Origin of the sequence: Pedobacter sp. BAL39 (assembly GCF_000170795.1) — a bacterium.
Classification (GTDB): domain Bacteria; phylum Bacteroidota; class Bacteroidia; order Sphingobacteriales; family Sphingobacteriaceae; genus Pedobacter.
Map to the genome: position 1 here is coordinate 173,014 of NZ_ABCM01000002.1, position 115,343 is coordinate 288,356.

The following is a 115,343-nucleotide window of genomic DNA, read 5'->3' on the forward strand; positions in this document are numbered from 1 at the left end:
GATCTTCAAAGGTACGGATGAGGTTCGTTCTGTCGTTGATGACCTCCATGGAGTTCCCGTTGACATCTGGGACCTGCTCGGCAACGATGTCTCTATATCCGGTGATGTAAGGCGTGTGTGAAATTGCTGCACCCCAGTTGATGCGGCTTTGCTGGTTGATGTAACCCACCATTCCACCGAAGTCATAGATCTCCCCATTTACAGAGAGGTTGGCGACGATCTGATTGCGGCCGAGGATATCGCTGAACATGCCTACGATACCGCCCTGCATTCCCGTTCCGAAGCGGCTGGTAGAGACACCTACGCCGCTATTGGCCAGGTAATCCAGTCGGAATTTAGGTTTGTAGGGTACGAGTCTCATGGAATCTGCAGGTGTTTTTTCGAAGCGGCCGAAATTGCCCAGATTGGCATTTACCACATCCACACCAAGGCTTTCCATCGGTGGAAGCACTGCGGCGTCAAAGTTGACCTCCGTAGCACTGACCGGCTTAGACCTGAAGTTGCTGAGTGGTGAGTTATAGAGTGTATACCGTTGTGATCTGTAGTAGCTGTACACGATGTCATCATTTCTGGATACAGAGATGGCAGGGGAAAATTCTGTAATTCCGCTGATTCCGGTGAAGTAGTCAGTCAGCTGTTTCAGGTCCTGATTTTCAAGGTTATATTCATAAAGGTTCCTGAATCCATCCCTATTGGAGAGAAAGAAAATGCGCTTGCTGTCGCCGGAGAACATGGCGTTCAGGTTATTTGCTCCTTTAAATACCGGCACGTCTGACAGTGTTTTGCTGCTGATGTCGTAAATGGTCATGTTAAGCGGGTGCACAGCATCTTTGGTACCGCTGTTTATCGATGCCCTGTCTGACGAGAAGATGAGCTTACTGCCATCAGGCGAGTAACTAGGTGCGTAGTCCGAGTAGATGTCGTCGGTGATCTGGGTGACCTGTTTTGTTTTCAGGTTGTAGGAGAAGATGTCACTCTGACCCTCTACCATTCCGGAAAAGGCAATGTCATCACCATTTGTCGACCAGGAGAGGTTGCCAAACTGGGCCACATCACCCATTGCTGCGCGCAGGACAACCTTGCCGGAGGCCACATCAATGACCATGAGTTGATTGCGTCCTTTGCTGAAGATGCTGAAAGCAAACTGCTTGCTGTCTGGGGACCAGGCACCGGCAGATTCGAGAAAGTTGAAGTCGTCGATATGGGAGTTGGAAATCTGGCTGCTCAGTTTACGCAGTATCTTTCCAGTCTTTGCATCAGCCAGGAATAGGTCGATCCCAAAAAGGTCTTTTTCGGAGAGAAAAGCCAGGAATTTACCGTCGGGACTGATGGCAGGCGCCACATTCATGTTTCCTGCATTTTTATTGTCAATAATTTTTGTACCGCTGATCTTCACCTGTGAACTATCAGATTTGAGCATCGGCCTGTAATGTGCTTCAATCGCGTTCTTCCACAATCCGGAAAGGGTACGATCGTCGTATCCAAAGGTATACCTGAGGCCATTTTCATAACCATATTTGGCAGTAGCCTTAAAAAGCGGAACGATGGTCGTGTCACCATAAACAGAGCCTACAAAGGTCCAAAAGGCCTGGCCGTAACGGTAAGGAAAATATTTATTGGAATTGGTAAGGTCTTTTAAAGAGGGGATGTCCCTGTTGAGCAATGCATCTCTCATCCACATACTTGTAAAGGCATCAACCTTACCTATAGAAAGGTATTCCGCCATGCCCTCAATCATCCATAGTGGCGTTTGTCCGACATTCTCCAGTGGAATGGAATCTTTTTCGAGAAGAAGGTGGTATTGAAAGGCATGTACCAGCTCGTGACCAAGTACGTGTCTTGTCTGGTTGCCAAGTTCCATCACTGGCATGATGACCCTGTTTTTGAAGGCTTCGGTGACCCCACCGGTTCCGATGCCAACACCACCCTGAAGGGCTGTGGTGGTCTGGAAGTCTGGGTGGTTATTGTAAAGTATGATGGGGTTTTTTTTCAAGAACGTATCCCTGAAGATTTCCTGGTGCATTTTATACCAGGTTTCCGCATCCTCGGCCACTTTCTTGACCATTTTTTCATTTTTCAGGTAGTAGTAAAGCTCGAAATGTGGCGTCTGGAGTACATTGAACTTTTCATTTTTGTAACGCACTATATTTTGTCCGAAGTACTGTGCCTGTAACGCAAAGGCGGCGGACATCAAGATCATCAGAACAGGGAGTGATCTTTTTAAAAGGGTAGCGCTCAATCTCATATCGTGACTGTATTTATGTTTGCTGGTGGTTAAATTTACGATTAGCTAGGCGTTATTGTTGCCTTCTTTCTGTTTTTCCTCCTCACGTTGTTTCTTTCTCAATTCTCTTTTTTCTTTTCTACTGAGCGGAGCTTCTTCCGCTGGTTGTTTAACAGGTTGTTTTGTAGGGTCTGCCGGTTTCTTGTCTTCTGTCTTTTTTACTTCCGTTTCATTGCCGGTCTCATTGGGGATGATTTCGATTTCAGGCACTTCGAAGGCGGTAGAATCTACATCAAGACTGTCTGTAGATGTGGTGTCGACCTGTATCCGCGGGCTTGGGCAGTTGTATTCCCTGGTGATTTTCACTTTTGGTTTTGGGAACGGGCCGTAAGTATATCCAGTACTCGGGTCATGGTAAACTTTTTCCATAAACTTGGCAAAGATCGGCAGGGCTGTTCTGGAGCCTTCACCGGTTTCACCGTTGTTGAAATGTGCTGTACGTTCATCACAGCCCACCCAGACACCAGTTACGAGGTCTTTTGTGATGCCCATATACCATGCATCCACATAGTCCGATGATGTCCCTGTCTTTCCGCCGATCTGGTTATTTTTCTTCCAGAGGTCCCATTCCCACAATGCCTGGGAGGTTCCACCCGGTTCTTCCATACCGCCACGGAACATGTAGAGCATCAGCCAGGCAATTTCCTCCGAAAGTACTCTTTTTGTTTTTGCGGTAAATTCCTCAATCACATTGTTCTCGAGGTCGGTGATTTTCTCTACCAGAATAGGGTCTGTACGGACACCCTCGTTGAGGAATGTTCCGTAGGCGCGCACCATTTCAAATACCGACACGTCGTTCGGGCCGAGGCTGACGGAAGGCACCGACTTAAGGTCGCTTTCAATGCCGCATTCATGTGCCCATTTGACTACATTTTCAGCCCCCACAGCTTCTGTTACCTGTGCGGTGATGGTATTGACGGATTTACCCATTGCCCAGCGCAGGGACATCTCGCGGTAGCTGAAGTTCCAGTCTGCATTTTTAGGTTCCCATACTTCCTGTTTACCATCTTCTACATATTTGATGCTGACCGGTTTGTCGGTGAACTTATCACAAGGGCTCATGCCATCTTCCAATGCTGCCAGGTAGGCGAAAGGTTTAAAGGTTGATCCAGCCTGCCTTTTACTTTGGTTGACATGGTCGTATTTAAAAAATTTATGGTCTACACCACCCACCCATACTTTAATCTTTCCGCTAAAAGGATCCATGGTCATCATTCCTGTGTTCATGATCTTTCCATAATAACGGATAGAGTCCATGGTGGAGAAGAGCGTATCCCTGTCGCCCTTCCAGGTAAAGATTTTCATCTTCTTTTTCTTATCGAAGTAGGCATCAATAGAATCTGTATTGTTGCCGAATTTTTTCTTCAGCATAGCATAAACCGGAAGTTTCTTTTTGGCACGATCGGGATAATCCACCTTTTTCTTTTCAGAGTCCTGCCAAGGATCTTCTTTACCCCATACACTGTAGAACCTTCGCTGAATGATTTTCATCTGTTCTGCTACTGCTTCTTCAGCATAGCCCTGCAGTTTGGAGTCAATAGTGGTGTAGATCTTAAGGCCGTCCTCGTAAAGGTCGTAGTTGTTGTCTTCACACCATTTTTCCAGGTATTTGTCGACCGCTGCACGCAGGTAGGAGTCGCCATCGCTGCCCTGATCTACACTTCCTTCTTTCAGCTTGATGGGCTGGGCTTTGAATTTGGAGAGTTCTTCAGTAGAAATGTATTTATATTTATTCATTTGAGAGAGGGCGACGTTTCTCCGTTCAAGCGCTTTCTCCGGGTTGCGGATGGGGTTGTAGGTCGTTGTTCCTTTCAACATACCGACCAGGAGTGCCGATTCAGGTACGTCCAGTTCATTCGTCTCTTTATCAAAATAAACCCTGGCTGCCGTTTTGATGCCGTAGGCATTGTTACCAAAAGAAACGGTATTAAGGTACATCGTGATGATGTCGTTTTTGGAGTAGTTGGATTCCAGTTTAACGGCAGTCATCCATTCTTTCAGTTTGGGGATAATTGCCCTTACCAGGGGAATGTGTTTAACCAATCCCTGCGCTTTATTGTATCTCGTTCTGTATAAGTTTTTTGCCAGCTGCTGTGTGATGGTACTTGCCCCGCGGCGGTCGCCGGTAGCAGTAGAAATCCCACTTGAAAGCAGGGAGCGAAAGTCGATGCCCATATGGCTGTAAAAGCGGACGTCCTCGGTCGCTACCAGCGCATTAATGACACTTGGAGAGATGTCCTTAAAATTGACAGGCGTACGGTTTTCCTTAAAGTATCTTCCGATCAGCTTACCATCAGCGGTATAGAGTTCAGAACCAACCCGCAGTGTGGGTGCCTTGATGTCTTTAACAGAAGGGGAGTATCCGAACAACCACAGGAAATTAAGCTGAAGTGCACAAAAGAAGAGGATAATGAAGTAGAGTAATATGGTTGAATAACGGATATACTTATTGCGAATTTCTTTAAACATAGGATAAAGATGGAAAAAATCGTAAAACAGTTAGTGTTAAATTGTGTTAAAATGTGCGGATACAAATTAACGTAATTAATTTACTTAAATTTTATTCTATATTTAATTTAGGCAGTGCTGTTATTTAATCAATGCGGGAAGGAACAGCAATCGTCTGATTCCTTTTTGCTTAGGTAGCATAACAAATCTGAGTCATCAATCATCCTTCTATGAAGAAAGTATTAAAAAGCTACAGGGCAGAGCCTGGCAAAAAGGTTTCGCTGACGAATTACGACACCAGCTATGGTGGTGAACTGGAAAAGGAGGCAGGTAAGCTGGAAATGGAAGCGGTCAAAGAGCAGTTGAGCCGCTCGCAGGAAATTCTTTATGCTTCCAATACATATTCTATACTGATTCTTTTTCAGGCGATGGATGCAGCAGGCAAGGACAGCGCCATTGCTCATGTGATGTCCGGTTTAAACCCCCAGGGCTGCCAGGTATATAGTTTTAAGACACCAACTTCCGAAGAATATGAGCACGATTTTCTGTGGCGTCATTATAAGGCGCTGCCGGAACGTGGCAGGATAGGGATCCATAACAGGTCTCATTATGAAAATGTGCTGGTTTGTAAGGTACATCCGGAGTACATTCTAAAAGAAAATATTCCGGGATATCAGGATACAAAAAACATCGACGATCAGTTCTGGGCGAAGCGTTATGAGAGCATCCGCAATTTCGAGCAGCACCTTGCCGACAATGGAACGGTGCTGGTGAAGATCTTCCTCCATGTATCCAAAGAAGAACAGAAGCAGCGCTTTCTGGACCGCATCGACGATCCTGCAAAAAACTGGAAGTTTTCTGCAGCCGATATTGCGGAGCGGGGGCGATGGAAGGATTATATGAAAGCCTATGAGAAGGCCATTGAGGAAACCTCCACTGCGGCCTGTCCATGGTACATCATTCCTGCTGATAAGAAATGGTATGCGCGACTGGCCATCAGTAAGCTGCTGGCGCAGAAGTTTGAGGAGATGAACCTGAAATTTCCTGAGGCCGGAGTGGAGGAGTTGTCGATGCTGGATGAGATCAGAAAAGCCCTGCTTGAGGGAGATGATCGTTAAAAGTTTGCGGTTCTCTTCATTTTGAATACCTTTGTGGCGCTTTTGGTTCCGGATGTTGTTCATCCGGATTAAAAGGGAATACGGTGTAATTCCGTAACTGTCCCGCAGCTGTAAACTCTGTAACGGTATCCAATGAACGCCACTGATCTGATCTGTAGATTTTTACAGATGATGGTTGGGAAGGCAGGATGTCCGGGAGTAAGTCAGAAGACCTGCCTGAAGTGGTAATAATTCATAGCTTTCGGGGATTGAAGCTGGGTTGAGTACTTGTTTTACTGTGTTTCATTTTTATGCTCCGGCGCCCCGCTGTGTTGAATGTTGAAAATAAACCTGTCCGACTGATGGTGTAATGCATTACATCTTCTCTTCCTATTCTTTGATCACCTAAGCGTGAATGGAATCTACAAAAACCATCTAAAATGAATAGAACATCTACAAAAATTGAAAAGTTATCGGCGCTGATCCTGGTTGGCGGAGTTTTGTTGTTCAGCGCCTGTAAGAAGGACCGTGGAGCAATTATTGATCCTGTGCCGAATGAGACTCAGGGGATCTACGTGCTGAATGAGGGAGCGTATGGTGCACCAAACAACAGTGAGCTGACTTATTATAATGTAGCGACCGGTGTCGCCACGCAAAACTATTTCCAAAAGCAGAATCCGGGTGTTCTCCTGGGCTCGAATGCAAATGACCTTCAGCAATACGGCAGTAAGATGTACTGTGTGGTGACGGGGATTGACGGTGATGCCAGCACCGCTTATGTGGAGGTAATTAGCATCGCTACCGGGAAATCAATCAAACGGATCCCTTTTTCCGATGGGACCAGCTCTTTCAGGCCACGTTTTATTGCCTTTCATAAAAACAAGGCTTATGTATCCAGCTACGACGGTTACATCAGTCGCATCGATACTGCTGGTCTGACGATTGAGGCTAGGGTGGCAACAGGCGGTGCCCTTGAGGGCCTTGCTGTTGTGAATGAAAAACTATATGTCACCAATTCTCATCGTGATGACGTTCCAGACGCTGTGGATAACGCCGTTTCTGTACTTAACCTGAGTACCTTCAGTAAAATTAAGGACATTGAAGTTGGCGTAAACCCTACAAGAATTTCTGCAACGGCGAATGGAGAATTGCTGGTACTGGTATCTGGTGATTATTTCAATATTCCAGCTTCAGTTCAGAAGGTCAACAGTGTGTCAGATACGAAAACCGGTGATGGTAACGAAGCTGATTTATCTTTTATTAACGTAATAGGCAGCCGTGGCTTTGCAATTGGAGGATATCCGGATTACAAGCTAAACACACTGAACATGGCAACAGGGCAGGTTGCCAGCGCATTTGTTACTGATGCCACAGTGCTCGAAAATCCATATTATGTGGGCATAAACACCCTGAACAACGACGTGTTGGTTTCTGATGCGGTCAATTTTGCTGGAAATGGTCGGGTGTATGTATTTTCTGCTGAAGGAAAAGTAAAATATTCCTTTTCTGCAGGCTTGGGGCCAAAAAATATCGTCTACAATTACCTCTTTAAATAATAACACAGATGAACTTTAAAAATTGTGTCCTGCTTGGGGCACTTGTAATGAGCCTGTTGCAGGCCTGTAAAAAAGACAAACAGCTGCCGCAGGTGACGATGGGCCTTACCGACCAGCAGCTAAACGTGAAAATGGGTGAATTGCTGACGTTAACGGCCAAAAGTGCCGACGGCCAGGTCTATACCCAGGAATGGAAAATCAATGATGATGTAAGTGATGCCACGGACACGCTCAAATTTGTGCCTGTCAGTTCGGGCATTTACAAGATCGCCTATACTGCAACAAACAGGGACGGCAAATTTGAATATGTTTACACGGTCAATGTAGGTGCGGTGATGGTAGAAGAGAACTCGCAGAATGACAGGTATGTAAACAAACTTTTTGAATATCACCCCGGCCCAGGACAGTTTATCAATAAGGCGCCAGGAAATTTTGCAAGTGCTGGGAGCATCCTGGGTAAAACAGGTATGGTTACGCTGGGCGCCTGGGGAGGTTATATTGTGCTGGGCTTTAACCATGCTGTCCTCAACCGTGCGGAGACCGCTGACCTTATCATCTATAATAACGCCTTCGCCACCTTTGCTGAACCCGGAATTGTATGGGTAATGAAAGATGAAAATGGAAATGGAAAACCCGATGATACCTGGTATGAAATTGCCGGCAGTGAGTTTAATAAAACCGGTTATCAGCGCAACTATTCGGTGACTTACACCAGGCCAACGCCGGACACCGATCCGATCCCCTGGAAAGACAGTAATGGCAATACAGGAGTGGTGGCGACAAATACCTTTCACAAGCAAAGTTATTTCCCTGCCTGGGTGACCGGAAATACGTATACCCTTACAGGATCTCTCTTACCTTCAGGGAATATCAACAGGACCAATCCGAACAATATCACCAGTACACCTTTTGCGTATGGTTACGCGGACAATACCAATGGCGGCGACCGCATTGACATTGCTGACGCTGTTGATCAGAATGGAAATAAGGTGGTGTTGAGCAGCATCGATTTTGTGAAAATCCAGACCGGTATCCAGGCAAATATGGGTTGGTTGGGAGAGTTGTCGACAGAAGTAAACGGTGTTGCAGATTTAAGTATGGTGCCCTAACCGGCATTGGTGAACCGAACAAAACCGTTTAAACTGTTAACAAGTGGAGGGCGAAGTTCATGACTTTTGTTTGTGATTGCCTTCCACTTTTTAATGCGATGGAAAAAATATAACTTTGCACCATAATTATAATAACATGTCTGAACGTAAATTCAATCCAAGTACACTGGTACTGCTGATCATGATCCTTTTTGTCAGCATCATCCGTGTTGCAGCGCCGTTTTCTGATCAGTTTAAAGAGATCGCTAATTTCTCTGCAGTGGGCGCGATGGCTTTGTTCGGTGGGGCTTATTTCAACAGCAATCTGAAAGCGTTTGGTTTTCCATTGCTGATGCTCGTGTTGAGTGACCTGTTTTTGGGGCTGACAGTTTACAAGGAATTCGGATTGTTTTATCCTGGATGGTACTGGACCTATGTTGCTTTTGTCCTGATGGTATTGGTGTCAAGGGTGATGTTGAAAAGTGTAAACGTCACGCGTTTGCTTGGAGCAACGCTGGCGATTGTACTGATCCATTGGATTGTCACTGATTTTGCGGTATGGTATAGTGGAACCATGTATCCGCATACCTTAGCCGGATTCTGGTTGTGCCTGGTCAATGCAATTCCATTTGAGCTGAAGTTTCTGTATGGAACGTTAATCTATGGAGCGGTGATGTTCGGTGCTTTCGAGTTCCTGAAAGCGAGGTATCCATATCTGAAAATGGTTCGTAGTGTTGCATAGTATCACTTAAGATATTTGTCAGGCTGCCTCATCAAGGCGGCCTTTTTTATGTCAGGGTATTTTTTATTTTAAGAACGTCAAATGAAAGAAACAGTAAAGAAAAAGATGGTGGTGCTTACCGGAGCGGGAATCAGTGCTGAAAGTGGGTTGAAAACATTCAGAGATGCTGACGGTCTGTGGGAGGGTTACAATGTTTACGATGTGGCGACACCAGAAGCATGGGGGCGCAATCCTGCCCTGGTACAAACCTTTTATAATGAACGGCGTAAGCAGGTCCTGGAAGCGGAGCCAAATGACGCACATCGTGGAATCGCTAAGCTGGAGTCCCAATATGAGGTGACGGTGATCACACAGAATATAGATGACCTGCATGAGCGAGGAGGCTCTTCATCGGTCATTCATCTTCATGGGATCATCACAAGATCCCAGTCGGACCTCAATCCGGCGCTGACCTATCCGATTGAAGGCTGGGAGCTTAGGATGGGGGAGTATTGTGAACTGGGTTCGCAGCTGCGAGCGCATGTGGTCTGGTTTGGTGAAGCCGTCCCGATGATTGAGGAGGCTGCGCGCATTTGTGCTGAAGCGGAGGTATTTGTGCTCATTGGAAGCTCGCTCGCGGTATATCCTGCTGCCGGACTCATCGACTTTGTGCCCAGACATTGTCCCAAATATATCATTGACCCGCGCATACCTGAAGTTCGTAACAGGTCGGGCATCATCCCCATTGCTGAAAATGCTGTTGCAGGTGTGCGTACCTTGCTGAAGCGGCTGCTTCCCGAGGGTTCTACATCAGCGTAATTCCTGCCGACCAGCCCAGCCAGCCCTTGTTGTTGCCGCTGAAGCTCTGGTGTTTCCCCGGACCCACCTGTTGTTTGTAGTTTTTTCCATTGGAACCTTCAGCGGCATTGCTATTATAATAGGCATAAGCAGGGCCACCAAAGAGTGTCAGCCCTTTGCCAACCTTCACCTGAATGTTCGCATGAAAGCGCTGCAGGATGTTGGTATCGTTCCAGTTGCCAAGGTAGAGGTACTGTGCAGTAGTTTCTGCACCTATGGTAAAGCTGTTGTTGAAGATGAAGTCGTGGCCAAAACCCAGTCCGAAAGTTTCTGCCCTGGCGTCTGAAGACCAGTGTTTGCCAACAAACAATATGCTGTAGAGTTTTGCATTTCCTGTTTTTATCGAAATATTGGTATTGATGACCTCGTTGCTGTACAGACTGATTTTATGATATCCATGGCGAACAAGGTTGAGCAGCCCCAGGTTTACGCCAGAGGAAGAATCTGCCACATTGACGAGGGCCATCTGGAATCCTTTGACCTGCCTGGCATAATTGAAAATCCCGGCAATTTGAACACCATTCATACAGTCGGTACTGATGTTGCCGATACCGGCCACCTGGGCGCCGTGGGTCGTTTTATCCATATTGATGATGCCTGCGATCTGAAAGCCATCCAGCCGCTGAAGTGTGGCATTGGAAATCCCGGCGACTTGTATACCGCGACTGTTGCGTCCTGCGATATTCAGGATTCCTGCTGCCTGCAAGCCGTTGACATCAGTATTGACTTCATTGATCAGTCCTGCCAGCTGCAGGCCCCTGACCCGACCGCCAACCGTATTGAATAAACCGGCCACCTGCACCTTATCGACGTCCCCCTTGGTAAGGTTGAATAATCCTGCCATCTCCAGTCCGTTAATACCGGCGGTATAACCGCCAAGGACATTTAGAGAGAACTTATTGATGACGCTGGAGCTCATCATCCCATGTGAGCTGAGCCCAGGAGTGAAGGAAGTCTGAAATGGCGTATTGGCCAGGAAGTTAGGGATATTCAGATTTTGTATGCGTTGTTTTGAAGAAATGAAAAAACGGCCCACACCTAGTTTCTCGATGGCATTGGAGAACATACTTCCTTTTTCCTTATCCGGATCATCATAACTTTGTGGCTTGATGTCAATGTTGGAGAGAAAGATCAATGCAGTGTCCCTATACCGTTCTTTGCTGGCAGTAAGGATGATTTCCTCATGTTTGCCTTTAAAGCGCATCATGAAATATCCATTTTCGTCGGTAAGTGTGGACTGTAGCAGCCGTTTTTCGTAAATGGTAGCCTGGCTGATTCCTTTACCCGTCTGTATGTCCCTGATCTGGCCACCAATCAGGTACACTTTTTCCGTTGTCCTGATGTAGTCAGGAACGATGGTCAGGTGAAGGGCTGCATACCGAAGGATGATGTAATCTGCATGTTCCCTATAATCCACCATGCCCTGAAACAACCTGTCAAGGACATCCCTGACGGGCAGGTTTCTGATATTGATGGTCACCAGGCTATCCTGGCGGAAGAGTTCTCCATTGTAGGCAAAGAAAAAGTCGCCTGCCTGACTGATCTGGTCAAGTACGGCGCTCAATGGTACCCCCCTGGCATCCAGGCTTACCCTTTTGGAGAGGTTTTCGCGATAAAGGTCAGCAGATTGTGCCGAGCAGTAGTGTTGAATCAGCAGGAAGAGCAGCAGTGTTCTGAATTTCATGGCTTTTTATTGGACAAATAAATCTGCTGCCCGTTACCGGAGCGCTGGAGATTTAATGCATCGCAGATGATACTAAGGTTTTCTTCCAGGTTATCCGCCTTGAGGGTACTGCTAAAGGTAAGGTGTTCCAGTCCAGCTTCCAGTACAATGCTACTGCGGTAAGCATCATTCAGCGTAGCGATGAGTTTCGGCAGGGGAGTGTTTCTGGCAATGAAAAGGCGACTGTGGTAATAATTGTACAACTGGTCGGTGTTTTTCTTTTTCTGCAGTTTAGCTTCAGGACTGGCCAGGGAGAGGTGTTCGCTTTTTTGCAACCTCAGGATTTCATCACCCCGTTGCACCTCCACAATGCCAGATTCAACATTGATTTCTGTTTCCTGCCGATGGTGTCTGATGTTAAAGGAAGTTCCGACAACGGTAACACTGAGATCGGTAAGCCGGATCACAAATGGATGCGTACGATCCTTGGCAACATTAAAAAATACATCTCCTGAATCGAGATGCACCGTTCTTTCATTTCTGAAGTCGCTGGCATATTTCAGGCTTGTGCCTTTGTTTAGGGTAAGTACCGAGCCATCGGGAAGTGTGTTCGAAGCAATATTGCCATCGGCATGCATGTCAATATAGGTGTTGTTGCTGACCACCTGATACACAGACCATGCACCAATGGCCAATAGGGAAACTGCGGCGATCTTGAAAATCAGGTAATGGTTTTTCCTGGGACTCAGCGATGATTTACTGTGTTGACGTTGGTCTGCTTTCGCTTTGAATGCCATCCAGGCGGCTGTTTCATCAACGGTACTTTCTGCTGCCAGCTGTTTACTGGCTTCCCATATCTTTTTGAATTTTAGAAAATGCGCAGTGTTGGCGGGATCTGAAGATAACCAGGCGCTGACCCTTTGCCGTTCTGCTTCGTTAGTTTCCTGGAGCAGGTATTTGATCAATAGTTCGTCAGTCATGGTTTATTTAATCAGGTTGTTGAAATAAAGTGTGGCAATGATGAGGAGCACGATAAAGTCGGCCAGCCTGACACGCAGGATTCTTAGTGCCTTTCCCATCTGGTTTTCCACGGTCTTTACCGAGAGGCCCAGCTGATCGGCGATTTCCCTGTATTTCAGTTCTTCGAACCTGCTCATTTGAAAAATTGTCCTGCATTGTTCCGGAAGCGTTCTGAGGGCTTCACTGAGTTTGAGCTGAAGTTCGCTGAGCTCTACTTTTGATGAGGCGGGTTCATGACTGCTGTTCATGGTCTGATGGGTAAATTGCTGGTGTTTCAATTTTATTCTTTCATGTTTGAGGTGGTTCAGGGCATCGTTATAGATACATCTGTAGAGGTAGGCTTTGACGGAAGTTTTCACATTCAAAAGGGCTCTCTTCTCCCAGAATTTCAAAAACATGCCCTGCACGATCTCCTCTGCCAGGTCACTGTCCCTGAGTATGACCAGAGCATAGGCATGGAGGGATTTATAGTGCGCTTTGAAGAGCTGCTCAAATGACTGATCGTCATATTCAACAAGGGGCTGGGTACTGACTTTCAATAACATTAGTTTAGGTCAAATATATTGGTTTCAGCAGTTTCTTTCGTTTAATTTTTTTGTCCTTTGTCCTGTCTTTTGCAGAAATCCTGTCGGCTGATGTTGCTGCAGGAGCTGTGGGGAAGTAACAATTGTCTGAATCCGGTTGGGTATTTCTGATCTGAAATACGGCGACCACGTGCTGCCAGAATGAGGGGTGTAATGACATGTTTTTTGAATTGAGGGTTAGAGATAACATTAGCTATTCCTGCTGGTTTTTTTATTAAAACAGCAGCTGTATTCCTGCACCATATCCAAGGTACAGCGCTTTGAAGTCGCCGCCATGGTTATTTTGCCAGGTCTTGATGAAATGGGAATACAGTTCTCGGCCTTCCTGTGTATTGGTGCTGATGAAGTTCAGTGAGGGGCCTCCAAAAAGTTCGATCCTGCCGATCCGCAGTGCAGGGAGGATTTTCAGGGACGACTTGAAGTAGTCGCCGGACTTGAAGCTGTCTATGCTTCCGGCAATTGCTTCGGTATTTAATCTGAAGGTGTTACTTTGAAAAAAGTGTGCACCGAGGCCCGCTTCCATAGCGTATACCTCTTTGTCATTTCTGAAGTTATAGCCCAGGCCAAGGATGCCATATAACTTCTTGCCACCAGAACGGAAGGACAGCATGGTGGTCAGGTTTTCATCGAGGCTGATGCCGATGGATTTCTCGCCATTTTTGATGATATTGATGATTCCGATGGGGTAGTCACTGCTGTCGGCGATGTTGATGAAACCTGCTATCTGAGCACCTTTGACCTTTCCGGCAATGTTGATGAAACCGGCGACCTGTGCACCATCCACATCTGCAGCTTTGTTCATAAAGCCGGCAATTTGTGATACCCCTACCTTTCGGCTCGCATAGTTCATGAAGCCGGCAACCTGTGATCCATTCAGTGCAGCGGCAGCATTCATGAAGCCCGCGAACTGTGCACCTGTGACAGTTTTTGCAGTGTTTATGAACCCCGAGAACTGCACACCATCAAGGTTGCCGCAGTTGACATTGGCCAGCCCGGCAAACTGAGGGCCGCGACTGTCATGTCTGACTATATTTGCCAGTCCGGCGAAGGCGGCTCCCTGTTCGGAGGCCGAGACACCAGCAAGCAGATGCAGGGAGAGGTTGTTGGTGTCTAAGGGAGCATGGGCGCCGTTGGTGCTGATGGGATAGACCAGTCCGAAATGTATCTTTCCTGGAAATTTATTCTGGGCCTGACTGTCTATCGGGATGAAAAGTGGTGATAAGCTGAAGGCCATCATGCCGATCATTTTTCCTATTTGTTGTACGGGGTTTCTGGTGTTCATTCTGTTGATTTTAGAATGAGACAACAAAGACAGCTGTTACCCCTACGTCTTTAGAAAAAAATAATCAGGAAGCGCTTAATGGATCACGGCAGCAGCTTCACCGGCGACAACCTCTACTTTGTCTTTTATTTTACGCCTGCCGACGCTGAGGATAAGGAGCGCGGCAATAGTGGTTCCCGTCATGATGGACACCATGGGTACCGGCGATTTCAGCTCAAACATGCTTACGCCAAAGGAGGCCAGTGCACCAAGACCCATCTGTACCGCTCCCATGAGGGCGGAGGCACTGCCGGCATTTTTGCTGAAAGGCGCAAGAGACAGGGCAGAGGTATTGGGGTTAGTAAAGCCGAGGCAGCAAAGGAAGAGGAAAAGTAAAACTACAGTTGCATTTAGTCCAAACCAGCCATAGATACTGCCTGTAAGAAAGATTAAGGTGATGATGGTCTGCATGATCATTGCTGCGAATACGAGCTGCTCACTTTTATACCTCCGGAGCATAAAGCTGTTGACCTGGCTGGAGCCGATCAGGCCGACGGAAAGGAGCGCAAAGATCCATCCGTAGGTTTCTTCTTTCACCTGATAGAGATCGATGAACACGAGCGGGGAGCCGGAGATGTAGGCGAAAAGGCCTGAGAACGACATGGCACCCGCAAAGGCGTAGGTATAAAACTGGGGCACCCTGAGTACGGAAAAGAAGTTCTGCAGGATGGGGAGTGGTTTCAGTGAGATGGAAGTATCCGGCTGATGACTGTCGGGCAGCCACAACCAGCTGGCAATGAGGTTAAACAAGCCGAGTCCCATCAGGATGATAAATACAGCATTCCAGCCCATGATGACGGTAACATAACCGCCGATGGTGGGTGCGACCATAGGAGAAACACCAACTACCAGCATCAGCAGTGCGAATACTTTGGCACTGTCTTTAACCGGAAAAAGGTCCCGTACCATGGCAATAGATGCTACTGCCGCAGCACAGCTGCCAATGGCCTGCAGGAAACGCAAGGCGACCAGAGCGTCCAGAGATTTCGCGAATACACAGCCTGCGGAGGCAAGGATATACACGATGAGTCCGATATATAGTGGTTTTTTTCTTCCAAAGCGGTCCAGAAGGGGGCCATACAGCAGCTGTCCTGCAGAGATACCGATGAAGTAAGTCGTCAGCGACAGTGATACTTTAAGTACAGTAGTATGGAGATCTTTGGCGATGGCCGGAAAACCTGGCAGGTACATGTCTATAGAGAAAGGACCAAGGGCAGTAAGCGATCCTAAAAGAAGGATAAGCAGGAAGTATTTTTGTTTTGTCATGATTGAAGGTTGCAAATATAAGCATCTGCTTCGGCGATGCGGGTTGAATAATATGTTCATAATGTAAAATGATTCATGATCAGTTTCCTTTGCGGAATTTTGTAAGTATTATGCGTTTTTTTTAAGAGGAATCAATGTCGATGCCTTAATTTTGCTGATGGATATGGTGTTATATGTAAAGAATATGGTTTGTGACCGCTGCATTATGGTGGTGCGTCAGCAGTTGGAACAACTGGGGTTCCAGGTTCAGGATATTGCCTTGGGCAGTGTAGCGCTAAAACCGGAACCGGACATGGTAGCATTGCAGCAGATTGCTTCAACTTTCAGTTCCCTTGGATTTGAGCTGATAGACAAAGATAAGGACCAGCTGATTGAGCAAATCAAGAATAAGGTCATTGAGTTGGTGCACCACACGGATCTGAATGAACTGAAGCAGAGTTTACTGTTGCTGGTAGCCTCGAGATTGCAGAAGGATCATGCCTACCTCAGCAGGTTGTTTTCGGAAAGCGAAGGCATGACCATTGAGAAATACATCATCCATCAGAAGGTAGAAAAGGTGAAGGAGCTACTAGAATACGGAGAGCTGAACCTGAACGAGATCGCTTTTAAAATGGGCTACAGCAGCAGTGCACATTTATCCACTCAGTTTAAAGCTATAACGGGATTTTCACCAAGTAAGTATAAAAGTCAGGCACAACAAAAAAGAATTCCGCTGGACAAGTTGCGATAGTGGCTTGTAACATTCTCATGTGAATGAGCTTTGGGTCATTAATTTTATTTCGGTATATATCATTTAATTTGTATCATTAGGGTATTTTATCCAAATGTTGATTAGAAATTTATTATACTGAAGATGCCCTTTTACCGACACTACTCCTTTGACCTATGGTTAACCCTGATCAGGTCCAATCCAACATTTAAGATGGAAAGGACCCTGTATTTTCATCGACACTACAACAGCCTCAGTAAGTCGGTCGACGAAGTTGCACTGATCTTCAGGCAGGTAGACCTGATGGTGAACGCCATCAATGAGAAGACGGGGAAGAATGTGGATGCTGATGAAATGTACCTGATGGTGATCAGCATGATCAATGATTTTTCCAATACTTTCAATGATGTCGATCTTGAGGAGCTGTACCTGAAGATGGAGCAATTGTTACTATCTAATATGCCACTCCTTTACGCTCCGGAAAGTTTGATTGTGTTGAAATCGCTTCGGGAAAGGTATGATTGTACGGTAAATATCCTGAGCAACACTGGATTTATCCGGGGTGGCACCCTAAGAAAAGTACTGGGGCATTTGGAACTGGATCGCTGGATAGATTTCCAGTTATATTCAGATGAGTTCCGCTTGTCTAAACCCAGTGCTGATTTTTTCCGTCTGATGTTGAAGGGCATTGACCAGGTAAGACATCCGAAACTTCAATTGAATGAAATTATACATATAGGGGACAATCCAGTAGCTGATGTTGCCGGCGCGAAGGCGGTCGGCATACAGAGTCTGCTGATCAACTCTAATCATTTAACCATCTCACATCTACTATCATGATTCCTTACACCTATTCTTTACACAAAATTCACGATACTGTGAATTTCGGCTTCAAGGCTGACGATTACAGCCGTTTTAAGTTTGGCGATGCCAATGTTGCGCGCCATTTCGGGCAGGCCCTTGCCGATGGCTTTATTGAAAACTTCCTGACGGAGAACATGATTGCCGATCAGATTGTGGTCATTTCCAGTCCTTACTGTTTCATTCCTACCGCAACATTCGCCATGAAAGACCATTTTGTATACCGCCTGAACCGGTGGTTGGTAGACAATGGCGGGCACGCCGTACAGGAGGCCAAGGTGCACCGCACCATTACTTATAAGGAAGACTACGGGGAGCTGTCTGCGGAAGCGCGGATGATGCTGATCGGTAATGACTCTTTTCACATCGACAAAGATTTTATCGCTGGAAAAACACTCTTGTTTCTGGACGACATCAAGATTACCGGGAGCCATGAGCGCATGATCTTAAAAATGGTAAAGGAATATGGACTGAAAAATCAGATTCATATGCTTTATTTTGCCGAACTTGTCAACGGCGACATCCATCCGAATATCGAAAACCATTTGAACTACTATAGTGTTAAATCGATTTTTGATTTGGAGGAAGTCATTAAAAGCAATCACTTCTGCATCAACACCAGGATTGTAAAATATATCCTGAATTGCGATTTTGAGAGTTTTTCTATTTTCATTGAGCGTCAGGATGATGCCTTTATCAACCAACTTTATGACCTGTCGTTGGGTAACAGTTACCATACGATTGAGTCTTATAGGGAAAATTTGAATTTTATCAAGAATAACATTAATACAAAAAAATATAAATTAATATAATATGGCCATTAACTTGCAAAAAGGGCAGAGAGAAAACATTGATGCTCCGAAATTTACAATTGGTTTAGGTTGGGATACCAACAGTTCCACTACTGGTACATCGTTCGATCTGGATGCTTCTGTGTTTATGCTTAACGATCAGAAAAAACTGGTTTCTGATGAGAATTTGATTTTTTACAACAACCTCGTATCTCCGGACGGGGCGGTAGAACATACAGGTGACAACCTTACTGGTGATGGTGATGGCGATGATGAGCAAATCAAGGTCGACCTGACTAAGGTGGACGGCAGGGTAAATGAAATCTGTATTGTTGTGACCATCCACGATGCGGAGAGCAGAAGACAAAATTTCGGTCAGGTGAGAAACTCATTTGTACGTATATTTGATAGTGTAACCAACGAAGTGGTGCTGAAATATGAATTAGAGGAAGATTTTTCCATTGAAACTGCTGTGGAATTCGGAAGAATCTACAAACGTGAAGGGAAATGGAAGTTTGAGGCCGTAGGCATGGGAATGAAGGGTGGTTTACAGGATTATTTAAATAAATACCAATAAGATATGGCAATTAATCTTCAAAAAGGACAGCGCATCAGTCTGGAAAAGACAAATGGCAGCAAATTGCAGAGCATCTGTGTAGGCATCAACTGGGGTGCAATAGAGAAAAAGGGACTTTTCGGACTTGGTAAATCCAAGGAGGCGGTAGACCTTGATGGCAGCTGTGCCCTCTATAATGAGTCAAAACAATTGACGGAGGTAGTTTATTTCGGTAATCTTGGTTCCAAAGACGGCGCCGTAAAACACAGTGGTGATGACCTTACCGGCGATATGGGTGGAGACGACGGTCTGGACAATGAGGTGATTACACTTGATTTTTCCAGGTTAAACCCTGCGGTTAGCTATGTGGCTTTTGTGCTGAACAGTTTCCGCGGACATGATTTCGGTACCATTCCTTTTGCTTCGATCAGAATTTACGAAGGTACGCCAAAGCGTGTGAACGAGGTGTTTGCGAAATATGATATTGCCAATGATGCGAATTTCGGCGGACATGTATCAATGGTCATGGGCGTTTTCTACAAGCGTAACGGGGAGTGGAAATTTAACGCCATAGGTGAGCCTACGAAAGATAAAAAACTGGAAGAGACAGTGAAAACAGTTACTCAGAATTACTTATAAGCAAGTATCGCGGACAATCAATTAACGACTATGGAAACGAACCCTAATAATACTTCTGCTTTGACACCGGTGAAACTGGATAAGGACGGCAATGTTGACCTGACAACGATTACACCGGAAGAACAGGCAAAATATCAGGACATTAACAAGTCGCTGCAGCCATCCGATGTGAACTCTATCCTAAACTACGGAGTAGAGGCACAGAATTCCATGGAGAAATACAGCAACGACTTTTTGTCTTCTGTACGCACTTACAATAGCGGTGAGGTTGGCGGGCTGATCAATGAATTGCTGACAGAGCTGAATTATATTGATGTTGGGGAGTTGGAGCAGAGTGGATTTAAGTCTTTCATCTCCAGGATCCCATTTCTTAAAAACCTGGTGGTGGATGTTAAGAAGCTGTTTCAGAAGTATGATGTAGTGGTCAACAACATTGACAAGATCACCAATAAGATTAAAGCGGGCCGTTTGAATTCCATTAAGGACAACAGTTCCCTGCAGACCATGTTTGACAGTAACGTGGGATACATACAGCAGATGGAAGACCTGATCATTTCCGGTCAGCTGAAGTACAATGAGCTGAGTATACAGCTGGCGGAGATGGAAGGACGTCCTGCAGACTATCAGGATTATGAGATTGCCGACCTTCGCGATTTCGTGAGCAGGCTGGACAAACGGCTGGCAGACATGAAAATTGTCCGCTTCATTATGCTGCAGTCGCTTGCGCAGATCAGGGTTGTGCAGAACAACAATACTTCGATCGCGGAGAAAGCACAGTCTATCGTGTCGACGACGATTCCGGTATGGAAGAACCAGCTGACCATCGCTGTTGCCCTGCAGCGTCAGAAAGCAAATGTGGAGATGCAGAAGAAAATCTCTGATACCACCAACACGATCCTGCAGAAGAATGCGGAGATGCTGAAACAGAACAGCATTGACGTGGCGAAGGAGAATGAGAAAACTGTAGTTTCACTGGATACACTAAAACGCACTACACAATCGCTGATTGAAACGCTGAATGAGGTGAAGAAGATCCATGAGGACGGTGCACAGAGCCGCAGGGTTCTTGACGGGGAATTGAAAACTTTAGAGACAGAGCTAAAGAAGAATGTTACCCGCGTAAATTAAATTTAATCAATGGATGAACGACGTGTAAATATTTTAAGGGATTCCCGTGCAGAGATCAGCAAGTTACAGCTGCTCTCTGCTTTTTTTGAGCAGGAGTCTGTGTATAAAATTTATTTACGAAGCCAGGTGATCCATCAGTTGTTTGAGCAGAATGAGGAGCTTGATATTGACAAGCTTGAGCTGTTTCATGTTCAGTTCAGTGCCAGTGTGATTGAGCTGCTGAGAAAGATCAAGAAGAATAATGAGAAGAATGTAACCTTGCTCTATGACGAGATACAGCTCAATAAGGAGCTGATGGAACGGATGAGCGACACGGTATATACGACAAAAAACTACCAGCTTGACCAACAAAAGCAGTCACTTAAGATCAACCAGAGCCTGAGGAAGATTTTTCAGGTGTTGTCTGACCATAGTGAGGAGTTTCCTTTTTCAAAAAATATCAATTCTTTCAGTTCGAGGTTCTCCAAGGACTTCTTTTTCCCCATTAGTACGCAGCAGCTCAGTGCGCTTACGGATTACGATGTGAAGGAAATGTATATAGACGTTCATGCCAGTATTCATAAAAAGCTGATGGGGATGTTATGCAAGTACGACTTCAGGACTGCTTTTTTTGTCGGCCTGAAATCGGGGCAGCTCATTGTTGAAGTTTACAAGTTTCTGGATATCGACCGTCATTTTCTGTTTTTTCCGAGCAGGAACCTTTTTCTTTTCTGCGACATGGAAGTCATCAAAGATATAGACATTTCAAATCAGGGTTCTGAAAAGGAGCGGATGATCCAGGAGCTGGCCTATAAGAATGACCGGCTGGAGAGCAGTGCTGCAGCAATGAAGACCTTTATTCCCATTGAAATCATTGACTTACTGGATGACAACTATATCAAAATCTCTGACATTAATTTCCTGGACCATCTCAACAATTTCGATGTACAGGCGAATATTTTAAAAGCCATGCTGAAAACAGATCTTTTTTAGCATTTTTATCATGACATCAACACCCCTCAATTAAAAAAATATGGACAACAATAGTATGATTAATCATCCCGGTGTGATCATCGGTTTTGCAGTGCTGGTAGTAGTGATGCTGCTTCTGGATCTTGGTGTTTTCAATAAAAAGGTGCATGCCGTGTCGAGCAAGGAGGCCGCAATATGGTCCATTGTATGGATTACGCTGTCAATGGCTTTCAGTGGGGTCGTTTACCTGACTTCAGGTTTTGAGAAATTTACACAGTTTCAGTCGGCCTACTGGATTGAGAAAGCACTTTCAGTAGATAACTTATTTGTATTTATCCTTGTTTTTGGATTTTTCAAGGTACCCAAGGAACTGCATCACAAAGTACTTTTCTGGGGAATCATTGGGGCATTGCTTTTCCGCGCCATTTTTATCTTTGCTGGCGTCGGTTTAATCAACCTGACTTATCTTCCGGAAATGGAGCTTTTCGGGCACATGGTCCGCATCAATGTAGTGTTGTTGATTTTCGGTTTATTCCTGATTTACGCAGGAATCAAGTCTGGTACAGGAGATGACGATGATGAGGAGGAGAAGGATTTCAGCAAGAGTGCCGGTGCACGTTTGGTTTATAAATTCTTCAAGGTGAGTAAAGAATTTGACGGCGGTAAGTTTTTTACGATAGAAAATGGTGTCAAGATCGCAACTCCATTGCTGGTGGTGGTTGCAGTAATTGAATTTACCGATCTACTGTTTGCTGTGGATTCCATTCCGGCCATTTTTGCCATTGCGCCAGATGATCCGCTTATTCTTTATACTTCCAATATCTTTGCTATTCTCGGTCTGCGGGCATTGTACTTCCTGTTAGCCAATTTCATTCACATGTTTAGCCTGTTGAAATACGGATTGGCAATTATCCTGACCTTTATTGGTGTAAAGATGGTGATCGCACCGATTTATCACATTTCATCACCTTTGTCATTGTCGATTGTGGGAGGGGTGCTGATCCTATCGGTTATTGCTTCGTTGATCTTCGTGCCTAAGGAAAAGGTTGGATAACTGGATTTTGGAAATAAAAAAAGCTTCCTGAAATATTTCAGGAAGCTTTTTTTATGGATTTTACAATGACTAGTACAATGTAAATTCTACCCTACGGTTTTGTTGACGACCAGCTGCAGTTTTGTTGGTTGCAATTGGTTGGTTTGGTCCGTAACCTGTAGCTTCCACTCTTGATGCATTCACACCCTGAGATACCAGGTAAGCTTTTACAGATTCAGCTCTTTCTTTCGACAAGCGAAGGTTAAGTGCCATAGAACCAGTGTTGTCAGTATGACCTGCCAGTTTAAGGCTGAAGTTTTTCTCTACTAATAAAGCTGCCACTCTGTTCAATGTATTGAATGAAGTAGAACGGATAGTTGCTTTACCTAAGTCAAACTCTAAGTTTTTGATCGCTTCATCAACTACACGACGGTCGGCTTCGGTAACGATTACTTTTTCAGTAACGATAGGTCTTGGAGTTTTCAATGGACATCCGGCACCATCAACCTGAGTATTTGCAGGTGTTCCTGGGCATTTGTCAAATTTGTTTGCTACACCATCGCCATCATCATCACCCATATCTTTGGCGTATTGTTCCTGATCTCTCAATCTGTTTTGCTCTTCAGTAGACAATGCTCTTCTCAGCTCAGCACTTTCAGCGGCACTTTGCTCACGAAGAGCAGCGATAGGGCTGAAGTTTTGTAATTGAGGGGCACCTTTTTTACCAAGGGCAATCTCTACACCAGCATGAGCATAAGAGAACCTGTCGTTGGCTGCACCACTCACGCCATCGAAGTTTTTACCTTTAACAAAGTTTACGTTATAACCAAGGTCGATGTTTACACCATTGGAAATGCCCAGTTTAAAACCTGCACCAACCGGTACGAACCAGTTTTCATGGAATCCCTGATTTGTTGCATTGGCAATTGCAGGAGCACCCGCTTCAGTTCTCAGTGTTGCACCTGAAGACATGTAACCAGCACCTATTGTTGCATACGGAGAAAGGATGTTCTTTTTCTGGTTTAAGCTCAGGTTAGCAATGGTAAAGTTTGCACTTAAAGCTGCTGACCAGTCTATGGATGTAGTAAAGCCAGTCTGATCAAGCTGTGCTTGAGTACCAGGGTAATTATTAGCTCTCATTCCTCTTACCTTACCAGCAAGGAAATCTGCCTGGATACCAAATCCCGGAACGATTTGCTTTTTAACATATGCACCGTAACCCCAGCTTTCAGTAGGCGTATAGAAGTCGCCGTTTGATCTGTTGTTGAATGGAGTGTAATGAGTAAGCATACCCCCATTTAAACCGATTGACCAGGTACGGAAGCTTTTCTTATCAAAACGTTTAGTGGTATCAGAAGACATGTCCTGAGCAAATAAATGCGATGATAATCCCACCAGAGATACAATCATTGCTGTTTTTGTAATGTTAGATTTCATTTTGTTTTCTTGTTAGATGTAAACTTCAGCATCACACTGAATTATTCCTCAGGTTGTAATAATCCTGCCAAAGGCTGATCTGTTGAGAAAATGAGTTTTGAATCTATTAGTAATCAGAATGTTACCGTGACGTTAAGAAATTTGAATAAAATTGATACGCTCAGTTAAAGAATCGAATTTTTGTATAGTATTTGCTACATTTTAGTTAAACGACCTTAATTTTAAAGCTCGAAAACTTCTCCTTTTTCGGGTACATCAACCCGGTATCGGGCTTCTGTCAGCGCATCAGAGAGGCTTTGCATACTTTTGGGCTCGCCATGAACCAGGAAAATGCGCGTATTTTCAACTTTCTGTTGTTGTACGGTGTTCATGAGGTCCTCATGATCACCGTGGCCGCTGAGCAGATCCGTCTGCTGAATAGTGGCATATACCATAAGGTCCCTGTTACGGAGCCTGATGATCGGATCGCCGCGTAACAGACGATGCCCTAGCGTACCTTTAGCACAGTAGCCAATGAAAAGAATGGTGCAGTAGTAGTTTTGTATGTTGTAATACAGGTGGTCCTGAATCCTGCCGCCTTCAAGCATTCCCGCCGAAGAGATGATGATGCAAGGCTCATGGTAATTGGATACAGACATACTTTCTTTTTTATCCTGGACGTAGGAGAGCTCGTCAAAATCAAACTCATCACCTTTGCTGCGATAGAATGCTTTTGCATCCTCATTGAGCAGATCGTGGTGCCTGCGGTAAACATCTGTGGCAAATTCTGCAAGGGGGCTGTCGACGAATATTTTTACCGGTGGGAGCAAGCCTTTACTGAAAATTTGGTTCAGTGCATATACCAGCGCCTGTGTTCTTCCGATGCTAAAGGCGGGGATGATCAGTCTGCCGGGGAATTTGACGCAGGCTTCATTGATGGTCTGTACAAGTTTTTGCTCGAGGGTTTCGAGTTTGGAGTGAAATTTACCACCATACGTCGATTCACAGACCAGGAAGTCCACTTCGGGGATGACTTCAGGATCTACGAGCACAGGGTAATTCTTCCTTCCGATGTCACCGGTAAATGCAATTTTTTTCTCCCGGCCCTCATCATTGATGGTCAGCACGATGGCTGCGGCTCCGAGGAGGTGACCCACAGGAATGAAACATAACGTTACCTGATCATTTATTCTAAATTGCTTATGAAAGCCGACGGTTACAAAACGTTCCACTGTATCCATCACGTGTTTTTGGAGGTACAGAGGCTTCGGGCCTGAACTGCGGTTTTTTCCTTTGGATCGTTTTTGCTGTTTGCTGAGAAAGATGTTTACGGAGTCCAGTAGGAGTAATTCACTAAGGTCTGCCGTTGGTGGAGTACAAAGAATCTGGCCTTGAAAACCCATGCGCACAAGCGTCGGCAGGTTGCCGGAGTGGTCAATGTGTGCATGTGTAAGTATGACAACGTCTAAATCGGCCGGGTCGAAAGGAAAATATTGATTCTCTTCCTGATAAGTTTCCTTTTCATAATCAAGACCGCAATCAATCAGAATATTGTAGTCTTTTAATTGCAGCAGATGCATACTCCCGGTTACCTGTCTTGCTGCTCCCCAAATGGTCAGTTTCATAGTTGTTTGTCGTCCTTAATTTGGCAATATATGTCATTTTAAAAAAATGAACTGCTTTTTTTTATGATTTCTTATACCTCGTATGGCATATTCCAACTTGAAGTCTTGTAACTATAGTCCAAAAATAACGGAACATTGGTGCTTTCCACGATTTTCCATTTCAGCAATTCGTCTGTGAAAGCAGGGGCAGGGAGTTGGCTTCGTATGGCCGCTTTGGTATAAAACTCTTGTCGCTGCGGATGGTGTGGACAGCAGACATTATAGATGTTGCCGAAAGCTTTTCTTTCGATGATGCGTTTGACAACTCCTATACAGTCGTCGAGGTGGACGAGATTAACGGGGGCCTGGCCATTGGCGATGCCGGATTTTCCACTAAAGAACCTTCCCGGGTTTCTGCCTGGGCCTACCAGGCCGGCAAACCTGATGATGGTAGTTGTAAATGCAGGATGGTGAATCAGGTATTGCTCAGTATCCGCCATGGCCTTGCCGGAAGCCGTATCAGGTCGCAGTGGCGAAGCCTCTGTTATCTTTTCATTATGATCACCGTACACTGCGGTGGAGCTGATAAAGATGATTTGTTTTACGCCATGCTTTACCGCTGCACCAGCAATTTGTGTGATTTTTGGAAGAAAGCTGTCCTGCTCTCCGCTGCTGCGTTTGGGGGGGATGTTGATCAGTAGCACCTCCTGACCAAAAAAGAGCGGATCGTAGCTGGACTCTTCCTGTTGAAAGTTGACGAAAAAAGCATTGATATGTGCCGCTTCCATTAATTTTAATTTGTCGGGACTAGTTGTAGAGCCGGATACCCGATAACCTGTCTTGACCAAGGCTGAGGCTAGTGAAAGGCCAAACCATCCGCAGCCGAGAATGCTGATGCCGCTACTGTGATCAAATGACCTTGTTTTTTTATTTGTTTCTTCTGGCAATTTAGGAGTAGTTATGGAGATTGCGATTAGGAGATTAGTTTTTTCATAAAAAAAGGGAAATGTCTTAACATACCCCTTTTTAACTAAACGATTTAGTGTTTAAAGAACAGTTACATTTGCTGCTTCAGGTCCTTTTTTTCCATCATTCAATTCGAATTCCACGCTATCACCTTCATTTAATTCTCTGAAGGAATCTCCTGCAATAGCTGAAAAGTGTACGAAAATATCTTTGCCCCCGTTTTCCGGAGTTATAAATCCAAATCCTTTCGCAGAATTAAACCATTTAACTTTTCCTGTTGTACGCATATTATTATGATATATATTTCGATGTGAAAATAATGAATTGGATTTTGATATCAAAATTTTAAAATTTAACTCATAATATTATTCAATGTGTTACATTTTAACGTTCCGGTCGGGCCAGACAAACCTATTCGCTGTAACATTGTTGTGAAGTAATTAACAGACATCATTACTGCTTATGGAAAACAGAGATAACGAATTTGAAAAAAAACAGGTATTGGTCGAAGGACAGGAAAAACAGGAAAAAGTTAACTATCCTGAGCCTGAAGAAGAGAACCTGGGTTTGGATGCAGATGGCTCCTCAAAGTGGTCTGAAGGGGAAAAACCGTTAAATAATGACAACGACAGGGTGACTGGAAATCCCGATGGTGAGGATGACAGCCATGACTCAACGGTGGCTCCCGGACACTCTCCGTTGATGGATAAATAATGATTCTGGCATTATTTTTACTTGATAGGGTATATACACAAAAAAGATAGGTTATGAAAAAGATATTTTCAATGATTGCATTAACTGTAGTATTGGCTGCATGTGGTAATAATGCAAAGGAAGAAGCCAGAATTAAACAAGAAGCTGCTGCTGCAGTAAGAGATAGTTTAAAATTGGATAGTTTTAACAGAGCTGAGCAACAAAAGATTGCAGTTGCAAAAGAAGAGAAAATAAGAGAAGAAAAACGCATGTTACTTTTGTCTGAGCGTAACGAAGCAGCGGCTGCATCCGCGGCAAATAGTGGCGGTGCAACAGAAGCGACCACTACCAAAAAGAAAGGTTGGAGTCAGGCTGCTAAAGGCGCTGCAATCGGTGCCGGTGCAGGCGCTATCGGCGGGCTATTGATCGATAAGAAAAAAGGAAGAGGTGCGATTATCGGAGGTGTTGTCGGTGCAGGTACCGGTTATGTGATCGGTAGAGGACAAGACCGTAAATCGGGTAGGGTTCAGCCTAAAAATTAAGAAGCTATACGCCGTAAAAAGCAGAAGCGGATGCCATTGGTGTCCGCTTTTTTTATGGGGAATGCATTGGGGAATTCCACATGTTGATTGTGGAGCTCATGCAAATTGGGGAAAATGTGCTACGATGCCTGATCATAAATTGGTTTCTGGCACGACAATGATTTTGTTTTTTTGTAAGATGTGTGCTTAAAAAAGTGTCTTATTTGGTCTTGAACGGAGTTTTTATGTCCATGCACTATGAATGGCCATGCGCTGATCAGATTCTGGTCTGGTTTTTTCAATAGGTAAATCGAAATCATACCCAAAATGAAAACAATTGTCACTTTACTTTTATTATCTGTTGTTTGTTTTTCGAGCTGTAAAAAAGATAGCTCTTACGATAACCTCTCAAATGCCATTTTGAAGAAAGAAGGCGTGCTAAGGGTAGAGTGCAACAATTGTGAAATAAAGTACAATGTTCAAAGCAAAGATTTTGCGACGAATGTGAAAGAAGGAAGCAATGACATTGCATTCTACTATTCAAGTGACTTCGATCTGAAAACTCAATTGATTTCAAAAGAGAATCAAAATATCCGTCTGATGGTGATTGACTCTTACGGAAGGATTATCTCAAATGAGTTGAGCAACTGCTCCGCAGGAGAGGTTCGTGTGAAGTCGTTTAACATCAACATCAAGTAATCTTCAACCAAGAAAATTGATAATTCTTTATAAATGACCAGCAGGTTCTGCTGGTTTTTTTTGCAATCTGTTTCTGTGGAGGTTCATTTCATTCATAATGAATAAGTTGATAGTTATTTTTAACTACATAATGGGGAAATCTCACCACGGGAATACCTTAGTGAAACGGGAGCTGTGTAAAGAGTCATGGTCGGGTAACACGCGTTTGTAAATTGATTTTAAGTGGTATAACGTCGTTTGGACTATTTAGAAAACGATTATTAAAACTGCAAGTATTATGGTATGTTTGCGGCTGTGATGTTGGCCTGATTTTTTCATCAGGGCAATTGAAATCACAAAGGGGAATGAAAGCCAATTATTTTTTCTTTTTATTGATCCTCGGCTCAATTTATTCAGTGTCGGGAGTTTTGCATTCTATGATTTGTTGTAGAATGTCCGGCCATAGAAGAAATGTTGTAGCATCTTTATATAATTCGCTTGATGATGATTTGAAAACAGTTTTGATTTCTATGGGAATGCAACGCCAGATGTTGATGGTATTCCCGGCGGAGCTCAGGTCATTTAATTTTAATATAAAATAACGCTTTCTTAAACTCAATCAAACAACTCATGTATCAGCGTACACTCACATTCATAGACAGATTAAGAAAAAACGGATTGGCAAAGTGGTTCATTTTTGTTTTGATATCCAGTGTGTGCATCTCTTTGCTGCTGAGCTCAATGGGAATGAACCCAAATGTGCTGTTTTACCTGGGTAAGTTTTTAAATGGTAATGAGAAATCCGGACAGGGTGACTCCTGGACAGCCATGACAGAAGCACTGACCTATTTAAGGAAACATCCCATGGACTCTGTTTATGAAGCAATGTTTGCCATCAAGTTAAAGTTTCAATATCCTCTAAGTAGTTTGCTGTTGTTCGACATTCCAAATCGGTTATTTGGATGGTCGTACTACGGTATAGCAAATCTACTTGATTTGGTTTCGCGCATATCCGTAATCGGTACCGGACTTGTGTCTGCAAAGATACTGACACTGGTACTTCATGAACAAAGGTTTGAGAAATTGCAGATTGCCTCACGTTTTACTACAGTTGCACTTTATGTACTGGTTTTTGCCCTGATGCTTTTGTTCTACCCACTGCTCCGTTCCTATTATCTTGGACAGATCCAGACCATACTTACATTTCTTACTGTACTTTCTATTTTGTGCTGGCAGTACAACAGACGCATGATGGCCGGGATATTGATTGGTTTAATCTGCGTAGTAAAACCCCAGCTTGGTGTCCTTTTTCTATGGGGATTGATCAGGAAACAATGGAAAATGTTTTTTGCAGGAATGTTTGTACTGGGCATTTTTTCTGCGATCTCTATTGGGTTCTATGGTTTCAAAAATAACCTGCAGTATCTGGAGGTGCTTTCTTACCTTTCACATCACGGGGAGACCTATTATCCAAATCAGTCCATAAACGGATTGGTAAACCGTTTCACTTTCAATGGTCTGATTCTGGATTGGGATGGTAAATTTCCGCCATACTCGGATGTGGTTTATTTTATTACTGTGATTTCTTCCGCCACAATTATGTTGGTCAGCTTATTCTGGAATTACACCACGAAATATCCGCATATCATTGATTTTTGTTTAGTCATTCTATGCACTACTATTGCTTCTCCAATTGCATGGGAGCATCATTATGGCATCCTGTTTCCGATATTCATTATTCTTTCGCCTTACGCGTGTTATTACAATGAGGATAAGAAGTTTGCACTATTGCTGTTTGGGTTTGGGTTTTTGCTTGCTTCGCAATATTTCGAGGCAGTGAAATCCTTGGCTGACTCGCGCTGGAATGTGTTGCAGTCGTATTTATTTTTTGGTGCGGTGATCATTGTGGCATTTCTTTTTCAGGTGTCTTACCGGATCAACCGAAAAATAAAAGATGAGCCATCTCCATTGAAATAACTCATCTTGATAATTTAGATTCCCTGCACAAATTGTGGCGTTTCCGTAGCTGTTATGATTACTTTGCCCTTATCAGTAGGAATTGTTTTCATTTCAAAGTCGTCCGAATTCGGTCTTAAGGTGTAGACCAGGGCGACTTTTGCTCTCTTCAGGTCCAGTTCTACTTCTTCCTTTCTATCAACCTCATCAGGCACCGTCAGCACAAACATTTCTTTTTTTCCAAGCTTGTAAATGTCTACGATAGGATCCGAATTCATGCTACCGTAATAGGTGTAGTTGCCCATAAATTTGCTGATTTGAGTAAGGTAATGGGCAACCGGTCTTTTTCCATCATGTGTTACGAATCCTGAGGTACCAAACGGACCTCCGGAACTGGTTCCTGGTGCATCTGTGTCAAACAGCTGGTAGAAGAAGTTCCTGCTCACCCCATGTCTGGCATATAACAAAGCAGAGCGTAGGATCCAATCGGCCTGAACGACTTCCACAGGTTTGTCTCCGATCGGAATGGCGCGTTGTACACTTGTTGGCTGTAAGTCATATCCAGATTCAGTGGTCCAGACCTCAATTTTTCTGGAGGCAGGTGCCAGCGTAGCAGCATAGTCTACAAACTCATCGGCAACATCGCCCATCACATTAAGTTCAGGAGCAACACCTCTTTTCTTATTGACAAATTTTTTGAACCAGCCGGTGTTATCATTAGAATAAAGATGATAATTGATCACGTCAAAACATAGGTTTACACTTCCATCCTTGTTCAACCCACGATTGTCCTTACACCATTGTACCATTGCTTTGATATAGTTAAGGTCTGCTTTGGCTAGACCACCCAACACTACCTTTATACTAGTGTCTGCGGTTTTTATACCTACATTTTTGCCCAGCGTTCCTTTATGACCATCATAGAAAGCCGACAAGTTTGCAGCATATTCCATAGGTGTCATTTCTGCTGCTTTTCCCCTCCACCATTTGTCTGGTTCGTTACTGCACTCGACATATTTGACAAGGTCCATTCCGATTTTCACGGTATTGACCCGGTCACCATTCCATCTCGGTACAGAATTGACTTTAACCAGTGATGAATCGATGGTTTTATTACTTCCATATCTTGCGGCAAACTGAAATGCTGCTTTGCCAAGGGCAAGGTAAGATGCCGGTTTCTGCCGATCTGCTTTGTAGGCGATCGGAGCAATTTCATTGTTGCGTTCCTGTGTAGGGTAGGTATTGTACAGCCAGTCCGGCACATTCTTTATGCATACAAGCATCAGTATATTTTCCTTTTTCGCCCTGGTGTAAACCAGGTCCAGGTTCCAGCCACCACGGTGAGTTGGGTTAAAGGTGTAGTCATTTTGTTTGTCCTCAATTTTTTCCCAGTCCAGGTAATGCCTGACCTGTGTAAATGATTTGATCAGTGCCAGATTAGGCTCATAGATATTGTCGACATCCTTCAGGTCATTTGGATTTTGCAGGAAATCCCACTCAAAAGCATTGATGCCGAACATGTCGTTCATCTTGATGTTCTGGACCTTTGCGCGTTCTATATGGTTTGGGCTGAGATCCTTATTACAACCCATTGAGACGCAGAGCGGGAGCGCCAACAGGATGTGTAGTGCTTTGATGTGTAATTTTATCATTATTGATTCAAAATTTGATTGTTACTAATATATAACAATATCTTTAAATCTCTATCTTAGTAGACGATTATCACATATACGGGCCGTAAAATGGCATGATTTTGCATTAAAGACGATTGATAATTATTCATTAAATTACACCTCAATCAAAATCAATTCAATGAAGGCAGCGGTTCTTATACTCGCACATAAAAATGTCTGGCAACTCCAGCAGCTGGTCAATCGCTTAAGTGAGGACTTCGACGTTTACATCCATGCTGATGCGAAGTGGGAGCTTGATGAGTCACTATTCAAAAACGATCCGAATGTCTTTATGGTCAAACGCCATATTGTGAACTGGGGCAGCTACCATCAGATTCTGGCCACGCTGGAATTGTTTAACACTTCATTTAAAAAGGACTACGACTATTATATGCTGATCAGCGGACTGGATCTGCCCGTCAAGAGCAACATTTTTATTAAAAATTTCATGGAAAACAACCTGACCCGGAGCTTCGTGAATAGTGAAAGCCTCCCCAAAAAAGCATGGGCAGGTCAGAATGGTGGATTTGACCGGATTGATTATTATTTTGGCCTTGATTTTAATACTGGGGTTGATATACTGAAAAGAAAGGCGTTCTCTTTTATACAGCGGTTGCAACGAAAATATGGCTTTCGCAGGAAACGTTTCGACATTGAGTTCTATGGGGGCTGGAATTGGGTGAACCTGAATAGGGAAGCCATGCAGTACCTGATGAATTTCCTGAAGGAAAAGCCAGCTTTTTTAAAGTCCTTTAAAAATACTTATTGCGCAGATGAAATTTGGCTGCAGACCGTTTTGTTAAATGGCCCCCTTGAGATCGTAAATAACAATTATCGTTATACCAGCTGGGAAGATCATGCTTCACACCCGAAGTTGCTGACGATGCAAGATCTGGAAGCGTTGAAACAGTCTGAAGATCTTTTTGCGCGAAAATTTGACGAGCAGGAAGACCGGAAAGTGATAGAAGCCGTATATCAAATGACGAAATGAAATATATTCAGGCATTATTTTTGAAAATCGGGTGGCATATATAGTTAAAATGGATTCAAAAAAAATTAGCAATCTCTCGGGGATTTTTTTTCAGACGGGTTTTCTACTGATTTCTATCATCACGCTTACGCTTTTTATCTCTTCATTAACTTTCTTTCTGCATGGCGGGATGGGGGGCTGGCAGCTACCTCTGGCTACCGTTCTGGCTGTTGGTCTGCATTATCTTGTTTTTCGTAGCGAGGATGGAGGACAAGCTCATTTTTTGACCGTTTGTGGTTTGTCTTTTCTTATCATTATTCTTTCAATACTTGTGGGAGGATATTTCTACGATACTTCTTTTGATGGACAGGCGTATCATATGGAGGCGATGATCCAGATGAAGCGTGGCTGGAATCCCTACTGGGAATATTTGCCGGACAGTGTTAATCAGGCGATATGGGTAAATCATTATGCCAAAGGAATGGAGACGGTACAGGCGGCATTCTATTGTACATTTGGTAATATAGAAACAGGGAAAGCCATTAACATCTGGATTTGGGTCAGTAGTTTCCTGTTTACGTCTTCGCTATTGTTAAACTTTCGAGCCCTGTCTTTCAGGAAGTCACTATTTATTAGTGGATTGTTGGCCTGTAATCCTATTGTGATCAATCAATTGCTGAGTTATTATGTCGATGGACCTTTGGGGGCATTGATTCTTTGCCTTGTCATTTGCTGTATATATATCATTAGAAAAGCAGAATTCAAATACCTGCTGTTACTGGGAATCCTTATTGTAGTACTTGTCAACCTTAAGTTTACAGCGATACTCTATCTTGCAGTTTTCATTGGAGGTTTTCTGATTTGGTTACTGTTCCGTAAGGATTATCTCATTACCAGGAAACTTTTTTTCTGGTCTCTGGGAGCTGGCATACTCGCTATTGTCATCGGCTTTAATCCCTACATTACCAACACGGTAAATTTTAAACATCCATTGTATCCTTTGATGGGTAAGGATAAGGTGGATATCATTTACGAGCTGAACCTGCCAACAGGTTTTGAGCACAAATCCGGATTAGAACGTTTCATTACTGCAACATTTTCCAGGACGGACAACATTTATCCAAACAGTATTTACAGGCCGCAGTATAAGATTCCGTTTACATTTAACAAGACTGACATCTGTTATGCACCGATGGTGGATGCAAGGCTTGGCGGATTTGGTCCCTGGTTCAGTGGAATTGTGATATTTTCTTTCGCATTGTTACTGTTGCTCTGTTTTAAGGGAATAAAAGATGCCTTTTTCAGGAACATGATGCTGTTATTTCTACTGATTGTGGTTGCTGTTGTGGTGATGCCGGAGTCCTGGTGGGCGAGGTATGTTCCGCAATTATGGGCATTGCCTATTATTCTTCTAATTTGTGCGGAGCTGGCGTTGAAGAATAGGTTCATTTATTTCAGACGTTTTATTTACCTGTTAATTATTGGAAATCTGATGTTTAATGCACCAATGGTAATCTTCAATATGATTTTAACCAGTACCATCAACTATCAGATAAAATCTCTTAAGACCTCATCAGGACCGGTTGATGTAGATTTCGGTGCTTCAGCCAGTAACCGCATCCGTTTTGAAGAGAATCACATTCCTTACCGTTTGAAGAGTCTTGTAAAATTAGAAGGGGAGGCAAAAGAATATATTGCGGGATCACAGACACAGTTTATCATTCCCGAGGATGTGGATCGTAAAATCCCAGTTCCTTTTTTGGTAAGAATGACTGAAGGGGTACTTCCATTTATGTGGGAATATTATGGTCGTTAAAACTGGCGTTTTAAATTGAATGAGGTGTAGCTGGGACAGTTAGTGGATTCAATTCCCCAAAATACATGACTACAGTCGCATTTTAGCAGGCACAGAATGAGGGGATTTTAATTATTTCTGCTTTTTTATAGAAATAATTATGCTTCTGACGTTTTTTGCCAGAATATCTTGATAATATGGTGATTATATTCCTATCTTAAAGTATTCTTTTTTGAAAAATGATTTAAAGAACATGACAATTTTAAGGAATTACTTTCTTTAGAATACTGTTTTAAGTGGCTCGTATATAATAGAGTTTTATTATAAAATGATCTATAAATTGTGTTTTTATTGACATATATTTGAAAGATAATAAATTTAGTACAGTAAACTTCAGCGCATACGCAAAACACATATACCCTAAAAAATATCAACCTATAAAAAATGGAAAGTGCATCATTCGATAGAAAACAGGTACTAATAGTTGATGATGAGCCCAGCATTTTAAAGCTGCTGAACTTTATCCTGTCCAAGCAGTACGATATCCATGCTTCTGAAAGCGGTTATAAGGCTCATCTTTGGCTGGAGGACGGAAATTTTCCGGATATCATCATTTTAGATCTGCACATGCCGCATTTTGACGGGAGTTCTTTTTTGAAGAGCATTAAGATCAGCGGTTATTATCGGGATATTCCGGTGATTATTTTATCGGCAGCAGACAATCTGGATAGTATCGTTGCCAATTTTCCCTTCCGTGTGGAGGCATTTTTCCCTAAGCCATTCAATCCTGAAAGTTTAAAATCAAAAATGGCTGAGATTTTGGAGTCTACATCAAACCCTATTAATAAATAAATGGATTACAATTACAAAGGAATAAGACTGGTGTATTCTGGTGCGGAACTGTCAGCGGAATCAGCTGAGAGTTTATCCAGGGAATATAACCTCGTCAATATAGGGGACGCCTCTAACCTGGAAGACTATCTGAGTTCTCTTTCGTTATTCACGACTCCGGATGTGATCATGATTGAGGTGCACGATGAGGAACTGGTATTTTCCATTATTGCGAAAATCAAAAATAATCCACTGACAAGCGGGCTGATTATTGTACTGCTTGGGCACATGCCTGATAAACGTTTGAGAAATCGCGCCATTAAAGCAAAAATTCATGATCTTTATTTTTACCCCTATAATGTAGAGGATTTAAAGGACAGACTCAATTTTCTGATCAAATTTAAGCTGATCAAGCCAAATATTGAACAGTTATCGGTCATTAAGAAACAACGGGAGTATCAGATCCCTACCTTAAAAAGGGTATTTGATGTTGTGTCTTCTGGATTTATTCTCTTATTGTTATCACCGATACTGTTAATTGTTGCTATTCTGATTAAGCTGGATTCCAAAGGACCGGTCATTTACAAGAGTAAACGGGTGGGTACCGGATACAAAATTTTCGACTTTTATAAATTCAGGTCCATGAAGAGTGGTGCCGACAAAGAGCTTAAAAGCCTATCTGCACTCAATCAGTACGCGGATGATGGCAGCGGCACCAATGCCTTTGTGAAAATTAAAAACGATCCCAGAATTACCAAATTGGGTAATTTCCTTCGTAATTCCAGTCTGGACGAGTTGCCTCAGCTGATTAATGTGTTGAAAGGTGACATGTCACTCGTTGGGAACAGGCCTTTGCCTTTATATGAGGCGGAGATGCTGACCTCAAATGAATGGTCACTTCGCTTTTTGGGGCCTTCAGGGCTGACGGGGTTATGGCAGATCAGTAAACGTGGAAAGGGCGATATGTCAGATACTGAACGCAAAAAGCTGGATAATTTTTACGCTAAAAATTACTCTATCTGGTTTGATCTGAGCATCATTTTGAAAACCTTCCCGGCCCTTATCCAAAAAGAAAAAGTATAATTTACCTTATCAAAGAAAATAATAACCAAAAAAATGAAAAAAATAACAACGCTTACCTGTCTATTGATCACCTTTCTTTCTTTCGCTGCATCTGCGCAGGAGACGATACTTACTGATTTAAATCCTACTTTGCTTGATAAATACATTAGCATGGCCAAAGAGTACTACCCTAAACGTAAGGTTTCGGTAGCACAGGAAGAATCAGCAAAGATTGCGATTCCGATGGCTAAGCTTTCTTACTTAGATATTTTTACAGCATCGTATTTCTACAGACCTGATCAGAACGATGCGATCAATATTGAAAACCCGTACTCGGTAAATGGTTTTCAGTTTGGTGTAAACGTCAACCTGGGAACGTTGCTGACCAGACCTTATGTGGTGAAGAAAGCCAAGGCAGATTATAAAGTAGCGCAGTTACAGACTCAGGATTTTGATATGTTTTTGGCGACAGAGGTCAAACGCAGGTATTATGCCTATGTGCAAACTCAAAGCCAGTTGAAAATCAGCACACAGACTGCACAGGAAAACAAAAATATTTCTGAAACTGCAAAGTACCGGTTTGAAAAAGGAGAGGCTACACTTGATGCCTACAATGCAACAAGAATCCTGCTGGCCAATTCCAATACCAGTAAAATTCAGGCAGAAGTAAATTTCCTGATTGCTAAAGATTCTTTGGAAGAGATTATAGGTGCAAAACTTTCAGACGTTAAATAGCGTTAAATATTAGCAAAGAGAAATTCAAGAATGGACATCAAAGCCTTTTTAAAATTATTAAACCGTTATAAGTGGATACTGATTATAGTTCCACTTATTGCGGTTACAGTTACATACTTCCTTGTCAGGAAGCTCCCTAAAACTTATAGTTCTGAAGCGAAGATTGCCACGGGGATCATCGATCCATCGAAGCAGGTTGCGGGTACTCAGGATAATTCGGACTGGTTTAAGACCACGAACCAGTTTAATAACATCATCGAAAAGATGAAAATGAGAAAGATCATGTCGATTCTTTCATATAATCTGATTCTTCATGATCTGGAAAACCCTAAAGCGGCTTTCAAGCCAAATAGTGAAAAAATAGATTCACTTTCGGCAGCTGATAAACAAAATGTCATTGCGGAGTTCCGCCAGCAGTTATTGTTAAAAGCACCTGTATCGCCGTTTTCGGAGGGTAAAACTAAATACCAGCTGGCCAATATCATCGCGTCTATGGGCTATGATGATGTGTCGGTGAATAAGGACCTGGAGATCGCTCATCAGGACAATAGTGATTTTGTCAATGTAAAATATACATCTGACAATCCATTTTTATCTGCCTTCGTGGTGAATACCTTAACCACTGAATTTATCAATAACTTCGGTCTGGATGTAGATTATAACCAGAACCAGAGCAATCAGGTACTGGACTCTTTGTTGAAAGTAAAACAAAGGGACATGGATCAGAAGAATGCTTCATTGAAAGATTTCAAAACCAAAAATGGCGTGCTCAATCTGGACAAGCAATCTGAAATGGTCTATCAGCAGATTACGCAGGCCGAGGATAAAAAGGCCCAGGTGATCAGGGACCTCCAGTCGAATCAAGGTGCGCTTCGGGCGATTGATGCCCGATTGAGAAGTGCTGATCCTAATATGGGTAAAAATGTGGTTGCGGACAATGCTGAGGTCCTCAATGTGAGAAATCAGATTGAGCTGGCAAACAGACGGTATATTGATGGTGGATTCAAACTTGCCGACAAGAAAAAAGTAGATTCGCTGACCGCAATTCAGGTGGCTTTAACATCCAGAAATTCTGATAAATATGTGGTAGATCCGCAGGTTTCCAGACAAAATCTGTTACAGCGAAAATATGAGCTGGAGACCACTGTAGCCCAATTGAGTGCCAGTGTGTCGGCAATAGACAGAGAGCTTGCCACTGCACGTTCTAAATACAATGCAATGGTTCCTTTTGATGCAGGGATTCAGAATTATGTGCGTGATGCGGATGTTGCGACCAAAGACTATCTGGAGGCACTGGGCAGGTTTAATGAAACACAGACTGCACAGAACATCAGCATGAAACTGCAGATCGCACAGATTGGTCTACCAGGAAAGGCGGAGTCTTCGAAGGCCATCATTTATGTTGCAGGCTCGGGGGTCGCTTCATTTGTGATTTGTCTTTCTGTGCTGATTGTATTGTTCCTGATGGATAACTCTATTTACACTGCATTGCAACTTGCATCCGCTACGAAGTCTAAGGTTTTGGGCAGCATCAATTTTCTTCCTGAACTGGATAAAAATATCAAGTCCATCTGGAATGAGTCGGAAGACAATACAAACTTCGGGGTACATAAGGATTTGCTACGGTCGCTCCGTTTTGAAGTCGCCAGTGAGATGGCTCAGGATGATAGTCGCATTTTAGGGATCACTAGTCTGGAGCCTGGGGAGGGAAAAACATTCGTGGCTTCGAACCTTGCCTATGCATTTGCAATGACTGGTAAGAAAGTACTACTGATTGCCGGCGATGAAAAGACACAGCAGGTGGCGTCGGGTTCGAAACAGCTGACAACAAGCCAGAACTTTGAGACTTTCCTGGCAAAAAGAGAAATTCAGGTGGATGACCTGATTACCAGGCTGAATAAAATTGAAGAGCATAAATCTTTACTTGAGATTCAGAATGAGAAGAACCTTGCTTCGGGATTTGACATTCTTAAGAAACAATTTGATATCATTATTATTGATGTCAATAGCCTGAGCACGATTAACCTTGCGAAGGAGTGGCTTTCATTCACCGAACGGAACTTCATCGTTTTTGAGTCGGGAAGGGCATTGACAGATGAAGACAAGAGTGTAATTTTCAGCCATAAAAACAATGATGGGTTTATGGGATTTGTATTAAATAAAATAAAACTGGCAGAGCTCAACAACAATTAGTTGCAGAGCTACAAGATCATATGCAGGAAATTTCCCATTATCTCTTCTTTCGGAAGTCCAAGCTTAAGTTTGTTATTTTTGGGCTGCTGGTAGCGCTGTTTGTCAGTTTTGCTACGTTTAAGGTGGCGATTTTGGGGCCCTTACTGCTCATCTTTGGGTGTATAGCCATCGTTTACCTGATTTTCTTATTTAGGAATCCAAGGGTAGGCTTTGTGACGCTGATTGTCTATTGTTTTACAATGGGCTTTCTAGGGCTTGAACTGGGAAGTTACCCTTTTGGGATTGGGATCGAGGTTTTTCTGCTGCTGACCTGGATTTCATCGTTATTGTACTATAAGAAAGCAACCTGGGCCTACATCAGAACAGACCTGAACCTATTGTTTCTGCTTTGGTTGATCTATAGCATTATACTTGTGATTAACCCCGGAGCGAGTCCTCGCGGTTGGCTTCAGGAAATTAGAAGTGAAGCGCTTTACCCGGTGCTGATGATCCCATTGTCGATGGTGATCTTTAATAAAAAGGAAGATCTTGATTTCTTTATCAAGCTGATTTTGGGTCTTGCTTTATTGGCGGCATTAAATGGAGTTCGTCAGCTGCATGTGGGGCTTACACCTGGAGAAGTTGCGTTTTTAAACAGTCCTCAGGGAGCGACACACATGATCTGGGGGAAACTCAGAGTGTTTTCTTTTTATGATGCCGGACAGTTCGGTGCCTCTCAGGCCGTGTTTGTGGTAATTGCAGTAGTGCTTGCATTTGGGACGAAAACTTTCTGGAAGAAAATGCTATTGCTGGGGATTGGACTGATCTTTACTTATGCGATGCTGATCTCCGGTACGCGGGGTGCATTGTTCGCTCTGGTAGTCGGTGCCTTTTTTGCATTGCTGCTGACTAAAAATTACAGGATCCTTTTCGCGGGTGGTGTGTTTATGCTCATGTTTCTTTTCGTATTGAAATTTACGACAATAGGAAGTGGAAATTACAATATACATCGTTTCCGTACAGCATTGGATCCTACCGACCCGTCGTTAAACGTTCGTTTCAACACGCAGCGTATACTTAAGGAATACATGAGTACCAGGCCTTTCGGAGGCGGTCTCGGCGTACTTGGCGCCTTTTCAAAATACAATAAAGACAAATTTTTGTCGGTCATTCAGCCTGACAGTTATTGGGTGAAGATCTGGGCGATGTGTGGAATCGTAGGGCTTACACTTTGGTTCACCATGCTGATGTATATTCTTGGAAAGTGTTGCCGTATCGTATGGCTTACTCAAAACGAAAAACTGAAGTTTAAGTTGATTGCCCTGCTATCAGCTACTGTGGGGATTTTCTTCTGTAGCTATGGAAACGAGGTCATCAATGTGATGCCATCTTCATTGGTGTGTTATCTGTCCTGGGCTTTCATTTACCTTTCACCGAGGTTTGACCGCGAGTTGAAAGAGGAGGAACTTATAAAGGCACAAAGCGAGCTGGAAGAGGCAGAGGAGAATGAGCGTTTGCTCCAGCGTCTGTCTGCTCCAAGGAAAAATTTAAGAATCAGTTAATTCAGGCTATAGTCTGATAAAATAAACGAATATGCCTTTTGAGATTTTTATTATTCCGGGTCTGATTACATTTGCTTATGGTTTTATCAGAGGCCTGAAGTATTATACTAAAGTGTATAATAAAGAAGAAGATTTGAGTTAGTATCTTTAATTTATTTATCAATCCCTATGTTGCTATTTTTATGGAATCTTATTCAGGTTTTAATCGGTTACAATCTCGTATTGGCATTCCTGCTGTATATTGCCTATTTGTTTGTCAAAAAGCGCAAGCCTGCAGGTAGCAATGCCGGGGCGCATGATTACGCCATCATTGTGACTGCTTTTGAGCAGACAACTTTGTTGCCGGCGGTGGTAGCCTCGCTGCTAAAACTGAACTATGACAACTATCTGGTATATGTAGTTGCTGACAAATGTGATATTACTGATTTGCATTTTAGTAGCGACCGTGTCGTGCTGCTGAGACCAGAACAGATACTCGCAAGTAATACCAGGTCACACCTTTACGCGATTGCTCATTTCAGGCGAGAGCATGAGTTATTGACGATCATTGATAGTGACAACCTGGTGGAGCCAGAATACCTGAATGAGCTGAATATTTACTTCGACCAAGGGTATGAGGCCGTTCAGGGACTCAGAGCTGCTAAAAACCTGAATACCACATTTGCATGTCTGGATGCCGCAAGGGATATTTATTATCATTTTTATGACGGAGAGGTACTGTTTGCTCTCGGATCGTCAGCGACGTTGTCGGGATCGGGAATGGCATTCACCACAAAGTTGTACAGGGAGAGCTTTGAACAGCTTGACCTTACCGGTGCTGGTTTTGATAAAGTTTTACAAGCCCAAATTCTGAAGAGAAATAAAAGAATTGCTTTTGCCAAAGATGCAGTTGTTTATGATGAAAAGACGACACATGCTGATCAGTTGGTCAACCAGCGCTCACGATGGATCAATACCTGGTTCAGGTATTTCGGTTTCGGTTTTGATATCTTGTGGAGAGGACTGAAGTCGGGAAGCATCAATCAGTTGTTATTTGGCTTCATTTTATTGCGTCCGCCATTATTTATCTTTTTGTTGCTCTCGCTGCTATTCGGAGTGATCAACCTGTTTATTCTTCCGTATTATTCATTGTTGTGGCTTGCTGCATTTGGTCTGTTTATCGCAGGATTTCTGATCGCATTGAGCCGTTATCCTACAGACCAGCGGATCTATAAATCCCTGATCAATATTCCGAAATTTATCTTTTTTCAGGTAATTTCTCTCATACATGCGAAGACCGCGAACAAACGGTCCATTGCAACAAAACATCATATCAATTCATAAAATTCAGACGACGGTGGTGGCGGATCAAAAAATCATAGGAAAGGATATTGTTATTGTCGGGCAGCAGCCTTGGGACGTGAGCATCGGGAGTAATTGTAAAGATATTGCACTTGAATTGTCTAAATACAATAGGGTACTGTATGTCAACTCAGCATTGGACCGGATCAGCTCCATAAAAGGTCGTGACGATGAAAAAGTGAAGATGCGCAAGCGGATCATCAGCGGAAAAGAAGAAGGACTGATTTTTTTGAAAGATAATCTATGGACGCTCTATCCAGATGTCCTGATTGAATCTGTAAACTGGATCAATAATGCTGCTATTTTTGATTTTTTTAATAAGCGAAACAATAGGTTTTTTGCAGAATCCATAAAAAAGGCAATGGCAGTGCTTGGCTTCGGGGATGTGCTGTTATTCAATGACAACGATATGTTCAAGAGTTTCTATCTGCAGGAGTTTCTCACACCCGAGCTGAGTATTTACTATTCACGGGATTACATGCTGGCAGTAGACTACTGGAAAAAACATGGAGAACGGATAGAGCCGGAGCTGATTAGGAAGAGCAGCTTGTGTGTTGCCAATTCCACATACCTGGCAGATTATTGCCGTCAGTATAATCCTGCGTCATTTTATATCGGACAGGGTTGTGATCTGGGGATTTTTACGGCAGCTGACATCACCACTGTGCCGGAAATTATGGCACTTAAAGGACCAAAGATTGGTTACGTAGGCGCACTTCAAAGTATCCGTCTGGACATTGAACTGATCGCCCAGCTCGCTGAACGCAGGCCTGACTGGCAGGTCGTACTGGTTGGTCCCGAAGATGATGTCTTCAGGAGCAGCAGGCTACATCAGATCCCTAACATTCATTTCCTGGGGAGTAAGCCACCTAAGGAGCTGCCGAATTACATTCAGTCTTTTGACGTTTGTATCAATCCGCAATTGGTAAATCAAGTCACAATTGGGAACTATCCAAGAAAGATTGATGAATACCTGGCGATGGGAAAACCAGTTGTCGCTACCCTCACACAGGCTGTCGGCATTTTCGAAGACTGCACCTATCTGGCGGCTTCAGCTGATGATTTTGTAACGATGATTGAGCAGGGGATGAAAGAAGACACTCAAGAGAGAATAAGTTACAGGAAAAAGGTCGCTTTTTCCCACTCCTGGGAGAATAGCGTGAACGAATTATATAAGGCCATTTATCACGTAAAAAATATATCAGCCTAATGTCACTAGCGAACAGCATCAAAGCCAACCCATTTCTGAAAAAAGTAGCTCATTGGCTGCTGATTCCAACCAACGATTTCAGACCACGTTTATGGATCCGCCTGCTGGTAAACCCTTTTAAACATAAAAAGGGAAAAGGGACTATTGTTCGTTACAGTAGCAGGATGGACGTATTTCCGTTTAACCCTTTTAGTTTGGGCGATTACAGCGTGGTGGAAGACTTTGCGACCATTAACAATGGTGTGGGAGCCGTACATATTGGTAAAAAGTCCATCGTTGGTCTGGGCTGTACGGTAATTGGACCAGTTATCATTGGCGACCATGTTATGCTGGCGCAAAATATTGTCGTTTCCGGATTAAATCATGGATACGAGCTGATCGATGTTCCGCCAAGTGAGCAGAAGACGGTCACGAACCAGATTTTAATCAATGACAAGGTCTGGATTGGCGCGAATTGCGTCATCACGGCAGGAGTGACAATCGGCGAGCATGCGATCGTAGGAGCCGGGAGTGTGGTAACTAAAGATATCCCGCCTTACACTGTATCAGTAGGGAATCCTGCCAGGGTTGTTAAAAAATATAATTTCGATAGCGCAGTCTGGGAAAAAATTTAACTCCTTTTAGGTGTGTAAATTTGTAAATGATAAGGCAATTCTTATCTTAAATTGTTTTTAAATAGAATAGTACCGAATTCCAGTTATTAAATCATCAAAAAATGAACTTGCTTAAAAACCCGGAGTGGATAGATCAGTTTTTATTTCCATATGAGCGGTATGAAGATATTGACGATGATGTGTTTGTGTCTGTTAACCACGATCTGGATCGCGTACAGCATGCTGAACCATCGGTAACTGTGGTGATCATTGCATGGAACGAGGAAATTAACGTGTTGCGTTGTGTAGCCAGTTTATCAAAAATGGTGACGACGATTCCCTTTGAGATCGTGGTTGTCAACAATAACTCTTCTGACCATACCCAGGACACCATCGACAGGCTTCATGTGCGTGGGTTTAATGAAAGCACACAAGGGGCGGGGCCGGCAAGGCAGAAGGGACAGGAGAATGCGCGTGGTAAATACATACTGACTGCCGATGCCGACTGTCTGTATCCGAACTGCTGGGTGGATGAGATGATTAAGGTGCTAAAACAGGACCAGGTCGTCTGTGTTTATGGTCGGTATTCTTTTATCGGCTCTGATGAGATTCCTAGGTGGAAGCTTTATATGTTGGAGAAACTGAAAGACATGATGGCCGAAGTGCGGCACTTTAAACAGCCCTATTTTAACACTTTCGGGATCAGCATGGGCTATGTGAAGGAACTTGGACTGAAGATTGGATTTATCAGGGAGAACAGGAGAGGGGAAGACGGTCAATTGTGCCTTGATCTTATGAAATACGGTAGAATCAGACAGGTAAGGTCAAACAAAGCACGTGCATGGACCGGGGCAAGGACGCTTTCAAAAGACGGGTCTTTTTACAACATCATCATGTCCAGAATTAAGGTAGAGTTCAAACGTTTCAAATATAATTTTATCAAAAGAACCTGACCTGTTTTGCGTTATTGGTAGTTTTTGTTTAATACTAATTATACAATTGTAATTAAATAAGATAATTTCCTCAGTCGTTAAATACAAGCAAAAGAAAATTGTTAATTTCCGTTTTAATATGAAAAATGACTCCCGTTAATGATAGATAAACTAAAAAAAATGCTCTCAGTGTTTAGAAATATTCACTTCCAATCCCTCATAGGGAATGGCATGATGGCTGTTTTCGGCATGGTAACGCTTTCTATCCTGTACAGGAATCTGTCGGTCAAAGATATAGGTACCTATATTTTCTTTCTCGCCATCATCGGGTTGATCGATACCCTAAGATCGGGATTTCTTTCCATTACTTTCGTTAAGTTTTATTCCGGGACGGAAGAAGAGCGGGCACTTAAAGTCGCTGGTTCAGCCTGGCTGCTTGGTATTTTAATTACCGGTGGCTGTGCGGTCATCAATATTCCGACCTATTTCATTGCGGGTTATGTCGAAGATCTGGGACTGGCTTTATTTTTAAAGTATTTTGCGATTGTATCTATCATTACACTGCCTTCGTTTATGGCCAATTGTGTCGTCCTTGCAGAAAAACGTTTCGACCGGTTTTTATGGCTTCGGATTTTCACGCAGGGCTCATTTACACTTTCAGTCTTTGCGCTGGCCTTTATGGGTGCAATCACCCTAAATTCCGTGCTCATGGCCTATGTCATTTCCAATATATTTGCCAGTGTGGCGGTGCTGGTACTTAGGTGGACCCGTCTTCCTGCATTGAAGTATGCTGAGCGGGCAACGGTTTACGAATTGTTTCATTTTGGAAAGTATAGCATGGGAACAAACATTGGATCGAACCTTTTTGGGGTAACAAATACATTTGTGATCAACTTCCTGCTGGGACCGGGCTATCTCGCTATTTATAATCTGGGAGGGAAACTGACGCAAGTGATCGAAATCCCGTTGCTGAGTTTTGCCTCCAGTGGAATGTCTATCCTTTCTGCCGATTACAATAAAGGGAACCATGGCGAAGTCATGGCAACACTGAAGAAGCTGGTAGGGATGATGACAATTGCCATTATCCCGCTAACCATATTGTCATTTATCTTTGCGGAGCCAGTGATCCATCTCCTTGGGGGGAAAAATTATGTCGATAACGAGGCGCCCAATATCTTCAGGCTGTTTATGGCCATGGCTGTGCTTTACCCGGCAGATCGTTTTTTTGCCCTGGCACTCGATGTCATTGATCAGCCAAAAGTCAACTTTTATAAGATCATTGTGATGCTGGTTGTAAATCTTATTGCCGTAGTGATTGGTATTGCCATTTATCATTCTCTTTATTCTATCGTTATTGCTTCGTTTTTTCCCACCGTTGTTGCTATTTTTATCACTTACCGGCCATTAAACCGGTATTATAATTTTAATTTTTGGAGCATGTATGTTTCCGGCTACCATGAAGTTGTGTTGTTGGTAAAGAAAACACTCAAAATGGCAGTGTAGTAGCTATACTGGACGGTTATATTGTCAGGAATTTGCTTTGTGTGTTAAAATGTTTTAATTTGTTGTAGTAACCGTAGTGTATATATGAAAAACTGGTTAAAATATACCCTTGTATTGGGTGTTGGTTCGATTATCGGTATTATAGCGAATAGAAACCGTGAATATTTGATCAACGCACAGTACATCAGAGACCATTGGTCATTTAGAGATAAGCTTGATAAAGGCATCGCTACACATCCTGCTGATGGAACTATGGTATTTCTGGCATTTGGGCAATCTAATTCTGCAAACTACGGCGAAGGTGATTATAAATCCAGGCATCAGGTTTATAACTATTATAAAGGTAATGTTTACCTGGCTCAGGAGCCTTTATTGGGACCGGATGGTGCCGGAAACAGTGTGTGGACACGTGTTGCCGATCTGGTAATCGATAGTGGTCTGTATAAAAATGTCATCATTGTGCCTTGCGGTATCGGCAGTACCTCTGTTCAGTGCTGGGCGGAGGGTAAGTGCAGGAAAAAACTCGAAGAAACACTTGCTTATCTGAAGAAGGACCATATTAAACTCACGCATATTTTCTGGGATCAGGGAGAGACAGATAACGTAGATGGCACGACGAAGGCAGAGTATAAGGCCAGGCTGCAGCAAGTGATCAAAGTGATTCGTGATCAGGGATTTGATGCACCGTTCTACAGTTCTGTAACGAGTTATTTTCCTTACGACAATGAACATCCGATGGGGATCGATACCGGCATCACTACTGCTCAGATGGAACTGATCAATGAGCGTGATGATGTGATAGAAGGCCCCAATACCGATTCCTTAAACCTTGCATATTATCGTTTTAATGCCGTGCATTTTACCGAAGCCGGCCTTGATAAGCTCGCTCATGAATGGTTTAAAAAAATAAAAAACGGAAAATAAAACGAAATAAGGTTTAACATTCTCTAACAATTGTACTACTTGGGTGTTATTTCTATAGGCCATTAGTTCATTTGTAAATTCTAACCAAAGCAAGATGACTTCTATTCCTCTCATTGATCAGCGTCCCAAGCGTATTCTTTGGATTGATTACGCAAAATTTATCGCCATTTTTTTCGTCATCTTCGCGCACCAAACCCTTAGTAAAAGCTGGTTCAACTTTATATCGGGCTTTGATTTGCCTTTGTTTTTCTTTCTTTCCGGTTATTTGTTTTCGTTTAAGAAGTATGAAAATTACAAGGCATTTTTAAAGGCACGCGTGAGGCAATTGCTCATCCCTTACCTGATTTTAAACTTGGTTACTTATGTGTTGTGGCTGATCTTTTTCAAAGATTTTGATCCCTATTATTATACCAAAGAGCCTCTTTACAAGCAGTTTATAGGGATTTTTTACGGGAATGGTATCCAGGGTTACCTCATCCATTCTATAGCCTCCTGGTTTATCATCTGTCTTTTTGTGTTAGAAAACATGTATTTTCTGGCATTCAGAAAAGCTGTGGGTTGGAAAAAGGTGGTCATTTTGTTCGGCTTTTTTATATTGGCGATACTCGATCATAAATTTATCCATTTCAGATTGCCATGGAGCATCAATGTGGCCATTGTTGCCATACTTTTTTATGCTGCTGGTAATATGCTTAAAGTCCACATCGATCGCTTTGTACAGTTGTCTATTCCCCTGCTGCTTGCGGTTTTCATCTCTTCATTTGCAGTTTTGTATTACGCAACGCATGGTAATTATGTGGATATGGACCAACACGTATATTACAGCCTTAAACTGTTTTATATCGGCGCATTTTCTGGCATCATCTGTGCCATAAGTTTCTGCAGGATCATTGAGCTCCTTATTGGTCCGGTTTCATTGGTATTGTACATCGCAAAAAACACGCTGGTGATCATTGCTTTTCACATTATGCTTATGAGCCTGATCACTCATGTATTTGCTTTTTGGATGGGATTTTCAATAGAAGTGGTTCATGGCAATAACCTCTGGAGCTTTCTCACAGCCGTGGTTACGTTATTCCTGTGTATTCCGCTGATTTACGTGACGGACAGATATTTTCCTGTTATGGTTGGGAAACCAGGGAAAGCTAAAGGTCTGAAGCAGCAGCAGGTCTAAAAACCTGCTGCTCCCGCTGCTGATACTTTGGAAGTGAAACTGGATGTGCTGTTGATCGCTTTGTCCTGAGTGGTGTATACGTTATTGTATTGAGTGATTTTGACATCGCTCATGTTGTTGATCATATTGCCAATGGCTCCCTTGTCAGTTTTAAGATCGAAGCCAAGGTTATTGTAATATTCCAATGTACCACCTGTATTGTACAGATCCAGTATCTGACCTTCCCAATCTTCAGAGGTGTTCATTTTTCCAACAGTGTTGTTGTATACTTTGGCGTTAGCATAGGTGCTTTTTCCCGGATAAATTTGTTTATCAAACATTTGAAGTTCAAAACCACCATATTTAGAGGTGTTGTAACATAAATTATGATAGATTTCAACAGTTACAGGAGTGCTTCCTCTGGAGTAAAGATTTAGTCTGATAGAGTTTCCCTGATAGTTAGTCAGCTTGTTATGGTGGAATTTTCCATTTCCTTCCATATAGAAGACACCATTGTGATTGGTTCTGTTCTGATTGATGTTATTCACAACGTTGTGGTGAATGTCAAAATCCTGAACATTATAGAAATTGCAGACCTGACCAACATTTGGGGAGTTTTGGAAAATGTTATTGGCAATCTCCACGTCTTTAAACAGACCTGTATCTTCACCTGTGTTTCTATCTAGACGACCACCAAATACGATAGTTCCGGCGTTTTCAAATAAACAGTTGAGGATTTTGAAACCTTCTGTTCTGCTGGCAGATGTTCCGGTATAAGGAAAGGATGTTCCGTTGCTTTTATCGCCATAAATCGTATAGTCAATCACGTTCACAAAACTCATGCTTTTCAAGGTGACACCGTTCATCTTACCTGCCATGACAATTGCACGGTATGAAATGTTGTTAAAGTTAAAGCCGTAAGGAATTTCCGGATTATTGTCGCCAGCGATGACGACGTTAGTGATGTTTTGTGTATTTAGAACATTAGTAATAAATACTTTTCCATCGTTTTTAATGTTGATTGGTTTTGTTGCGGTACCTGTTAAGTTTTTAATGGTCAGCGTTGTATAAGTACCGCCTTTGATTTTGATAAGTGAATTTGTAGCAAGCTTCAATGTCGATCCATCAATAGTAAGAGATCCTGATCCTGTGCCTAAATCATATACTACCTGATCACTTGGTTTTTCAGGTTCCGGTGTAGTCGGAGTTGCAGGTCTACCCGGAGTCTCTGTAGAGTCAGTTGCAGGTTCCTCTGGAGTTACAGGAACATCAATAATGTTTTCCGGTTGTAAAACTTCTCTCTTCTTACAAGAAGTCAGAATGATAAAACCTAACAATAAGCAAATAATGTTAATCTTCTGGATGTTTCTGATTGATTTTGATGTCATATCCCTGTGTCTCCCTTGTTTCCTTATGCAATTGTAATAATTATTATACACAAAATATCAGATAGAAAATCAAGCAGACTGGTGATGGTAAATATTCCCTGTTTAAATACTTTAATTCCACGCATTGGGGAATGTTTTTCCCAAAATTTCTTACTCAGCCATTAATCGATGAATTTTTATATATGACTTTATTATGACAAACTAAGCTTTTAAACAGGTCGTTCTGTGTTGAAACATCATTTTTTTTGATCTTTAAGTTTACTGATACCCAAACCATTGAAATATTCTCTTTTGAGTTATGGAGCTGTGCAAAATTAAGGAGGCAAAAAAGAATTTCGCCATTACAAATGCGATATAATATTCAGAATATTATCGTTATTTTGTATTCACTAATTCACAGGAGAATGATTTTAATCAAATATTTTGAATAGAAGAACCTACATTAAAAGCATTCTTGCTGTAGGCGTTTTAGGGACAGCTTCCTATAGCCTTTTCAAGTGGTTAGACATCAATCAACCTATAGATGTAAAGTCACTACAGGGGTATGAGCCTTTAATCGCAGAGCTTGCGGAGGTCATCATTCCCCGAACGGACACACCAGGAGCAAAAGATGCTTTTGTGCATCAGTTTATTATTAAAGTGATACTCAACTGCAATCACGCCAGACAACAGCAGATTTTCATGCGGGGGCTGGAAGATCTTGAGCAGTATACCAACGATCAATATCAGCAGTCGTTCCTGAAATGCAGCCAGGCACAAAAAGAAAGCGTTGTACAATACTTTTCAGATCATGCAGCATATTCCACAGAGCTTCTGAACAAGGTTCAGAAGAGGCTCTGGGGTCAGAGCTTTTTTACCAAATTCAGAAACCTCACCGTCGAGGGCTATTGTTTGTCTGAGCCCGGCGCTACTCAAGGGCTTGCCTACGATTACATTCCGGGGAATTTTATGGCCTGTGTACCGCTGCAGGCCAATCAAAAATCCTGGGCTACCAAATAACATATGTATATAGCAGAAGAAAATAAAAACATGGATACCTACGATGCTATCGTAATCGGCTCTGGAATCAGCGGAGGTTGGGCGGCGATGGAGCTGTGTAAGAAGGGGCTGAAAACACTGTTGCTGGAGCGGGGAAGAGATGTTAAACACTTGGTGGATTATCCTACAGCGAACCTTAACCCATGGGATTTTGAACTTGGCTATAACAATACCGTTGCGGAGCTGGCCAAAGATCCTGTACATGGGCAGATTTATAATCCCGGAAATAAACACTTTTATGTGAGTGACACAGAACATCCATATATACAGGAAAAACCTTTCAATTGGTACCGGGGCTATCAGGTTGGTGGTCGTTCACTAATTTGGGGAAGGCAGTGTTACCGCCTGAGTGATCTTGATTTTGAAGCGAACCTTAAAGATGGAGTGGCTGTAGATTGGCCGATACGTTATCGTGATATTGCGCCCTGGTACAGCTATGTGGAACAACACATTGGCGTAAGTGGTAACAGGGAGCAGCTGAGCCAGCTGCCCGATGGTTCATTCTTGCCTCCAATGGAGCTCAACTGTATCGAACGGCACCTCAGGGATGAGATGAAGAAAAATGAGGCCTATGCGATGCTGACCATAGCCAGGGTGGCCAACCTCAGCAGAGGATGGGACAGTCGCGGGCCTTGTCAGAATAGAAATCTATGTGACAGAGGTTGTCCTTTTGGTGGTTATTTTAGCAGTAACAGTTCGACCATTCCAGCTGCAATGGCTACTGGAAACCTCACGCTCCGTCCTTTTTCCATTGTTACAGAGCTATTGTACGACGAGCAATCACAAAAAGCGAAGGGAGTGAGGGTGGTCGATAAATTGACGCACGAAGTGTTCGATTTCCATGCAAAGATTGTTTTTGTGAATGCTTCTACTATTGCTACTGCAGGCATTCTGCTCAACTCGAAGTCGTCCAGGTTTCCGAATGGTTTTGGGAATGACAGCGAGCAGGTCGGACATAATCTGATGGATCACCACTCTTCGGCAGGTGCAGCGGGATACCATGAGGACTTTCGGGATCAGTATTACAAAGGAAGAAGACCCTGTGGTTTTCTAATCCCCCGGTTCAGGAATCTCGGTGCGGATGAAAAATTAGGATTCAAGCGGGGATACAACATACAGGGCCATGGTGAGCGGCAGGAGTGGAGTGACCGGATGAACAACATCAGTGGATTTGGAAAAGATTTCAAAGCACAGCTGACTACTCCTGGACCATGGACGGTCTGGATGGCTGGTTGGGGGGAGTGTCTCCCTTATTATGATAACAAGATCACACTCGATGAACAACTGAAAGACAGCTGGGGGCAGCCCTTAATCAAGGTCGATTTTTCTTTTGAGGAGAATGAGCACAAGATGATGGATGACATCAAAAGCCAGTCAGCGGAAATTCTGGAGCGGGCAGGATTTAAAGGTGTCAACTCGTTCAACTATAAAAAACCAGGTGGTTCTACAGTACATGAGATGGGAACTGTCCGTATGGGACGAGACCCTAAGACTTCTGTATTGAACGGGCACAACCAGATACATGCCGTCAAAAACGTCTTTATTACAGATGGGAGTTGCATGACTTCTTCAGCAAGTCAGAATCCATCACTAACCTATATGGCATTAACGGCAAGGGCTTGCGATTATGCCGTAGCAGAACTCAAAAAAGGCAACCTGTAACAACATACAAATAAAAGTTAGCCAAACGGGCTGCTAAAATGATTTCAGCAGCCCGTTTGTATTTTAGCGTATTGACAGGTTGGTGCGCCATAATTTACGTAAGGCGCTCACAGCTAGTAGGAGCGGTAAAAGGCATGATCAGCGAGTGCCAGCAGTTCGGTGTCGCCGTTGCTGTCTCCATAGGCATAAAGCTCATAATCATTGCGGTCAGGATATTGAGCGAGCAGGCGGTTCACTTTTTCCGCACCATGACAGTTTTTAGTCAAAAATTTTCCCGTTATCGTGTCCTGAACAACCTCCAGCTGCGTTGCCAACACGGTATCGATGGATTGTTTACTGGCCCATGGTTTGATCCAATTTTCCGCAGATGCACTAATGATGACCACTTCGTGTCCCATTTCCTGGTGCCATTTGATCTTTTTTAAGGCTTCTGGATTGATTAGCCGTTCAATGGTGGGGATGAAATTTTGTGAGAGTTCATCAAATTTAACCAGCTTGAAACCTGCAAAGAATGTCTTGAACAACTTTTCCTTCGCATGGTAATTTGGAATCACCTTCAGTTTGAACATCAGCAAGGAGGGGATCATGGAAAGGGTACCGAGGAACAATTTCCCCATTTTTTGTGCATGCCATATAAAAACCGGTAAGGTATCTCTGGTGGTGATGGTGCCATCGAAGTCAAATGCGGCGATGACTTTTTTTTCTGTTCGGGTGTTTTGCATCAGGTTAAAACGGTTAATATAAATGTCAGGGCATCAGGAATTCGGCATCAGAACAAATGATGGTTTCCCGCTTTGGATCATTGCCAATCTCTTTCACTACATAAGGAATTCCAAGTTCCATGAATCTGACGCGGTTCGCGGTTGAAGCTCCCCAGTTTACTGTAATCGGCTGTTTCGCTGCTTTCAAAGTATGCATCTGCTCATCAATCATCCGGGTCATCATCCAGTTGAACCTCAGGCCGAGCAGCGTAAAACTCATGTTGACGAGGAATATTACATATATTGCAGTTTTCAAAAAGCGAAATCTGTTTTTGTCGGCCAGACGTTCCGTCATCAAGAGGAAGGTTAAGGGCACACACCAGAGTTGAGGGGTATACCTTGCCCACCAGGATTCAGGTATGATGATGATGGAAACCGTAATTACGCCGAGGAAATAAATCCAGTTTTTCAGACTGTGCCATCCAGGACGTTGTCCGATCAGCAGCATCAATAACAACAGGTGACTGAGTATGAAAATAGCGCTGAATAAAGGTCCGAAACCAGCAATGCGGGTATCAATCTGATAAGCACCCACAACATCTGTTTTATTAATGCTGAACGGCAGTTTCATGGTTACCTCTTTTCCGTTTCCAACCATTACATTGTCTGTACGCGCAAAAAGAGAAGTGAAAAACTTATCAAACATATTTCTTCCCTCAAAACCATTGGGAAGATTATGTGTCATAATATCTACTGTTTTTTTTCCCATCAATGGGTAAAAAGGGTGTCCGAATTCCGTGGTGTTGACCAGGTAAGGATTGTAACCCACAACAGCAACCGAAATAAGCCCGGAGGCCAGCGCCGTGTACAACGTGCTTTTTAGCACGTCTATCCGCTTGTTGATGAGCAGCCATAGTAGGAATGCAGCACTGAAAAGCACGATGTAGACCAGACTGGTAAACTTGATGTTGCCTGCAATGATGATGACTACGGAAAGCAGCATCAGGTTGGTAGGGTTCGCATTTCTTGTAATGAGCAATATGGTGACGAGAAAACAAATCAGTATCAGTGACAATTGACCATCTACATACGTGCTGATCAGCTGATTCACGGTTACCGGATTAAAGCAGGCAATAAAACCGATCAGTATCGATTTCCTTGTCGGCAATTTATCAAATGACAACAGACAGGAAAGTGTTAAACAAAATGTGGCCGCCAGTATGATGAGGTTTGTGGCTTTCCCAGCTTCAATTTTATTAATCATGCTATAGATTGCGCTTTGGGGAAGCTCCACACCTTTAGCATAGTGGTTGATATAGATGGCCATATTGACCGAGTCGGGCAATAATGCCTTTACCGGATTCCAGCCATTCTTAAGCTGATAAATGCCTTCCATGTGGTAAGACTGGCCATCATAAGACACATCGTAGAAATATAAAGAACAAAGAATGGAAGCAATGATAATGGAGATACTGATCAGTACCGCTTTTATGGCAATGTTGCGACTCGCCTTTCCAAAGTAGAAAAAAGTCGCACTACTCAGCAGAAAGGCAAATGGAAATTGCCAGGGACCTACTGGCACATTGACAAAAAATCCTACCGATATGACCAGCAGGACTGCCGCGATGGTCCCCAATAGGATTGCCCCTGTGAAAAAAAGCGTCTTTATAGGATCAGTCTGTCCGGACATATCAGATCTTCAGATAGATGATCAGGAAAAATGAAACAATCCAGCCTAATAGGATCACCTGAAGAAATCTGTTTTTTAAGAGTACCGTAGTTGGACTACCGGTAATCAGCCATACAAAGGTCAGCTGCAGGTAACGTAAAACACCAAGGATTACAAAAAATGAGGTCAGGTATACGTTATTTCCAAAATGCTGTTTGATTTCCGGTGAAGTACAGTACATGACGTAACAAACAACAACAACCGTCGCCATTACGGTAATGGCGACATTCAGAAATTCAAGATTGTATCCTTCCAGATTCTTTCTGGCTTTCTGGCCTGTTTGTACATAATTAAATACATCGTCACGACGCTTGGCGAGTGCGAGAAACAAGGCTAGCACAAGCGTCATCAGAATGATCCATTGGGATAATTGCGTGTCAGTCGCTTCTCCACCAATCAGGATCCTAAGTACGAACCCTGTGGCAATGAGCATGATGTCCAGCAGGGAGATGTGTTTTAGTTTAACAGTATAAGCAATATTCTGCAGCAGGTAAACGCCCGCAATGAACATGACCGTAGTATCCCCAAGAATGCCAAAAAGGGCAGCGGCGATGAGCAATAAAATGACAATTAAAAAGATTCCTTCTTTTTTTGTTACCGCACCACTGGCCAGAGGCCTGTTTCTTTTGGTGGGGTGGATTCTGTCAGCTTCAATATCCAGCATGTCATTAAAGACATATACAGCACTAGCAAGGAGGGAGAACCCGGTAAAAGTAATCAGCAGGTTATAAATGACGCCAGGATCCCAAAGCTTTAAAGCAAAAAACGCGGGAAGGAAGATAAACAGGTTTTTACTCCATTGAGGTATCCTGATTAAACGAAGGTAAGAGGCAATCTTTGACATTTATAGATGGTATGATATGTAAGCAAATATAACTATATTTTTTGGACGTCATCAATGACTCCGGATGTATAACAAATTTTAAGCCTTAAAAACAATATACTTTTTTGTCAGGAAGTTAAAGGCAGCAACAAGTATAATCGCCAAAGCCTTACAGAGGCGAATATCCAGATGGACGATTTCAAAGAAAAACCATAGAATGCTCTGGTTGAGCACAATGGCCAATATAGAGAAAATCACGAAAGAGATGAACTCGTCTCTTTTTGAATACCTGCTTTTTTCAAAAACGTAAGCTCTGGACAACCAATAATTAATGGTGATGGCCAGGACGATGGAGACCACATTCGCGATGATATATCTGATGGTGAATGTGCTGATCAGGAAGTTAAAACTCAGGTACTCAAAAGTTGCGCAGAAAAGGCCAACCAGAAGGAACCGGAATAACTGAAGCTTGAATATGGATTTAATGAATTCCAAAATGGATAGGCTAGTGGTTAATGTCTGTTGGTTGTGTAACGGATAAAATGGCGCCGTCGATTTTATTGAGAATGGCAGCATCAATGTCCTGATCAAACTTCCTCGCATACAGCATGCCCGATTTCTGTATGGTATTGAAGTCGCCGATACCCAGCACCTTCGGACTTGCATTTCCCTCAGACCAGTCTATGTAACGGAGACTGTTGTTGATCACATTTTTTTTAAAAGGAGAGTTCATGATCAGTGTAGGGATCACAAATTCATCCGTTCCCCAGCAGAGTTTAAGGAAATTCTGCAGCTTGGTGTCTTCCTGGAACACCTTGTTGATGTGTACTGCGCATTCCCAGTCTATGGTCCACCAGGTAGATTTATTTCCTCCGTACAAAGTGGTGTAACCCGGAAATTTTCTCGCAGGCGTGATTTTATTCAATACCCGTTCGATCAGGTATTTTCCTTTCATTTTGAAATCTGTGAGGTGATACTTTTCATACCTGTGAAAAGCCTTTTTCCACCAGTGAGAATCTGAAGACGTCTCATAAGAGATGAACGTTTTTCCCTGATGGCTCAGCATGAAGTCATAAATGTGCTGTGTGGACTGAATGGGATAATCCTGTCCGCTCATCAGGTTGATAAATCCATATTCTTTTCCCGAATTTACCACAGCATCAATCACATTGAAAATGGCTTTGAGGATGCTGAAGCCCCCCCAGTTACATTGAATGCGGTGGTCCAGGAAGGTGACCTGGGGCAGCTTCAACAGGTGCTGAAATTCTGATGCGGGAACTTTGGCGTCAACATGTACATAGAAATCGGATTCGGGATGCCTCAGCGACTCAATCAACCTATCCAACTGAGCCATATTTTTGTGTATGATAATGATATGTGCAATGCGCATTTTGATCACCAGTAAATAAGTTTTGAAGTATAAAAACAAAGAATTTGCCTGTCGAAGATACGCTTTCTTTGTTTTTTTTCCTAATTACTTCCTACTCCTTTTTAGAATCGCAATGAGTAGCATCACAATTCAGCACCCCTGGATTTTGATGTTGTGGTTCAAAACGATTATAGCTATCTTTCCTCCGATTAACCTAACCCAGTCACATCCCCAGATTAATGAATCTAGTTTCCATTATTACCGTCAATTTCAACCAGTTCCAGGTTACCATCGACTTTTTGAAGTCTGTAAAAGCCCATGCAGCCACACAAAACATTGAAGTGATCCTTGTTGATAATGGTAGCAGGGAGGACCATGGGCCTGATTATCTAACGGAATATCCAGACTTGATTTATATTCGTTCCGAGCTAAACCTTGGCTTTGCAGGTGGCAATAACCTGGGAGTAGCGCAGGCAAAAGGGGAGTACTTATTGTTCCTGAATAATGATACCGAGATCACGGCAGGCTTGATACCCGGACTGCTGTCGGCATTAGAAACCAACCCCGAAATTGGGCTGATTTCTCCGCTGATCCTCTATTTCCAAGAGCCGGAAGTGGTACAATATGCAGGGTTTACCGGAATGAACTACCTAACCGGCAGAAACAAGGCAATTGGGTACATGGAGAAAGACCAGGGGCAGTACGACCAACAGAGTTATGAAACAGGGTATTGCCATGGTGCAGCGATGATGTGCAGGGCTGGAGACCTAGAAGTTGTTGGCTTGATGGCCAGTCAGTTTTTCCTTTATTATGAGGAGCTCGACTGGTGCGAGCGCTTCAGACAAGCGGGGTTAAAAATATGGTTTTACGGCGCTGTGAAAATCTACCATAAGGAATCCATGAGTGTGGGAAAGGAAAGTAACATCAAAACCTACTTCATGACCAGGAACAGGATGTTGTTCATCAGAAGAAATACCGGATTTTTCAATACGCTTATATTCTGTATTTTCTTTATCCTTGTGGCATGTCCCAAGCAGATTTTAATATACCTGAAGAAAGGACGTAAAGATCTGGTCAAATGGGTGTTCAAGGGCGTATTGTGGAACCTGACCCACCACAGGAACAGCAGGGACCTGGGCTTTAAAATTTAACTATCGCGTGAGCTAAAAATAGATATTGATGATTATTATATTCTGGATCAGCATCTTTCTGATCATTTACACCTTTGTCGGTTATGGATTTGTACTTTATGCACTGGTGCGCATCAAGAGGTTGTTTACAAAGCCTTTTGAGTTTGGAGCCGATGCTGCATTGCCCGATGTGACCATTCTTATCGCCGCTTACAATGAAGAAGACATCATTGAAGAGAAGATACGGAACACCCTTTCACTTGACTATCCTTCAGCGCAGCTGCAAGTGATATTTATTACCGACGGATCATCGGACGGGACAGCAGATAAGGTGCGTAATTTTCCGGAGGTCACCTTACTGCATCAGGACCTTCGCGCCGGGAAGATGGCAGCAATCAAACGTGCTATCCCGTTCATCAATGGAGAGATTACGGTGTTTACTGATGCCAATACCTTTTTAAACAGGGAAGCCATTCAGAAGCTGGTCAGGCATTATCAGAATGAGAAAGTAGGAGCTGTTGCAGGAGAGAAACGTATCCTGGTAGAGGAACATGCGGATGCGAGTTCTGCCGGAGAAGGTTTTTATTGGAAGTATGAATCGAAACTAAAACAGTGGGACTACGAGCTGTATTCCAACGTTGGTGCAGCGGGGGAGTTGTTCAGCATCCGTACTGCCCTGTACCAGCCTGTAGAAAGTGACACCATCATTGACGACCACATGATTGCCATGCGCATTGCTGAAAATGGATACATCATCGCTTACGAATCTGAAGCTTATGCTATGGAAACGGCTTCTGCGGATGTAAAAGAAGAATTGAAGCGTAAGATCAGAATTGCGGCAGGAGGGATCCAGTCTATTTTGCGACTGAAGAAATCTGCCAATCCTTTTCATCAACCTGTGTTTACCTTCCAATACATCAGTCACAGGGTACTGAGGTGGACCATCACGCCATTTTTGCTGATCCTGGTGCTGATGCTCAATGCGGTACTCGCCTTTTCCATTCCTGTATTCTTCTACAAAGCCCTGTTGGTCTGCCAGGTGTTGTTTTACGTCCTTGCTGCTATAGGTCTGTATTTTGAGCGAAGGAACATCAGGATCAAGGCCTTATTTATTCCTTATTATTTCTGTGTGATGAACTACGCAGTGCTTGCGGGCATTGTCAGGTATTACAAGAAAAACCAGAGTGCGGCCTGGGAAAAATCAAAGAGAAAAGCCTAATGTGCTCATTGCAGCAGTTGTCCGCTGGCGTTATAGTTTCCTGAAATAGGCATGAAAGAACTGGTTGCCATACAAACATACCATTTCTTCAGGTTTATCTTTCAGAAACTCGTCGCAGGCAATTTTGACACCTGGATTTGCATCATGCCCGACTCCATTGATTTCCGGATCATTGTAATCCATGAGCACACAGATTGCACCAAGGCTCATCTTTGGATAGATCTCATTCAGGCAATATTGCACCACCTTACTATGCGCAATTTTATCACCACCAAAACCACAGTCTATATGCGCAAAAGAGATCTTTTCAGGGAGCATTGTAGGCAGTGTTTCCTCAAAAAAGCCCTTTTTCAATAAAGGAACCTTTAGACCAGCGTTAACAAAATTATTTTTCAAGACCTCCTCAATGCTGCCCGTTTCCCTGAACTTAATGTCAAAAGAATCATAAAGGTAAAGTTGTTTAGGGGAGCGACGTTGCTCAATTACCTTTTGCAGGATCAGTGCACATTGCCCGGTGAAACAGCCAAGCTCAATGACATCACCATCAATATCGTTCGCAATCACCTGATCCAGTAAATGAAAATAGTTGATGCGTTGCTCAATGGTGTTCATGTCTACAGCAGTGTCTATTGGATTGATGGCAAGGCCCAGTTTCAAATATCGGAATCCCTTATTGATAAACCTGATCAGGCTAGCCTTTCCCTTATTCATTCTGATCTTGCTGTAAGGAGGGCGGGTGATAAAATAGTTGTCCATGTTGCTTTAGGGTATAATGGGTGAATTCATACTACTGATCATCAGTAGTTCCAGTAGTTAATTTGCATTTCAGCGGCATTTGTAGCGAGACTCATGGTATACTGCTCGTCTACATTTTTAGTTGTGAGTATATAATGCTGTCCTTTGAATGTTACCTCCATATTCAGGCAATTCAGTTCATTTAGGTGGGTAATCAGGCCCGTTCCGTTTGCTTTAAGTATCGCTTCTTTTCGCGTCCACAGGCTGAAGAAATTGTTGCGTCGTTCGCCTTGATTAATAAAAGCCTGTTCTTCGGGGGTAAAACAGGTGTCGATCAGCACATCGAAGTCAAAGTCCTGACGGATGTGTTCGACATCGATTCCTACGTCAGCAGGTGCAATGGCAATCAGGATACAGTTCCCGCTATGACTGGAATTGAAAGCAATACCTTCCACTGCAGGCTTTTTATGCTCACCATAACGATAGGTTATTGCTGAAGCATTTACTCCGGTAAAAACCGAAAGTAGCTGGCGCAGTACATACTTCCTGAGGCGGTAACTTCTGCAGTCGTCCTCTCTTTTGAAGCGAAGGGCTTTCTTTTCCTCATCAGTGCTCAGTACATCCGCATATAAATGGCTGTAATTCACATCATCTGATACAAGGACCTTAAATACATGGACGCCTTTGTAGTCCGTTAAGTCACGACCGTCTAGAGCATTCCATTTGATATACGGGGCTGACACCAGGGGATTCATTGATTTTTCCTTGATCAATTTAATTTTTTTCGTTCAGAGCCTGTTGCAATACACCGGCAAATTCCCTGTCGTTTGGCGGATATAGGAAAGTTTTATGATCTCCTGGGATGTCATGTACGGAAATTCCTTTTAATCCATAAGGTTTCCAGCCGAGGTGAACCCTGTCATCCAGGTAGTAAATGCGTTCTTTCACCCTGAACAGATCAATTTTAATGTCCATAGGAGCAAGCTCATACTTGAAATAAGCAGTTTCATAACTTCTGGCGATTTCAGGGTCGTAGCTGAACACTTCGCTTTCCGGATGTACTTTCTTTTTATTAGTCAGTTTGTTCATTTTTCTCTTGGCAATCAGCAGCTGATAAGAAATGGTTCTCTTCGGGTTATCTATGAGTTGTCCAAGAATGAAAGGGACCTTGCGCAATTGCCTTAACCCTTTCTGTACTATCCTGTTCATGCCTTTATGTGAGGAGCCGGTATAGGTGTCAAAAATACCCAGCATTTTAATTTCCTTACCCATGGCCATCAGCTGCCGTGCCATTTCATAGGCAATCTTTCCACCCAGGGAGTAGCCCGCAAGAAGGTATGGCCCTTCGGCATCCACCTCCATAATTTCAGAAACGTATTTTTTTGCAATCTCTTCAATCGTATATAACAGCTCTGTATCGCCGTTAAGTCCTAGTGCCTGGAGCGCATATACCGGTTGGTCCGGATCCATAAATTTTGACATTGATTGAAACACCAGTATGTTCAGTCCGCCGCCATGAATGAGGTAAACCGGGAGTTTGCTGCCCTGGGTATGGATTGGTACGAGCGCATTCCATTTCATGCCAGCATCAACATTGAGCAGTTTTGCCAGTTTCTCTACAGTCGGACTGTCGAAAAGACTCGCCAATGGCAAACGTTTGCCGGTTTGTTTCTCGATTTCTACCATGACTTTGATGGCAATCAGGGAATGTCCGCCAAGCTCAAAGAAATTGTCTTTGGTACTTACTTTGTCGAGCCCCAGGCATTTGGCCCAGATATCGGCAATCAACTCCTCATCCCCGCCGGAAGGGGCAACAAAGACCAACGCCTCTTCCTGTTCAATTTTAGGAAGTAACTTCCTGTTGATTTTGCCATTTGCCGTCAGAGGGATCTGATCCAGTTGAAGGAACATCCGCGGAATCATGTATTCCGGAAGACTTTTTTGCAGGTGCTGTATCATCAACTCCTTATCGAGCACCCCATTTTGCACGATATAAGCGGCAAGCTGTTTCTCATTACCCTGATTTTCTTCCACTACAACAGCACATTGCAGCACATCAGCATGGCTGAGCAGCACATTCTGAATTTCTCCAAGTTCAATCCGGTTTCCCCTGATTTTGATCTGATCATCGATGCGGCCCATATACTGGATATTGCCATCAGGCAACCAGCGTACTAGATCCCCGGTTTTATAAATCTTCGCTTCAGGAGTGGTAGCAAAAGGATCTTTGATGAACGACTGGTCGGTCAATGCCGGATTGCCAAGATACCCTTTAGCCAAACCTCGGCCACCAATATAGAGTTCTCCCGGTACGCCGACAGGGCAGTGGTTGAAATGTTTGTCTACCACATATATCACCGTATTGGAGAAAGGTTTGCCGATTGGTACTGTCATCTGGTAAACATTGTCCATGTTCACAATGTGAAGCAGCTTACCAATCGTTGTTTCTGTAGGACCATAGTGGTTTACGATGCTGCATTTGTGATTTGAGTCCCTGATGCCCTGGATGAAATCCCCAGGCAGGGATTCTCCGCCAAACATCAGCACCCTTTCCGGGAACAGGCCCTGATCGTCCAGCATCAGGTATTTCCAGTGTGAAGGCACGACCTTCAGGAAGTCGATCGCATTACTTTTGAAATACTGGTGAATAAAGATCGGGTTGTTAAAGTCTTCCTTTGCAAATACATGGAGTGTAGCACCCGTTGCAAGGGCGCCAAACAAAACGGTGTTGCCGAGATCCGTTGCTACTGAAGAGCCGAGCGCAAAGCTTTTACACAATTTAAGTTGCGGAAGCGCATCCTGAAGTCCGTAGATGTAATCAGTAATGGCCCCGTGTTCAATCATTACCCCTTTTGGATTTCCGGTTGATCCGGAGGTATAGATGATATAAATGAGGTTTTGCTGGTTTATTGTTACCGATGGCTTTGTTGTTGCGGCGCTCCATACCGGACAGGAGGCATTGTTCAGCGCCAGTCCTGTTTCTTCTGTGATTTCCGGTGAGCTGCCAGCTAAGTATTGATCTGTCAAAAAAGCTTCGCCGGTAGTTGCCGAGAGGATAAAATGCTTGCGTTGTTCCGGCAGCTCGGGGTCAATAGGTACATAAGCAGCTCCGGTCTTCATGACGCCTAATATCCCGATCACCATTTCCAGCGATGGTCGTATGCAGAGCGGCACCATGCTGGTTCCGGAAACGCCCTTACTGATCAGGTAGTTTGCCACCTGGTTTGACTTTTTGTCCAGCTGCTCGTAACTAAGTGTCTGTGTTCCAAAAACCAATGCCAAGTGATCTGGCCGGGATTCTACCTGTTTTGAGAACAGATCTACCAGTGTCAGCGCTGCAGGAGTATTTGTTTTATTTCGTGCAATCTCAGGGAATGGTGCCGGATGTGGCATGGCTGCGCTTACCAGAACTGATGGGTTTTCCGTGACGGTTTTCAGCAGGAGCTCCAGTTCTCCCATCATCCTGTCGATGGTAGCACTGCTAAACAACTGTGTGTTGTACGCCCATTCGAGCATCATTGATTCCTTTGAGCCATTCACGTTCAGCGAGATCTCAAAAGTCTGGCATACGCGGGGGTTAGAAAATAGGGTGTGCTTAAGTCCCTGGAACTTCACCTTTTCATCCATGCCCATATCGACGTTAAAGACAACAGGCACCAGTGGAATGCTGGATTTGTCGCGTTTAATGTTCAGCTTCTTCAGCAGCTCGCTAAAGGTCAGGCGCTGATGGTCATAAGCATCATAAATCTGTCCCTTCCTGATCTTCAGGTAGTCTGAAAAGGGAAGGTCCGGGTTGATCTTACTTTTTAACGGAAGCAGGTTGACACAGTGGCCTACCAGTCCGAAGTACCCAGTAGCAGATTGTCCTGCAGAGGGTAAACCCAGAACAATGTCCTGCTGTCCTGTACGGTGATAAAGGTAAACTTCGAAGGCCGTGATCATTGTTGCAACAAGGCTGCTGCCCGATTTTACCGCCAATTTTTTCAATGCCGCCAATAACTCAGGATTCAGGGGATAGTCATTTCTTTTTCCCCTATAAGTCCTTGTAGAGGGCTTACTGAAATCCAATGGCAGGTTCAGCACGGGGACATCATCTTTGTATTGGTCCAGCCAGAACTGTTGGGTCTCCTGATACTCTTCAGTAAGACCGAAGCTGGCCTGTTCTTCTGCGTAATCACTAATCTGTTCCGCTGGAGGCAACTGAGGCACTTCGCCATTCAGGTAGGCATTGTATAACTTGCTGAGGTCCTCCAGGATAATGCCGATGGACCACCCGTCACCAATGATGTGGTGAATGATCAGGGTGAAATGGATCCTGTTGTCGCCCAGGATATGCACAAACATTTTAAATAGAGGAGCTTCATAAATGTCAAAAGGTTCCCCGATCCATTCCTGGATATCAGATTTTACCTTTGACGTCTGTGCTCGTTCTGAAAGGTCACTGATGTCATGACTGTCCAGGTCGGTATGCACATCCGTATGGATGATCAGGTGTTCTCCATTTTTGCTCATGCAGGCACGGAGTGCCTCATGACGAAGTATCAATGCTTTTATCGACTGCTGAAAGGCGTCATTGTCGACCCTTCCTTCCAATGTAAGGGAGATCGACTCATTATAGGCAAGGCTGGCATCTTCGCCACCAAGGACACAGGAGAGCCATAGCTCTCGTTGAGATTCGTTGGTCAGCACTACCTTTTCAATCTCAAAACCCTCGAAAGGATTGAAATCTATATTTATGAAATTTAAGCGTTCCATTTGAGGCATTAATTATGGTTGATCTGTAAGAACTTCCCTGCAGCCTTATCATCTTCAATAAACCATGCAGGATTGCCGTCTTTATCTTTGCCCAGACGCGCACCTACCATTGGAGGGCGGTTGATATCCAATACCGGTGATGTTGTATTTGCCCCCAGCTGAACACCAGATTCATAAAATCCTGCGGCGATCATTTCGTCCATACTTTCCTTAAAACATTCAATCACCTTTTGTAAGTCTTCATTTGAAGTCGCCTCAGTTATGAAACAAGGGAAGCCGTCAAGGATATGGATCCCTTTTTCTCTCATGAGTGTGAACATCAGCTCACCGTAGGGAACCTCCTCGTTGAACTTTACCTTCCATAGTGATCCGTAATTGGCAACGAAGAAAGGAAGGTTACGTTTGGTGATCTCCTCATTCAGGACTTTGCTGATATAGTTCCCTTTTTCATTCAGCTGTTCCTGCAGGGCTGGTCCTTTTTCACGCATATATTCCAATGAGGCCTTCGCTGAAGCCAGGGCAAGCGGGTGACGCACAAAGGTACCGGCGAAGTAAGTTACACCCACCTCAGGGAAGGAAGCATCCCCATAATTCCAGGTACCACCATCCAGGGCATCCATAAATTGTTTTTTACCTGCGATGACGCCGATAGGAATCCCGGCGCCGACTACCTTGCCATAAGAAGCAAGATCGGCACGGATACCAAATAGCGCCTGTGCACCTCCAGGATGCATCCTGAAACCAGTGATGACCTCGTCAAATATCAGGGCGGCACCAGCATTTTCAGTAATCTCTCTTACTTTCCTGAGGAATTCAACAGGTACAAATTCTGGTCTGCGACTTTGGATCGGCTCTGCAATCACTGCGGCAATCTCATCTGCGCGTTCTCTGATGATGGCCAATGATTCTTCAGTACCGTAATCCAGTACAAGTATGTTCTGTACTGCTTCCGGCATAATACCGGCTGCGGCAGGGAAAGATTTCAGCTTTTTGGTACCACGCACCAGCACCTCATCAATGATCCCATGATAAGATCCTGTGAAGGCTACGATTAAGGAACGTCCGGTCACTGTTCTGGCAATACGGATACATCCCAGTACAGCTTCCGACCCTGTGCTGCATAGGGCGGAACGGTCGAAACCTGTGAATTCGCAAACCATCTTACTCACCTCGGCAGCCAGCTCATGCTGAGGGCCTACTTCATAACCCTTATCCACCTGGTCATGCATCGCTTTTTTGATGACCTCAGGCTGATAGCCGAGCATATTGGAGCCGAAGCCGTTCAATACATCGATGTATTCATTGTCATCCAGGTCCCACATTTTGCTTCCGCTTGATTTTTTGATGACGATAGGATAGATCAGCTCTTTGGTTTGCGGCTTGAATCCCGATACTACACGGGGGTCAGCCATATAATCTCGGCTCTCCGCAGCATAGGCTTTACTTTTAGCTGTTCGTTTAGTATATCTGGCAGTCAGCTCTTTGAGGAATGACTGTTGTTTGGGATTCAGGTCTGAAGACTGACGTTCGATTTTGGGGGTGGCACCGAAAGGTTTTTTGATTTCCTCCTGTTCCTGGGCACTTAAGCTCAGATCAGACACCTGTTTTTTTACCGCTGGTTTTGGTGACGGCGTAGCTGCTGCTGCAACGACACTTGCTGGTGGTGGAGGAGGACTTAGCTGTACAGTAACCGATTGCATCCCCTGCATCATCATCACCTGTTTTGAAAGAATCTCCAGTTGTTGAGCAATAAGGCTCATAGCGGTATCATTTGCCTGCTGATGAAATACCGGAGCACTGTTGTACACCGGTGCACTGTATACCGGTGGAGCATAAGCCTGTGCTGGCTGGGCCGTAGGCGTTACTGCAATCGCCTGAGGTGTTGCTTGCACTGCCGGCTGCGTCACAGCTAAAGGAGCATCGGCAACAGGATCAGGTGCTGTATTGGCGTCGATATAATCGACCAATAGGTCAACAGATGAATATTCTTCATTGAGTTTTCTGAAAGTGATCGGCAAGCCGAACTCCCTTTTCAAGGAAATAGCAACCTGTGTCAGCAACAGTGAATCTAATCCGATCTCCAGAAAATTGCTGTCTGATGCCACATCCTCCATTTCAATGCCCGATGCATCTTCCAGTACCTGTTTGATTTTTGCTGATAAATTATTCTTTCTCATGATAAGCACATGTTTTAATTGTAGTTCGTTGGATTCTGTTTGTTGTTCAGCCCTTGCCTGGATCGCAGGCTGGGCAGGAGATGTATTTGTGATAATGTCTACCCAATACCTACTCCGGTCAAACTGATAGGCCGGGAGATGGAGCAATTTTCTTTGTTGCATTTCGTAATAGTTGTCCCAGTTTGGCTGCAAACCCTGGTTCCATAAGTAACCAAGTGCCGTGAGTATGCTATAATGGTCGTTCGTACCATTGTTAAGGCTGTTAATGGCTTTCACCTTTCTGGATTCTCCGGCAGCAATCTGTTTCACCAGTGTGGAGGTAACGACACCCGGACCGACTTCCAGGAACAATGGCTGATCGTAAGTCAGTATGGTGCTCACGGCATCAGCAAACAATACTGTGTTCCTCAGGTGACCTGTCCAATAGTCCGCTGACATCGCTTCATCATCCAGCATCAGTTTTCCTGTAACGGTAGAGATGATCGGAATCTGTGGTGCCGATAAGGTTATTTCCGCCACTACTTTCCTGAAATCTTCCAGAATGGGATCCATCATTGATGAGTGAAAAGCATGGCTGGTGAACAGCAGTTTATTGACGACTTCCTTGCTGTCAAGTAGCTTTGAGAATTCCTGCAATGCCTCAGTGGGGCCGGCTACTACACATAGTTTAGGGCTGTTTACGGCGGCCATAGACAGTGTGCCGCCGCTAAGCAATGCCAGAACCTCTTCCCGGTCATGGCGTACCGATAACATGCCGCCACCTGGCAGTGCGCTGACCATTGCAGCCCTCGCTGCAATCAGCCTCAAACCATCTTCCAGAGAAAAAATACCCGAAAGATGGGCGGCAACATATTCACCAATGCTATGTCCGCAGAATAAAGTAGGCTCGATGCCCCAATGCATCCACAGCTTAGCCAGCGCATATTCCGTGACAAACAAAGCGGGCTGTGTATATTTTGTATCCTTCAGCTTATTGGCTGCTGCTGCTGTTTCTTCCTCAGGAAAGAGTACCGTTCTGATGTCTGCATCGAGGTAGCTGCTGAGCAGGGTTGCGCATTCATCAATTGCTGCAGTGTACACAGGCTCAGCCTGGTATAGCTCCCTGGCCATGTTCAGGTATTGTGCACCCTGACCAGGAAAGGTAAATACAACTTCTCCCGGGGTCTCCTCCAGCAGGTTGTTTTCTATTTTAGAAGTATTTGATCCACCAAGCTGGGCATGCAGGTGACCAACGCTGTCTGTCACAATGAAACGTCTGTTGCGGTAATTGTCTCTGGTGGTATGCAGGGTGTAGGCAATATCGGCCAATGAATAGTGGTCCAGTTTTTTTGCCAGCGCGTCACCATAAAGACTCAGGCTCTTCGGTGTTTGTGCAGAAAAGCTGATCAGCTCAAACGGTCTTCCCTCTGATGAAGGTTTCTCTTTGTTGATGTATTCTTCGACTACGACATGTACGTTTGTGCCTCCTACGCCAAAAGAACTCACCCCGGCAATCCTTGTTTTCCCGGTCGGCCATGCCCTGAGTTCATCATTTACATAAAAGGGGCTGTCGGCAAAGTTGATGTTTGGATTTGGTTTTTTATAACCAAGTGATGCCGGAATCTGCCGATGGTGCAGCGCCATGCAGGTTTTGATCAGTCCAGTGACCCCTGCAGCCTGTGTAAGGTGGCCGAAATTACTTTTTACAGAACCGATGGCACAGTATTGATTTTTTTGCTGGAGGCCAAAAGCGGCGTTCAGTCCGTCAAATTCAATCGGATCTCCCAAAGGTGTTCCTGTGCCATGCGTTTCTATGTAACTGATATCCGCAGGATCTACTTGTGCATCGGCTATAGCCATGGCAATGGCATCCGCCTGACTATCCGCATTTGGAGCAGTGAAGCTTCCTTTGCCTGCGCCATCATTGTTTGCACCAACACCTTTGACCACGCCGTATATGAGATCTCCATCACGTTCAGCATCGTCCAGCCTCTTCAGCAGCACGACCCCTGCGCCATCACTAAAGACGGTTCCGGTCGCTTCACTATCGAATGGGCGACAATGTCCGTCCTCACTAAGCATGGAGCCTTCCTGGTAAAGGTGACCGCTATTAACCGGAGAGGTGATGCTTGCACCACCGGCGATGGCCACATCACACTGGCCCGCCCTTAGGCTGTTTACCGCCTCAACGACGGCAAGGAGTGAGGTGGAGCAGGCGGAGTTGACACTCACCGCTGGCCCTTTCAGGTTAAGGTGATAGGCCGTTCTGGAAGCGATATAGTCTTTCTCATTGACCGTTAGCACCTGTAGTTTGCCCTGTCTTTCAATGAGGTTTTTATGGGAAAGTACATTGTTTTCATAATAAGTGTTGCTGCCGCTGCCGGCGAATACGCCAACTTTATGTGTATAGACATTCGGAAGGTGCCCTGTCTGCTCCAACACTTCCTGTGCGATCTCCAGAAAGATACGCTGCTGCGGATCCATAAGCACCGCCAGTTTAGGGTTGATGCCAAAGAAGGCAGGATCAAACTGGTCTGCATTTCTGATAATGCCCCTTGCTTTTACATAAGCAGGGTCTTTCCTGATGTCTTCAGGTATGGCGGGGTCAAGCTCGTCTGTGCTGAAGAAGGTGGTCGCTTCCTTACCTTTAATCAGTAGCTCCCACAGCTCTGATACGGTGTCGGCACCTGGAAAACGGCCTGCCATGCCGATTACGGCAATGTCTGTGTGACGGATTCCTTTTTTATGCACTCTGGCAACCGACTGAAGCCCTTTCTGTTGCTGTCCTAGGTATTTTACGATACCCGAAATTGTCGGATATTGATAGAGTTTGGTGATGGGGAGCAGAAGGTTCAGCTGATACCTCAACTCAGAGACCAGTTTCTGCGCAAGCAGGGAATTGCCGCCAAGCTCAAAAAAGTTATCTTCAATGCCTACCTTATCATAAAGTAAAATTCCTTCGAGTACCGATGTGATCTTTTTCTCAGTGGCGCTGACGGGCCTTTTGTAAAGAACATTTAGATCCGGCCTCCTGAGGTCCGGTTTCGGCAAAGCCTTTTTGTCCACTTTTCCGCTGGTTGTCTTAGGAAGTTCGGGGAGCAGACTGAAGCTGGCCGGGACCATATAATCAGGCAAAGCACTCGCAACCGAAGCGCGGAGCGCTGCGGCATCAAATGTACCCTCTTCACAAACGAGGTAAGCTGCCAGTGTTTTTCTGCCGGGTTGGTCTTCCCTGAGGATCACAACCGCCTGTCTGATATTTGTCGATTGCATGAGTGCCACTTCAATCTCGCCAAGCTCTACACGATTGCCTCGTATTTTCACCTGTCCGTCGCGTCGGCCAATAAAGTCGATCTCTCCATTTTCCTTGTAGCTGCCAAGGTCGCCTGTCCTGTAAATCTTCATAGGCCCATGAAGCGGATGAACCCATTCCACAAACTTCTCTGCGGTAAGCTCGGGTTTGTTCAGGTAACCATTTGCAAGGCATACCCCGGTAATGCATAGCTCACCGGCTGTGCCATTTTCAACAAGCTGCAACTGCTCGTCCAGGAAGTAAATCTCTGATCCCGCCATCACAGATCCAATAGTCGGAATCCCCGGCCATGCCGCTGTGTCGCCGTCCAGACGTAATGTGGTGACGCAAACGGTGGTTTCCGTCGGACCATAGATATTCCACAGGCAACTTTCCGGAAGCTCGCCGAAGAACTTTCGGATGGTAGGCGTGATTTTTAGCAACTCGCCGCCTGTGATGACCTCCTTTAGGTCGGCAGGAAAACGATTTTCAGCTGTCGCTGCTTCCGTAAGGTATTGCAGGGTTACATAAGGTAAAAATACCTTATTGATTTTTTTTGATATGATGAAATTCAGGAGTCTTCCGCCGTCCAGCCTGTCGTCCTCCCGGATCAGATGTACTGTGCCGCCGGTAATCAGCGGGACAAAAAGTTCCATAAATGAGGCGTCAAAGCTCAGGTGGCAGAATTGCAGCGCTTGTATATTGGGTCCGCTCAGGGCGTGCGTCTGCTGCCAGAGGATGAAATTTGTCATGCTGGCATGGCCCAGACAAACCCCCTTTGGAAGGCCTGTTGATCCTGAAGTGTACAAAATACAGACGTTGAGCCCCTGTTTAGGGTGGCTTGCGCTGCTGATTGCGTGTTCCTGATCAGCCGCAATGGTTTGCAGGCTGAACTGGCAAAAAAAGTTACTTTCAGTGGTGCTGGCAATACAGGTACGTACCCCCGAATCGCCAACGATTTGTTGTAGCCGTTGCTCAGGATAGGTAGGGTCCAGCGGAAGGTAAGCCCGTCCTGACTTAAGAATGGCAAGGATGCCGATGACCATCTCAATGGAGCGGGTGGCACTTATGCCAATGATTTCCTCGCCATCAGCATTCGCGGAAATAAGAACAGCAAGGCGACTTGCCTTAGTGTTCAGGTCTTCATAGGTGATGGATACTGTGCCGATAGTGACGGCAATCCTTTCTGTATGTTGCAGCACTGCGGCTTCGAAAAGCTCATGTATGAGTATGCTGTTTGTTGTGGTTTCGTTTCTAGACATAAGTTGAGCGTTAAAGTCTGGTAGATTTCGATTCCTTCTGACAGACTACTATCAGACGGGTTAGGATTGAGAGTAAGTCTTTCATTTGGTTATACTATTTTTAAATTATCAAATCAAATATATATAAAAATGAACAAAATGAATGTGTTCACTGTTGTACGTGATTTTACACAGTTTATGCGAAGGTCATGCCAAAGGGGATATGTGACAAAAAAGGCCCGATCCAGTACGGATCGGGCCTTTTTTTTAATTATAGCTTTTGAAGTATAGCTTATTTTTTTTCCGGAGGTGTAGAAACAATTTCCCCAAATTCATTAACATAAGCCATCATGCTTTCCAGGTCGCCGCCTGTAGAATTCTGCTGGCGCTCCAATTTACGCTGTTCTTTATCTTCTTTTTTCTTTTGTCTATTTTTTTCCAATTGCTTCTTCATGAAGGTAGCTTGAGACTTAGCCATATATATCCTGTTTTTTTAGTTATTAAAATAACTGTTCTCTGCGATTACCTGTAACATCAGCCGGTAGTTTGATGGAGTCAAAAGAGGCTTAAAAATAATTTCATTTGCCAGGAACAACGGTTAAAGCCTGGTAAGATTTTTATCTAATCAAATGTGTTGATTAGTCAGTAAGTAATTAGAGAATAGTTTTATTGATTACCCCGTTTTACGCAAATGTACGCATTTTTTTGTTAACCGTCAACTCCAGTTTGATTATTGAGCTTAACCTGACTGAATCTAAATTGCAATGATTTTCGATCTGCAGGCTTCACAGTTCTATTTTTGTGAAAAAATTAAAATATGTCAAAAACTAAGTTAACGATAAACAACAATGGATCTGTAAAGATTGATGGTGAATTTGAGATTGTAGATATGCAGGGTAATGAATATGGATTGGAGGGCAGAACGGTAGTTTCTATTTGTCGCTGCGGTTTATCAGCTAATAAACCATTCTGCGATGGTGCACACCGTGGACACTTTGAGCATGATGCTGTGGCGTTCAACCTGCCACCGAAAAAAGCGTAGCTCTTAGGTGATATTTCATTAATTCTGAAAGACCATTCCGCTAGTTGGGGTGGTCTTTTTTTTATAAACGACAGCTTTGTTTCGAACCTTACCTACAGCTGTATAATGCTGTGGTCGCGTTATATCGACTATTTCTCTAGTGTGATGGTGTAGGTTGCGTAAGCGCGGGATTTCATAGGGATAGTCGTTGTCTTCCGTGCTTTATACCTGAACGTATAAGTCACATCCGGGTTAATCAGGTATTTTTTTGCAGTGTCTTCAGGTATGCTGACAGGAAGGTTGTACGAACGTACCAAGGAAGTAGAGGTGTTCGTTACGTTGGCGAAGTTCTGTCCTCTGCCGCCAGCCACGAGTTCTGCTTTGATAAACTGAATGTTTGAAAAATTGGTAGTTTTAAGTACCGATGTGTCGCTTTCCAACAATACCATTCTGAAGCTGCTGATCCTAATCTTGCTGATGTTCTCCCGACTAAAATTATTTGTATTGTCAGGATTCAGTTTGTCAAGATTCAGAGGGATATCAATTCCGGTAGTGGTCTTGGTCGTATCAGTGATGCTGCCCAACACGGGGATTTCAAAGTCGACACTGTCTGTAACAATCAGGTCTCTTTTGATATCTTCAGAAATTTTGCTGCAAGAGGAGCAGGTGATCATGAATAACAGAAGGATGGTTAAAGAAGGATTTGTTCTCATGATGTATTGTTGAAAATTCTGAAAATGATAAAGTCCAAATATAAAAAATGTTATCCGCTTGGGCAATTCGTAATCGAAACAATGCCCGTCGAAATATCAATGCGGATGCAGATACTTGACGGGCAAAAAAGTAAAACCTCTATATAATTTGGCATTTAATACCTTCGGAATCTTATTTTGTTTGTTTTCTTAAAATTATGAAAATCAACTATTTGTATTGTTTTATTTAAATTTTGAATTTAAATAAATTCAATTCAGCTACCATTTTTTACTTGAATTTGCAGAATATAATTCTGTTTACGGTTTTCTGGTTCTGTTTATCAGGTGTTTATGATTTTTTGCCTTAGTATTGCTGTCTGTTGTAGGCGGCTGAAAAATCTCCCCTCATCTGTTGAAATCGGTCGACTACCGTAGTGATGAAAGTCTCGTCCAGCATCTGGAAAATTTCATTCGCACCTCCTCCGCTGAGGTCTAATTCTGATAATTTGTAGCTTTGCTCGAGTGTGCCTTGTTCGAATTTAATGATGTATTTCTGGTTCATGTTGAACAATGTGATTTTGCAATCAGGATGTGGTAATTCTGCTATTACTCTCATGTTGTTTTGATTTCTATTTGGAATTTATAGTTTGACACCCATTTCCTTTACAAGGAAGTAAGCCTTATCGATTTTTGATGCCACCCAAAGCACATATCGGATGTCTACGCCGATGGATCTACTGTAACTTTCATTCCAGGCATAGTCGTTGATGGTGGCGCCGTAGGCTCTGTCGAAGTTGACGCCCACCAACTCTCCTTTAGCATTCATGATCGGTGATCCTGAGTTTCCACCTGTGGTGTCCATGTTATAAAGAAAGGATACAGGTACATCATTTAGCGATTTCTTTTTAAAAGGACCGAAGTCTTTGGCTTCCCATAGTGATTTTATGGCTGCGGGGTAAGCGAACTCAGAATTTCCTGTATTGGCTTTCTCCAGGATGCCCTTGATTGAGGTGTAGGGGCTCATGTAGTTGGCATCGGCTGGCCAATAACCTCTTACATACCCATAGGTAAGTCTGAGTGTGCTGTTTGCATCGGGGATAAAGTCCTTTTTCAGGAACTGCTCCTTAACGTTAACATAATCACCCATCAGTTTGTTGAGTGATCCTTCCCTGCGGTCTTTTTCTGGTTTCAGCTCGGTCAGCTGTTTGTTGATGTCTTTTTCAAATAAAAGTAGTCCGTCGTTATAGGTCGACAGGCTGGATACAGACTTCAATAAGGTGCCGAACACATAGTCCTGGTCTTTCAGTTTGCTGATTTCAAATGTTTGGTTAATGTATTGTTCTATAGTGATTTTGTTATTGTTACCCTTACTTGTTACTTTAGTTACAGCATCTACTTTTTGATTAGGACTAAAGGCTGCTGCATCGTTCAGCATCCGGTTGAAGATCTTGCGGTCTACGTCTTGTTCGTAAGCTTCGTAGTTGCCTTCCAGCGCCTGTTTTAACCTGCTTACGTTCTGGTTGAAGAAGCTTTGCTTTTGTGCTGAAGGTTGCTCATTTAATGCTGTCTTGAAGTGGTTGATGTTTCTGGATACATTCAGCAGTGTAGTGGAATTGTAGATCTGACTAAACCAAAGATCCCTTTGTGCGTCACTATTGATGACCTGGTACAGCCTGTCGATGTCCCCCATCAGGTTTCCATATTTCTCCTTTACTGAAACGTTGCTGTTGATAAATTGCGCCAGCGAGGCGTCTTCCTGCTGTTTCTGGCCCAGAAGGTCAATCCCTTTCAGTCCTTGCAGCTTGCCACGATAGTTTTTCATTACGTTGGCATTTCTTTTTATCCTCGTTGCAAGCTTAATTTCTGTTGTTTTGCTTCGTTTACCTGCGTTTTCCATCGTCGTGTTCTGGAAGTCGTAGAGTTCTGATACGTATGGCAATACGAACTGTTGCTGGTAGGCTATGAATGCCGCCGGGCGATGGCGAAAGGTTTTGCCTGGGTATCCCAGTATAAACACAAAATCTTCCTCGTCGGTGCCGTTTGCATTTACCTGCAGGAATTTTTTCGGTGTGTAGGGAATGTTGTCTTTTGAATATTTGGCAGGGCTGCCGTCTTTTCCTACGTAAGCACGCATGAAGGAGAAGTCGCCGGTGTGACGTGGCCACACCCAATTGTCTGTTTCTCCTCCAAATTCACCAATTTGTCTATTTGGCACATAGACCAGTCGTACATCCTGTATAGTTTTGTACCTGAAAAGTACGTAGGTTTTGCCGATGAACATTTCCGATACCTCTGCTTTGATGTCCGGGTCTTTTTGTTCTGCCTCAAGTGCAATATTTTTCATCGCGTTATTGATCATCTGCAGGCGCGATGCCGGGTCGTCTACCTGAGCTACTGCCCCGAGTACTTGGTCTGATACATCTTCATAACTATCTGTAATTCTACATGTTAATCCTTTTGCTTCAATTTCTGCTTCCTGTGATTTTGCCACAAAACCATTGCTAAGGTAATCGTGTTCAGGCGTGCTCGCCAGCTGTACCGCGCTGAATGCACAGTGGTGGTTGGTGATGATCAGTCCTGAGTTGGATACGAAGGATCCTGTGCATCCGCCCACGTTAACCAGGGCATCTACCAGGCTGATGCCATTAGGATTGTAAATTTCATTCTGGTCGATTTTAAGTCCCGCTTTCTTTAAATCCAGTTTATGGATCTCGCTAAGTGGGAACATGCCTTCGTCCCACGGTTTATAGCCCGACTGTAGGATTCCCAGGCTGAGCAGTGAAGTAATTAATAAGGTTTTCTTATTCATTCCTATGGTTTATATGATTATAAAATGCCAAACTTAGATAAAATTTTAGTTTTGTACCTTTGTAAATCAAAAAAGCAAATATGGCAGAGGATCTAAATATCGTCACAGATGTGAGTAAAGAAGTTCAGTATCAGACCATCATTCCACAGATCGAAGCCCTGATTGCTGGTGAACCGGATTTGATTGCCAATCTGGCAAATGTCGCTGCCGCATTAAAACAACAGTTTGGCTGGTTTTGGGTTGGCTTTTATCTGGTCAAAGGGGATGAGTTGGTGTTGGGACCTTTTCAAGGTCCTGTTGCCTGCACAAGGATAAAAAAGGGCAGAGGGGTTTGCGGTTCATCATGGGAACAGGCTGCTACGCTTGTGGTGCCTGATGTGGATCAGTTTCCTGGGCATATTGCCTGCGCTTCGGCCTCAAGATCAGAAATTGTAGTTCCGGTAGTTAAGGATGGGATAGTCATTGGGGTTTTGGATGTTGATAGTGAATATCTATCTCATTTTGATGCTGTTGATGATATTTATCTAAATGAAATTGTAGCCTTGGTTCATGGATAGGGACGCGTTGTTTGCCAATAAATTACCTTATTCCTTCTATCAGGATGCAGATGTGAATGCCTTGGCGCAACGCCTGTTGGGCAAGGTGTTGTATACGCAGATTGATGGTGTGGTTACCTCCGGGGTGATTGTAGAAACCGAAGCTTATAAGGGTGCCGAAGATAAAGCTTCGCATGCTTACGGCGGGCGACTGACCAATAGGACGCAGGTGATGTTTGAGGCTGGCGGTCTGTCTTATGTTTACCTCTGTTACGGAATTCATCACCTATTTAATGTCGTAACCGCACCAGAGGGCGTGCCGCATGCGGTACTGATTCGCGGAGTTGAGCCTTTGCTGGGTCTGGATGTGATGTTGGAAAGACGCCGGATGGCGGTTTCAAAACCAAATGTCACCGCAGGACCGGGTGCACTGGCGAAGGCTATGGGAATTGACAAGGCGTTAAATCAGAAGGATCTTCAGGGCGAGGAAATATGGATTGCCGACGAAGGCATTGCCGTTGGCAGCTCATCGGTTGTTGCGTGTCCGCGTGTAGGGGTTGCCTATGCGCAGGATCATGCGCTGTTGCCATGGCGGTATTACATCCGTGGTAACCGTTTTGTGAGCAAACCGAACAGCTAGGTTAATGATTGATGAAGGTTGTGGATAACAAAAAGACGGGTCTGTTTAATTATATCCCTTTTTTATGGATATTTGGGACAATGAATTTTGAAAACACTTTAGCTTTTGCGCAAGGCCTTGACCAAGCAGATCCGCTGCGCGATTTAAGAAATGAATTTTTATTTCCACAACAGAATGGGAAACCGTTTATATATCTATGCGGCAACTCATTAGGACTTCAGCCTAAAGTTGCACGTGAGGTTCTGGATCGGCAACTCAACAACTGGCAGAATCTTGCTGTGGAGGGTTGGTTTGAAGGAGAAACTCCCTGGATGTACTATCATAAAGCTTTAAAGGAATTGATGGCGCCCATAGTCGGTGCAAGGCCCGCAGAGGTTTGTCCGATGAATACACTGACAGTTAACCTTCATTTGCTGATGGTGAGTTTCTACAAGCCAAAAGCGAAGCGTTTTAAGATTATGATGGAGGCAGGTGCTTTTCCTTCCGACCAATATGCCATCGAAAGTCAGGTACGTTTTCATGGCTACGATCCTAAAGACGCGATCATAGAAGTTAGCCCACGGCCCGGAGAATATACCCTTCGTACCGAGGATATCCTGGAGCAGATTTCTTTACAGGGCGACCAGATCGCCTTGGTGCTTTTCGGTGGCATCAACTACTTTACTGGACAATGGTTTGATATGGAGGCGATCACCAGGGCGGGACATCAGGCCGGTGCGGTAGTGGGGTTTGATCTTGCACACGCTGCAGGTAATGTTCCTGTACAGCTGCACGACTGGGATGTTGATTTTGCCTGTTGGTGTTCTTACAAATACCAGAATTCAGGTCCCGGCGGGATCAGTGGAATTTTTGTGCACGAGCGTCATTTTGGAGACCAGACATTGAGCAGGTTTGCAGGCTGGTGGGGTTATCAGGAGTCGCAGCGTTTTAAAATGGAGAAAGGTTTTGTACCTGAGGCTGGTGCTGACGGCTGGCAGGTGAGCTGCACGCAGGTGATGCCAATGGCACTTTACCATGCCGCTCTGCAGATTTTTGAAAAGGCAGGCTTTATAGGGCCACTTAGGAAAAAAAGTAAAGCTTTAACTGCATATTTGTTTTATCTTATAAATGAGGTGAATAATGAGCTATGTGAAATGCAGTATCAGGTAATTACGCCAAGTTCTGCTGAAGACCGGGGTGCTCAGGTTTCCATTATTGCAAAAGCTAATGGAAAGTATATTTTTGAGCAGCTCGTAGCAAACAATGTACTTGGCGACTGGCGTGAACCTAACGTGATCCGGTTGAGCCCTGTTCCATCGTACAATTCATTTGAGGATGTTTTCCGTACCGCAGAGTTGTTGCTTCAAATCGGCAGAAAATAATAAACAGACAATTGAACAAGATATCATAGCATCAATATAGGCAAATGATCAACTACAACCCTAAAGACTGGATTACTTTTATTTTTCACTTTGAGAAGGCAGATACCTTTCGTAAACTCTGGCCGCTGATGATCAGTGTGGCAGTGTTCTCTGGTATTGTTGCTTTTCTGGAACTTCATTATCTGAAGATCGCTGAATCCACGACACTGAGGAATGTGAGTATGATGCATAACCTGCTGGGATTTGTCATTTCCATGCTCCTGGTATTCCGTACAAATACCTCTTATGACAGGTGGTGGGAAGGTAGAAGACTCCTCGGGGCATTGACAAACATCAGTCGTAACTTTGCTATGAAAATCAGGGCTTTAAAATTGGGCGCCGAAGAAATGGAATTTTTCGATTATGCAATTCCAAAATACGCCTTTGCCTTAAAGGAGCATCTTCGTGAAAAACAATACTTCGGAAAGAATGCCATGTTGATTGAGGTTGATGGAGGAAAGCATATTCCCAACCAGGTAGCGACAAGTATGTTCGGACGGATTTTCGACCTGCAGGCTGCCGGAAAAATCACGCAGGAGCAACTGATCATACTTAATGCAGATGTTCATCAGTTTACTGATATATGTGGTGGTTGTGAGCGGATTAAAAAAACTCCAATCCCTTATAGTTACAGTGCTTTTATCAAAAAATTCCTCTTCATTTACGTCATCACACTTCCCTTTGGATGGGTGTTTAGTCTCGGTTATTTTGTTGTTCCTATTGTACCCTTCATCCTTTATGTGCTCGCCAGTCTTGAGCTGATTGCCGAAGAGATCGAGGATCCGTTTGGTTTTGATGCCAACGACCTTCCGGTGGACGAGATCTGCAATAACATTGAAAAACATGTAGGGGAGATTCTGAAGTAGATGGTAAAGATCGCCTGGCATGAGCAGTATGTGCATCCCTTACCTGAAGGTCACCGATTTCCAATGCTCAAATATGAATTGATCCCTCAACAACTGCTGCACCAGGGCTGGATCAGCAGTGAACAGCTTTTTGCACCTGACTTATTGAATGAGGAGCTTGTTTTGCGTTCTCATGATCCAAAGTATTGGGAACACCTGAAAATGCTTAGCCTTCCGCCGAAGGATCAGCGCAGGATTGGGCTACCGCTGAGCAGGCAACTTGTAGAGAGAGAACTCCGGATTGCACAGGGTACTGTCGAAGGGGCGTTACATGCGCTGGAAGACGGAATTGCTTTTAATGTTGCCGGAGGGACACATCATGCCGGTAGCGATTGGGGGGAAGGTTTTTGTTTACTCAATGATCAGGCAATTGCTGCTAACTATTTGTTGGATAAAGGGTTGGTTGGTCGTGTATTAATTATCGATTTAGATGTGCACCAGGGGAATGGAACTGCGGAAATTTTTGCTGATGACCGTCGGGTGTTCACCTTTTCCATGCATGGTGATAAGAACTTTCCCTTCAGAAAGGAGCGCTCGGACCTGGACATTCCATTGGCGGATGGTGTTGGTGATGCTGAATTTCTGAAGAAACTAGCGGAGGTGCTGCCTGGATTGATGCATCACAAACCGGATTTTGTATTTTACCTTTCAGGAGTAGATATCCTCGATAGTGATCGGCTGGGCAAGCTGTGTTTGTCTAAGGCCGGCTGCAGGGAGCGGGACAGGCTGGTTTTTCAGTTTTGCAGAGACCATGGGCTTCCGGTGCAGGTAAGTATGGGTGGAGGGTACTCTCCGCAAATAAAAGATATTGTCGATGCGCACTGCATGACATTTAAAACAGGTATAGATATTTTTGATTAATTTATGAAGATTGTAATTGCAGAGAAACCCTCAGTGGGACGTGAGTTGGCTAAGGTCTTCGGGGCAACAACAAGGAAGGATGGTTACATTGAGGGAAAAGGGTATTCCTTTACCTGGGCCTTTGGGCACTTGCTTCAACTTGCGCCTCCTCAGGAATACGGATTTATAGGATGGAGGAGGCAACACCTGCCGATGCTGCCACAGAAATTTAAGCTGGCCATCCGCAAGATTAAAACGAAGGATGGCATGGTAGAAGATCCGGGTGTCAGGAAACAGCTGGATATCATCAAGATGCTGTTCGATGAGGCAACGGAGATCATTGTTGCCACCGATGCCGGGCGCGAGGGTGAGCTGATCTTTCGTTATATCTATTACTTTCTGAAATGTAAAAAGCCTTTTAAGCGCTTATGGATTTCTTCGCAAACAGATGAGGCCATAAAAGAAGGGTTCAGGAACCTGAAGCCAGGTGCTGAGTATGATACTTTGTTTAACTCCGCTCATTGCCGCTCAGAGTCTGACTGGCTTGTGGGTATGAATGCAACCCAGGCGCTCAGCATTTCTGCTGGTAACCGTTCGGTGCTTTCACTTGGCAGGGTGCAGACGCCGACACTTGCCATGATCTGTTCACGTTTTCTGGAAATCAAAAACTTTGTTCCACAAACCTATTACCAGCTGGCGATACAGCTGGATAAGGATGGGCAGCTATTCAAAGCCATTTCCGTCAGTAATTTTAACCAGAAGGAAGAAGCGCAGGGCTTATTCGATAAAATTGAAGATGTGGCATCGGGTTTTCCGAATGGCGGGAAGGTGCTTACTGTGGAGGCGAAGCCACGAAAGGAGCCACCTCCGCTATTGCATGATCTGAGCAGTTTACAGCAGGAGGCCAATAAGAAAAAAGGCTTTACAGCGGACCAGACGCTGAGTCTATTGCAAGGACTGTACGAAAGCAAGCTGGTTACCTATCCGCGTACAGGAAGTCGTTATATTGGCGACGACATTTTCGCGGGAGTGCCTGCGCTGATCGAAAAACTGAAAAGCCATAAAGATTTTGCAAAACAGGCTGAATTTTTATCAACCTCAAAGCTCAACAAACGAAGCGTGAATGCAAAGAAGGTGACAGATCACCATGCCATTTTACCTACCGGTGAACCACCTTATCAATTGAGCAGTGATAAACAGGCGATCTATGATATGGTTGTCGGACGTATGCTTGAAGCTTTTCATCAGGAGTGTATTAAAGAAATCACCAAGATCACCATTGAGTCGGGGTCAATATTCATTGCCAACGGTACGGTGATCAGGTCTGCAGGATGGCGGTCTGTATTTAACGAAAGCGATGAAGATAAAAAGGATGAAGAGAATCCGTCCCTGCCAAAGCTGAAGGCGGGAGAGGCCTTGCCAATTGTAAATAAGGCTTTTCTGGAGAAACAAACTAAACCAAAGGCCATGTATAATGAAGCTTCATTGCTAAAAGCGCTGGAGACCTCCGGTAAGGATATTGAAGATGAAGAGCTCCGGTATGCAATGAAGGATAGCGGCTTGGGTACGCCGGCGACAAGGGCTTCAATTATTGAGACGCTGATCAACAGGGAGTACATCAGCAGAGAAAAAAGGAACTTGGTGCCAACCGCAAAGGGGCTGGCGGTATATGATGTGGTTAAAGATCAGAAGATTGCTCAGGCAGAATTGACCGGACAATGGGAAAAGCGGCTGGAGGAGATCCGCTCCGGTGCTTCTGTAACAGACTTTAAGGCGGAGATTACTGCTTATACGAGGGTCATTACCCAGGAGATGTTGCTTGCCGGAAATTCCCTTGCCGCAAAATTGAACCCTCCGGCGGAGGTAAAGGCTTCTCAGGATCACAAATTGCCATCAGGAGAGGCTGCCCCGGCGCCCTGATCAGCGTCGGCCGATGGCAGTGGTATTATTATTGTGCCGCATAAATGAACATACATTTTAAAACCTGATGAGTAAACTTAAAAAAGTAATGATCGCTGATGATGATCCCGGAATTCTGGACGCCGTGCAGGCGATGCTGGAATTTGGAGGATATGAAGTAAGCACAACAAATAACGGGGCGACCATCCTGGAGATGAAAGATCAATTTCCAGATGTGTTGTTGCTCGACGTATGGATGTCCGGAACAGATGGGAGGGATGTTTGTAGGCGCCTGAAAGAATCTGAGCGCACAAGGTCAATGCCGATCATCATGATTTCTGCAAGTACTGAGCTGGAGAAATCTGCAAAGGATGCTGGTGCAGATGATTTCCTGGAGAAACCCTTTGATATGGATGAACTGTTCCTTAAAATCAATAGATTTATTGAAAATTAATTCAGTACCTGTTTTGTGGCATGAAAACTTCTTTGATGAATTGGAGAAAAGATCGATTCCTTTCAAGAAGATAGGTAGCAGAGGCTTTGACCTGATTCAGCTTGATACCTATCCGCTGGTTGTCCATTTGGTTGATCTGAAATCATCCTTATTCTATGTAGCTGAAGATTTCATCCGGTTACAGGAAGCACATCAGGAAGAGGGGATTTACCTGGTTCATCTTTGGGAAGACGTCTGGTATACGCGCGCAGCACAAGTAATGGCAAGAATCAGTTCTATCCTGGGTTTAAACAAAAAGATCCATGGCCGCCAGTGTACGATCGTTACCATCAGTCAGCAGGAGGCCAATGTTTTTCTTGATCAGCATCACCTTCAATTTAGCGTAAAGGCAAAATACCGGTTCGGACTGATGAAATCGGGACAGCTGGTGGCTGTTGCTCTCTTCAGCGGTGGTCGGCCGATGCCCCGTATCAGTGCTTCGTACCTTTCTTACGAACTGGTACGTTTTGCGAGTATTTCCGGGTATACGGTGAGCGGTGGTTTTACCAAGCTGCTGAGACATTTCAGTTTAAGCTATCATCCTGATGACATTATGAGTTACGCGGACCGCGACTGGTCATTGGGAAATGCTTATGCGAGGTCGGGCTTTAACCTGGTTGAAGCGACTGCAGCCATACCGATGTGGGTAGACCCGGTTAGCTTTACCCGTTATTTTGTCCACCGTTTACCGAATACGGATGCGTCAGAATTCAAACCTGTATTCAACACGGGAAATTTAAAATATAAATTATATCTGAATGGATGTTAATCCGCTTCTTGTCGTACTTGGGCCGACTGCTTCTGGTAAAACCAGGCTGGCGGTACGTCTTGCTGACGCTTTTCATGGAGAAATCATCAGTGCAGACAGCAGGCAGTTGTTTCGTGGTATGGACATTGGCACAGGAAAGGACCTTAGCGAGTATTGGGTTAACGACCGGAAAATTCCATATCACCTGATCGATGTGCTCGATGCGGGTGAAAAATATAACGTAGACCGGTTCAAAAATGACTTCTATGAGATTTTCTCCAGCCTAAGTACAAAGCCATCACTTCCGATACTTTGTGGTGGCACGGGGCTTTATATCCATAGTGTATTACATCCACATCCTTTTACCAGTATCCCAGTTGATGAAACGTTACGCCATGACCTTTCCGGACTTCAAATTGAAGTGCTTCGCAGGCGGCTTACTGAGCTGCCTTCAGTTTATGTGCAACACGCTGATTTATCTTCTTCCAAACGACTGATCCGCGCCATAGAAGTGGGGACTTATCTTTCTAAAAATGATTTTCATGCGCCCGAAGTGCCTAAGATGAATGCATTTGTGATAGGATTGAGCGGGAATATAGAAACCAGGCGGCGGCGTATTCTCGATAGGATGAGGTCCCGGTTTGAGGAGGGGATGATCGATGAAGTTCGCGCACTGCTTAAAAAGGGCGTATCCAAAGAGATCTTGATTTTCTACGGACTGGAATATAAACTTATTGCAGGTTATCTTTCTGGTGAAATGAGCTACGCCGAACTACAGGAAAAATTAGGCATAGCTATAGGTCAGTTTGCGAAGCGTCAAATGACATTTTTCAGGAAAATGGAAAAAGATGGTATGGTTATTCATTGGTTTGATCCGGAAAGTGACGACTTATTTGAACAGGTAAGTGATGCTTATCTGAAAAAAAGCCCTCAATTATGATCTCATTGGTCTGCTGTTCTTTGGCTGATGTAAACTACTTGCTTTTTATAAAGCTTATTACTTTCTTGGTCGCATTGTCCTCTGTCTCACAGGTATTTGCTTTTGTAGTGTTTTTAAAGGGCTTGGTCTAAAGCTTGCCGTGTTTAAAGCCATAGGAGTTACATAAAATGACGTTCAGTGCATTTGTATGACCTGTGGCATACCTTTTGTCTTGGGTATAGCAACAATCATTTTTTGATTAAAACACATACGATATGAAAACAATTACTAAAGTTTTAGCCTCTGCAGCAGCTGTAGTCGCTATATTTTTTACAACTAACGTGAATGCACAGCAAACGAACCTCGGTGTAGGTCTGAACCTTGGTGTTCCTACAACTGATGGCTATAATTTTGCCATTGGCGCCGATGCGCGCCTGCAGTTTGATGTGACCAAGCAATTGTCTATCCCTGTTACCACAGGATATACTCACTTTATAGGGGAAGACAATGTTCCTGATTTCGGATATATTCCTGTTAAAGCGGGATTAAAATATTTCCTTGATGAAACTGGTTCCGGATTTTACGGACTTGCTGAAGCTGGTGTTGCTTTTGGCGTAACCGGTGGAGAGCGTACTTCATTCATCTATTCTCCGGCACTGGGGTATGCATGGAGCAGCGGTCTGGATCTTGGCGTGAAATATGAAGGCCTTCCAAAAGATGGATTTACGCCAGGGATGGTTGCCCTGAGAATCGCTTACGGCTTTAAGTTGTAGTAAATCAATTATATATCATTTAAACCCCGGTAGAATTAATTTTACCGGGGTTTGCTTTTTATTCTGTTGATGGTTTATATGTAAATTTAATCGAAATCCATTATCGCTTTCACTACGTATATACGATCACATCTATTTATCAATTTTAAATCATCTAAAAAATCGATCACTATGAAAAAGATTACAAAAATTCTCGCGCTGGCAACTGTAATTACAGCGGGTACATTTACATTAGGTAAAGCACAACAGGCAATTCCCCTGGATAGTAACAAAGGTGTCCGTTTTGGCATCGGCATTAGCGGTGGTATAGGCGAAAAAGATTCACCCTTCAAAAATAGCTACGGGGCAGACGCTCGCTTACAGTTTGATTTATCTAATTACGTTTCCATCACTGCAACTGGCGGTTATACCAAACTGGTAGCCGACGATGGTTTCACTGATTATGATTTCATTCCTGCAAAAGGAGGAGTGAAGGTCTTCCCACTTACCGTGAAAGGCTTCTATGGTTCGGGTGAGGCTGGTGCCGGATTTTCGACTAAGAAAGATGCTAAGACTGCCTTCATCTGGTCAACAGGCGTAGGTTATGAATGGCAGAATGGCTTTGACCTGAGTGCAAGATACGAGGCTTACAGCCAGGATAGCGCATCAAATACTTATGTTCCCTATAATGGACAGTTTGCATTACGTCTTGCTTACGGCTTTAAATTATAGAACTGTAATTTACAGAATTACGCTAAAGCCCCTGAAATTTTCAGGGGCTTTTTTATTTTTATGAATAAAAATTCCTATTTTAACCACAAATCAGGGATGATGTCTCCGTCATGGACGATTTTAGCCGAAATAACCATTATACACCTATATGAGAAAATACCTTACTATAGCCGTAATTGCCATTGCTGCTTCCTGTACAAATCCAGAGGCGAAAACTGTAACTCTAAAAGATAGTTCCGCGACGACTGCCGCGTCTGACAGTACTGCGAATGTAAAGCTTAAAAACGATACCGTACAAAATATTTATAATGGCTACGAGTCGTTGAAAAATGCGCTGGTAGGTACAAATTATAAAGCAGCACAAGCGGCGGCCGGTACACTTCACACTACACTGGCAACTTTTAAAGGTTGTGAAAGTACTGCTGTTACTGCCGATAAGATTGCCAAAGCAAAAGATATTGCTGCTCAGCGTGCCGCTTTCACTTCATTAAGCTCAGATTTGATCGCGATGTTCAAACATGCTGACCTTGCAGAAGGCACAATTTATGTTCAGCATTGCCCAATGGCAAATAAAGGAGATGGAGGCGACTGGCTTGCTTCCGCGAAAAAGATCGAGAATCCTTACTATGGGGATGAGATGATGGACTGCGGTGCGGTTGTTGAAGAAATTAAAGCTACAAAGTAATTCTTTGAATACTTACCTGCTGGTGACTCGCATTTAATCGAAATTTAACAGCTTTGTTATACAGGTTTAAACACTAATCAAAATGGATTAGTTATTTTTGTTAATTACAATTTAAGAATAATTTATATATATGTCAGATATTGCAGAAATTAAGATTGACGGTAAGGTCTACGAATTTCCGATCATTACCGGGACGGAAGGAGAGAAATCGATAGACATTTCCAAGCTCAGAGAATTGACAGGTCACATTACTTTAGACCTGGGATATAAAAATACCGGATCGACGAAAAGTGCAATTACCTTTTTGGATGGTGAGAAGGGAATATTAAAATATCGTGGTTATGCGATTGAAGAGCTTGCTCAGAAATCGACCTTCCTTGAAGTCGCTTACCTGCTTATCTACGGAGATCTTCCTACTCAGGAACAACTGGATTATTTCACAAACAGGATTACGCGCCATACGCTGATTCATGAAGACATGAAGAAGTTTCTGGATGGCTATCCTTCGAAATCCCATCCAATGGCACAGCTTTCTTCCCTGGTGTGCTCGCTGTCTACATTTTATCCAGAATCGCTAAAGGCCAACTCTACTAAGGAGGCAATGGACCTGACCATGGTTAAATTGCTTTCCAAGTTTCCGACAATCCTTGCCTTTATTTATAAAAAATCATTGGGGCATGCGTTAATGTACCCTAAGACTAAATATGATTACGTAACAAACTTCCTGCACATGATCTTTGGGCGCCGTACAGAAGATGTTGAGATTGATCCGGTAATGGTAAGTGCCATGAATACCTTATTGATCCTGCACGCAGATCACGAACAGAATTGCTCTGCTTCAACGGTGCGGATGGTTGGTTCATCAGATTGTAACCTTTACGCTTCAGTATCTGCTGGTATTGATGCATTATGGGGGCCGCTTCATGGTGGTGCCAATCAGGCAGTAATCGAAATGTTGGAGCTGATTAAGGAAGATGGTGGTGATACTGAGAAATGGATCAATAAAGCGAAAGATAAAAACGATCCTTTTCGTATGATGGGTTTTGGACACAGGGTATATAAAAACTTTGATCCAAGGGCTAAGATCATCAAGAAAGCATGTGATGATATCCTTGATAAACTGGGCATCAATGATCCGGTACTGGAGATTGCAAAGAAACTGGAAGAGGCAGCACTGAATGATCCATATTTTGTAGAACGTAAATTATATCCAAACGTCGATTTCTATTCAGGTATCATTTACAGGGCTCTTGGGTTCCCTACCGATATGTTTACTGTATTGTTTGCATTAGGACGGCTTCCGGGATGGATTGCACAATGGAAAGAAATGCACGAGAACAAAGAACCTATCGGACGTCCGCGTCAGGTATATGTTGGTCATACCAACAGGGAATTTGTAGACATTAAAAACCGGTAATAAACAAGTTTTTTTAAAGCTGAGGTGGTATCATTCTTTAATTAATGATACCACCTCTTTTTATACACCCTATTTTGCACTATATTCCTAAAGCAGCTTGCCTTCCGAATTTGAATAAATTCGGATGTGTTCGGTTTTTATTCGTCAATTGTTCGGGTTTTGTTCGCTATTCACAAGGGGTTGACAAGGTATTCAGAAGGTATTGTCATATCCTTTCTTAGGTGCTTGGATATAGAAATGTCTTAAAAAAGCCTGCTTAAAGTGTTGTCAGAGGCGAACTATACCCTGTCAACCTTCGAAAGTGCTAGTTAAAAAAATGATGTTTTTTGATATTAGATTTAACAGATCATTTGGTGTCGGACTTATACCTTGAGGGTAATTGCTTGATTTAGGAATTTGCTACGAATAAAAAAGGATGCTCATCTTTTAATGATGATGCATCCTTTTTTTAAATCAGATCATTAATCTGTTGCACTTAGTGATGGTTCATAGCGCTAATGGCCCGTGCCTCAGCCGCGTTATGTTTATATTTGAAGATGAATGGGAAGATCACAGCAAGCACAAGTGTATATGCAGAAAAGGTGATCCATATTCCATGCCAGTCTTTGCTTTGGTCGGCAAGGGTAAAGTACTTTTCAATGATCAGACCGCTGGTGAAGCTGCCGAACAAGGCTCCAAAGCCATTGACCATCATCATGAACAGCCCCTGGGCACTGCCTCTGATTTTCGCATCAATCTGGGTTTCTACAAACAAGGAGCCTGAGATGTTGAAAAAGTCGAATGCCATGCCATAGATGATGCAGGAAAGAATGATCATCCACAAACCCCCAGCAGGATCAGCGAAGGCAAATAGCCCAAAGCGGAGCACCCAGGCCAGCATACTCAGCAGCATGACGTACTTTATGCCAAACTTTCTTAGAAAGAAGGGGATGGCAAGAATGAACAGGGTTTCAGAGATCTGTGAGATGGACATGATGATCGCAGGGTACTTGACAGCGAGCAATCCGCTATATTCCGGCACATTCTTAAAATCATGAAGAAAAGTATCTCCATAAGCATTTGTAAGTTGTAATGCTGCACCAAGAAACATAGAAAAGAAAAAGAAAACTGCGAATTTTCTCTCTTTGAATAAGGTAAAGGCCCTCAGACCAAGCGCATCTACAAAAGATTTGGTGGTCACTTCTTTACCCAATGGCGGGCACTTAGGAAGTGTAAACGAATAAATACCAAGAATCAGTGATACCGCCGAGGCGATATAAAACTGGTTGGATGAAGCTTCGTTGTTGGTCAGGCTCACTACCCATAGTGCCGCGATGAATCCGATGGTACCCCAGATGCGTATTGGGGGGTAATCTTTTACGACATCTTTATGATCACTCTTTAGCGCCGAATAAGCTACTGTAATAGAGAGTGATAGTGTCGGCATGTAAAAGATCATATTCAGAAGGATTACCCAGAAGAAGGTTGATGGATCAGTAACCATCGGCAGGCAAAAAAGGACGATGGCACCACAGATGTGCATGAGACCGTAGAGTTTTTCTGCATTGACAAACCTATCTGAAATAATCCCTGTTAATGCAGGCATGAAAATAGCAGAAATTCCCATGGTGGAGAAGATGGCGCCAAACTGGGCACCCGACCAGTTTTTATTTTGAAACCAATAAACCCCGATTGTAATCAGCCATGAACCCCAGATAAAGAATTGCATGAAATTCATCAGGGTTAAGCGCAGCTTAACTTTCATAATTTCGTTTGTTTAGTTCGTCGCGTATGCGCGCAGCTTTTTCGTAGGCTTCTTCGGCAAGGGCTTCCTGAAGTCTCTGATTCAGTTCTTCTATGCTTAGGGATTTATAATTTGTACCTGGAATAGAAGTGTTGATATCTTCTGAGCCCTGTTCTTTAGGGATGGAGTCCATATTTTCGAGAAAGAGAAAGTCATTTCCCTCGATTACGATTCCAGCAGAAGATAGGATGAATTCATAGGTGTATATTGTGGCATTGAAACGTACAGCAAGCGCAATGGCATCAGATGTACGTGCGTCGATTTCCTGAATGCCCTCTCCATCGGAGCAGATGAGCTTGGCAAAGAAAACTCCTTCCACCAAATTGTAAATCAGGATTTCAGTGATCTGCACATTGTAGGTCTGCGCAAAGGTCTTGAACAGGTCATGGGTAAGTGGCCTGCTGGGTGTCATTTTTTCTATTTCTATCGCTATAGCCTGCGCCTCAAATGCACCTATGATGATGGGCAGCCTTCTTCTGCCATTTACTTCGCCGAGCACCAACGCATAAGCACCGGATTGTGTCTGGCTGTAGGAAAGACCTATAATGTCGAGTTTTACTTTTTTCATATTAAACAATACGCTGCTGCAATTGGAATTACAGCAGCGTATTTAAATTATCCTTTATGTGCTTTTAATGCTTCTATTAACCTTGGAACAACTTCAAAGGCATCTCCTACAATTCCATAGTCTGCAACCTTAAAGAAGGGAGCTTCAGGATCTTTGTTGATGACAACAATGACCTTTGAGGAGCTTACACCTGCAAGGTGCTGGATGGCTCCCGAAATACCGATAGCGATATACAGGTTAGGGCTGATGGCAATGCCTGTTTGGCCTACGTGCTCAGAATGCGGTCTCCAGTCGGCATCTGATACGGGTTTCGAGCAAGCTGTTGCAGCTCCCAGAAGACCTGCAAGTTCTTCCACCATTCCCCAGTTCTCAGGTCCTTTAAGTCCTCTTCCTGCAGAAACAACAATCTCTGCATCCGGTAACGATACTTTATTGGTAGCCCTTACGATTTCTTTAACGATCGCCGCAAGATCTGTAGCCTTAACTTCGGGGCTAAAGCTTTCTATACTTATTTCCGTTGCGTTTTCTTTTACGCCATAGGCATTTGGATTTAATGCAACCACTTTAATTGCCGAGGTAAGGGAAGTTACGGCATAAGCTTTACCTGAAAACGCAGTTTTTTTAACCAGGAATTGGCCACCATCCATTTTTGGTAACTCTACGGCACCATCGATCAATCCGGCTTCCAGTTTAACGGCAATACGGGGTGCAAGCCCTTTTCCTGAGAAGGAATTTGACAGCACAACGATATCAGCACCTTCTTTTTTAGCTGCTTCGGCAACCACGGCAGCATAAGCCTGGTTAACGAAAGTTTTTAGCTGATCATCGGTAACTGTCAATACTTTGGATGCACCGTATTTTCCAAGTTCCTGCAATTCCGACACTTCGATATTTCCGATAGCAATTGCTGTAAGGCTGCTACCCTGAGCATCTGCAATGGCTTTTGCGTAAGAAACCGCTTCGAATACCGATTTCTTAAATTTGCCCTCTACTTGTTCTACATACACTAAAACTGACATAAAATCTTTTTTAAATAATAAAAATTAGGATAGGAAGAACTTAGATAACTTTTGCTTCCTGATGTAACAGCTGAATCAAGCTTTCTGTTTCTTCAGCAGGGATCAATTTTACGGCACCACGAGCTGGCGGCGTGTCAAACTGTTTAATTTCTGAGACCTGGGCGATCTCTTTGGCCTCAATGACCTGTAAAGGTTTTGTTCTGGCTGACATGATGCCTCTCATGTTGGGGATTTTAGGCTCGGCAGTTCCTTCTGCACAGCTGGCTACAAACTTGCCGCTTACTGAGATGATTTCTTTACCACCTTCAATCTCGCGCTCAACGGTGGCAGTGCTGCCATTGTAGTCTAGTTTTTTTATAATGGAGATGGAAGGGATCTCTAAAAACTCACCTACCATCGCTGCTACCTGGGAGCCATTGTAGTCGATGGACTCACGACCACAGAGGATCATGTCAAAGTCGGTGCTCTTTGCATATTCTGCAATCTGGTAAGCGGTAAAATAGGCATCTCTTGGGGTTGCATTGATCCTCACCGCATCATCAGCACCGATAGCGAGGGCTTTTCTGATGGTAGGATCTGTTGCGCTTTCACCGACATTGACTACGGTTACGGTCCCTTTACCACCTTCACAAAGTTCAATTGCTTTAGACAAGGCAATTTCATCATATGGATTGACTATAAACTGCACTCCTGATGTATTGAATTGTGTATTATCGTTGGTAAAAGTTATTTTTGTCGTTGTGTCGGGCACATTACTGATACAAACTAATATTTTCATAATAATTGTCTTTTTGCAAATCTAATTAAAAAAGCAGGGATTTAAAATGCAAAGTACCCGATTAGCAAAGTTATTGGAGTTTTTATCCAACGACCCTAATGATCCTTTTGTGCTATACGCACTAGCCACCGAATACAATGTTTCAAATGAGGTCGAAAAGGCATTTGAATACTATTTAAAGCTTGTTTCTGAACATCCGGATTACGTAGGGACTTATTACCACCTTGGTAAACTCTATGAAAAGCAGGGACAGCAGGAATCTGCTATCGGAGTTTATCAGCAGGGAATGGCTACTGCCCGGAAAAAAGGCGACAGGCATGCCTTTTCTGAGCTTCAGGGGGCCTATAATTCTGCTGCTGGACTTGATTACGAGGACGATTAGACGCTGCTGTTTGTGAAAACAAGACAACTCTTATTCGTCCGGGATGTTTTTCTCTTTACTTTTAGTGCTTTTGGTGGTGCTCAGGCACATTTATCTCTGTTGCTGAAGTATTTTGTAAAGAATACCCGATACATCACCGAGGAAGAACTGCTGGAGCTGAATGCGCTGGCACAGGTACTGCCGGGACCGGCTTCTACCCAGACGCTGGTAGGGATAGGCTATAAGGTTGGCGGCCTGAAGCTGGCGATCCTTACCTTTCTGATCTGGGTCATTCCTTCAGCAGCAATCATGACTTTCGTTGCGATCAGCTTCGCGCGCTGGGACCAGCAACAAAAGTTCAGTGAGGTGTTGGAGTATGTGCAGCCTATTGCGTTGGGAATTGTTGCTTTTGGTGCATATAACCTTGCCAGAAGGATTTTAGTGTCGCAGATGACCATCTTCCTTGCAGCAGCTGCTGCGGTTGTTACACTGGTGCTTAGAAACGCCTATGTGTTTCCTATGGCAATCCTTATCGGGGGCATCATTTCTTCTATCGTTGGAACGCCAAGTGAAGAGTCGGAGCTGCGTACAGGTTTATTTAAAAATGTAAATAAAAAAAAGCTGCTGTATTTTATCGGTGTATTGCTGTTTATGGCTTTGCTGGGTGCAATCATCAACCGGACCTCACCTTTTAGTTTACCCATTAGGCTTTTTGAGAATTTTTATAGAAATGGGATCTTTATTTTTGGCGGAGGCCAGGTTTTAGTGCCATTGATGTTCACAGAGTTTGTAGAGATGAAGCACTATTTAAGTGGCTCGGGATTTCTCTCCGGATTTGCCTTTCAACAGGCTTTACCAGGGCCAACATTTTCATTTACGAGTTACCTGGGGGCGATGAGCATGAAGAACTACGGCTATGGCCTTTCTGGCCAGATCATGGGCGGGTTTGTCGCAGTGATGGGGATCAATCTGCCTGGCTTACTACTGGTGCTTTTCATTGTTCCCTTTTGGGAGGATCTTAAAAAAATCACCAGGATCAAATATTCAATGACGGGCATCAATGCGGTCAGTGTTGGATTTATCATCGCGGCATTTCTGCTGCTGGTGCAGCCTGTAGGCTTAAATGTCATGGCAGTAGCCATTATGGTGTCCACCTTTCTGATATTGCATTTTACAAAAATAAGCCCGCCAATTATTGTATTGGCAGGCATACTGTTAGGTTATTTTATCTAGCGGAAAGGCGCTTCGTGTGTCTGGTTTTAAAATGGAGCCTCATCATCATGCATGTCATCCATTCTCGAAGGTTTAATGATGACATTTCCTGCAGGTCTGTCAAAGTCCTGGGAAGGCGACATGCCGGCGCTGGAGCTTTCAATAGAGAATGAATTCGGCGCGGAGAAGTTCTCCTCAAGATCGGCAAACTTCACATACTTACCGATGAAGCGGAGTGGTACGATTCCTGTTTCACCATTCCTGTGTTTCGCAATGATAACCTCACCAATACCAGCCTGTGAACGACCTTGCTCATCTTCAGTAATTCCATAATATTCCGGACGGTATAGGAAAAGTACCATATCGGCATCCTGCTCAATAGATCCGGATTCACGTAAATCGGATAACATAGGTCGTTTACCATTTGGACCCGGCCTGCTCTCTACCGCACGGCTCAACTGAGATAGTGCAAGGACGGGGACATTTAACTCTTTGGCTACAGATTTTAAGGCCCGTGAAATCGCACCGATCTCCTGCTCCCTGTTTCCGCCGCCGCCGTCACCTTTACCGTGCATCAGCTGCAAGTAATCGATAATGATCAGCTGAAGGTCGTATTGTGATTTGAGCCTTCTGCATTTGGCTCGGAACTCAAAGATATTTAAGGCAGGAGTGTCGTCGATAAGAAGGGGGGCCTCGGTTAGTGTGCCGATTTTGCTGTGGAGCTGTTGCCATTCCCATTCTGCAAGGTTACCTTTTCTGATTTTCTCCTGTTCAATTTCAGTTTCCCCTGCAATGAGACGATTGACGAGCTGTACCGATGACATCTCCAGAGAGAACACGACCACCGCCCGTTTAAAGTCCACCGCCGCATTCCTTGCGCAGGTGAGTACAAAGGCTGTTTTTCCCATCGCAGGACGTGCCGCTATGATCACCAGATCGGAAGGTTGCCATCCACCTGTAATACGGTCAAGGTCGGTAAACCCGGAAGGCACCCCCGTCAGTCCGTCACTTTTATTCCTTAGCTCTTCGAGTGCTGCCAGGGATTGTTTTACAATCTCATCCATCTTCTGGGTATCACGACGCAGGTTATTCTGCGCAATGTCGAAGAGGTTTTTTTCAGCATGATCCAGCAGGTCGAAGATATCTGTGGTGTCCTCATACGCGTTTTGGATGATCTCTGAGGAGATCCTGATCAGCTCCCGCTGGATGTATTTCTGGGAAATGATTCTGGAGTGGTATTCGATATTGGCTGCCGAAGCTACCCTGTTGGTCAGGTTAGTAATGTAATAGGCGCCACCCACCATCTCCAGCAAACCCTGGTTTCTCAATTCTGAAGTTACAGTAAGGATATCTACCGGTTTTGATTTCTGGAACAGTATGGCAATAGCCTCGAAAATTTTCTTATGGGCCTCTGCATAGAAAACTTCAGGTTTGAGAATATCAATTACTGTAGACAGTGCGTCTTTTTCGAGCATTAAAGCGCCCAAAACAGCTTCCTCAAGGTCTAATGCCTGAGGTGGGATCTTGCCGAGCGTACTCATAGAATTATTCATTCTGTTTTTCCGCGCGGCGAAACTTGCCTTATCTTGTCCTTGATTTCCGTTATCCATACTCATAGGTACAAAAATAGACAAAAATCAAGTGCTTTTATGAATTGTTTATGCACACTTATTAAAGTCAAAACCCCGTAAATTCCTAAGGCATTCTTCATTTGTATCTTTTTGCTCACAGCAGAATGTTGATAAGCAAAATTCGCATTGTCAACAAATAGCTTCCCGAAATCGCATTATTTGAGCTATTTTTGCGCTTCAATTTAAGAAAGATGGAAAATTCCAGAAGGCCTGCAAGACCTAAAGAAAATAATGAGTTTATATTCGGTATTCGCTCTGTAATAGAGGCGATTAAAGCTGGTAAGGATATTGAGAGTATCTACATTCAGCGCGGCCTGACGGGAGGCATTATACTGGAACTTAAGGCCTTATTGAAAGATGTTGATGCACCAGTTCACAATGTGCCCGTGGAGAAACTGAACAGGATGACGCAGAAAAACCATCAGGGAGTTATTGCAGTGATCTCATCTATAACTTTTCAAAAGATCGAAGATATCATTCCTGCTGTTTATGAGAAAGGGGAGACTCCATTGATTCTGATTCTCGATGGTATTACCGATGTCAGGAATATGGGGGCAATAGCCAGGACTGCTGCCTGCGCGGGAGTTCATGCCATTGTGGTACCCACAAAAAATTCAGCGCAGATCAATGCCGATGCGATCAAGACCTCGGCAGGGGCATTGTTTACAATTCCGGTTTGCCGTCATCCAAACCTCCATAAGACCGCTTTGTTCCTGCAGGAATGTGGCTTGCAGATTGTGGCTTGTACAGAAAAGACCAACGACTTGATTTATGCGCCTGATTATACGACCCCTACTGCCATCGTAATGGGAGCAGAGGATGAGGGTATTTCAAATGAAATTATGCGTATGGCCAATCATTTGGCTAAGATTCCGATGATCGGGGAGATCAGCTCGCTGAATGTTTCCGTTTCTGCGGGTGTCATTCTATATGAGGCCATCCGTCAAAGGACATTATAGAAGAGCTCCTAAACAGGCCCGGCTCAGAAGCTAACTCTGATCCGGGCTATGTTGTTACTATGCTTCTTCAAAAAGATAACCACTGTAGGCGAGCCCTTTGGCAACGCTGATAAAGTTATCGCCGGAATGGATCGGGACACCCGGAAACTTGCTGACGAAAAGTTTTCTCACGGCAGCGACCAAGGAAGTTCCTCCGGTAAGGAAAAGACTGTCTATGGTCTGTATATCAATCTTATGTTTCAGCAGAAACTCATCCAGGTAGTTGCTGATTTTGCGCAGGTCTTTTGCGATAATTTGGTTATACGCGTCAATGGTGATCTCTTCATTGATTTCAATTCCTCTCTGCGAATAATGGAAATTAACACTTTCTGCTGCGGAGAGTTCCACTTTTGTCTTTTCGATGGATTGGAAGACAGAATAGCCAAGGTTATGTTCTGTCAGTGTCAGCAGGTTTTTAAACTTAGGATCCTGCCCGGAATAATGGTAATAATTCTGCAAGTCATTTTTGATTTTGATGCCGTTGAAGAAGTTCATCTGTTCCCAGGAACAGATATTGGCAAAAAGAGAAACAGGTACAGTAAGCATTTTGCCCGGAGCAGCCTGATATAAGGTTTCTTTGCCAAAATAAGGTGTGCCCCTGTCCCACATAAAAGCAGAATCAAAGCTGTCCCCACCAATATAAATCCCGCCGGTAGCGATGATGTCTTTCCTGCGATCTTTGTTTCCTACATTTTCGGGGTCAAGTACCAGGTAGGTGAAGTCGGTGGTACCGCCGCCCAAATCTGCTACGAGCACATTTTCCTTCTCGCTGATGGTGCGTTCGTACGCAAATGCAGCCCCAATTGGTTCAAACTGAAACCTCAGTTCCGTAAATCCTGCATCCGAGGCGGCTTTGGCCAGCCGCTTTTGTGCAAGCGCGTCTTTGGCTGTGCTCTCATCATCAAAGAATACCGGCCGGCCGATAATGGCCTTCTGTACGTCCTGTCCGGTGATGGCATCGGCCTGTTGTTTTAGTTCTTTCAGGATCAGCGTGACAAGGTCTGAAGCATTGTATCTTTTATTGAAGATGCGTGTTTCTACGAAGCTGCTCCGCGGCAGGATTCTTTTTATGGACTTCATGAAGCGTCCCTGCATTCCATCGCCGAGGTAGGCTTGTATTGCTGCTTCCCCAACCAGATATTTTAAGGGTTCAGAAGCGCTTTGGTCCTGCTGAAAATACAGCAGGGAGGGGATGGTAATGGTGCTGAGCAGGGTTTGTTGCTCTTCGTCGTAAATGGATAGGGCGGAGTTGGTTGTTCCAAAGTCTATTCCATAAAGAAATTTTTTCATGGGTGGTGGTTTAAAAAAAGACATCCGGATCAGTTGGAAGCCTGGTCCGGATGTGGTATGTCAGGTCTTTGGCCTGATGGATTGCAGTTAAATGAACCTGGTGCCGAATTTTGATTTGACATCAGCGACAACCTGCTTGATGCTTTGCTCTTCGGTCCTCGGACAAATCAGTAGTGTGTTGTTGGATTCTACTACAATATAATCATGCAGGCCCTGCAGGATTACCAGTTTGTCTTTCGGGACATTGACCATGCAGTTCGAAGAGTCGAACATCATCACCTGTTCTGATGGAATTACCGCATTGCCTACATAGTCGTGCTCCGCAATTTCATAAATTGAAGCCCATGTTCCAAGGTCAGACCAGCCAAAATCAGCAGGTAATACATACACGTTGTCTGCTTTTTCCATGATGCCAAAATCGATGGAGATGTTGGTGCACTGCTGATAAGCAGAACCTACAAATTCAAGCTCCGATTCGGTATTGTATGCGCCATTTCCCTGAGAGAAAATCTCGTACATATCTGGAAGATGTTTGAAGAAGGCTTTGTTGATTGCACTGGCAGACCAGATAAAAATACCTGCATTCCATAGAAAATCTCCACTTTGCACAAAGGATTTTGCAAGCTCCAGATTGGGTTTCTCTGTGAAAATCTTCACTTTGTGAATCTGATCATCACTGGGAAGGGTGTTTTCTATGTATTGTATGTAACCGTACCCGGTGTCCGGGCGACTAGGTTTTATGCCGAGCGTGATGAGGCAGTCGTTTTCAGCTGCGGCCTTCAGGGATTGTTCTATAGCTTCAATAAAAGCCTCCTGATTGGTAATCGTGTGGTCAGAAGGGGCTACAACGATCGTCGCATTCGGGTTAATGTCTGCAATTTTCATCGATCCATAGGAAATGCAGGGAGCTGTATTTCGCATGATCGGCTCGGCAAGGATTTGATTTTCTGCAAGATCAGGCAGCTGTTCCCTGATGATGTCCGTGTAAATCTCGTTGGTAACGATAAAGATGTTTTCTGGTGGACAGATTCTGAGAAAACGTTCGTAGGTACTTTGGATCAGTGTTTTTCCAATGCCAAAGAAGTCAATAAACTGTTTTGGGTATGCTGTTCTGCTGACAGGCCAGAACCGGCTGCCTACGCCACCGGCCATAATTAAGGCGTAATTATTTTTATTCATGTTTAACGAAAAATATTAGATGATTCCTTCCTGCAGAAGGTCGTGTAAATGGATGATGCCGAAATAAGCTCCTGCATCTGTTACTAGTAACTGAGTAATGTTATTTTCTTTGATGAGCTCAAGTGCGCCCACTGCCAAAACATCTTTTTCGATCTTTTTTGGGTTCCTGTTCATTAAATCGCTGGCTTTTATATTGGTTAAATCCGTATGCTTTTCGAGCATCCGTCTGATGTCACCATCAGTAATAACGCCTAATATAGCATTTGATTCAACAACAACAACAGCACCTAAACGGTTTTGACTAATTTCTACGATTACATCCTTCACGGCTGCATCCGGAGCGATGGAAGGTTTTGCGTTCTTGAGGGCAAGATCGCCAGTTTTGAGGTAAAGGCGTTTTCCCAGTGATCCTCCGGGATGATACCGTGCAAAATCTTTTTCATTGAAGTCACGGGCATGGAGCAGGCAGACAGCGAGGGCATCGCCCATTGCAAGCTGTGCTGTGGTGCTGGTTGTCGGTGCCAGGTTATTGGGGCATGCCTCTTTGTCGACAGTAGTATTCAGGAGAAAATCCGAGAGCCGGGCCAGGTCCGAATTGACCTGTCCGATCATACCCACCATCACATTTCCGGACTGCTTAAGTAGGGGGGCAAGTACTTTGATTTCGGGCGTATTTCCGCTCTTGGAAATGCAGATGACAATGTCATTTTTCTGGATCATTCCAAGATCGCCATGTACCGCATCTGCAGCATGCATAAAGATGGACGGCGTACCTGTAGAGTTAAAAGTAGCCACTATTTTTTGTGCAATAATTGCGCTTTTACCAATTCCCGTTACGATTATGCGACCATTACAGGCCAGAATCAGCTCTACAATCTTCACAAAATCGTCGTTTATATTCGGGATCAATCCCAGAATAGATTGCGCTTCAAGTTGTAAAGTGTTGACTGCCGCCGCGATAATAGATTTTTTACTTTTCAAACAGAATTATTTAGTATATTGATGCTTTGAATTTGTGCAAAATTATGTTATTTTGAAGTAAAAATAGCACTGAATATTTTATACACGTAATGGATGTGAAAAAGTCGTTGTTTGATAACTTACAAACCTTTTTTGGTTTTGACAATTTTAAAGGTGATCAGGAGTCTATCATCACTAATGTTCTGGAGAAGAAAAATACGTTTGTGATAATGCCTACAGGTGGGGGGAAGTCCATTTGTTATCAGTTGCCGGCATTGATGAGTGAGGGTACCGCGATTGTGATCTCGCCACTGATTGCGCTGATGAAAAATCAGGTAGATCAGCTCAGGGCTTTTGGAGGGAGTGACAGCATCGCTCATTTTCTAAACTCATCACTCAATAAAGCAGAAATTACCCAGGTGAAAAGTGACTTGCTCAGTGGGCAGACAAAGCTGCTTTATGTAGCCCCGGAGTCGTTGGGAAAGCAGGACAATATCGAGTTTTTAAAGCTCATCAAAATATCTTTTGTTGCAGTTGATGAGGCACACTGTATTTCCGAATGGGGGCATGACTTCCGTCCGGAGTATCGTAAAATCAGGCAGGTCATCAGTGGGCTTGGTGTGGGCATCCCCATCATTGCCCTCACCGCTACAGCAACGCCTAAAGTGCAGCAGGACATCATCAAAAACCTGCAGATGTCGGATGCTACATTGTTCAAATCGTCCTTTAACCGGCCGAATTTATTTTATGAGATCCGCCCGAAAAGAGATGTGATCAAAGAAATCATCAGGTACATCAAATATAATACAGGTAAATCAGGAATTATCTATTGCCTGAGCCGTAAAAAGGTGGAGGAGGTTGCTGAATCGTTAAACCTGAACGGTATCAAGGCCTTGCCTTATCATGCCGGGCTGGAGCCTAAAGTACGGGCCGACACACAGGATAAGTTTCTGATGGAAGATGTTGAAGTGATTGTGGCTACGATTGCTTTCGGAATGGGGATTGACAAGCCGGATGTTCGTTTTGTAATTCACCATGACATTCCAAAGAGCATGGAGGGATATTATCAGGAGACCGGACGTGCAGGTAGGGATGGCGGGGAAGGGGTGTGTATTGCCTTTTATGCGCAGAAGGATGTCGACAAGCTCGCCAAATTCATGAAAGACAAGCCTGTTTCTGAACGTGAGATTGGTACACAGATTCTCAAAGAGGTGATTGATTATGCGGAGTCCGGCGTATGCAGAAGGAAACAGATCCTTCATTATTTTGGCGAGAACTTCAATGAGACCGGATGTAACTGTATGTGTGACAACTGCAAAAAGCCAAAACAGCTTTTTGACGCGGAAGAATCACTGCTCACTTTATTAAAACTTGTAGCCCGTATTGGGGAGAAGTTCGATGACACCCATATCCTCAACATATTCCTTGGCTCTGAAACGGCACAGACAATCGCTTATGAGCATGGTAAAATCCCGGAATTCGGCGCAGGGCTTGTGGAGGGAGAGATCCACTGGAAGTCTTTGGTGCGTCAGGCGGTACTTAATAACTTTCTATCCAAAGATATAGACAATTATGGTCTGCTTAGGCTAACGAATCTTGGGCGCGACTTTATTGAGAACCCTTACAGCCTTAAGTTCCTGTTAAATGAGCCAATAGATAGTGCTGCGGATGATGATGAGGATGATGTGAAACATGGATCAGGCACATTGGATATGCAGTTGTTACAGTTGCTTAAAGACCTCCGCAAGAAGATTGCAAAGCAAAAGAATGTACCTCCTTTCGTCGTTTTTCAGGATCCTTCCCTGGAGGAAATGTGTACGCACTATCCGATAGCGATGGACGAGCTGAAACAGATTTCTGGAGTGGGTAACGGCAAGGCACTTAAGTTCGGATCGCCGTTCATAGAGCTGATTAAAAAATATGTGGAAGACAATGATGTTGAGCGCCCTATAGATCTGATCATCAAAACCCAGGCAAATAAGTCGCAACTGAAGGTATCGATCATACAAAATATTGACAGGCAGATCGGCCTTGAAGATATTGCAAGGTCTAAAGGAATCACCTACGACGACATCCTGAAAGAGGTAGAAGCAATTGTGAATTCAGGCACGAAACTCAACTTGAATTACTTCGTAGATGAGATGATTGACGAGGACCGTCAGGACGAGGTGTTTGACTATTTCCAGTCTGCGGAGAATGATTCTATAGACGAAGCCCTAAAGGAGCTGGGGGAATCCGATTATTCCCGTGAGGAAATCCAGCTCATGCGCATCAAATTTATGTCTGAGTTGGGAAATTAGTTCCTGCAGAATTAGGATAAAGCAAACCGATTGGTTTTGAATAGCATAAAATAGCTGATATCGGGCGAAATACACGTGGTATCAGCTATTGCCACTTATAAAAACACAAAAATGATCAATTTCGATTTAGCAAATTTAAAACATCAGGATTCAGGTAATTTTTTTCTCATGGCTGGTCCATGTGCCATTGAAGGCGAGGAGATTGCTCTGAGAATCGCTGAGAAGATTGTTACGATAACGGATAAACTGGAGATACCGTTCATCTTTAAAGGTTCCTACCGTAAAGCAAACCGGTCTAAAGGTGGTTCTTTTACTGGTATTGGCGATGAAAAGGCATTAAAAATACTCGAGAAGGTGAGTAAGACTTTTAACGTGCCCACGGTAACCGATATTCACGAAAGTGACGAGGCAGCAATGGCGGCAGCTTATGTTGATGTATTGCAGATCCCCGCATTTCTTTGTCGTCAGACAGACTTGTTGATTGCTGCTGCAAAAACAGGAAAAGTCGTCAATGTAAAAAAAGGTCAGTTCCTGTCTGCAGGGTCTATGAAGTTTGCGGTGGAGAAAATCGTTGAATCAGGAAACAACAGGGTGATTCTTACCGACCGAGGAAATACATTTGGTTATCAGGACCTGATTGTAGATTACAGAGGTTTACCTGAAATGCAGGGCTTTGGTGTTCCTGTGGTGATGGATTGTACGCATTCCCTGCAGCAGCCGAATCAGAGTTCCGGTGTAACAGGAGGTAAACCTGAGCTCATTGAAACCATATCGAAAGCAGCTGTTGCTGTTGGCGTAGATGGTTTGTTTATAGAGACACATCCTGATCCTGCAAATGCAAAATCTGATGGTGCGAATATGCTTCACCTGGACTATCTGGAAGATCTTCTGATAAAACTTGTCAGACTCCGAAAAGCGGTTATTTAGCGGCTTCCTGAATTTATCTTAAGGGATTTGCTTAAGTGAAGAATCCCTTAAGATTATATTTTAGTAATCACAAACGACGTTCTTCTATTCAGTCGCCTGTTGTCTTCGGTATCATTGGCAACAACAGGTTTCTTTGCCCCATATCCCTTGTATTGTAAACGCTGTGGATCAATTTGATTGTCCAGCAGATATTCATATACCGCTTTCGCACGATTAAGTGACAATTGCTCATTCAGCTGGTCATTGCCTACATTATCTGTATGCCCTTGTATTTCCATCTGTACATTTGGATTGCTTTTCAGGAGGTTGAGCAGTGTCGAAAGTTCGCTGACGGATTCTGGCAGCAGTTTAAAGTCATTGGTATCGAAGAAGATGTTTTTCAGCACCATGTTTGTTCCTACCTTTAGTTTCTGAAGATAGATTTCCACTACAAATGGTTTGCTGCTGCTACCGGTTGTAAGCGGATAATTTTCCGAATATAAGGCGTAACCGTCCGCAGAAGCATGGAATGCGTAGTTGTCGCCGAGCGGCATGACCACCAGGAAAGAACCATTTTCTGCGGAGGTATAATCGTCATAAACCACTTTATTCTGGTTCAGGTTGACCACCTGAACGTTTGCATCCAGGAAAGCCTTGCTTTCCTGATCACGGACAATGCCCTTGACATAGGTGATGGGCAATGGTCTTTTGTCCTGTGGCAATTGAAACTGGTAGATGTCCATATCGCCGTAGCCGCCCTTCAGATCAGAGGAAAATAGCGCCTGACTGCCATCGGGCGTCACAATCAATCCTGTTTCCTCATTGAATGTATTGATGGGATAACCCAGGTTCAATGGGTGCAGCCAATGTCCGTCATCACGAAGCACGGTTTTAAAGATATCTTTGTTGCCAAACCCGGGCCAGCCATCGGAAGAAAAATACAATGTCTTGCCGTCAGCATGAAGATAGGGCGTATGCTCATCATAGGGCGTATTGATTTCAGGGCCAAGATTCACAGGATCAGCCCAATAGCCTTCCTTATTTAGCGTGCTCTTCCAGATGTCATAACCACCAAGGCCACCGGGCCTGTTGCTGACAAAAAACAGCGTGCTGCCATCGGGGCTGATTGCCGGCTGGGAATCCCAAAATGCTGAATTTACGGGAGCGCCGAGGTTAAATGGTTTACCCCAGCTGTTGCCCTCTTTATGGCTCACATAAATATCACACCTGCCCAGACCATCGGGGCGGTTACAGCCTGTAAAGAAGAGGTACTGCCCGTCGGGGGTGATCGATTGCGCACCTTCATTAAATTGTGTGGTATTGATCTGATCGCTGAGTGGAAGTGGAGCAGCCCAACCTTTCGCATCTTTCCTGGACATAAAGAAATCTTCGTTTCCATTGATGTTTCTACTGAAGATCAGGGTTTCACCATCAGCAGTAATTGCCGGAAAATAGTCGCGGTGAGATGAATTGACGTTTGGGCCAAGGTTTACCGGTTCATAAGGCTGCGGTTTGTTGATGGCCAGACTTGCAAACTCAAGGTCCTTTTTGTATTTTTCTGCCTTTTTGATAAAGTCCTTGTCCGAGCCTGCATAGTTTTTCAGGAATGTCATGATGTTGCCCAGTCCGGGTGTATAATCACCTGTCAACAGCTGACATTCTGCAAGGCCATAATAGATCCTGGCATCAACAGCTGGATCCAGTTTTATAGCCTGCAGGTAACTTGATTTGGCAGCCTCGTAAGCTTTTACCCGTCTGTTGATTTCCGCAAGCTGTATGTATGCTTTAACAAAGGAGGGGTCGGATGCCACCGCTTCATTCAGAATAGCAATGGCCTGATCATATTCATTGTTGTTTAAGTAAGCCTGAGCTTTGTCGAAACTATTCTGAGCTTTCTTATTTACATTAGATTGTGCAGTGGCTGCCTGTATGGTCAAATACAGGAAAAGAGACCATAATATTTTCTTCAATTTAAGCTATATCTGATGAACAGGACTAAATATAGCGAAATAAGAATTGAAGTTAAGGGATATTTAAGTATTTATGAGTCTGCAATGAAATTTCCCATTTCGGGTTAGCCATCACATATTCAATGATCATTGGTGTAATTTCCTTTGATTTTGACCACTCTGGCTGGAGGTACAGCTTACAATTTTTAGAAACCGTTTCTGCATACTGCTCGGCCCATTTGAAATCACTTTTGTTGAAGATAATGACTTTGAGCTCATTGGCAAAAGGAGTGATATCTGGGCGCGGTGCCTTAAACTTCTTCGGCGACAGGCAAATCCAGTCCCAGGATCCCGACAAAGGATAAGCACCGGACGTTTCGATAAATGTGAGGATGTTGCGCTCACGCAACTTCCGGGTCAGGTAATCCAGGTTGTAAATCAAAGGTTCGCCACCGGTGATGACTACTGCTTTTCCCGGGAAGCTGTCTGCTTTTTCCACAATATCGTCTGCGGCGGTAAGGGGATGTAATTCTGCATCCCAGCTTTCCTTTACATCACACCAGTGACAACCTACATCACAACCTCCAAGGCGGATAAAGTATGCCGCTTTTCCAGTATTAAATCCTTCGCCCTGTATGGTGTAAAATTCTTCCATTAATGGAAGCAATGTGCCGTCTGCTGGTATTTGATGTGCCATGATAAGGGCGCAAAGGTAACTAAAATATACTCAGAAAATGAGATTATGTGTATCTTGATGGGGTATAAATGACGGATATATGAAAAATGCAGTTGGTTATGAAGTGGGTTAAGTTAGAAGTGACTTTACCTAAGCACGATTTTGTGCATCAAATCAAAGTCGAAGGTAGGAAATTGTGTATGGTACGTGATGGCAACCGGCTTTTTTCCGTGCAGAACAATTGTCCACATGCCGGCGGTATTTTAAGTGGCGGATGGTGTAAAAATGGATATTTGATTTGTCCTATACATCGTTGGGAGTATCATCTTGAGACTGGCAGGGGAGCCGCAGGACAGGGTGATTATATTGATGTTTATCCAGTAGAGGAGCAGGAAGACGGTATTTATATTGGGTTTAAAGCAGGCTGGCTGAAACGTCTTTTTAGATGATTTTTCCGCCAGCCTCCTTTAAGGAACTATTTATAAATTTCTTTCTTTGCAGATGCAAGTGTGTTTTTCAATAATCCGACGATGGTCATCAGACCTACACCTCCCGGTACCGGAGTGATCCAGGATGATTTCGGAGCGACATTGTCGAAATCTACATCACCAAAAAGTTTATATCCTGACTTTGTAGCTTCTGAAGTTTCCCTGTTGATACCCACATCAATGATAATGGCACCTGGTTTCACCATATCGGCTGTGACAAAATTTTTCTTGCCAATGGCAGCAACGATGATGTCTGCCTGAAGCGCAATTTCCTGAAGGTTGGTAGTTTTGCTGTGGGTCAGTGTAACGGTGCAGTTTCCCGGGCTTGCATTTCTGGCCATCAGGATACTCATTGGGCTACCCACAATGTTGCTGCGGCCTACTACAACACAGTGTTTACCGGCAGTATCGATGTGGTATGCTTTCAGCATCAGCAGAATACCATAAGGTGTTGCTGGTATAAAGCAGGGCAGGTTACGCATCATTCTGCCCAGGTTGACAGGGTGGAAGCCATCTACATCTTTACGATAGTCGATGGTCTCTGTTACTTTTTCAGGATCAATATGTTTAGGCAAAGGCAACTGTACAATCAGCCCGTCTACACCTGCATCCTGATTGATTTCTTCAATTTTCTGAAGCAATTCAGCCTCGGTTACCGTGACGTCGTAGCGGATCAAAGAGGATTGAAAACCCACTTTTTCACAGTTTTTCATTTTGCTGGCAACGTAAGTTTCGCTGCCACCATCGTTGCCAACCAATATGGCTACCAAATGAGGTTTTCTGCCGCTTTCCGCTAAAAATGCCGCTGCCTCACTTGCGATTTCCTGTTTTATTTTTTCTGATGCAAATTTTCCGTCTAGTAACTGCATGTATTGAAGTTTTAAGTATCAGCAATGTGCTGATGTGATTAATCTAATTTGAGTACTGCCATGAAGGCTGTTTGTGGGATTTCCACGTTTCCTACCTGACGCATTCTCTTCTTACCTTTTTTCTGTTTCTCAAGGAGCTTGCGTTTCCGTGAAATATCACCTCCGTAGCACTTGGCAGTAACATCTTTACGCATTGCCCTTACGTTTTCACGGGCAATTACCTTTGCGCCGATGGAGGCCTGAATGGCAATCTCAAATTGTTGACGCGGGATCAATTCTCTTAATTTCTCGCAGATCTTTTTACCGAAATCATAAGAGTTTGCACGGTGGATCAAAGAGGAGAGTGCATCTACATGTTCTCCGTTCAGGAGGATGTCAAGACGTACGAGGTCAGATTGTTTGTATCCAATCTGGTGATAATCAAAAGATGCATAACCTTTTGATATCGTTTTCAGTTTATCATAGAAATCGAATACGATCTCACCCATAGGCATTTCAAATACCAGTTCGACACGGTCGGAAGTTAGGTAAGATTGATTGATGATGGTACCTCTTTTCTGAATACATAAGGACATTACCGGACCGACAAACTCTGCTTTGGTAATGATATTAGCTTTTATGAAAGGCTCTTCCACAAACTCCATTTTACTTGGGTCAGGAAGGTCAGAAGGATTGTTTACGATAATCTCATCGCCTTTTGTAGTGTGTGCAATGTAAGACACGTTGGGCACTGTGGTGATCACCGTCATGTCAAATTCCCGCTCCAGACGCTCCTGGATGATTTCCATGTGAAGCATGCCCAGAAATCCACAACGGAAGCCGAATCCCAGCGCTGCAGAGCTTTCCGGTTCGAAGACAATAGATGCATCGTTGAGCTGCAGTTTGTGCATCGCTTCGCGAAGTTCTTCAAACTCGTCGGTGTCTACGGGATAGATTCCAGCAAATACCATTGGTTTTACTTCTTCAAAACCCTGGATGGCATCTAAAGAGGGACGGGAAACATTAGTGATGGTATCACCAACTTTTACTTCCCTTGCTTCTTTGATACCAGATATGATATAACCTACGTCGCCCGTTTTAACGGTATCCTTAGGCAGCATGTTTAACTTCAGCACACCGACTTCATCTGCAAGATATTCTTTGCCAGTATTAATGAATTTCACTTTATCACCTTTTTTGATCTCACCATTGACTACTTTAAAATAGGCAATGATCCCGCGGAAGGAGTTGAATACAGAATCAAAGATGAGCGCTTGCAGTGGCGCTTCAGGTTCACCCACCGGAGCAGGGACCCTGTCGATGATGCCCTGAAGAATATCAGGGATTCCCATACCCGTTTTTCCGGATGCAGGGATAATATCTTCTCTCTTACAGCCAATCAACTCAATAATCTGATCTTTAACTTCTTCAGGCATGGCCCCAGGAAGATCCATCTTGTTAAGGATAGGAATGATTTCCAGGTCATGCTCCAGTGCCAGGTAAAGGTTGGAGATGGTTTGTGCCTGTATACCCTGTGAAGCATCAACGATCAGCAAAGCACCTTCACAGGCAGCAATGGATCTGGATACTTCGTAAGAAAAATCGACGTGTCCCGGCGTATCAATAAGGTTTAATATATATTCCCGTCCATCCAGCGTATAGTTCATCTGGATGGCATGGCTTTTTATGGTAATACCGCGCTCACGTTCCAAATCCATGTTGTCCAGCAACTGTGCTTGTGCCTCTCTTTGTGAGATGGTTTTAGTGTATTCCAATAAACGGTCGGCCAAGGTGCTCTTCCCGTGGTCAATATGTGCAATTATGCAAAAATTACGTATGTGCTTCATCAGTGGCGCAAAGATAAGATTTTGACTCGATTAATTTATTGTAATTTCATCAAACGGGGAATGCCTTGTTTTTTTGTTTTTCTGTTGGTACTGACTATTGGTCATAGGCCTTGTTGGCCATTTCAATTAGGTTTTTTACCGCCTGATCACTGGTCAGGTCGTAGCTGAATTCATCCACTGCCGCCCCCATGTTCAACGCTGCATTTCTAAATTCCATCCTGCTGGCAACAGGGCCTTTCGCACTGGAATGAAATTCGACTGCACCCGTCATGCGAATGAGCTGCCGGATGTTTTCTTCGCGCACACCTGCACCGGGCATGATCCTGATCCGGCCGGCGGCCTGTTCGATCAAAGACTTGATTTTATCTGCTCCCAGAAGGGCAGAGGATGCCCCTCCAGAAGTCAGGATCCTTTCAAACCCGAGGTCAATGATCTCCTCAAGCGCTTTTTCCATGTTATTGCACATGTCAAAGGCCCGGTGAAAGGTGACCCCCATCGGTTTTGCCAGTGCTATTAGTATGGCGCATCTCTCTTTGTCAATACTGCCGTCTGCATTCAGTATACCGGTAACGACACCGTCACAATTAAGTGATCCGCACATTTTGATATCTTCCTTCATCAGCTCAAATTCAAGGTCTGAATATAGGAAATCACCACCACGGGGCCGGATAATGGGATAAATCTGTATGTCTGTATGTTGTTTTGCAAGCTTTATCTGCGCATAGCTTGGCGTAGTACCACCCTCCGGCAGATTGTCGCAAAGTTCTACACGAACAGCTCCGCCGCGTTCTGCAGCCATCACCGAAGTTACGGAGTTGGCGCAAACTTCCATTTGTATCATAGATTATGAATAATGTCTGGTTAATAGTAGCTTTTTCCTGGAATCAGGAGGTCATTTTTTTCTGAATTGCATACTGCATAGCTGAAGCCTTTCTGGATGGCATAAGCACCATATTCCCCTTTTTTATTCAGCGCCAGAAAACCGACCTGTATTTCTTTGGCGGTGTTGGGTTTCTTCTTGATGATTCGCATGACCGCTTCTTTGCAGGCTTCTTCCGGCGGATAACCTTGTCTCATCAGTTCAACGACGAGAAAGCTGCCTACATTACGGATGACTTCTTCACCGACACCTGTCGAAGTTGCGCCACCAATTTCATTGTCTACATACAGGCCTGCCCCGATAATAGGGCTGTCGCCCACACGACCGTGTAGCTTATATGCCATACCACTTGTCGTACATGCACCTGAAAGGTTGCCTTTTGAATCTATGGCCAGCATGCCTATGGTATCGTGGTTATATTGGTTGCCAGGTAGTTTTGTTGGAGATGCCTTCTCATACAACTTATTCTCAATGTTCATGACTGGAGCATACTTTGCTGTCTTCAGCCATTCCTTCCATGCTTTTTCACTTTCTTTCGTCAGCAGGTTCTCCTTTTTAAATCCATTTTCCAAAGCAAACTGAAGCGCACCATCGCCAACCAGCATAACATGCGGTGTTTTTTCCATGACCAGTCGTGCGACAGAAATAGGATGGATGATGTGTTCCAGGCCGGCTACCGATCCACAATTGCCCAGCTCGTCCATGATGCAGGCATCGAGTGTTACGTGTCCATCGCGATCTGGCAAACCACCATAACCTACCGATTGATTTTTAGGATCAGCTTCAGGCACATGTACGCCCTTTTCTACTGCATCCAGCGCACGTCCACCAGAGGATAAGACTTTCCAGGCGGCCTGATTTGCCGCAATACCGAAATCCCAGGTAGAGATGACAATAGGTGGAGCCGCTGTCTCCTGAGCTCGGGGTAATATTGCCAATGCCTGCTGCCGGTCGACAGCAAACAGAGAGGCCGAGAGTGCTGATGCTTTAATGAATTTTCTACGGTTAAACATTTGTGGTTAGTGTTTTTGACAGGGATTATCCCTGGTGGTGGTATATGTTTGTGGTATTTTAAGCAATAATCTTAAACTGATCGGCATCCTTTAGAAAAGGGAAATGCGATCTTGTTTTTACGATTTCCTCATAGCTGATACTGAAAGTATACAGGTCTTCGTCTTCCGGTTTATAGTAGACCGTTTTTCCCATAGGATCAATACATTGAGAATGACCACTGTGATAAATCTCCTTCCCATCATGCCCCACGCGGTTTGCGGCGATGACGTAACTCTGGTTTTCTATTGCACGGGCAGGAATCAGGGCATTCCAATGTATGGAGCGCTTGTCAGGCCAACTGGCAATGAGGAGCAGTACATCGTACTCTTCTTTTTGGTTACGTAATGAAACAGGAAAGCGGAGATCGTAACATATTGCCAGGAGTATTTTCCAGCCTTTCAGTTCAACAATGACCTTTTCCTTACCGGCAGTATAAGTCTGCTCTTCACCTGCCAGGCTAAAGAGGTGTCTTTTATCGTAATGCTGATAACTGCCATCGGGGAGCATCCAGATCAGGCGGTTATAAAAATTTTTGTTTTCTTTGATGATCAGGCTGCCGGTGACCACACATTCGTATTTCTCTGCGATATCTTTCATCCAACGCATGGTTTTTCCATCCATTTCTTCGGCCAGCTCCGCAGCATTCATGCTGAAACCTGTGTTGAACATCTCAGGCAAGATGATCAGGTCTGTTTTTTCTTTTACGCCTGATGATAATCTTAAGGAAAGGTTCTGAAGGTTTTTATCGATGTTCTCCCAGAATAAGTAAGCCTGGAAAATGGTGATTTTCAGATTTTTTATATTCAGATGGCTTGGACTTTCCATGTTAATAATTTATAGGGTAATTATAATTTAACTAGTCTTTCAACGGCTTTTTCCAAAGTTTCTTGCTTTTTTGCAAAACAAAAGCGCAGAATTTGATGATCGGTGTTCCTTAAGTAAAACGCTGAAACGGGAATCGAAGCAACACCATAACTCCTGATTATGTGCTCTGCCATATCAGTATCCTTTTCGTCACTGAAGTGTGCATAGCTAACACATTGGAAGTAAGAGCCACTGCAAGGTAATAATTTAAACCTGGTTTCGCTGAGCAGGGAGCGGAACACGTCTCTTTTTTGCTGAAAAAACGGTGATAGTAACTGGTACTGGTCAGATTGTTTCAGGTATTTTGCAATACCGGCCTGCATAGGAGTATTGACGCTAAATACATTGAACTGGTGGACTTTACGAAACTCTTTCATCATCAGCTCGGGAGCGAGACAATATCCCACTTTCCATCCTGTTGCATGCAGAAGCTTTCCAAACGATGCTACAATAAAGCTACGTTCCCTGAGTTCAGGATACTGTGCAACGCTCTGGTGTTTTCTACCGTCAAAAACAATGTGTTCGTATACCTCATCACTGAGGATCAGGATATCTGTATTCTTTGTAAGTTTAACGAGGGCTTTGATGTCTTTCTCTGAAAGTATACAGCCCGTTGGATTTTGAGGGCTGTTGAGAATGATCATCTTGGTGTTCACAGAAAACAATTTCTTAACCATTTCCCAGTCGATCTCATAATTCGGAGGGCTCAGCTCGTAGGGCTTCACGATACCGCCAAGCATCTTTATAGTTGGGGCGTAAGCGTCGTACGCAGGCTCGAAAATGATGACCTCGTCTCCAGGGCTGATACAGGCTGTCAGTGCTGTAAATATAGCTTGTGTGCCGCCTGCCGTAATGGTGATTTCCGTATCAGGATGATAGTTTGCGGCGTAGAAGGCATTCATCTTTTCGGCAATCAATGTTCGCAATGCTGGCAGTCCTGCCATTGGTGCGTATTGATTTAAGCCTTTTTTCATTGCCTCAGTAATGTATCTGATGAGCTGCGGATCACAATCAAAATCGGGAAATCCCTGTGACAGGTTGATGGCCTGATGTTGTTCAGCTAGTCTGGACATTACCGAGAATATGCTGTTATTTGTGCCTGGTAGTTTTGATGGTATAGTGATCATGTAAAAGCGAAAATAGAAATAATATTTATCCCCTTATATCAGATTTATTTAATAATTTCAACCTGCTATGACTTTTAAGACAAAAGAGAGTAGGTTGCTGCTCATATTAGGGACTTTTTTTGTTGCCAATGCCATATTATCCGAGTTTATAGGAGTAAAGATTTTTAGTGTGGAAGGTACATTGGGCATCAGGCATTTCGATATCAATTTACTGGGAGTGCCTAATCTATCTTTCAATATGTCGGCGGGGGTGCTGACCTGGCCGCTGATATTCATCATGACCGACATCATCAATGAATACTTTGGTGTGCGTCAGGTACGCTTTCTGTCCATTCTTACATCCATCCTGATTGCTTACGCTTTTATTGTTGTTGGCGCAGCCATGCAGTTAAGGCCGTCAGACTTCTGGGTGCAGCAGAAGGTAGGCGGAGCATCACTAAATATGAATGTGGCTTTTGCGGGTATCTTTGGACAAGGGATGTGGATCATCGTTGGCTCTATTGTTGCGTTCCTGGTTGGTCAGATCGCAGATGTGCTCATTTTTCATAAGATTAAAAAGGTAACTGGCGACAAAGCATTGTGGCTACGTGCAACAGGCTCTACGTTGGTGTCTCAGTGCATAGATAGTTTCGTTGTGATCTTTATTGCCTTTTATCTCAATCCTCAGTACAATTGGAGCTGGCAGATGGTTGCTGCAATTGGTTTGGTGAACTATACTTACAAATTTATTGTTGCCATATTGATGACACCAATATTGTATGTGGTGCATGGGATTATTGACCGGTATCTCGGAAAAGACCTTGCTCAAAGGATGATCGACATGGCTGGTCGGAACTAGTGACTCCTTTACATCTTTATTCGCTTGTCGAATACAAAAGGATCAGATTTAAGCAATTTAATGAATCTAAAGTCCGCATGTTTTGGATTGATGAGGTAGTTGTTTTCAGCGGGAATGATAGAAGATGGGACTTTTAGCAGCGATGATCTGGCCTGCAGTATCCATTCTTCACCCAAGGCCTGTGTGAGCGGCATATTGGGGTAGGCGGTCCAGTCTTCAGGTAGTTTGCTTAAATCTATCGACATCACATAGAGATCATCCGGAATTTCAATAGTCATTATCTGGAAAGGATTATTCAGGCCGATCTGGTTTCTGTGTACGACATTTTCCAGGCAGGCGAGGGAGCGGGAGCCCGCCGTGTAAATGACATCCACATCATTGGGATTCCATCTTGCAGATCTTCCGGAAGCAGTTAAAGAAAGGGCGTATTTTGCTAGCGAAATTCTGAAAACCTGCATGTTATGCTAAATCACCATGTTCAATGCGGATCAGTTCCTCCTCAATAAGGGATATGCCGGTAATGGTATCCATAAGATCGAAAGGGGTCTGGTTGCCCAATCCATAAGCAGGAGTATTTAGCCATAGGTGAAAAGCCTTTGCTGATCCAAAAATTTCCATTCCTTTTTCGAAAAGGGAAAATGATTTCAATAACTTTTCACTCAGCGATGCATCTAGCTTCAAGGCACTGGCAGCATAATTCTGGATCGTTTTGACGTTGGTTTTAAAGGTGTCCTGAAATTCTTCTCTGGTGAAGCCGGACAAACTCAGGAAATCCAGTGCTGCCTTTGCGGATAACCCATTTTTTGAATTCGTTAATACACTTATCGGGTTAAGGTATAGTGACTGATATGGTGCGATTAATGCAGACTCAGCCACTAAAGCTGTTTTAGCTTTTATCTTATAGGGTTTAGGGGTATTTGCCATGATACATCAGTTTTCTATACAAATGTAGGAATTTTTTCCGATATCATAGGAATTTTTTCTAAAATAAGCTATACTGCATCATGAAGTACTTTTTTTATACGGCTGAGAAAGTAGTCCAGGTCAAAAGGTTTACTGATAAAATCATCTGCGCAAGCCTGTTCAAGGACATAAGCAGGCGACGCATGGGCAGACATGATGACCACATTTGTATGCTGCAGTGCGGGATTTGCCCTGATTGACTTACAAAGATCCAGACCATTTCCGTCCGGTAGCA

Annotated in this window: 102 protein-coding genes and 1 riboswitch (2 of these 103 only partly in view); of the genes, 56 read left to right on the plus strand and 46 right to left on the minus strand. The window is 43.9% G+C overall.

Features of this window, described 5'->3' with window-relative positions; translation table 11 throughout:
• Together PBAL39_RS03000 and PBAL39_RS03005 are read right to left on the minus strand one after the other, a co-directional pair.
• A protein-coding gene (locus tag PBAL39_RS03000) for a basic secretory protein-like protein (RefSeq protein ID WP_039866012.1) crosses the window boundary here: on the minus strand, positions 1-2,245 show its 5' portion. 941 nt of this gene lie to the left of the window's left edge; the window shows 2,245 of its 3,186 coding nt (coding positions 1-2,245); the start codon lies at positions 2,243-2,245; its stop codon lies off the left edge, out of view.
• A 45-nt stretch (positions 2,246-2,290) separates the two neighbouring features.
• Positions 2,291-4,753, minus strand: a complete 2,463-nt coding sequence (locus PBAL39_RS03005; protein WP_008238157.1) for a transglycosylase domain-containing protein — start codon at positions 4,751-4,753, stop codon at positions 2,291-2,293.
• Between the two features lie 209 nt (positions 4,754-4,962).
• Here PBAL39_RS03005 and PBAL39_RS03010 point away from each other — a divergent pair, with 209 nt between their 5' ends.
• The 5 genes from PBAL39_RS03010 to PBAL39_RS03030 all read left to right on the plus strand — a co-directional run bounded on the left by PBAL39_RS03010 (position 4,963) and on the right by PBAL39_RS03030 (position 10,013).
• Positions 4,963-5,850: a polyphosphate kinase 2 family protein gene (locus tag PBAL39_RS03010; RefSeq protein ID WP_008238159.1), complete on the plus strand. Its 888-nt coding sequence runs from the start codon at positions 4,963-4,965 to the stop codon at positions 5,848-5,850.
• A gap of 26 nt (positions 5,851-5,876) precedes the next feature.
• A riboswitch (cobalamin riboswitch) is annotated at positions 5,877-6,085 on the plus strand.
• 184 nt (positions 6,086-6,269) lie between these two features.
• Positions 6,270-7,385: a YncE family protein gene (locus PBAL39_RS03015; RefSeq protein ID WP_008238161.1), complete on the plus strand. Its 1,116-nt coding sequence runs from the start codon at positions 6,270-6,272 to the stop codon at positions 7,383-7,385.
• An 8-nt stretch (positions 7,386-7,393) separates the two neighbouring features.
• The gene (locus tag PBAL39_RS03020; RefSeq protein ID WP_008238163.1) at positions 7,394-8,494 is read left to right on the plus strand and encodes a hypothetical protein; all 1,101 of its coding nucleotides are present in this window, start codon (positions 7,394-7,396) and stop codon (positions 8,492-8,494) included.
• A 136-nt stretch (positions 8,495-8,630) separates the two neighbouring features.
• Positions 8,631-9,215 (plus strand): DUF6580 family putative transport protein, encoded by a 585-nt coding sequence (locus PBAL39_RS03025; protein WP_008238164.1) that lies wholly within the window; start codon positions 8,631-8,633, stop codon positions 9,213-9,215.
• Between the two features lie 81 nt (positions 9,216-9,296).
• Positions 9,297-10,013: a Sir2 family NAD-dependent protein deacetylase gene (locus tag PBAL39_RS03030; RefSeq protein WP_008238166.1), complete on the plus strand. Its 717-nt coding sequence runs from the start codon at positions 9,297-9,299 to the stop codon at positions 10,011-10,013.
• On the opposite strand, the gene PBAL39_RS03035 is transcribed toward PBAL39_RS03030, so the two are convergent.
• The 6 genes from PBAL39_RS03035 to PBAL39_RS03060 form a co-directional block, all read right to left on the minus strand.
• Positions 10,000-11,736 (minus strand): STN and carboxypeptidase regulatory-like domain-containing protein, encoded by a 1,737-nt coding sequence (locus PBAL39_RS03035; protein WP_008238169.1) that lies wholly within the window; start codon positions 11,734-11,736, stop codon positions 10,000-10,002. The genes PBAL39_RS03030 and PBAL39_RS03035 overlap by 14 nt on opposite strands.
• Positions 11,733-12,695, minus strand: a complete 963-nt coding sequence (locus tag PBAL39_RS03040; protein WP_008238171.1) for a FecR domain-containing protein — start codon at positions 12,693-12,695, stop codon at positions 11,733-11,735. Before PBAL39_RS03040 ends, PBAL39_RS03035 begins: the two co-directional genes overlap by 4 nt.
• Before the next feature lie 3 nt (positions 12,696-12,698).
• A complete protein-coding gene (locus PBAL39_RS03045) occupies positions 12,699-13,280 on the minus strand; it encodes an RNA polymerase sigma-70 factor (protein ID WP_008238173.1) in 582 nt (193 codons plus the stop codon).
• A gap of 4 nt (positions 13,281-13,284) precedes the next feature.
• A complete protein-coding gene (locus PBAL39_RS03050) occupies positions 13,285-13,479 on the minus strand; it encodes a hypothetical protein (RefSeq protein ID WP_008238175.1) in 195 nt (64 codons plus the stop codon).
• A gap of 54 nt (positions 13,480-13,533) precedes the next feature.
• A complete protein-coding gene (locus PBAL39_RS03055; protein ID WP_008238177.1) occupies positions 13,534-14,601 on the minus strand; it encodes a hypothetical protein in 1,068 nt (355 codons plus the stop codon).
• A 75-nt stretch (positions 14,602-14,676) separates the two neighbouring features.
• Positions 14,677-15,906 carry a multidrug effflux MFS transporter gene (locus tag PBAL39_RS03060; RefSeq protein ID WP_008238179.1) on the minus strand — a complete coding sequence of 410 codons (1,230 nt, stop codon included), beginning with the start codon at positions 15,904-15,906 and terminating at the stop codon, positions 14,677-14,679.
• Positions 15,907-16,063: 157 nt separating this feature from the next.
• On the opposite strand from PBAL39_RS03060, the gene PBAL39_RS03065 reads away from it, so the two are divergent.
• The 8 genes from PBAL39_RS03065 (at position 16,064) to PBAL39_RS03100 (ending at position 22,595) form a co-directional block, all read left to right on the plus strand.
• Positions 16,064-16,636, plus strand: coding sequence for an AraC family transcriptional regulator (locus tag PBAL39_RS03065; protein ID WP_008238185.1), 573 nt, complete (start codon positions 16,064-16,066; stop codon positions 16,634-16,636).
• 123 nt (positions 16,637-16,759) lie between these two features.
• Positions 16,760-17,455, plus strand: coding sequence for an HAD family hydrolase (locus tag PBAL39_RS03070; RefSeq protein WP_008238187.1), 696 nt, complete (start codon positions 16,760-16,762; stop codon positions 17,453-17,455).
• A complete protein-coding gene (locus PBAL39_RS03075) occupies positions 17,452-18,288 on the plus strand; it encodes a phosphoribosyltransferase family protein (RefSeq protein ID WP_008238189.1) in 837 nt (278 codons plus the stop codon). Before PBAL39_RS03070 ends, PBAL39_RS03075 begins: the two co-directional genes overlap by 4 nt.
• 1 nt (position 18,289) lies before the next feature.
• Positions 18,290-18,844 (plus strand): TerD family protein, encoded by a 555-nt coding sequence (locus PBAL39_RS03080; RefSeq protein ID WP_008238191.1) that lies wholly within the window; start codon positions 18,290-18,292, stop codon positions 18,842-18,844.
• Positions 18,845-18,847: 3 nt separating this feature from the next.
• Positions 18,848-19,462 (plus strand): TerD family protein, encoded by a 615-nt coding sequence (locus PBAL39_RS03085; RefSeq protein ID WP_008238193.1) that lies wholly within the window; start codon positions 18,848-18,850, stop codon positions 19,460-19,462.
• 30 nt (positions 19,463-19,492) lie between these two features.
• On the plus strand, positions 19,493-20,590 hold the full coding sequence (locus tag PBAL39_RS03090; protein ID WP_008238195.1) for a toxic anion resistance protein: 1,098 nt from the start codon (positions 19,493-19,495) through the stop codon (positions 20,588-20,590).
• Positions 20,591-20,599: 9 nt separating this feature from the next.
• Positions 20,600-21,562: a hypothetical protein gene (locus PBAL39_RS03095; RefSeq protein WP_008238197.1), complete on the plus strand. Its 963-nt coding sequence runs from the start codon at positions 20,600-20,602 to the stop codon at positions 21,560-21,562.
• 40 nt (positions 21,563-21,602) lie between these two features.
• Positions 21,603-22,595, plus strand: coding sequence for a TerC/Alx family metal homeostasis membrane protein (locus PBAL39_RS03100; protein WP_008238199.1), 993 nt, complete (start codon positions 21,603-21,605; stop codon positions 22,593-22,595).
• A 69-nt stretch (positions 22,596-22,664) separates the two neighbouring features.
• Here the strand turns inward: PBAL39_RS03100 and PBAL39_RS03105 are convergent, their stop codons facing one another.
• The 4 genes from PBAL39_RS03105 to PBAL39_RS03120 form a co-directional block, all read right to left on the minus strand.
• On the minus strand, positions 22,665-24,011 hold the full coding sequence (locus PBAL39_RS03105; protein WP_008238201.1) for an OmpA family protein: 1,347 nt from the start codon (positions 24,009-24,011) through the stop codon (positions 22,665-22,667).
• Between the two features lie 221 nt (positions 24,012-24,232).
• On the minus strand, positions 24,233-25,615 hold the full coding sequence (locus PBAL39_RS03110; protein ID WP_008238204.1) for an MBL fold metallo-hydrolase RNA specificity domain-containing protein: 1,383 nt from the start codon (positions 25,613-25,615) through the stop codon (positions 24,233-24,235).
• A gap of 71 nt (positions 25,616-25,686) precedes the next feature.
• Entirely contained in the window at positions 25,687-26,541 is an 855-nt protein-coding gene (locus PBAL39_RS03115) for an SDR family oxidoreductase (RefSeq protein ID WP_008238206.1), read from the minus strand.
• A gap of 99 nt (positions 26,542-26,640) precedes the next feature.
• Complete coding sequence (locus PBAL39_RS03120) at positions 26,641-26,847, minus strand: cold-shock protein (protein ID WP_008238208.1); 207 nt, start codon at positions 26,845-26,847, stop codon at positions 26,641-26,643.
• Between the two features lie 175 nt (positions 26,848-27,022).
• Between PBAL39_RS03120 and PBAL39_RS03125 the strand changes: the two genes are divergently transcribed.
• From PBAL39_RS03125 to PBAL39_RS03140, 4 genes are all read left to right on the plus strand, one after another.
• Positions 27,023-27,274 carry a hypothetical protein gene (locus tag PBAL39_RS03125; RefSeq protein WP_008238210.1) on the plus strand — a complete coding sequence of 84 codons (252 nt, stop codon included), beginning with the start codon at positions 27,023-27,025 and terminating at the stop codon, positions 27,272-27,274.
• Between the two features lie 53 nt (positions 27,275-27,327).
• Positions 27,328-27,795 (plus strand): YMGG-like glycine zipper-containing protein, encoded by a 468-nt coding sequence (locus PBAL39_RS03130; RefSeq protein ID WP_008238211.1) that lies wholly within the window; start codon positions 27,328-27,330, stop codon positions 27,793-27,795.
• Between the two features lie 306 nt (positions 27,796-28,101).
• Positions 28,102-28,473 (plus strand): hypothetical protein, encoded by a 372-nt coding sequence (locus tag PBAL39_RS03135; protein ID WP_008238212.1) that lies wholly within the window; start codon positions 28,102-28,104, stop codon positions 28,471-28,473.
• A gap of 609 nt (positions 28,474-29,082) precedes the next feature.
• On the plus strand, positions 29,083-30,429 hold the full coding sequence (locus tag PBAL39_RS03140) for a glycosyltransferase family 87 protein (protein ID WP_008238213.1): 1,347 nt from the start codon (positions 29,083-29,085) through the stop codon (positions 30,427-30,429).
• Positions 30,430-30,443: 14 nt separating this feature from the next.
• Here the strand turns inward: PBAL39_RS03140 and PBAL39_RS03145 are convergent, their stop codons facing one another.
• Entirely contained in the window at positions 30,444-32,060 is a 1,617-nt protein-coding gene (locus PBAL39_RS03145) for a hypothetical protein (RefSeq protein WP_050784298.1), read from the minus strand.
• Positions 32,061-32,220: 160 nt separating this feature from the next.
• Here PBAL39_RS03145 and PBAL39_RS03150 point away from each other — a divergent pair, with 160 nt between their 5' ends.
• From PBAL39_RS03150 to PBAL39_RS03215, 14 genes are all read left to right on the plus strand, one after another.
• A complete protein-coding gene (locus tag PBAL39_RS03150) occupies positions 32,221-33,072 on the plus strand; it encodes a beta-1,6-N-acetylglucosaminyltransferase (RefSeq protein ID WP_008238216.1) in 852 nt (283 codons plus the stop codon).
• A 49-nt stretch (positions 33,073-33,121) separates the two neighbouring features.
• Positions 33,122-34,867 (plus strand): hypothetical protein, encoded by a 1,746-nt coding sequence (locus tag PBAL39_RS03155; protein ID WP_008238217.1) that lies wholly within the window; start codon positions 33,122-33,124, stop codon positions 34,865-34,867.
• A 423-nt stretch (positions 34,868-35,290) separates the two neighbouring features.
• Positions 35,291-35,698, plus strand: coding sequence for a two-component system response regulator (locus tag PBAL39_RS03160; protein ID WP_008238219.1), 408 nt, complete (start codon positions 35,291-35,293; stop codon positions 35,696-35,698).
• Positions 35,699-36,760 carry a sugar transferase gene (locus tag PBAL39_RS03165; protein WP_008238220.1) on the plus strand — a complete coding sequence of 354 codons (1,062 nt, stop codon included), beginning with the start codon at positions 35,699-35,701 and terminating at the stop codon, positions 36,758-36,760.
• 33 nt (positions 36,761-36,793) lie between these two features.
• Complete coding sequence (locus tag PBAL39_RS03170) at positions 36,794-37,474, plus strand: TolC family protein (RefSeq protein WP_008238221.1); 681 nt, start codon at positions 36,794-36,796, stop codon at positions 37,472-37,474.
• Positions 37,475-37,504: 30 nt separating this feature from the next.
• On the plus strand, positions 37,505-39,667 hold the full coding sequence (locus PBAL39_RS03175) for an AAA family ATPase (protein WP_008238222.1): 2,163 nt from the start codon (positions 37,505-37,507) through the stop codon (positions 39,665-39,667).
• Positions 39,668-39,687: 20 nt separating this feature from the next.
• Positions 39,688-41,208: an O-antigen ligase gene (locus PBAL39_RS03180; RefSeq protein ID WP_008238228.1), complete on the plus strand. Its 1,521-nt coding sequence runs from the start codon at positions 39,688-39,690 to the stop codon at positions 41,206-41,208.
• Positions 41,209-41,376: 168 nt separating this feature from the next.
• The gene (locus PBAL39_RS03185) at positions 41,377-42,531 is read left to right on the plus strand and encodes a glycosyltransferase (RefSeq protein ID WP_008238232.1); all 1,155 of its coding nucleotides are present in this window, start codon (positions 41,377-41,379) and stop codon (positions 42,529-42,531) included.
• A gap of 16 nt (positions 42,532-42,547) precedes the next feature.
• Entirely contained in the window at positions 42,548-43,759 is a 1,212-nt protein-coding gene (locus PBAL39_RS03190; RefSeq protein WP_039866059.1) for a glycosyltransferase, read from the plus strand.
• Positions 43,759-44,373: a DapH/DapD/GlmU-related protein gene (locus tag PBAL39_RS25875; RefSeq protein ID WP_008238237.1), complete on the plus strand. Its 615-nt coding sequence runs from the start codon at positions 43,759-43,761 to the stop codon at positions 44,371-44,373. Before PBAL39_RS03190 ends, PBAL39_RS25875 begins: the two co-directional genes overlap by 1 nt.
• 101 nt (positions 44,374-44,474) lie before the next feature.
• The gene (locus PBAL39_RS03200; protein ID WP_008238239.1) at positions 44,475-45,305 is read left to right on the plus strand and encodes a glycosyltransferase family 2 protein; all 831 of its coding nucleotides are present in this window, start codon (positions 44,475-44,477) and stop codon (positions 45,303-45,305) included.
• 168 nt (positions 45,306-45,473) lie between these two features.
• Positions 45,474-46,787 (plus strand): lipopolysaccharide biosynthesis protein, encoded by a 1,314-nt coding sequence (locus PBAL39_RS03205; protein WP_157273879.1) that lies wholly within the window; start codon positions 45,474-45,476, stop codon positions 46,785-46,787.
• 84 nt (positions 46,788-46,871) lie between these two features.
• Positions 46,872-47,711 carry a sialate O-acetylesterase gene (locus PBAL39_RS03210; RefSeq protein ID WP_008238243.1) on the plus strand — a complete coding sequence of 280 codons (840 nt, stop codon included), beginning with the start codon at positions 46,872-46,874 and terminating at the stop codon, positions 47,709-47,711.
• A gap of 94 nt (positions 47,712-47,805) precedes the next feature.
• Positions 47,806-48,885: an acyltransferase family protein gene (locus tag PBAL39_RS03215; RefSeq protein ID WP_008238245.1), complete on the plus strand. Its 1,080-nt coding sequence runs from the start codon at positions 47,806-47,808 to the stop codon at positions 48,883-48,885.
• Here the strand turns inward: PBAL39_RS03215 and PBAL39_RS03220 are convergent.
• Positions 48,882-50,252 (minus strand): hypothetical protein, encoded by a 1,371-nt coding sequence (locus PBAL39_RS03220; RefSeq protein ID WP_008238247.1) that lies wholly within the window; start codon positions 50,250-50,252, stop codon positions 48,882-48,884. The two genes, PBAL39_RS03215 and PBAL39_RS03220, sit on opposite strands and share 4 nt — an antisense overlap.
• Before the next feature lie 423 nt (positions 50,253-50,675).
• Between PBAL39_RS03220 and PBAL39_RS03225 the strand changes: the two genes are divergently transcribed.
• Both PBAL39_RS03225 and PBAL39_RS03230 read left to right on the plus strand, forming a co-directional pair.
• Positions 50,676-51,251 carry a gluconate 2-dehydrogenase subunit 3 family protein gene (locus PBAL39_RS03225; RefSeq protein ID WP_008238253.1) on the plus strand — a complete coding sequence of 192 codons (576 nt, stop codon included), beginning with the start codon at positions 50,676-50,678 and terminating at the stop codon, positions 51,249-51,251.
• Between the two features lie 3 nt (positions 51,252-51,254).
• On the plus strand, positions 51,255-52,952 hold the full coding sequence (locus PBAL39_RS03230; protein ID WP_008238264.1) for a GMC oxidoreductase: 1,698 nt from the start codon (positions 51,255-51,257) through the stop codon (positions 52,950-52,952).
• Positions 52,953-53,065: 113 nt separating this feature from the next.
• On the opposite strand, the gene PBAL39_RS03235 is transcribed toward PBAL39_RS03230, so the two are convergent.
• From PBAL39_RS03235 to PBAL39_RS03255, 5 genes are all read right to left on the minus strand, one after another.
• Positions 53,066-53,674, minus strand: a complete 609-nt coding sequence (locus tag PBAL39_RS03235) for an HAD-IB family hydrolase (RefSeq protein WP_008238266.1) — start codon at positions 53,672-53,674, stop codon at positions 53,066-53,068.
• Between the two features lie 25 nt (positions 53,675-53,699).
• Positions 53,700-55,343 carry a hypothetical protein gene (locus PBAL39_RS03240; protein ID WP_008238268.1) on the minus strand — a complete coding sequence of 548 codons (1,644 nt, stop codon included), beginning with the start codon at positions 55,341-55,343 and terminating at the stop codon, positions 53,700-53,702.
• Position 55,344: 1 nt separating this feature from the next.
• Entirely contained in the window at positions 55,345-56,226 is an 882-nt protein-coding gene (locus tag PBAL39_RS03245) for a UbiA prenyltransferase family protein (protein ID WP_008238270.1), read from the minus strand.
• 78 nt (positions 56,227-56,304) lie between these two features.
• Complete coding sequence (locus PBAL39_RS03250) at positions 56,305-56,700, minus strand: GtrA family protein (protein WP_008238277.1); 396 nt, start codon at positions 56,698-56,700, stop codon at positions 56,305-56,307.
• Between the two features lie 10 nt (positions 56,701-56,710).
• Complete coding sequence (locus tag PBAL39_RS03255) at positions 56,711-57,595, minus strand: beta-1,6-N-acetylglucosaminyltransferase (RefSeq protein ID WP_255348729.1); 885 nt, start codon at positions 57,593-57,595, stop codon at positions 56,711-56,713.
• A 218-nt stretch (positions 57,596-57,813) separates the two neighbouring features.
• Between PBAL39_RS03255 and PBAL39_RS03260 the strand changes: the two genes are divergently transcribed.
• On the plus strand, positions 57,814-58,725 hold the full coding sequence (locus PBAL39_RS03260) for a glycosyltransferase family 2 protein (RefSeq protein WP_008238281.1): 912 nt from the start codon (positions 57,814-57,816) through the stop codon (positions 58,723-58,725).
• 28 nt (positions 58,726-58,753) lie between these two features.
• On the plus strand, positions 58,754-59,923 hold the full coding sequence (locus PBAL39_RS03265) for a glycosyltransferase family 2 protein (protein ID WP_008238283.1): 1,170 nt from the start codon (positions 58,754-58,756) through the stop codon (positions 59,921-59,923).
• A 30-nt stretch (positions 59,924-59,953) separates the two neighbouring features.
• Here the strand turns inward: PBAL39_RS03265 and PBAL39_RS03270 are convergent, their stop codons facing one another.
• The 5 genes from PBAL39_RS03270 to PBAL39_RS03290 form a co-directional block, all read right to left on the minus strand.
• On the minus strand, positions 59,954-60,679 hold the full coding sequence (locus PBAL39_RS03270) for a TylF/MycF/NovP-related O-methyltransferase (RefSeq protein ID WP_008238284.1): 726 nt from the start codon (positions 60,677-60,679) through the stop codon (positions 59,954-59,956).
• Between the two features lie 41 nt (positions 60,680-60,720).
• The gene (locus tag PBAL39_RS24480; RefSeq protein WP_050784299.1) at positions 60,721-61,431 is read right to left on the minus strand and encodes a 4'-phosphopantetheinyl transferase superfamily protein; all 711 of its coding nucleotides are present in this window, start codon (positions 61,429-61,431) and stop codon (positions 60,721-60,723) included.
• A 1-nt stretch (position 61,432) separates the two neighbouring features.
• Complete coding sequence (locus PBAL39_RS03280) at positions 61,433-65,413, minus strand: non-ribosomal peptide synthetase (protein ID WP_198139761.1); 3,981 nt, start codon at positions 65,411-65,413, stop codon at positions 61,433-61,435.
• Positions 65,414-65,421: 8 nt separating this feature from the next.
• A complete protein-coding gene (locus PBAL39_RS03285; RefSeq protein ID WP_008238287.1) occupies positions 65,422-72,123 on the minus strand; it encodes a type I polyketide synthase in 6,702 nt (2,233 codons plus the stop codon).
• Positions 72,124-72,394: 271 nt separating this feature from the next.
• Positions 72,395-72,580 carry a hypothetical protein gene (locus PBAL39_RS03290; protein WP_008238288.1) on the minus strand — a complete coding sequence of 62 codons (186 nt, stop codon included), beginning with the start codon at positions 72,578-72,580 and terminating at the stop codon, positions 72,395-72,397.
• Positions 72,581-72,919: 339 nt separating this feature from the next.
• Here PBAL39_RS03290 and PBAL39_RS03295 point away from each other — a divergent pair, with 339 nt between their 5' ends.
• The gene (locus PBAL39_RS03295) at positions 72,920-73,144 is read left to right on the plus strand and encodes a CDGSH iron-sulfur domain-containing protein (protein ID WP_008238289.1); all 225 of its coding nucleotides are present in this window, start codon (positions 72,920-72,922) and stop codon (positions 73,142-73,144) included.
• Positions 73,145-73,272: 128 nt separating this feature from the next.
• Here PBAL39_RS03295 and PBAL39_RS03300 read toward each other — a convergent pair whose 3' ends face one another.
• The 3 genes from PBAL39_RS03300 to PBAL39_RS03310 all read right to left on the minus strand — a co-directional run bounded on the left by PBAL39_RS03300 (position 73,273) and on the right by PBAL39_RS03310 (position 76,624).
• Entirely contained in the window at positions 73,273-73,836 is a 564-nt protein-coding gene (locus tag PBAL39_RS03300; protein WP_008238291.1) for a hypothetical protein, read from the minus strand.
• Positions 73,837-74,179: 343 nt separating this feature from the next.
• On the minus strand, positions 74,180-74,431 hold the full coding sequence (locus PBAL39_RS03305) for a hypothetical protein (RefSeq protein ID WP_039866016.1): 252 nt from the start codon (positions 74,429-74,431) through the stop codon (positions 74,180-74,182).
• A 24-nt stretch (positions 74,432-74,455) separates the two neighbouring features.
• Positions 74,456-76,624 carry a S46 family peptidase gene (locus tag PBAL39_RS03310; RefSeq protein WP_008238296.1) on the minus strand — a complete coding sequence of 723 codons (2,169 nt, stop codon included), beginning with the start codon at positions 76,622-76,624 and terminating at the stop codon, positions 74,456-74,458.
• 80 nt (positions 76,625-76,704) lie between these two features.
• Here PBAL39_RS03310 and PBAL39_RS03315 point away from each other — a divergent pair, with 80 nt between their 5' ends.
• From PBAL39_RS03315 to PBAL39_RS03375, 13 genes are all read left to right on the plus strand, one after another.
• The gene (locus PBAL39_RS03315; protein ID WP_008238298.1) at positions 76,705-77,181 is read left to right on the plus strand and encodes a GAF domain-containing protein; all 477 of its coding nucleotides are present in this window, start codon (positions 76,705-76,707) and stop codon (positions 77,179-77,181) included.
• Positions 77,174-77,800 carry a DNA-3-methyladenine glycosylase gene (locus tag PBAL39_RS03320; protein ID WP_008238300.1) on the plus strand — a complete coding sequence of 209 codons (627 nt, stop codon included), beginning with the start codon at positions 77,174-77,176 and terminating at the stop codon, positions 77,798-77,800. Before PBAL39_RS03315 ends, PBAL39_RS03320 begins: the two co-directional genes overlap by 8 nt.
• Positions 77,801-77,880: 80 nt before the next feature.
• Positions 77,881-79,161, plus strand: a complete 1,281-nt coding sequence (gene kynU / locus PBAL39_RS03325; protein ID WP_039866064.1) for a kynureninase — start codon at positions 77,881-77,883, stop codon at positions 79,159-79,161.
• A gap of 44 nt (positions 79,162-79,205) precedes the next feature.
• Positions 79,206-80,066: a bestrophin family protein gene (locus tag PBAL39_RS03330; RefSeq protein ID WP_008238304.1), complete on the plus strand. Its 861-nt coding sequence runs from the start codon at positions 79,206-79,208 to the stop codon at positions 80,064-80,066.
• Positions 80,067-80,966, plus strand: a complete 900-nt coding sequence (locus tag PBAL39_RS03335; RefSeq protein WP_008238306.1) for a histone deacetylase — start codon at positions 80,067-80,069, stop codon at positions 80,964-80,966.
• A 3-nt stretch (positions 80,967-80,969) separates the two neighbouring features.
• On the plus strand, positions 80,970-82,865 hold the full coding sequence (locus PBAL39_RS03340; RefSeq protein WP_008238307.1) for a DNA topoisomerase 3: 1,896 nt from the start codon (positions 80,970-80,972) through the stop codon (positions 82,863-82,865).
• 67 nt (positions 82,866-82,932) lie between these two features.
• A complete protein-coding gene (locus PBAL39_RS03345; protein ID WP_008238309.1) occupies positions 82,933-83,298 on the plus strand; it encodes a PleD family two-component system response regulator in 366 nt (121 codons plus the stop codon).
• Positions 83,288-84,106: a hypothetical protein gene (locus tag PBAL39_RS03350; protein WP_008238314.1), complete on the plus strand. Its 819-nt coding sequence runs from the start codon at positions 83,288-83,290 to the stop codon at positions 84,104-84,106. The genes PBAL39_RS03345 and PBAL39_RS03350 overlap by 11 nt, the downstream gene beginning before the upstream one ends.
• The gene (miaA, locus tag PBAL39_RS03355) at positions 84,096-85,025 is read left to right on the plus strand and encodes a tRNA (adenosine(37)-N6)-dimethylallyltransferase MiaA (RefSeq protein ID WP_008238316.1); all 930 of its coding nucleotides are present in this window, start codon (positions 84,096-84,098) and stop codon (positions 85,023-85,025) included. The genes PBAL39_RS03350 and miaA overlap by 11 nt, the downstream gene beginning before the upstream one ends.
• 254 nt (positions 85,026-85,279) lie before the next feature.
• Positions 85,280-85,777, plus strand: a complete 498-nt coding sequence (locus PBAL39_RS03360; protein WP_008238320.1) for a hypothetical protein — start codon at positions 85,280-85,282, stop codon at positions 85,775-85,777.
• A 171-nt stretch (positions 85,778-85,948) separates the two neighbouring features.
• Positions 85,949-86,488, plus strand: a complete 540-nt coding sequence (locus PBAL39_RS03365; RefSeq protein ID WP_008238321.1) for a hypothetical protein — start codon at positions 85,949-85,951, stop codon at positions 86,486-86,488.
• Between the two features lie 148 nt (positions 86,489-86,636).
• Positions 86,637-87,173: a DUF3347 domain-containing protein gene (locus PBAL39_RS03370; RefSeq protein ID WP_008238322.1), complete on the plus strand. Its 537-nt coding sequence runs from the start codon at positions 86,637-86,639 to the stop codon at positions 87,171-87,173.
• 130 nt (positions 87,174-87,303) lie between these two features.
• Positions 87,304-88,590 (plus strand): citrate synthase, encoded by a 1,287-nt coding sequence (locus PBAL39_RS03375; RefSeq protein WP_008238324.1) that lies wholly within the window; start codon positions 87,304-87,306, stop codon positions 88,588-88,590.
• A gap of 475 nt (positions 88,591-89,065) precedes the next feature.
• Here the strand turns inward: PBAL39_RS03375 and PBAL39_RS03380 are convergent, their stop codons facing one another.
• From PBAL39_RS03380 to PBAL39_RS03395, 4 genes are read right to left on the minus strand one after another with little or no spacing between them, the layout of a single operon-like run.
• A complete protein-coding gene (locus PBAL39_RS03380) occupies positions 89,066-90,334 on the minus strand; it encodes a nucleoside permease (RefSeq protein ID WP_008238326.1) in 1,269 nt (422 codons plus the stop codon).
• On the minus strand, positions 90,324-90,941 hold the full coding sequence (locus PBAL39_RS03385) for a bifunctional nuclease family protein (protein WP_008238328.1): 618 nt from the start codon (positions 90,939-90,941) through the stop codon (positions 90,324-90,326). Before PBAL39_RS03385 ends, PBAL39_RS03380 begins: the two co-directional genes overlap by 11 nt.
• Before the next feature lie 47 nt (positions 90,942-90,988).
• Positions 90,989-91,960 carry an electron transfer flavoprotein subunit alpha/FixB family protein gene (locus tag PBAL39_RS03390; RefSeq protein ID WP_008238330.1) on the minus strand — a complete coding sequence of 324 codons (972 nt, stop codon included), beginning with the start codon at positions 91,958-91,960 and terminating at the stop codon, positions 90,989-90,991.
• Between the two features lie 40 nt (positions 91,961-92,000).
• On the minus strand, positions 92,001-92,738 hold the full coding sequence (locus PBAL39_RS03395) for an electron transfer flavoprotein subunit beta/FixA family protein (RefSeq protein WP_008238341.1): 738 nt from the start codon (positions 92,736-92,738) through the stop codon (positions 92,001-92,003).
• Between the two features lie 46 nt (positions 92,739-92,784).
• On the opposite strand from PBAL39_RS03395, the gene PBAL39_RS03400 reads away from it, so the two are divergent.
• Positions 92,785-93,120 (plus strand): tetratricopeptide repeat protein, encoded by a 336-nt coding sequence (locus PBAL39_RS03400; protein WP_008238342.1) that lies wholly within the window; start codon positions 92,785-92,787, stop codon positions 93,118-93,120.
• Positions 93,121-93,132: 12 nt separating this feature from the next.
• Positions 93,133-94,332: a chromate efflux transporter gene (chrA, locus tag PBAL39_RS03405; protein ID WP_039866017.1), complete on the plus strand. Its 1,200-nt coding sequence runs from the start codon at positions 93,133-93,135 to the stop codon at positions 94,330-94,332.
• A 26-nt stretch (positions 94,333-94,358) separates the two neighbouring features.
• On the opposite strand, the gene dnaB is transcribed toward chrA, so the two are convergent.
• A complete protein-coding gene (dnaB, locus tag PBAL39_RS03410; protein WP_008238346.1) occupies positions 94,359-95,921 on the minus strand; it encodes a replicative DNA helicase in 1,563 nt (520 codons plus the stop codon).
• Between the two features lie 212 nt (positions 95,922-96,133).
• Here dnaB and rlmB point away from each other — a divergent pair, with 212 nt between their 5' ends.
• Positions 96,134-96,901, plus strand: coding sequence for a 23S rRNA (guanosine(2251)-2'-O)-methyltransferase RlmB (rlmB, locus tag PBAL39_RS03415; RefSeq protein ID WP_008238348.1), 768 nt, complete (start codon positions 96,134-96,136; stop codon positions 96,899-96,901).
• Positions 96,902-96,958: 57 nt separating this feature from the next.
• On the opposite strand, the gene PBAL39_RS03420 is transcribed toward rlmB, so the two are convergent.
• The 3 genes from PBAL39_RS03420 to PBAL39_RS03430 all read right to left on the minus strand — a co-directional run bounded on the left by PBAL39_RS03420 (position 96,959) and on the right by PBAL39_RS03430 (position 100,390).
• A complete protein-coding gene (locus tag PBAL39_RS03420) occupies positions 96,959-98,230 on the minus strand; it encodes an Hsp70 family protein (RefSeq protein WP_008238350.1) in 1,272 nt (423 codons plus the stop codon).
• A gap of 87 nt (positions 98,231-98,317) precedes the next feature.
• Complete coding sequence (locus tag PBAL39_RS03425; RefSeq protein WP_008238361.1) at positions 98,318-99,409, minus strand: mannose-1-phosphate guanylyltransferase; 1,092 nt, start codon at positions 99,407-99,409, stop codon at positions 98,318-98,320.
• 15 nt (positions 99,410-99,424) lie between these two features.
• Positions 99,425-100,390, minus strand: coding sequence for an SIS domain-containing protein (locus PBAL39_RS03430; protein WP_008238363.1), 966 nt, complete (start codon positions 100,388-100,390; stop codon positions 99,425-99,427).
• Between the two features lie 89 nt (positions 100,391-100,479).
• On the opposite strand from PBAL39_RS03430, the gene recQ reads away from it, so the two are divergent.
• Positions 100,480-102,669: a DNA helicase RecQ gene (recQ, locus tag PBAL39_RS03435; RefSeq protein WP_008238364.1), complete on the plus strand. Its 2,190-nt coding sequence runs from the start codon at positions 100,480-100,482 to the stop codon at positions 102,667-102,669.
• Between the two features lie 111 nt (positions 102,670-102,780).
• Positions 102,781-103,596, plus strand: a complete 816-nt coding sequence (gene kdsA, locus PBAL39_RS03440; RefSeq protein ID WP_008238366.1) for a 3-deoxy-8-phosphooctulonate synthase — start codon at positions 102,781-102,783, stop codon at positions 103,594-103,596.
• Between the two features lie 53 nt (positions 103,597-103,649).
• Here kdsA and PBAL39_RS03445 read toward each other — a convergent pair whose 3' ends face one another.
• The gene (locus tag PBAL39_RS03445) at positions 103,650-105,545 is read right to left on the minus strand and encodes an OmpA family protein (protein WP_039866019.1); all 1,896 of its coding nucleotides are present in this window, start codon (positions 105,543-105,545) and stop codon (positions 103,650-103,652) included.
• Between the two features lie 52 nt (positions 105,546-105,597).
• Positions 105,598-106,221, minus strand: a complete 624-nt coding sequence (locus tag PBAL39_RS03450; RefSeq protein ID WP_039866020.1) for a 7-carboxy-7-deazaguanine synthase QueE — start codon at positions 106,219-106,221, stop codon at positions 105,598-105,600.
• A gap of 98 nt (positions 106,222-106,319) precedes the next feature.
• Here PBAL39_RS03450 and PBAL39_RS03455 point away from each other — a divergent pair, with 98 nt between their 5' ends.
• Entirely contained in the window at positions 106,320-106,649 is a 330-nt protein-coding gene (locus PBAL39_RS03455; protein ID WP_157273881.1) for a Rieske (2Fe-2S) protein, read from the plus strand.
• Positions 106,650-106,675: 26 nt separating this feature from the next.
• Here PBAL39_RS03455 and PBAL39_RS03460 read toward each other — a convergent pair whose 3' ends face one another.
• The 6 genes from PBAL39_RS03460 to PBAL39_RS03485 form a co-directional block, all read right to left on the minus strand.
• Positions 106,676-107,557: a bifunctional 5,10-methylenetetrahydrofolate dehydrogenase/5,10-methenyltetrahydrofolate cyclohydrolase gene (locus PBAL39_RS03460; RefSeq protein WP_008238373.1), complete on the minus strand. Its 882-nt coding sequence runs from the start codon at positions 107,555-107,557 to the stop codon at positions 106,676-106,678.
• 38 nt (positions 107,558-107,595) lie between these two features.
• Positions 107,596-109,383 (minus strand): translation elongation factor 4, encoded by a 1,788-nt coding sequence (gene lepA, locus PBAL39_RS03465; protein WP_008238374.1) that lies wholly within the window; start codon positions 109,381-109,383, stop codon positions 107,596-107,598.
• Positions 109,384-109,477: 94 nt separating this feature from the next.
• Entirely contained in the window at positions 109,478-110,215 is a 738-nt protein-coding gene (locus tag PBAL39_RS03470; RefSeq protein ID WP_232282890.1) for a copper homeostasis protein CutC, read from the minus strand.
• 29 nt (positions 110,216-110,244) lie between these two features.
• A complete protein-coding gene (locus PBAL39_RS03475; protein ID WP_008238376.1) occupies positions 110,245-111,276 on the minus strand; it encodes a N(4)-(beta-N-acetylglucosaminyl)-L-asparaginase in 1,032 nt (343 codons plus the stop codon).
• A 58-nt stretch (positions 111,277-111,334) separates the two neighbouring features.
• On the minus strand, positions 111,335-112,141 hold the full coding sequence (locus PBAL39_RS03480) for a nitrilase family protein (protein WP_008238377.1): 807 nt from the start codon (positions 112,139-112,141) through the stop codon (positions 111,335-111,337).
• 20 nt (positions 112,142-112,161) lie between these two features.
• Positions 112,162-113,307: a methionine aminotransferase gene (locus PBAL39_RS03485; RefSeq protein ID WP_039866022.1), complete on the minus strand. Its 1,146-nt coding sequence runs from the start codon at positions 113,305-113,307 to the stop codon at positions 112,162-112,164.
• A 67-nt stretch (positions 113,308-113,374) separates the two neighbouring features.
• Here PBAL39_RS03485 and PBAL39_RS03490 point away from each other — a divergent pair, with 67 nt between their 5' ends.
• Complete coding sequence (locus PBAL39_RS03490; RefSeq protein WP_008238379.1) at positions 113,375-114,145, plus strand: queuosine precursor transporter; 771 nt, start codon at positions 113,375-113,377, stop codon at positions 114,143-114,145.
• Between the two features lie 8 nt (positions 114,146-114,153).
• On the opposite strand, the gene PBAL39_RS03495 is transcribed toward PBAL39_RS03490, so the two are convergent.
• The 3 genes from PBAL39_RS03495 to PBAL39_RS03505 form a co-directional block, all read right to left on the minus strand.
• Positions 114,154-114,603 (minus strand): RES family NAD+ phosphorylase, encoded by a 450-nt coding sequence (locus tag PBAL39_RS03495; protein ID WP_008238381.1) that lies wholly within the window; start codon positions 114,601-114,603, stop codon positions 114,154-114,156.
• Position 114,604: 1 nt separating this feature from the next.
• Entirely contained in the window at positions 114,605-115,069 is a 465-nt protein-coding gene (locus tag PBAL39_RS03500; RefSeq protein ID WP_008238382.1) for an antitoxin Xre/MbcA/ParS toxin-binding domain-containing protein, read from the minus strand.
• A gap of 68 nt (positions 115,070-115,137) precedes the next feature.
• A protein-coding gene (locus PBAL39_RS03505) for a response regulator transcription factor (RefSeq protein WP_008238383.1) crosses the window boundary here: on the minus strand, positions 115,138-115,343 show its 3' portion. It continues 163 nt past the right edge of the window; the window shows 206 of its 369 coding nt (coding positions 164-369); its start codon lies off the right edge, out of view; its stop codon occupies positions 115,138-115,140.

What these genes read in the sequence shown, in the direction of transcription:
- PBAL39_RS03005 (WP_008238157.1), bottom strand. Translation starts at nt 4,753, where the DNA reads ATGTTTAAAGAAATTCGCAATAAGTATATCCGTTATTCAACCATATTA.
- PBAL39_RS03010 (WP_008238159.1), top strand. Translation starts at nt 4,963, where the DNA reads ATGAAGAAAGTATTAAAAAGCTACAGGGCAGAGCCTGGCAAAAAGGTT.
- PBAL39_RS03015 (WP_008238161.1), top strand. Translation starts at nt 6,270, where the DNA reads ATGAATAGAACATCTACAAAAATTGAAAAGTTATCGGCGCTGATCCTG.
- PBAL39_RS03020 (WP_008238163.1), top strand. Translation starts at nt 7,394, where the DNA reads ATGAACTTTAAAAATTGTGTCCTGCTTGGGGCACTTGTAATGAGCCTG.
- PBAL39_RS03025 (WP_008238164.1), top strand. Translation starts at nt 8,631, where the DNA reads ATGTCTGAACGTAAATTCAATCCAAGTACACTGGTACTGCTGATCATG.
- PBAL39_RS03030 (WP_008238166.1), top strand. Translation starts at nt 9,297, where the DNA reads ATGAAAGAAACAGTAAAGAAAAAGATGGTGGTGCTTACCGGAGCGGGA.
- PBAL39_RS03035 (WP_008238169.1), bottom strand. Translation starts at nt 11,736, where the DNA reads ATGAAATTCAGAACACTGCTGCTCTTCCTGCTGATTCAACACTACTGC.
- PBAL39_RS03040 (WP_008238171.1), bottom strand. Translation starts at nt 12,695, where the DNA reads ATGACTGACGAACTATTGATCAAATACCTGCTCCAGGAAACTAACGAA.
- PBAL39_RS03045 (WP_008238173.1), bottom strand. Translation starts at nt 13,280, where the DNA reads ATGTTATTGAAAGTCAGTACCCAGCCCCTTGTTGAATATGACGATCAG.
- PBAL39_RS03050 (WP_008238175.1), bottom strand. Translation starts at nt 13,479, where the DNA reads ATGTCATTACACCCCTCATTCTGGCAGCACGTGGTCGCCGTATTTCAG.
- PBAL39_RS03055 (WP_008238177.1), bottom strand. Translation starts at nt 14,601, where the DNA reads ATGAACACCAGAAACCCCGTACAACAAATAGGAAAAATGATCGGCATG.
- PBAL39_RS03060 (WP_008238179.1), bottom strand. Translation starts at nt 15,906, where the DNA reads ATGACAAAACAAAAATACTTCCTGCTTATCCTTCTTTTAGGATCGCTT.
- PBAL39_RS03065 (WP_008238185.1), top strand. Translation starts at nt 16,064, where the DNA reads ATGGATATGGTGTTATATGTAAAGAATATGGTTTGTGACCGCTGCATT.
- PBAL39_RS03070 (WP_008238187.1), top strand. Translation starts at nt 16,760, where the DNA reads ATGCCCTTTTACCGACACTACTCCTTTGACCTATGGTTAACCCTGATC.
- PBAL39_RS03075 (WP_008238189.1), top strand. Translation starts at nt 17,452, where the DNA reads ATGATTCCTTACACCTATTCTTTACACAAAATTCACGATACTGTGAAT.
- PBAL39_RS03080 (WP_008238191.1), top strand. Translation starts at nt 18,290, where the DNA reads ATGGCCATTAACTTGCAAAAAGGGCAGAGAGAAAACATTGATGCTCCG.
- PBAL39_RS03085 (WP_008238193.1), top strand. Translation starts at nt 18,848, where the DNA reads ATGGCAATTAATCTTCAAAAAGGACAGCGCATCAGTCTGGAAAAGACA.
- PBAL39_RS03090 (WP_008238195.1), top strand. Translation starts at nt 19,493, where the DNA reads ATGGAAACGAACCCTAATAATACTTCTGCTTTGACACCGGTGAAACTG.
- PBAL39_RS03095 (WP_008238197.1), top strand. Translation starts at nt 20,600, where the DNA reads ATGGATGAACGACGTGTAAATATTTTAAGGGATTCCCGTGCAGAGATC.
- PBAL39_RS03100 (WP_008238199.1), top strand. Translation starts at nt 21,603, where the DNA reads ATGGACAACAATAGTATGATTAATCATCCCGGTGTGATCATCGGTTTT.
- PBAL39_RS03105 (WP_008238201.1), bottom strand. Translation starts at nt 24,011, where the DNA reads ATGAAATCTAACATTACAAAAACAGCAATGATTGTATCTCTGGTGGGA.
- PBAL39_RS03110 (WP_008238204.1), bottom strand. Translation starts at nt 25,615, where the DNA reads ATGAAACTGACCATTTGGGGAGCAGCAAGACAGGTAACCGGGAGTATG.
- PBAL39_RS03120 (WP_008238208.1), bottom strand. Translation starts at nt 26,847, where the DNA reads ATGCGTACAACAGGAAAAGTTAAATGGTTTAATTCTGCGAAAGGATTT.
- PBAL39_RS03125 (WP_008238210.1), top strand. Translation starts at nt 27,023, where the DNA reads ATGGAAAACAGAGATAACGAATTTGAAAAAAAACAGGTATTGGTCGAA.
- PBAL39_RS03130 (WP_008238211.1), top strand. Translation starts at nt 27,328, where the DNA reads ATGAAAAAGATATTTTCAATGATTGCATTAACTGTAGTATTGGCTGCA.
- PBAL39_RS03135 (WP_008238212.1), top strand. Translation starts at nt 28,102, where the DNA reads ATGAAAACAATTGTCACTTTACTTTTATTATCTGTTGTTTGTTTTTCG.
- PBAL39_RS03140 (WP_008238213.1), top strand. Translation starts at nt 29,083, where the DNA reads ATGTATCAGCGTACACTCACATTCATAGACAGATTAAGAAAAAACGGA.
- PBAL39_RS03145 (WP_050784298.1), bottom strand. Translation starts at nt 32,060, where the DNA reads ATGATAAAATTACACATCAAAGCACTACACATCCTGTTGGCGCTCCCG.
- PBAL39_RS03150 (WP_008238216.1), top strand. Translation starts at nt 32,221, where the DNA reads ATGAAGGCAGCGGTTCTTATACTCGCACATAAAAATGTCTGGCAACTC.
- PBAL39_RS03155 (WP_008238217.1), top strand. Translation starts at nt 33,122, where the DNA reads ATGGATTCAAAAAAAATTAGCAATCTCTCGGGGATTTTTTTTCAGACG.
- PBAL39_RS03160 (WP_008238219.1), top strand. Translation starts at nt 35,291, where the DNA reads ATGGAAAGTGCATCATTCGATAGAAAACAGGTACTAATAGTTGATGAT.
- PBAL39_RS03165 (WP_008238220.1), top strand. Translation starts at nt 35,699, where the DNA reads ATGGATTACAATTACAAAGGAATAAGACTGGTGTATTCTGGTGCGGAA.
- PBAL39_RS03170 (WP_008238221.1), top strand. Translation starts at nt 36,794, where the DNA reads ATGAAAAAAATAACAACGCTTACCTGTCTATTGATCACCTTTCTTTCT.
- PBAL39_RS03175 (WP_008238222.1), top strand. Translation starts at nt 37,505, where the DNA reads ATGGACATCAAAGCCTTTTTAAAATTATTAAACCGTTATAAGTGGATA.
- PBAL39_RS03180 (WP_008238228.1), top strand. Translation starts at nt 39,688, where the DNA reads ATGCAGGAAATTTCCCATTATCTCTTCTTTCGGAAGTCCAAGCTTAAG.
- PBAL39_RS03185 (WP_008238232.1), top strand. Translation starts at nt 41,377, where the DNA reads ATGTTGCTATTTTTATGGAATCTTATTCAGGTTTTAATCGGTTACAAT.
- PBAL39_RS25875 (WP_008238237.1), top strand. Translation starts at nt 43,759, where the DNA reads ATGTCACTAGCGAACAGCATCAAAGCCAACCCATTTCTGAAAAAAGTA.
- PBAL39_RS03200 (WP_008238239.1), top strand. Translation starts at nt 44,475, where the DNA reads ATGAACTTGCTTAAAAACCCGGAGTGGATAGATCAGTTTTTATTTCCA.
- PBAL39_RS03210 (WP_008238243.1), top strand. Translation starts at nt 46,872, where the DNA reads ATGAAAAACTGGTTAAAATATACCCTTGTATTGGGTGTTGGTTCGATT.
- PBAL39_RS03215 (WP_008238245.1), top strand. Translation starts at nt 47,806, where the DNA reads ATGACTTCTATTCCTCTCATTGATCAGCGTCCCAAGCGTATTCTTTGG.
- PBAL39_RS03220 (WP_008238247.1), bottom strand. Translation starts at nt 50,252, where the DNA reads ATGACATCAAAATCAATCAGAAACATCCAGAAGATTAACATTATTTGC.
- PBAL39_RS03230 (WP_008238264.1), top strand. Translation starts at nt 51,255, where the DNA reads ATGTATATAGCAGAAGAAAATAAAAACATGGATACCTACGATGCTATC.
- PBAL39_RS03235 (WP_008238266.1), bottom strand. Translation starts at nt 53,674, where the DNA reads ATGCAAAACACCCGAACAGAAAAAAAAGTCATCGCCGCATTTGACTTC.
- PBAL39_RS03240 (WP_008238268.1), bottom strand. Translation starts at nt 55,343, where the DNA reads ATGTCCGGACAGACTGATCCTATAAAGACGCTTTTTTTCACAGGGGCA.
- PBAL39_RS03245 (WP_008238270.1), bottom strand. Translation starts at nt 56,226, where the DNA reads ATGTCAAAGATTGCCTCTTACCTTCGTTTAATCAGGATACCTCAATGG.
- PBAL39_RS03255 (WP_255348729.1), bottom strand. Translation starts at nt 57,595, where the DNA reads ATGCGCATTGCACATATCATTATCATACACAAAAATATGGCTCAGTTG.
- PBAL39_RS03260 (WP_008238281.1), top strand. Translation starts at nt 57,814, where the DNA reads ATGAATCTAGTTTCCATTATTACCGTCAATTTCAACCAGTTCCAGGTT.
- PBAL39_RS03265 (WP_008238283.1), top strand. Translation starts at nt 58,754, where the DNA reads ATGATTATTATATTCTGGATCAGCATCTTTCTGATCATTTACACCTTT.
- PBAL39_RS03270 (WP_008238284.1), bottom strand. Translation starts at nt 60,679, where the DNA reads ATGGACAACTATTTTATCACCCGCCCTCCTTACAGCAAGATCAGAATG.
- PBAL39_RS03280 (WP_198139761.1), bottom strand. Translation starts at nt 65,413, where the DNA reads ATGGAACGCTTAAATTTCATAAATATAGATTTCAATCCTTTCGAGGGT.
- PBAL39_RS03285 (WP_008238287.1), bottom strand. Translation starts at nt 72,123, where the DNA reads ATGTCTAGAAACGAAACCACAACAAACAGCATACTCATACATGAGCTT.
- PBAL39_RS03290 (WP_008238288.1), bottom strand. Translation starts at nt 72,580, where the DNA reads ATGGCTAAGTCTCAAGCTACCTTCATGAAGAAGCAATTGGAAAAAAAT.
- PBAL39_RS03295 (WP_008238289.1), top strand. Translation starts at nt 72,920, where the DNA reads ATGTCAAAAACTAAGTTAACGATAAACAACAATGGATCTGTAAAGATT.
- PBAL39_RS03300 (WP_008238291.1), bottom strand. Translation starts at nt 73,836, where the DNA reads ATGAGAACAAATCCTTCTTTAACCATCCTTCTGTTATTCATGATCACC.
- PBAL39_RS03305 (WP_039866016.1), bottom strand. Translation starts at nt 74,431, where the DNA reads ATGAGAGTAATAGCAGAATTACCACATCCTGATTGCAAAATCACATTG.
- PBAL39_RS03310 (WP_008238296.1), bottom strand. Translation starts at nt 76,624, where the DNA reads ATGAATAAGAAAACCTTATTAATTACTTCACTGCTCAGCCTGGGAATC.
- PBAL39_RS03315 (WP_008238298.1), top strand. Translation starts at nt 76,705, where the DNA reads ATGGCAGAGGATCTAAATATCGTCACAGATGTGAGTAAAGAAGTTCAG.
- PBAL39_RS03320 (WP_008238300.1), top strand. Translation starts at nt 77,174, where the DNA reads ATGGATAGGGACGCGTTGTTTGCCAATAAATTACCTTATTCCTTCTAT.
- kynU (WP_039866064.1), top strand. Translation starts at nt 77,881, where the DNA reads ATGAATTTTGAAAACACTTTAGCTTTTGCGCAAGGCCTTGACCAAGCA.
- PBAL39_RS03330 (WP_008238304.1), top strand. Translation starts at nt 79,206, where the DNA reads ATGATCAACTACAACCCTAAAGACTGGATTACTTTTATTTTTCACTTT.
- PBAL39_RS03335 (WP_008238306.1), top strand. Translation starts at nt 80,067, where the DNA reads ATGGTAAAGATCGCCTGGCATGAGCAGTATGTGCATCCCTTACCTGAA.
- PBAL39_RS03340 (WP_008238307.1), top strand. Translation starts at nt 80,970, where the DNA reads ATGAAGATTGTAATTGCAGAGAAACCCTCAGTGGGACGTGAGTTGGCT.
- PBAL39_RS03345 (WP_008238309.1), top strand. Translation starts at nt 82,933, where the DNA reads ATGAGTAAACTTAAAAAAGTAATGATCGCTGATGATGATCCCGGAATT.
- miaA (WP_008238316.1), top strand. Translation starts at nt 84,096, where the DNA reads ATGGATGTTAATCCGCTTCTTGTCGTACTTGGGCCGACTGCTTCTGGT.
- PBAL39_RS03360 (WP_008238320.1), top strand. Translation starts at nt 85,280, where the DNA reads ATGAAAACAATTACTAAAGTTTTAGCCTCTGCAGCAGCTGTAGTCGCT.
- PBAL39_RS03365 (WP_008238321.1), top strand. Translation starts at nt 85,949, where the DNA reads ATGAAAAAGATTACAAAAATTCTCGCGCTGGCAACTGTAATTACAGCG.
- PBAL39_RS03370 (WP_008238322.1), top strand. Translation starts at nt 86,637, where the DNA reads ATGAGAAAATACCTTACTATAGCCGTAATTGCCATTGCTGCTTCCTGT.
- PBAL39_RS03375 (WP_008238324.1), top strand. Translation starts at nt 87,304, where the DNA reads ATGTCAGATATTGCAGAAATTAAGATTGACGGTAAGGTCTACGAATTT.
- PBAL39_RS03380 (WP_008238326.1), bottom strand. Translation starts at nt 90,334, where the DNA reads ATGAAAGTTAAGCTGCGCTTAACCCTGATGAATTTCATGCAATTCTTT.
- PBAL39_RS03385 (WP_008238328.1), bottom strand. Translation starts at nt 90,941, where the DNA reads ATGAAAAAAGTAAAACTCGACATTATAGGTCTTTCCTACAGCCAGACA.
- PBAL39_RS03390 (WP_008238330.1), bottom strand. Translation starts at nt 91,960, where the DNA reads ATGTCAGTTTTAGTGTATGTAGAACAAGTAGAGGGCAAATTTAAGAAA.
- PBAL39_RS03395 (WP_008238341.1), bottom strand. Translation starts at nt 92,738, where the DNA reads ATGAAAATATTAGTTTGTATCAGTAATGTGCCCGACACAACGACAAAA.
- PBAL39_RS03400 (WP_008238342.1), top strand. Translation starts at nt 92,785, where the DNA reads ATGCAAAGTACCCGATTAGCAAAGTTATTGGAGTTTTTATCCAACGAC.
- dnaB (WP_008238346.1), bottom strand. Translation starts at nt 95,921, where the DNA reads ATGGATAACGGAAATCAAGGACAAGATAAGGCAAGTTTCGCCGCGCGG.
- rlmB (WP_008238348.1), top strand. Translation starts at nt 96,134, where the DNA reads ATGGAAAATTCCAGAAGGCCTGCAAGACCTAAAGAAAATAATGAGTTT.
- PBAL39_RS03420 (WP_008238350.1), bottom strand. Translation starts at nt 98,230, where the DNA reads ATGAAAAAATTTCTTTATGGAATAGACTTTGGAACAACCAACTCCGCC.
- PBAL39_RS03425 (WP_008238361.1), bottom strand. Translation starts at nt 99,409, where the DNA reads ATGAATAAAAATAATTACGCCTTAATTATGGCCGGTGGCGTAGGCAGC.
- recQ (WP_008238364.1), top strand. Translation starts at nt 100,480, where the DNA reads ATGGATGTGAAAAAGTCGTTGTTTGATAACTTACAAACCTTTTTTGGT.
- kdsA (WP_008238366.1), top strand. Translation starts at nt 102,781, where the DNA reads ATGATCAATTTCGATTTAGCAAATTTAAAACATCAGGATTCAGGTAAT.
- PBAL39_RS03450 (WP_039866020.1), bottom strand. Translation starts at nt 106,221, where the DNA reads ATGGCACATCAAATACCAGCAGACGGCACATTGCTTCCATTAATGGAA.
- PBAL39_RS03455 (WP_157273881.1), top strand. Translation starts at nt 106,320, where the DNA reads ATGAAGTGGGTTAAGTTAGAAGTGACTTTACCTAAGCACGATTTTGTG.
- PBAL39_RS03460 (WP_008238373.1), bottom strand. Translation starts at nt 107,557, where the DNA reads ATGCAGTTACTAGACGGAAAATTTGCATCAGAAAAAATAAAACAGGAA.
- lepA (WP_008238374.1), bottom strand. Translation starts at nt 109,383, where the DNA reads ATGAAGCACATACGTAATTTTTGCATAATTGCACATATTGACCACGGG.
- PBAL39_RS03470 (WP_232282890.1), bottom strand. Translation starts at nt 110,215, where the DNA reads ATGGAAGTTTGCGCCAACTCCGTAACTTCGGTGATGGCTGCAGAACGC.
- PBAL39_RS03475 (WP_008238376.1), bottom strand. Translation starts at nt 111,276, where the DNA reads ATGTTTAACCGTAGAAAATTCATTAAAGCATCAGCACTCTCGGCCTCT.
- PBAL39_RS03480 (WP_008238377.1), bottom strand. Translation starts at nt 112,141, where the DNA reads ATGGAAAGTCCAAGCCATCTGAATATAAAAAATCTGAAAATCACCATT.
- PBAL39_RS03485 (WP_039866022.1), bottom strand. Translation starts at nt 113,307, where the DNA reads ATGATCACTATACCATCAAAACTACCAGGCACAAATAACAGCATATTC.
- PBAL39_RS03490 (WP_008238379.1), top strand. Translation starts at nt 113,375, where the DNA reads ATGACTTTTAAGACAAAAGAGAGTAGGTTGCTGCTCATATTAGGGACT.
- PBAL39_RS03495 (WP_008238381.1), bottom strand. Translation starts at nt 114,603, where the DNA reads ATGCAGGTTTTCAGAATTTCGCTAGCAAAATACGCCCTTTCTTTAACT.
- PBAL39_RS03500 (WP_008238382.1), bottom strand. Translation starts at nt 115,069, where the DNA reads ATGGCAAATACCCCTAAACCCTATAAGATAAAAGCTAAAACAGCTTTA.